The sequence below is a fragment of the Shewanella sp. KX20019 genome (genome assembly GCF_016757755.1).
Classification (GTDB): Bacteria; Pseudomonadota; Gammaproteobacteria; order Enterobacterales; family Shewanellaceae; genus Shewanella.
In genome coordinates, this window is sequence record NZ_CP068437.1 from 115,344 (window position 1) to 230,686 (window position 115,343).

The following is a 115,343-nucleotide window of genomic DNA, read 5'->3' on the forward strand; positions in this document are numbered from 1 at the left end:
GCTGACGTCTGAAGTAAATTCCTTGCGGCATAACAAAATCAAAAGACTCTGTTACCAATGGCACAAAGCTTAAACCGCTTTCAAGTGCGACTGATTGGCAGCCGAAACCGATGTCTGCATCACTTCTAGCTATATACCCCGCCAGCTCTCGTTCGCTTTGCGCCACTAAACTCGAGTTTAATTGCTCAAATGTAGCCTCCTGCTTCATTAGCCACTGCTCCAAGTGTTGTTGGCTGCCAGCACCGGCTTGACGTGCAACCCAGCGCCAAGACTGTTGCGGTATTTTCTCCAGTTCTTGACAGCGATGATGCATATCAGGACGCATCATTAATCCTTGCTTACGGGTATAGCCATGCACCATCACCCACTGCTGGTGATTGGCGTAGCCTTGCAGTAAAGCGGGGTGACGCACAGACCGCTCATCAACACTGCCCCAATGCAAAGTACATACATCAGCATAACCACGAGACAGCAGATCCAGCCCCAAGCGAGAGCCAGTCGAGCTATAGCTGATGAGCTCACTTTTACCGACTTGTGACATCATGCGAGCGACCAGCATCGACAGCAAAGGATCATCACTACCAGTGATATGCATGCGATCTGAAAGCATACCACTGTGACAAGAATCCATGACCCAACGGTCGATTAATATTTTTGGAAAGAGCCACTTACCGGTGATTTTAGTCGCGGGAAGGATTCGGTCATTCGCCATGGAATAGACTTTTTTCTCATTGAGATCAAGATACTCAGAGACCTGTCTAGCACTCATGTAGATCAGTTCTGTTGGCTCAGTCATTTTCTATCCCTGTGGCGCAAAATTGAGTTGTTATTACTTGACTGCATGGCTGGTTAAATAGCATCAAATTCAATGTTTTCAGCACCGTTATAAATTAGAAAATGGCGGCCTTTCGCACGAGCGATCATGGTGATCCCCAATTGTTGTGCTAACTCTAGCCCCATTTGAGTGGCACCACTGCGAGAAAGCAAAACAGGGATCCCCATTTTGGCGACCTTAATCACCATCTCAGAGGTTAAACGCCCAGTGGTATAGAAAAGTTTGTTATGTCCGACGTCTTGATTAAGCCACATCTCGCCAGCAAGTGTATCCACCGCGTTGTGGCGACCGACATCTTCTACAAAACCTTTAATCTGGTCACCTTGGCACAAACCGCAACCGTGTACGGCACCAGCATTCTTATAAGTTTCATTATAGGCATTAATGTTCTTAAGTAAGCTATAGATAGTGCTCTGCTTAATTTGCGGCGCCTGGAGGTTGATTTCATCGAGACCAGCCATAAAACCGCCGTATACCGTTCCCTGACCACAGCCAGACGTGACTGTTTTTTCAGACAGCTTTTCATCTAAGTCTTCGGTTTTTTCACTTGTTAGAATAGCTGCTGAGTTGACGTCCCAATCGACAATGACAGACTCTAGCTTGCTCAGGTCAGAAATAAACCCCTGATTCTTAAGATAACCTAACGCGAGCGCTTCAGCCCTAGCACCCAATGTCATCAAGGTCACAATCGGGCGCCAGTTTAAATACACCGTGAGTGGGCGTTCGCAAGCAATAAACTTATCTACTTTCTCGCCCTTTTCATTTATTGCGGTTACGGCAATGGTAAGAGGAACTTCAATGTCGGTTTTGATTAAAGTTGGGTTGCTCTTGTTTGCTGTCATAAGACCCGTCATCAGTTATGAGAATTAAATTACAGCTATTTCTAAGCAATATCTGTACCTAACTTTATAGGGAGATAAAGTTAGTGGCAGATCACATTTATCGGCTTAGGGTCGCCCTTTTATGTCCCATCGCAGATTGCTATTTAGACAAAATGTCCTAGTCTTTGGGGGGATTAGTTGATCTAGTTCAAACTATTTTCACACAAGCATATGGCACACATATTGCTTTACTCAAGGAGTATTTATTTAGTTGGACTGCCATTTAGGCAGCCATCTCAGGCAAGACGGAGACTGAATGCAACATACCGAAAGCCAATGGCCAATGTACGTTTCTCTTAAGAAAATTGAGAAACAAGTCGGAAGATGGACCTCAGTACAGTGGGAAGTCGACCAAATTCTCCCTGCGACCCACGCCGCACCAGAAGGTGCAACACTCGTCTTGCTAGAACTGCATAAAGACGAACGCGGTAGCTACCGTATCAATATCGACATGGATAACGCCATGTTGTACATCGTTTGCGATGAAAACCTTGAAGGCGACTGGATCCCTGCCGCCTTATCTGCTGATCAAAATGTTGCCGCAGGCTGTTTAGAAGGTGATACCCCGGTACTGAATATCCCTATGCCACAAGCAATTGCTTGTTGGATTGAAGCGTTTATTACCCGTCATGGTGAAGTTGAAATCAGGGCTCATCGTCGTCAGAAACACGTTAACCGTCGCAAAAATGAAGGTCCAAGTACAAACCATTTAGCAGGTAACTCATGAGTGGTTTGCTGTCGCGTTGGAACCTACGTCGACAGAAAGTAGAGCAGGAAGCTGAAGCTGATATAGAAGCCCTCGAAGCTGCTGAGCAACAGCTGGTAACGGCAGATGAAGCATCGTCAGAGCAAACAGGCACAGCAGAGAGCCCGAGTGTTGAGGCCATAGAGCCTGGTGAGGATAAACTGCTCACAGCCGAAGATCTTCCTGATCCGGAAAAGATTGAAGTTGGCGGCAGTTTTGCCAGCTTTATGGGAGCCAATGTCGATCCAGCTGCAAAATCAGCAGCGTTAAAAGCCCTTTGGAAACAGCCTCATTATAGTGAAATTGATGGGCTACTTGATTACGCACTGGATTACAGTAATCAACCCAAGTTGTCCGCAAAAGTCTCTGCTGAATTGGCAAAAAAAGTATTCCGTTATGTCGTTGAAGAAAAAGATGATGAGGAGGAGAACGAAACCGAAGCAGTTTCAGAGCTCGAGTCAGATGAGATGACCGCCGCTGAAAATACTGTTGAAACTGAAGTTGTTAACGATACAAAACAGGTATCGGACATTTTGGACAGCGATGATGAAGAGTTGTCCCAAAATGAACCAGAACACCCAGGCGTCATAATAAACAAAGTTGTTTAACGTCAGTATAGAGTGTTTTTAATTCCACAATTTTGGTATGTGAATTGCTGTATTTAGTGTAAAGCTGGCGTTAACGATAAACGCATTAAATAAACAGCGAATACTAAGTATAGAAGCAGCCAAAGAACTGTTCAGGAACGCAATGTGAGCAATCGTGAAACACAAGTTGGACTCAAAGAGGTTCGACAACAGGTCCTTGCTGGAACACAGGTTATTCAAAACCTGATCCCACCGACTGTTAGTTATACCACCGAGGGCAATGTGCTCGTTATCGGGCCAGAAGATTTGGCGCGTTTAGCAGCCGACAAATTGTCCCACATGGGCAAGTGCGCCATTTTGGCTAACGAAGCCATCACTAGTCAAGATGAGGCACATCTAGAGCTCGTCATGACCGCAGCTGAAAATGTCGAGAGTTATTACAATAAACTCATCGAGGTAAAAGGTTTCTTGGGCCAGTTCCAAGTTAAGGTTGAACATGAAGAGGGTAGCGCGGACTTAAGTGTTGTTGCTATTCGTAAACCGCATTTTGATCTGATCCTTGATTTAAGCATGAGCCCGTGTATTAACCTTGAAATGCTACCGCCTGGCTATTTTTATGTTGGCCAAGATCAGGTCAAACTAGCCGAAGCACTTGAGCAGCTCCCCGGTCTTATTGGTGAGTTCGACAAGCCACGTTATGTAAAGGTCAATAGTGACATCTGTGCTCATAGCCGAAATGGTAATGAAGGTTGTAACCGCTGCTTGAATTTTTGCCCTGCAGATGCAATTGCCAGTGTTGAGAAAAAAATCGAAATCGATCCGTATCTTTGTCATGGTGCGGGTAGTTGTACTAACGCCTGCCCAACTGGTGCTATTAGTTACGACCTACCAACGCCGCAATCTATGCATACCTACCTCAATAAACTGGTGACACGTTTTCGTTCACAAGCGCAAGTCGCACCTGTGGTGCTATTCCACGATATTGGTAAAGGTGCAGAGCTGGTCACAGAGCAACTCGTTGGCGATATTATTCCTATTGAAATGGAAGAGATCACCGTCGCCAGTGTTGATCATTGGCTATCGTCTCTTGCATGGGGCGCTCGTCAAATTTTGATCCTAAATACAGATGCAACGGCACCTACGTTAACTCAAATGCTCAATAGCGAACTGGCATTAGCCAACGATATTCTTGATGAGATGGGGCAACCGCGTCGTATTAGCTTAATCGGCGAGCATCACTTAACTGAAGCCGGTGCAGATGAATTATCTGAGCTGCTAACGACCAGTGCTAGCTGGCCAGTGATTGTGCCAGCGGAATTTACGGCGACTACTAAGCGTGAAACGCTATATGAGGCAATCGATCACCTCAATGAGCAAGCGGCTTCAGTCGATACATGTTTGTCTCAGAGTAACATTCCTTACGGGCGAGTTAGCGTTAACACTGAGAGCTGCACCCTGTGTATGTCTTGTGTGGCAACCTGCCCAACTGGCGCCTTAACCGATGGCGGTGATCAGCCTGCACTACACTTTGTTGAGCAAGATTGTGTGCAATGTGGTTTATGTGAAGCGGGCTGCCCTGAGAAAGTCATCAGCTTAACGCCTCAGGTTAATTTAGATAAAGCTGCGCGTCAGGCGCGTCAAACCCTGCATGAGGAACCCCCGTTTGAATGTATTACTTGCGGCACACCGTTCGCAACGCAATCCATGGTCAAACGGATGTTAGAAGTGGTAGGAACCCACAGTGCCTTCAGTGCCAACACCGAGCGTTTAAAGATGTGTGGTGACTGTCGAGTAAAAGACATGTTTGAAGATATTCTTCAAGATCCTGAACAGCAACTGCGATAAGAGTTTAGCCATGACCGAATTAGTAAGAGAAGTTTCAGAAAATGATCAGTTGAGAGCGGATATTTATCAGCTTTTTGCTGCGCTATTACGTCGCCAGCCTAGCACCGAATTATTGCAGTTCCTAGCAGGCTTAGAGATTGATGCCAATGACGGTAGCGATATGACCAAAGCTTGGGTTGGACTCAAGTTAGCGGCTGAGCAGTTTACCTCCGAGCAGCTTGAGGATGAGTATTTTAATATCTTCCTCGGTGTCGGTAGCGGTGAGATCTTACCTTATGGCAGCTGGTTTATGACAGGTTCACTAATGGATAAACCATTAGCCTTGTTACGTAATGACCTAATGCAGCTTGGTTTCGAGCGTGAAGAGGAAGTTAAAGAGCCAGAAGATCATGTTGCTGCTTTATGCGAAGTAATGGGTACCTTGATCCTTGAAGCACCAGGTTACCGTCAGCTAGCTTTCTATCAGCGTCATATGGGTAGCTGGATCGCACGTTTCTGCGACACGTTAGCCAAAACACCAAGTGCGGCATTTTATGCCACGGTAGCGGAGTTAGCAAAAGCATTTTTTGTTATTGAAGCCAATGAATTTGAACAGTTAAGTTTAAATATTCCAGTTAACTGCCCAGGTAGTGAAGCGGAAAAGATTGAACCAAGCACTAACGAGTTAGCTTCTTAAGTAACTTGCGAGTGAAAGCAGTATTTATGCCTGCTAAGCAAGTTTCTTGGCAGGCATAGACAAAAAACAGGGAGCAATCCCTATATCAATCGAGTGATAGGTTTAGCTTTATTTAAATCAATCATCTCAATATCAGTAAAACCAAAGGAGACACTATGAAGAAGCAAGCTTCCGACATGGGTCGTCGTCAACTGCTTAAGGCATTGGCTATCGGCAGCGCCGCAGGCGTTGTGGCGACAGCCAGTGGTCAAGCGATGGCTGCGACACCTGAAGTTGCCCCCGCTGCAAAAGGCGATGGCTACCAAGAGTCCGATCATGTTCGTAGTTATTACGCCTCGTTACGCAGTAAATAAGCGTTTCGTAGTCAATAATTAAAGGAGAGTGTGTGATGCGATTAACCCGCAAAACAGACCAAGCAGCCACTAGCTCCAAGGCTGTCTTAGGTTTAAACCGCCGTCAATTCCTCAAGTCCGCGAGTCTCGCGACGGGTGGTATTGCCGCGGCATCAATGCTTGGCGCAGGAATGATGCGTAAAGCAGAAGCTAAAGATGTACCCCATAGCGCCCCAACTGAAATTAAACGTACTATCTGTTCTCACTGTTCAGTCGGTTGCGGTATCTACGCCGAAGTACAAAACGGTGTGTGGACAGGTCAAGAGCCTGCATTTGACCATCCGTTTAATGCTGGTGGCCACTGTGCAAAAGGTGCCGCTCTGCGTGAACATGGTCACGGTGCCAAGCGTCTTAAATACCCAATGAAGCTTGAAGGCGGAAAATGGAAGCGTCTTTCATGGGATCAAGCCATCGAAGAAGTCGGCCAAAAAGCCCTCGATATCCGTAAAGAGTCTGGTCCAGATTCAGTATTCTTCATGGGTAGTGCAAAGTTCTCTAATGAACAAGCTTATATGTACCGCAAATTTGCAGCAATGTGGGGCACGAATAATGTCGACCACTCAGCGCGTATTTGTCACTCTACCACTGTAGCCGGTGTTGCAAACACTTGGGGCTATGGTGCGCAAACCAACTCTTTTAACGATATTCGCAACTCTAAAGCCATGATGTTTATCGGCTCTAACCCTAGCGAAGCACATCCTGTTGCGATGCAACATATTTTGGAAGGTAAAGAGCGCGGCGCGAAAATTATCGTTGTCGACCCTCGATTCACCCGTACCGCAGCTAAGTCTGATGAGTACGTGCATATTCGTCCAGGTACGGATATCCCTTTCATCTATGGTCTGTTATGGCATATTTTTGAGAATGGCTGGGAAGATGAAAGCTTTATCTCTCAACGTGTTTACGGAATGGAACGTATCCGTGAAGAGGTGAAGAAATATGACCCTGCCGAAGTCGAACATGTTGTCGGTGTGCCTAAAGCGCAGATGTACCGTGTGGCTAAGCTTTTAGCTGAAACCAAGCCTGGTACAGTTGTTTGGTGTATGGGTGGTACTCAGCATCACGTGGGTAACGCGAATACGCGTTCATACTGCATCCTTCAGTTAGCCCTTGGTAACATGGGTGTTCCGGGTGGTGGAACTAACATTTTCCGTGGTCACGATAACGTACAGGGTGCAACTGACTTCGGTCTATTGTTCGATACTCTGCCGGGTTATTACGGCTTGAAGACGGGTTCTTGGAAGCACTGGTGTAATGTTTGGGATCTAGATTACGAGTGGGTTAAGAACCGCTTCGATCAAGAGAAACGTTTAGGCCAAGATCCGATGACCTCAACGGGTATCCCATGCTCACGTTGGCATGACGGTGTACTTGAAGATAAGTCAAAGATTGCCCAGAAAGATAACATTCGCATGTCATTCTTCTGGGGACAATCTGTCAACACTGAAACCCGTGGCCGTGAAGTGCGTGAAGCACTGAATAAGATGGATACCGTGGTTGTTGTAGATCCATATCCTACAATGGCGGGTGTCATGCATGAGCGTTCTGATGGTGTTTATTTATTACCAGCAGCCACTCAGTTTGAGACTTACGGATCTGTATCGGCATCTAACCGCTCATTGCAGTGGCGTACACAGGTTATTGAACCACTATTCGAATCTAAGCCTGATCATGTGATCATGTACAAGTTAGCGAAGAAATGGGGTATTGAAGGTGAGTTCTGTAAGCATATTAAAGTCAATGGTGATGAACCGTTGATTGAAGATATGACCCGTGAATTCAACCGCGGTATGTGGACCATTGGCTACACAGGTCAAAGTCCTGAGCGCTTAAAAATGCACCAAGAGAACTGGGGCACATTCGATATTAAATCGCTTGAAGCACCAGGTGGTCCAGCTAAAGGCGAAACCTACGGGTTACCTTGGCCTTGTTGGGGTACGCCAGAGATGAAACATCCTGGCTCGCAAATCTTGTACCGCACTGGCCGCGAAGTTAAGAACGGTGGTGGTAACTTCCGTGCCCGTTATGGTGTAGAGCATAATGGCGTTAACATCTTGGCTGAAGGTTCTTACTCGAAAGGTAGTGAAATCCAAGACGGTTATCCAGAGTTTACCGACAAGATGCTTAAACAGCTTGGCTGGTGGGATGATCTAACGGCTGAAGAGAAAGCTGCTGCTGAAGGCAAGAACTGGAAAACCGATATTTCTGGCGGTATTCAGCGTGTCGCTATCAAGCACGGTTGTATCCCTTACGGTAATGCAAAAGCGCGTTGCGTAGTGTGGAACTTCCCAGATGATATTCCACTGCACCGTGAGCCACTTTATACACCACGACGTGATTTGGTTGCTAAATACCCAACTTACGAAGATCGTATGGTTGCTCGTCTTCCTACCCTGTACAAGTCAATTCAGGATAAGGACTTTGCTAAAGACTTCCCATTAGCCGTAACAACGGGCCGTTTGGTGGAGTACGAAGGTGGTGGTGAAGAGACGCGTTCAAATCCATGGCTTGCCGAACTTCAGCAAGAGATGTTTATCGAGATCAACCCTGCTGATGCAGCTGATCGCGGTTTACGAGATGGTGATGATGTGTTCGTTCACAGCCCTGAAGGGGCAAAAATCACAGTTAAGGCGATGGTAACTCCACGAGTTATCGCTGGCGAATGTTTCATGCCATACCACTTTGCGGGTGTATTCGAAGGTAAGAGCCTTGAGAAGAACTACCCAGAAGGAACAGTCCCTTACGTTATTGGCGAATCCGCCAATACAGTAATGACTTATGGGTATGACGTGGTAACTCAGATGCAAGAGACTAAGTCTAGCTTGTGTCAGATCAGCAAAGCCTAATTAACTTGATGAGGAGATAAGCCATTATGGCAGTCATGAAATTCTTATGTGACACCAAACGCTGCATCGAGTGTAACGGTTGCGTCACAGCATGTAAAAACGAAAACGATGCCGCGCTAGAGTGGGGCATTCAACGTCGTCGCGTAGTCACTATCAATGATGGTGAGCCGGGTGAAGCGTCAATCTCAGTGGCCTGTATGCACTGTACTGACGCCCCTTGTATGGCAGTCTGCCCAGCAGATTGCTTCTACCGCACTGAAGACGGCATTGTATTACACAATAAAGATACCTGTATCGGTTGTGGTTACTGCTTCTATGCTTGTCCTTTCGGAGCGCCTCAGTTCCCGCAGAAGACAGCATTTGGTAGTCGCGGCAAAATGGATAAGTGTACTTTCTGTGCCGGTGGCCCAGAAGAGACTCATTCAGATGCTGAGCGCCAGAAGTATGGTGCTAACCGTATCGCCGAAGGCAAGTTACCTATGTGTGCAGAGCTTTGTTCAACTAAAGCACTGTTAGCGGGTGATGCTGGCGTAGTATCTGATATCTACCGTGATCGTATTGCTGCTAGAGGAAATCCTGGCGCAATATGGGGCTATACCCCAACGACTGGCTAGGGCTGAATAGGGTTATGCGCCTTGGTGCATAACCCAATTAAGGAGTGAATATGTATATGAAATCACTGCGCAGCTTGTTCGCAATGCTGGTTATCCCTTTGGTATTTGCCATGGGGTTGGGATTTAGCACGTCAGCAATAGCTACGGATGATCAATCGAGTCAGCAGCAAGCGGGTAAAACCAGTGATGCTGATCTTTGGCGCGCGGTTAAAGCAGGCGACTCAGGTTTTACAACAGCTCAAGGTATTGAGCCAGGTGTATTGATTAACGTTGCTGGTAATCAAGGTAAAGATGTAAGAAATCAGTATTTAACTCCTGTGATGGGGATTGCTGTTGTCGGTGTATTTGTGGCGTTTCTATTCTTCTATCTAGTGAATGGTCCTTCAAAGTTAAGTAAGGGTTTTTCTGGGAAAATGGTACTTCGCTGGACAAAGGCTGACTTATGGATCCATTGGGTATTGGCATCATCTTGTATGGTGTTGATCTTCACCGGTCTAAACATCATGTTAGGCAAACATGTGCTGCAACCTTATATCGGAGAGGGCCTTTGGGCTAGTCTGATTTATGGTAGTAAGTTCATTCACGACTGGGTCGGACCAATCTTTATTGTGTCTTGGGTCTTATGTGTTGTTAAGTGGATGCCGATGCAGACCTTCAAGATGTACGATCTTAAATGGTTCCTTGTGGTAGGTGGTTATATCAACTTTGGCCCGTTTAAAGGTAAGCATCCAGACAGTGGTTTCGCTAACGCTGGTGAAAAAATGTGGTTCTGGACCTTAACAATATTCGGTCTGTTTATTGCCGCTTCAGGTTTAATGCTGGTATTGCCAGGTTTGGATCTACCCCGTGAAGCCTCTATGGCTGCGCTGTTAATTCACGCCGTTAGTGCCATTATCATCATCGCGTTTACTATCGTACATATTTGGATGGCGACAGTATTAAGTGAAGGTGGTATGGAGTGCATGGTATCTGGTTATTGCGATGAAAACTGGGCTTCTCAGCACCACAACGTTTGGTATGATGAAATAAAAGAGAACGATACTATCGTCTATAAAGACTAGTCGTTTTATTTCCTAAAAACGCCTCGATATTTATCGGGGCGTTTTTGTATTTACCTCCATAATTTCACCCTGTTAAATATCGTATTAATTCACGCTAATTAATAATCATTATCACCACGTTTTTCTTAAATAACGTACTGTAGTTGTTACATATTATTTAACATTCTTCGGAATGTTAATGTGCGTTTTTAAACAGTAAATATCATTACCTTTTTGACAAACATGTTCTGCTTAACACTTCTAACAAAATCTGCACTTAGGCGTGATTTTTACCCCGTTTAGATCAACTTTTATGAGTACTATTTTCTTTATATTGTGCAGGCAATTTGTTGGGTGTTTTCTATCGATGAATGTAGTCCATATTTTTCATACCGCTCTTTACATACCGTTAACACGGTTGGCGTGGCAAAGATAAAAACACCTTGTTTTATATAACCAGAGTATTCCGTTCTACCAGGAGTAAACATGAAGAAGCAACAGCCTGATCTGAACCGCAGATCTTTGCTGAAAGCGCTCACCATTGGTGGCACCGCAGGTGTCGCAATCGCCGCAACAGGCGTGAGTGTAGCTCAAGCAAGTGAAAACAATGTCAGCACTAAGAGTGCTAATGGCTATCAAGAGACTGCTCACATTCGCAGTTATTACAATAGCTTACGCGGCTAGTTTAGGAGAATTTAAGCGATGCAATTAACTCGCAAATCCAACGCGGCACCTACAGCAGAGAAAAAAACTCTAGGTATTAGCCGTCGTCAATTTATGAAGCAAGCAGGTATCACTTCAGGTGGTATTGCAGCAGTTTCTTTGTTGGGTACAGGCATGATGCGTAGAGCAGAAGCCAAAGATGTGCCACATAATGCACCTACTGAGATCAAGCGTACTGTATGTAGTGCTTGTGCTGTCGGTTGTGGTTTATACGCAGAAGTACAAAATGGCGTATGGACAGGTCAAGAGCCAGCTTTCGATCACCCATTCAATGCGGGTGGACATTGCGCTAAAGGTGCTGCACTACGTGAACATGGTCACGGTGAGAAGCGTCTTAAGTACCCAATGAAATTGGTTGATGGTAAGTGGAAGAAACTATCTTGGGAGCAAGCTTTAAACGAAGTTGGCGACCAGATGCTAGATATCCGTAAGGAATCTGGTCCAGATTCACTTTACTTTATGGGTAGTGCTAAGTTCTCGAACGAAGGCTGCTACATGTATCGTAAATTTGCGGCAATGTGGGGCACGAACAACGTCGACCACTCTGCACGTATTTGTCACTCTACCACAGTAGCCGGTGTTGCAAACACTTGGGGTTACGGTGCGCAAACTAACTCTTTCAACGATATCCAGAATGCAAATGCAATCTTCTTCATCGGGTCTAACCCGGCTGAAGCGCATCCAGTTGCAATGCAGCATATCATGATCGCGAAAGAGAGAAACAACGCAAAGATTATCGTTGTTGATCCACGCTTCTCTCGTACAGCAGCACACGCTGACCTACATTGTGGTCTACGTCCTGGTACTGATATTCCATTCATCTACGGTATGCTTTGGCACATCTTCGAAAATGGTTGGGAAGATAAGACGTTCATTCAAGAGCGTGTTTTCGAGATGGAATCAATTCGCGAAGAAGCGAAGAAGTTCCCACCAAAAGAAGTCGCGCACATCACTGGATGTAGCGAAGAAGAAGTATACCAAGCTGCGAAAATGATGGCAGATAACCGTCCAGGTACTGTTGTTTGGTGTATGGGTGGTACTCAGCATCACGTGGGTAATGCAAACACTCGTGCTTACTGTATCCTTCAGCTTGCTCTAGGTAACATGGGCGTTAAAGGCGGCGGAACAAACATCTTCCGTGGACACGATAACGTACAGGGCGCGACTGACTTAGGTCTACTGTTCGATACGCTACCTGGTTATTACGGTCTTAAGACAGGTTCTTGGAAGCATTGGAGCCACGTTTGGGATCTTGATTTTGATTGGGTTAAGAATCGCTTCGATCAAAACTCTTACTTAGGCCGCATCCCAATGAATACTCCTGGTATTCCTTGTTCTCGCTGGCATGACGGTGTGTTAGAAACGCCTGAAAAACTAGCGCAGAAAGATCGCGTTCGCATGGCATTCTTCTGGGGACAATCAGTTAACACTGAAACTCGTCAGCGCGATGTTCGTGATGCACTTGATAAAATGGACACGGTTGTTGTTGTGGATCCTTTCCCAACTATGGCTGGTGTTATGCACCGTCGTCAAAATGGTGTTTACCTTCTTCCAGCTGCAACTCAGTTTGAGACTGAAGGTTCTGTGTCTAACTCTGGCCGTAGTCAGCAGTGGCGCCAGAAGGTTATCGAGCCATTATTCGAATCTAAGACCGATCTTGAAATCATGTACCGTCTATCTCAAAAGCTTGGTTTTGCTGATGAGTTCACTAAGCGTATCGCTAAAGACGAAAATGACGTGATGGTTATCGAAGACATTACTCGCGAAATTAACCGCGGTATGTGGACAATTGGTATGTCAGGTCAAAGCCCAGAGCGTTTGAAGCTACATACTCAAAACTGGGGTACGTTCAGCAACAAGACACTTGAAGCTGTTGGCGGTCCTGCTAAAGGCGATACCTATGGTCTACCTTGGCCATGTTGGGGTACTCCAGAGCAGAAGCATCCTGGTACACAAATTCTTTATAACACACACAAGCATGTGCTTGAGGGTGGCGGTAACTTCCGTGCTCGTTTTGGTGTTGAATATAAAGGTGAAAACCTATTGGCAGAAGGCAGCTACTCAGTTGGCTCTGAAATCCAAGACGGTTACCCAGAATTCACTGCTGCCATGCTTAAGCAATTAGGCTGGTGGGATGAACTAACAGCTGAAGAAAAAGCAGAAGCTGAAGGTAAAAACTGGAAGACCGATCTATCTGGTGGTATCCAACGTGTGGCTATGAAGCACGGTTGTATTCCATACGGTAACGCTAAAGCCCGTTGTATCGTTTGGACATTCCCTGATGCAGTACCTGTTCACCGTGAGCCGCTTTATACGCCACGTCGTGATCTTGTGTCTAAGTATCCAACATATGATGACATGCAAGTTCATCGTCTACCGACGCTGTACAAGTCAATTCAAGAGAAAGACACTGCGGCTAAGTATCCGCTAGGTCTGACTTCTGGTCGTCTAGTAGAGTATGAAGGTGGTGGTGAAGAGTCTCGTTCAAACCCTTGGTTGGCTGAACTTCAACAAGAGATGTTTGTTGAAATGAACCCTGCTGATGCGGCTGATCGCGCAATTCGCGATGGCGACACAGTATGGCTAGAGGGTGCTGAAGGTGGTCGTATTAAGATCAAGGCTATGGTCACTCCACGCGTTAAGCCTGGTGTCACTTGGATGCCTTACCACTTTGCGGGTGAGATGCATGGTGAAAGTCTTGCAGCTAACTACCCTGAAGGCACTGTTCCTTACGTTATCGGTGAATCAGCTAACACTGCATTGACTTATGGTTATGACCCTGTGACTCAGATGCAAGAAACCAAGGCATCGCTTTGTCAGATTGTTAAAGCGTAATAGCAGAATTAGCTAGGAGAATTGCCAAAATGGCTACAATGAAATTTTTATGTGATACCAAGCGCTGCATCGAGTGTAACGGTTGTGTCACAGCATGTAAGAACGAAAACGACTCTGCTCTTGAGTGGGGAATCCAACGTCGTCGCGTAGTGACTATCAACGATGGTGAGAAGGGCGAAGCCTCAATCTCTATCGCTTGTATGCACTGTAGTGATGCACCTTGTATGGCTGTTTGCCCAGCAAACTGTTTCTACAAGACAGAAGATGGCATCGTGCTACACGACAAAGATACTTGTATCGGTTGTGGTTACTGCTTATACGCTTGCCCATTTGGTGCGCCTCAGTTCCCTCAAGGCGGCGCTTTTGGTGCTCGCGGTAAGATGGACAAGTGTACTTTCTGTGCTGGTGGTCCTGAAGAGAACCATTCTGACGCAGAGCGTCAGAAATACGGTGCTAACCGTGTTGCAGAAGGCAAGCTACCTATGTGTGCTGAGCTGTGTGCAACTAAATCGCTACTAGCGGGTGATGCTGAGATTGTTTCTTCAATCTTCCGTGAGCGTGTTGCATACCGTGGTTCTAAAAACGCAATTTGGGGCTAATTAACTTAGGTTGATTACTGCCAAACATACTGCTTGTCGGCTCATTTAGTTGGGCCGACAGGGAGTAACAGAGGACGTATTATGAACAAATGGTTTAAACACATAGGTATTGCGATTGCATTGTTATTCAGTGTGACCGCTTTTGCTCATGACGGTGCAGAACACGAGCACGACGCACAAGCTAACAATGGCCAAATTTGGTCACAGCTTAAAGCGGGTGCAGAGGGTTATACAACGTCAACAAGTGAGTTCCATGCTCAGCCAATCAATACGTATGACCTACGTGTACTTGAGCTGCGTAGTGACCTATTAGCACCTGCGTTAATGGCTGCTCTATTCGGCATGATCATTATCTTTGTACTGTTTATTAAAGTGAACGGTATCTCGAAGCTGCACGGCGGTTTCTCAGGCAAGTTAGTCTATCGCTGGTCTAAGTTTGACGTGTCTATTCACTGGTTAGGCGCTATTCCATGCCTGCTACTGATATTGACGGGTCTTACACTATTAGCAGGACGATTCTTCTTCCAGCCGTATATCGGTGAAGGTTTATGGTCGAACTTAGTCTACGCTGCCAAGCAAGTGCACGACATCATGGCGATCCCGTTCATGATTGGTTGGGCATTAATGACAGCGCTTTGGGCTAAAAATCAGCTACCGAAGATGTATGATGTAAAATGGATGATGGTCGTTGGTGGTTACATCAACTTCGGTCCATTTAAAGGCAAGCATCCGGATGCTGGCTTTGCCAACGCCGGTGAGAAGTTGTGGTTCTGGGCTTTTGCTGTATTTGGTCTAGTGATCTCGGCATCAGGCATGTTGCTACTATTCCCGAACTTGTTCGAACCTAGCCGCACATTGAGCTTGATAGCATTAGTACTTCACTCGGTCAGCGCTATCATCATTACTGCTTTCTCAATCGTGCATATCTTTATGGCTACGGTTATGTCTGAAGGTGGTATGGAATGTATGGTGTCTGGTTACTGTGACGAGACCTGGGCAAGCCAACACCACAATCTTTGGTTCGATGAGATCAAAGAGAATGGAACCCTTAAATACAAAGAATAAATTCTTTAGTATCTAAGGCTTGAACTGCAAACACCTCAGCTGATCTATTCACTGAGGTGTTTTTTTATATAGAGGGAAAATAGCCCCGTTGTACAATTTATGCACCTTTGCTAAAACATGACTTACTTAACAAATTGCTCTACATTTCCTTGATAGGAAACGCTAAGTTATAACCAAATCACGTTTTACGGTGATTTAAAGTGTTAATTTTGCTCTCCGCTAGTTCAATTCGCGACATCTCTTTTTATTTTTTGAACAGCCATCTTTGATAGGAATCTTTATGTCTTCAATTATTTTGCCCGATAGTGCCCAACCTTATAATGCCAATATCACCACCCCTGATTGGATGATTAGTAGCATGGAAAAGGTGATGCAGTTCTATGTCGATCGCAATCTAAGGCTCGATACGGTTTCAGCAGAGATGATGCCAAACCCAATTGAAGGTAAGAAATACATGCTTTATGCGCATGTGCCTTTTTGTCATACCTTGTGTTCATACTGTACTTTCCATCGTTTTTTGTTTAAAGAAGATAAGGCGCGCAGCTATTTCGTTTCTTTGCGTAAAGAGATGGATATGGTGAAAAACCTCGGTTATGACTTTGAGTCGATGTATATCGGTGGTGGTACGACAACGGTTTTAGAAGATGAATTGGCTCGCACAATTGAACATGCTAAAAAGCTATTTCCGAGTATCAAAGAGGTGTCGTGTGAGTCAGATCCACAACATCTAGATAGTCCTGGTTTTAAGCAGCTTGAGGGCTTGGTTGATAGAATGTCGATTGGTGTGCAAAGCTTTAACGATGACATTTTGACCATGACAGACCGGATCGAAAAGTTCGGTACTGGTCAGCAGACATTCGATAAGATCATGGCGGCTAAAGAGCTGTTTCCGATCATTAACGTCGATCTTATATTTGGTTTCCGTGGCCAAACCGATGAAGTTATTCAGCATGACTTAGATATGGCGGCGAAGCTAGACCCACGTCAAATCACCACTTACCCGCTGATGATCACGCATCAAACACGTAAGAGCGTAAAAGGTAAGTTGGCTGCGCCACATGGTGACATGGTGCGTCAATATCGTCAGATTTTGAACAGTCTAAATGGCCAATACAATCAGCTTTCCGCTTGGGCATTTGGTAAAACAAACAATGAAGGTTTTGATGAGTATGTTATCGACTACGACGAGTATTTAGGCGTAGGTTCTGGCTCATTCAGTTTCTTAGATGACACGCTTTATGTGAACACCTTCTCGCTGAAGAAGTATCAACAGCGAATTGGAAGTGGTCATATGGGCGTCGATCAGCAAAAGAACTACGGTCGTAAAGAGGTGATGCAGTATCGCTTCCTGCTAGGGATGTTCTCAGGGCGTTTATCGCGTAAGTACTTCCGTGAGACGTTTGGTGTCAACCTTGATACCGCACTATTTAAAGAGATGACCTCTATGAAGGCCATCGGCGCTATCAAAAATGACCCGCTGGATCGTGACAATTTGATCGTTACTGATAACGGCAAAATGATGGGGTTGTTGATGATGAAAGAGTTTTACTCTGGAATGGACAACGTCCGAGCTCAACTGCGTAAACCACTAAAAGAAAGTGATATGTAATTATAGTAAGTGATGAGTATTGGTGTAAATTTCGGCTAAAATGTTTTTCTGAAACTATTCTTTAACAAATAAAACTAGGTTAATATGTTTAATTATAATACTTTAGTTTTATTTGTTCTAAGGATAAAGATTCATGAGTCAGGCTTCAAAAGGATTTGTATTAAGTGCTTTGGTACTATTAACGGCGTGTGGTGGCTCTGATTCAAGCACCCCTCCAGAAAGTCCGCCTCCCGCCCCGATAGAAACAGGTTTTTCAGTTACTGACAATTCGGTTTCTTCCGCCGCTTTAGCATTCTCAACGGTAGAAAGTTTTATCCAAGTAGGCTCACTAGCTGATGGCATTATTGATTCTGCTACGTTTGCAGAGCTTGGTGTTGAGAAAAGTTGTAGCAATGGTGGTCTATATGTCAGAACTATTGAAGATAAAGATAGCAGCCAAACTCTAACTGATTTTGATGAAGTCAGTGTTGAATATCGCGATTGCTATGTATCTGCTGTAGATAGCACGTTGAATGGGCTAGCGAAGGTAAAAATAGTCACTACCAACATTTCACACAGTGAAACCTTGGGTGAAATTGACGTATCGAGTGTTGTGTTTGATGGTGACAGTGAGTTTGAATTCCAAGGTGTGCTTCAATTCAATAATCAAAAGCTGGCTATGTCTAATCAGATGACGGTTAAAGATTTAGGTTCTGTTTCATTGACTTTCGATCAAGATGATACTCAACAATTAATCTTTTCTAATTCGTCATTTACGCGTTTAGAGCAGTTCTCTGATGCTACTTACGCAATTTCTGGCATGGGTACACTTGAGGCGTCTGAGGCCAATATGAAGTATTCATTTCAGGTGACAGAGAATTTAATTGGCCATTTTGGTGAGTATCCACACGCAGGTAAAGTAAAGGTATTCACTTCAGAAGCTGATTCAGTCGAAGTGAGTAGTAATTTTGTGACCAATTCTGATTCATTTAATGTGGAGTCTGGTAGCGATAGCTATTTAGTTTCGTGGGATCAGGCGGTAGAAGGCTCTTTATGGTGGTTTTCAGGAAGTGAAAATCAGGGTTACTTACAGAGTTACCGTTCTGACAACTTTGCTTTTGTTGGTCTTTTAGACGCAAATCAGACGGAAGATTTTCCTGTGAGTGGCGGCACGTTTAGAGCTTTAATGTCTAGGCCTGTTAAAGAAGGGAGTTATCAAGCTAGTTTCGAAACTTCAGAATGGCCGTATGCAATTGTGCCTGCAGTTGTTACCACTTCAGGGGCGATAGTCTATTTAACACCTGAGACGCCTTTAAAAGTGGGTGAAATCTACCATTTAAAATCCTTTCAAGTAGAGAGTATTCAAGGGACCCTGAGTTGGGTTGAAACCATTAACAGCATCCATATTAATGATGCACTGGTGCTTGAATACGATGTTGGAATGGGTTTATATCAAGAGAACGATTATCCAGTTCTTGATGCGTCTGCAAGTATTATGAATGACGGACTGGCACTCAGTTTTAAATGGATAGATGTGAATGACATAGGCATAAATTTCACGGATGAAAATGCGGCAAAGACATCGTTTTCTGCTCCAAATGATTATGCTGAGGATATTTTATTACGTTTGGAGTTAAGTAATGGTAAAGGCTATGAAGTGTCTACGGATATTAATGTTACTTACTTCACACCTTCAAACACATTAATGCACTTCGTGAGCCCTATAGGTGATTATATTGGTAGCGGAAAAACAATGACTTGGGATGATTCTCAAGCGTTATTCACAGTCACTCGTAACGAATGGACTAACGAAGACCATATTGGTGTCAGAATTGACGGTGACACGTGGTGGACCTTAAATATAGCTGCACCACAAGGCGAGAAGCTGGAGGTGAAAAAATATGAAGATGCAACTCGATATCCATTCCAAGCACCTTTGGTGCCAGGTTTAAGCTTTACTGGGAATGGGAGAGGTTGTAATAATAGCCTTGGTAGTTTTGAGGTGATGGAGCTGGTATACGATGGTAATAGTAATGTTAAAAAACTAGCCGTTAATTTCCAGCAAAGCTGCGAGAACGTAAACCCAATTCTCAAAGGCCTGATAAGATTTAACTCTTCTGCGAAACTAAATTAAACCATACAAGCTCTATGTCAAAGTCACTATTAACGGCAACTAGGGTTGCCGTTTTTTGTAATCAAAGCTAAATGAAGTGAGTCAGGGACTCAGCTCACAGCTTGACGAGAAATCATCCTCTCTAAGCGAACAATATCTTCTCTGATCTGTAGGATATATGTATCGGTATATTGCATTTTTTCAAATTCATAAAGACAGGCTTTATAACGTTCGAGGCGAGTTTCGAGCGATTCTTGGAACTCCGTGAGTTCATCCATACTAATAATTGAGTCCATTCAACTATCCTATTTCGTTGGGATGTGGCCATGATATACCCAGTCAAACAGTGACTGTGCAACTATTTTAAGTATAGCCAAAATGTCGACAAAGCCATTAAAGATTTATCGGTCATTATTGTTAGTTTTTTCAGAGAGATAATACTGATGGCTTATAATGTCCTGGTTTAAAGTGTTGCTATGTCTCACAGAGCCTTAAGATATTGCTTACAGCAAGTGACCGTTAAGCCGTCTATACAGCTAGAGTAAAGCGAAAAACCAATTGATTTAGCCATAAAAGCTAATGATTGATGCATAGGGCTTGGCGCACTAATACAAATCTCCTACTATCAATGCATCGCACTCTATTTACCGGGTTGTTATGGCCAGTATTTTACTTGTCGCTAATTTAAACTGTGATCGTATTTTTAATCTTAATAAGCCACTGAAAACAGGTGGTCGATTTCACTACCAAGACGGAGGCCAACGGCTTGGGGGCGGTGGAGCTAATACCGGCATCGGCTTAGTTTGGTCTGGGCATCAAGTCACATTGGTGACTGAAGTTGGCCGTGACGATGTTGGTGATTGGCTGTTAGCTGAAGCGAGTACCCAAGGGATCAATTGCAGTTTAGTGCAACGTCGGGCAGGGCCTACCAACGAAATGTTGTTGATGATGACTCCTGATGGTGAGCGCACCATTATACGTCCTGAGCGGCCAACGTTTGAGCTACCCATTCCCCCTAAATGGGACATGATTGATGCTTTATATATTAATTCGTCATCGGAGGGAGCTGCTAGCTGGGCAAAGACTGCGATTGACCATTGCTGGGTTGTAGCCCAATTGGCTAAGGATGAGCGAGCTAGACCTTGTCATATTTTATTGGCGTCGTTAAGTGATATGCATGGACGTTGTGAGCAGCAGCCATGGCAATTTGCTCGATCAATTGCCGGTGACAGTTTGCAATACTTTATTGTGACTGATGGTGAGAATGGTGCCACGCTATACAGTGAATCAGAGCAAGTTAATGTTGCGGCTATGCCCTGTATCGTAGTTGATACCACCGGCGCAGGTGATGCCTATGCTGCAGGGCTTATTAATGGTCTAGTCGATAACTTAACGATAATACAGTCTATGCAAGAGGCTTCGACTTGGTCAAGCTACGCAGTTGCCTGTGAGAGTTCAATACCAGGAAAAGGGTTGAGGGAGTATTTAACTGAAGGGCATCAAGCTAAATCATCATCTTAACGGCATTAATATCGAGTCGCTTTACCCATGGGTTGCAGTTCTCCTTAGTTAATTAAACTATTTTTAAACTTCTTTTTGCCCTGTTCTCCTACAGGGCTGTTTTGCTTCAGTAAAACGACTTTCCACCAGTACTAATAATCAATGCGAGTAGATCGCTTTTCGGTTAATATTCACACTGGGTTAACAAATGCTGCTTGTTCGAGCAGTTTCGATTAAATGCTGTGAAGTGGGCGTAGTATATGGGTCATAAAGTGTGGAATGACAAAAAGCGGTTTATTTGGATCCTAGCGGTTTTGCTACTAGCGGCTTTTGTTGTCACCAGTGGGATCAGTTATCAAGTTGCACATGATTCATTAAGTGAGCAGATCGAGGAAAATACCTTACCGTTAACCAGCGATAATATTTATTCAGAAATACAGCATGATCTGCTAAAACCCATCTTCATTTCATCGTTGATGGCGCAGGATACCTTTGTGCGAGATTGGACTCTGGATCAGGAAAAAACGCCCGAGAAGCTAGTACGGTACCTTAAAGAGATCCAAGAGAAATACGACACAGTCACCAGTTTTTTCGTGTCAGAAGCGACTCGTAACTACTACCACTCAAGCGGTGTCCTAAAAAAGATCGATGACATCGATGCAAATGATGCTTGGTATTTCAGAGTGCGTTCGCTACCCAAATCAGAAAGTTATGAAGTGAACGTTGATCAAGACACTGCGGATCGTAATCGCACCGTAATTTACGTTAATTATAAGGTGTTTGATTTTGACGGTAACTTCATCGGTGTTACTGGCGTTGGCCTAGCGGTAGAAAGCGTTAAGAAGATGATAGAGCTTTATCAAACGCGATATAACCGCAGTGTCTATTTTACTGATAGACAAGGCAACGTCACCTTGCATAGCGAAGGTTTTATCGGTGCTGATACTCTACAAGCCACTCCTGGACTTGAGATGCTCGCCACGCGTATTCTAACGAGCCCTAGTACGTCTTTTTCCTATAGGAGAGACGGGAGAACGATTTATCTGAATAGTCGTTTAGTCTCAGACTTTAAGTGGTATTTAGTCGTGGAACAAGATGAAAGCTTAGGTAAGCAAAAGTTACTCACCACCTTCTGGGCTAACTTAGGACTGAGTATATTTGTGACCCTAGCCATTTTACTTATCGCCAATATGACCTTGGGAAAATACCAACGAAAACTGGAGTTGATGGCGTCGACCGATAAACTGACTGGTGCAGCTAATCGGCAAGCATTCGAAGAGTATTTTGGCAAATCACTGACTCGTTCAGTGCTCGACGGTACACCCATGTCGGTATTGATTTTTGATATTGATTATTTCAAACGTGTTAATGATAAATATGGTCATAACATGGGTGATCTGGTGATCCAGACTGTAAGTAATATGGTTAAGTCTCAGCTTCGTGATGAGGACTTATTGTGTCGTTGGGGTGGGGAGGAGTTTTTAATCCTACTGCCTAATATTGATCTTAGCCGTAGCCATGACATAGCAGAGCGGATCCGAGAGTCTATAGAAGCGCGTGCTATTCGCGTTAATGGCAATGAAATACAGGTCACGGTGAGCGCTGGGGTTGCGGAGTTCCGAGCCTCAGAAAAGCCTGAAGAGTTGATTAACCGAGTTGACGTTGCACTATATCAAGCAAAGGAGCTGGGGCGTAATAGGGTGGTCTTATCCTATTAATTGCCACATGCCAATAACTGCAGTTCATAACACTAGGCTATCGCTATTGTAATGGCGAGTGATAGGATAAAAACACCATAATAAAGAGAATTTTTTGATGTTAGCGCAAATCCTCATTAAGCAAATTTCAGGTTTATATCGCGGTAATGACCTTACAACACTTGGCTCTGTGCAAAGTGGTATTAACCATAAGCATAGTTGTAAGCAGCTGCTTGTTACCCAAGAGATGGTCGAAGGTGATCGTCAGGCAGATCCCAAGCATCATGGTGGATTAGATCGCGTATTACACCATTTTCCTCGCGAGCATTATGGTCAATATCGCCGCTGGGATATGATCTCTGACTTTAAAGATGCTCCGGCGATGGGCGAGAACATTAGTACGGTAGGGCTAGATGAAACCCAAGTGAATATTGGCGATATTATTCAAATAGGTGAGGTGCGGTTGCAGATAACTCAGCCTCGTTCACCCTGTTTTAAACTTAACCTACAGTTTGGTCATAATGAGTTCGCGTTAGCGATGCAACAGAGTGGTCGCTGTGGGTGGTTTTATCGAGTCATCGACTCGGGAACGATATATGCCTCAGACACTATTACGCTGGTGGAGCGCTGTTCTGATATTAGTATTGCTGAAGCGATGCATATCTATTTTTTACCCAATTTTGATGCCGAGCAGTATCAGCGCCTAGCTGATTGTCCGGGACTTGCAGCTTCGTGGGTAGGTAGTTTACAACGTCGCATCGCGAATAATGCCATTGAAGATTGGCAAATGCGTTTATATGGGGTACAACAAGTATAGTTTTTAGTTTGTTGATCTTATTAATATTTCAAGGAGTGGAATTGTGACTCAAGATGAGAAGAACATGGGGATCGTGGTGCATTTGGCCAGTTTTTCAGGCTATTTGATCCCGTTTGGTAGTATTTTAGGGCCATTAATCGTGTGGCTGATGAAGCGTGATGAGTTGCCATTTGTTGATAGCTGCGGGCGCAACTGCTTGAACTTTAAAATCAGTATGGCGATCTACGCCATGATCAGTGCGGTACTGATGTTGATTGGTGTCGGGTTCATTCTGCTGGGTATTATAGCCGTTGTTGATATCGTGCTTACGATTATTGCGGCAATGAAAGCCAGCGAAGGCGAGAGCTATAAATACCCAATGTCGATTAATTTCATCAAGCCACGCAGCTAAGCCTAATTGCCTATCGAGTGACCTCGATAGGCAACATCCTCACCATTAACGTTATTGGTTAAACTTTAAAGTTAGCCACTAATGAGTCGAGTCGGTCGGCAAGTTGAGTCAATGACTGACTCGCTTTCGCTGCATCTTCAGCCGTATCGGCTGTGCGTTGGGTTATATCGTTAATATCACTGACGTTACGATTAATATCTTCTACCACCGTAGACTGCTCTTCAGTAGCTGCTGCAACTTGTATGTTCATGTCGCTGATTGAACCAATACGCTCACTAATCCCTGTTAGCGACTGACTCGCTTCATCAACGGCATTAACTCCTTCAATGGAGCGTGAGCGGCTTTTTTCCATCGCCTCTACTGCGCGGCTAGCTTCTGTTTGCAGTTTGTCGATCATCACTTGTACCTCATTGGTTGAGGTGGCAGTACGTGATGCAAGATTGCGAACTTCATCGGCAACTACTGCGAATCCACGACCCGCTTCACCTGCTCTAGCGGCTTCAATGGCAGCATTGAGGGCGAGTAAGTTTGTCTGCTCTGACACTGCGCGAATGACATCGAGAATACTTTCGATAGATTTAGTGTGAGTGGCTAGTGACTCAATGACCTCACCGACTTGCTCGACATCATTAGAAAGCTGACTAATGGTTTCGCGTGCTCGAGTGACAACAACTTGGCCGGTGCTCGAATCGGTATCTGCGGCCCTTGCGGTATCAGCGGCTTGTGCAGCATTGCTGGCAATCTCATTAACGGTGGCGCCCATTTCATTAATGGCAGTGACAACCATCAGGGTCTGATCTTTTTGCTGCTGACTGTCTTCCAATATGCGCTGCGCTTGGTGAGAGACATCGATGGCAGAGCAACCGAGTTGCTTACTGGTCTGTGCAACTTCAATTACCGAGGCTTGGATTTTGCTATTAAAGCTATTAAAGCCCTTTGCCAACTGCGCTAATTCGTCATTTCCTTCAACCGGTAGTCGTTGCCGTAGATCACCTTCACCTTCACCAATGTCGGTCAACATTGCAGCTACTTTGGCAATGGGACGGCTAACTGAACTGGCGACGAAGCTTGATAGCGCAATAAAAATAGCAGCAATAACAGCTGTCCAAATGAGGATCTTATAGGCTGAATCTTCGAGTAAGGAGAAAATCTCACTTTCAGGTACTTGGGCAACTAAGTACCAATCCATTGAGGGTATATAGCTGCTAGCAATGAGCATTGGCTGGCCATCGATATCTGTTTTCAGTAAGTTGAAATCAGTGTGGCGCATTAGGCTCGAAGTGTCGGTGCCACGATATAGGTTGTTTAGATCTGCTTTACCTATTTGAGTACTATCTTGGTGCAGTTTGACTTGGCCCTTGCTGTCGACCAAATAGACAAACCCAGTTTGCTCAATTTTAAATGAACGTAGTAACTGCACCATGTCATCGAGAGATTTTCCTAAACCGACTAAGCCTCGACCGTTAGGTTGTTGATAGTTGATAAAGAGCTTCACATCGCCATTGTCTTCAGTGAAAACATTGAGCATGGTCTCTTGGCCACTGTTCTTGTAATCGAAGAACCAACCATCTTGAGCTGGATTGAGTATCCGCAGAAAACCATCTTGAGTGTAGTAAGCGGCGCTTTCTCTGTCTGCAAAAGAGGCTTGTGCTAAATCGTATTGCTGAGAAATAGCATTAAGTTGGCTTGTCAGCAGGGGTTCACCTGCTGCTGGACGATCCTCTGCAAGCCATTGCAGCAACAATTTATTGTTGGCCAGTTGCTGCGCTGCATTCATTAAAGTTGATATGTTGAGCTCAACCTTATTACGAATTTGCGCCAACATATTGGGCATCTCCGAGGTCAACATTCGTTGTTCTACCACCTGTTTGGCACTTTGCTGGCTAAGCATGCCAACTAGGGAGGTGGAGAGCAAAACAGTCAGTGTGACAGTCAGTAGTATTTTCTGTTTGATGGTGAGCATATTCAATTTCATAAAAATTAGATTGCCTAATACAGCCATTATCTGAGGCTGAAAGTAGTTGATTGACAGCAGAATCGTCACAGCGCTAGCAAAACCGCTTTAGAGGTTTAGCTTTGTGAAGATAGATCTATTTTGTAACGTGTAGGGATAAAGGCAGGTATTTGAATTTCAGTGTTAAATTATTAGTCTTATATTAGCGCGGCGGATTATGTCTATTTTTTGTTATTGGCGCAACTAAAAATGCACACCTTTTGGTGTGCATTTACTTAATAGATTGCAATCTTTACTGATATAAATTCACTAAGACGTTACATTTTATCAGTTGAATTTCAATAGCTCTTACATGTTTGGATAGTTAGGACCGCCGCCACCTTCAGGTGTTACCCAAGTGATATTCTGGCTTGGATCTTTGATGTCGCACGTTTTACAGTGAATACAGTTTTGGCTGTTAATCACAAACTTGTGTTCGCCCGCTTCTTCAATAACTTCATATACCCCCGCTGGGCAATATCGTTGTGCAGGTTCATCAAATTTAACCAAGTTGAAATCGATTGGAATGCGAGCATCCTTTAAACGCAGATGGCACAGCTGATCTTCCTCATGGAAAGTATTCGACAAATAAACTGACGACAGTTTATCGAAGCTAAGTTTACCATCTGGTTTAGGGTAATCGATTTTGCTGTAAGCACTTGATTCAGCCATCTGGGCATAATCTGGTTTATCGTCTCTCAAGGTGACAGGAAACTTACCGCCGAACCAATTCTGGTCAACAAAGTTAAATGCACCGCCAAGATACGTACCAAATTTGTGCATAGCTGGGCCAAAGTTACGCGAACAATAAAGTTCCTCTTTTAGCCAGCTCTCATCAAATCGTTGTTGTAGACAGTTGAGATCTTTGCCTGCGTCAACACCTGCTAACATTGCTTGTGCAAGGGTTTCTGCTGCCAACATACCGCTCTTCATCGCAGTATGTGTGCCCTTAATTTTGGCAAAATTTAAGGTACCCGCATCACAACCAATAATCATTCCACCTGGGAAGGTGAGTTTTGGTAATGAGTTCAGGCCACCTTTGGTGATCGCACGCGCACCGTAAGATATACGTTCTCCGCCAGTCAGCGTTTTAGCAATAACAGGATGGGTTTTATAGCGCTGGAATTCATCAAACGGGCTTAAGTGCGGGTTCTTATAGTTAAGATCCACAATCAAGCCAACGGCGACTTGGTTGTTTTCGAAGTGATACATGAAGCCACCACCCGATGCGCCTTCAGTCAGAGGCCAGCCCCCGGTATGTACCACTTTACCGAGCTCATGTTGTTCGCTTGGAACGGTCCAGATCTCTTTAAAACCAAGGCCATAATGCTGGGGGGTCTTACCGTTATCCAGTTGGTACTTTTCAATAAGCTGCTTGCCTAAATGGCCGCGGCAGCCTTCACCAAATACCGTGTATTTAGCGTGAAGTTCCATACCTGGTTCATAGCCATCTTTCGGTTGGCCATCTTCGCCAACACCCATGTCGCCTATCTGGATCCCTTTCACACTGTCGTCTGCATTGAAAAGCAGTTCGCTTGCAGGGAAGCCAGGAAATACCTCGACACCTAATTCTTCGGCACGCTCTGCTAACCAGCGGCACAGATTGCCGACACTGATAATGTAATTGCCTTCGTTGTGCATGGTTTTAGGCACCAAGGAATTAGGCATTGCGCGGGCATCTGTTGCTGAGCTCAGCATATGGATCTCATCACTGGTTACCGCTGTGTGTAGCGGTGCGCCGGAGTCTTTCCAGTTATCAAAAAGCTCGCTTAAAACTTTTGCTTCAAAAACAGCTCCAGAGAGTATGTGGGCTCCAACTTCAGAACCTTTCTCTACGACACAGACAGTGAGCTCTTGACCACTGTCCTTGGATATTTGCATTAAACGACAAGCTGCTGCTAATCCTGAGGGCCCCGCACCCACGATTACAACATCGAATTCCATCGATTCGCGTTCCATCAGTTCACCTTCTTTCATTTTCCCCCGATAACATACAGTGGGCAAAATCTCGCTCACTATAAACGGGTGTTTTAATGTCTAGCTTCACCTTACCTGAAAATAGGGCTACGGCACAGAGTTTAAACTGTACAGTTGCAGCTATTTTAAGCATTTTTTTGAGTGATGGCTGTCACATATATTCCACATATGCTGCTGTTAAGCACTAATTACGCTGATGAGACTATGGTTTGCGCCCAAAATACGCCTATAATCAAGGCTGACGGTTCTCCGAGCTTCTAATCCTACGTCGAGACAGATACGGGTTTTTAGCCGTGGCAATAACGCCACCGGGGTGAGAAAAGAAATGATCTCACCTCCCCTTACTTGGAAAGGTGATCATGTCCCAACTACAAGACAATTTTGGTCGACGGTTTCATTATCTGCGTATGTCAGTGACTGACGTATGTAACTTTAAATGCACTTATTGCCTCCCCGATGGTTATCGTCCTGACGGTAAACCTAAGTTTTTAGATCTCAATGAGATAGAGCATCTAGTATCTGCGTTCTCTGAAGTCGGCACGCAGAAAATTCGCATCACCGGCGGTGAGCCCTCCTTGCGTAAAGATTTCACCGATATTATTCGTATCGTTAAAGATAACGAAAAAATCAATACTATTGCCACTACCACTAATGGTTATCGCTTAGCGGCACATGCCCAAGAGTGGTATGACGCAGGGCTAAGACGCATCAATATCTCAGTCGACAGTCTCGACCCGAAAATGTTTTATCAAATTACCGGTGAAAACAAATTTGATGAAGTCATGCGTGGGGTCGATGCTGCGCTTGAGGCGGGCTTTGAACGGGTAAAAATCAACGCAGTATTGCTTAAAGGCTTAAATGATAAAGACTTGCCACGCTTCCTGCATTGGATCAAAAGTACGCCTATTGATTTGCGTTTTATTGAGCTGATGGAAACGGGTATGGGCCAAGATTATTTTAAAGCCCATCACTTAGCTGGCGCCAATATCAAGACTCAATTGCAACAAGAGGGTTGGCAGTTTGATATACCTGCTGCCGACGATGGTCCTGCACAGAATTTTAGCCATCAAGATTACCAAGGCCGCATTGGTCTAATCATGCCGTATGCTAAGAATTTTTGTGCTAGCTGTAATCGCCTGCGGGTATCAGCTAAAGGTAAGTTGCACCTGTGTTTGTTCACTGAAAATGGCGTCGACTTGCGTGACTTGCTGCAAACACAGGATCAACAAGCTGAGCTTATTGAGCGTTTGCATGGGCAGTTAGCGCAGAAAAAAGAGACACATTTTCTGCATGACGGTATCACTGGCGTGACGCAGCATCTTGCTTCTATCGGTGGCTAAATTCTGATCTGACGCAAACCTATTGCGTCAGATCCTCGCTATAATCGCCGCATTGACTAAATTAGTTAAATAAAGAGACCGTTATGGGACATTGTACTCAGAGCCAATTTTTGCCACTTAATATTGCCGTATTAACCCTATCTGACACTCGGAGTATCGAAAACGACACCTCTGGTCAGTTTTTAGAAACTGCACTGCTTGAAGCTGGGCATCATTTGGCCGAACGTCAGATAATTACAGATGACAAATACCAGATCCGTTCAGTCATCTCACAATGGGTTGCCTCAGGTAACGTGCAAGTGATTATCACCACTGGCGGCACCGGCTTTACTGAAAGAGACAATACCCCCGAGGCTGTTAAACCACTGTTTGACCGCGATATCGAAGGCTTTGGTGAGCTATTTCGACATATCACCTATACCGAGCTAGGCACATCTACTGTGCAATCTCGGGCACTCGGAGGTATTGCCAATAAAACCGCTATATTTTGTCTGCCAGGCTCAACGGGCGCTTGTAAAACAGGTTGGAATAAACTGCTCAAAGAGCAGCTGGATGCCAGCCATCGCCCTTGCAATTTTGTGATGCACATTAAGAAAGTAACAGACTAATTTATAGATAAGGCTTTGTGCTAACGGTAACTATTGCAAGGTTAGCGGGCTATCTATACGGTGTTTTGATAAATATGTTGATTAAGAAGGTTTAACCCTAATGACAAATGCTTTTACCCATATCAATGCAGACGGTAACGCGCACATGGTTGATGTTACAGACAAATCAGTAACAGAACGTGAAGCGAGAGCAGAAGCTTATATCGAGATGGCGAGTGAAACGCTGGAGATGATCATGAGCGGCAGCCATCATAAAGGCGATGTATTTGCCACTGCACGTATTGCGGGCATTCAAGCTGCAAAGAAAACCTCTGATTTGATCCCACTATGTCACCCATTGATGCTGACTAAGGTTGAAGTTGAACTCGAAGCGCAGCCTGAGCATAACCGAGTTTGGATCCGCAGCTTGTGTAAGCTATCAGGTAAAACCGGGGTTGAAATGGAAGCGTTAACTGCGGCATCAACAGCCGCGCTAACCATTTACGATATGTGTAAAGCAGTACAAAAAGATATGGTGATTTCTCAAGTACGTTTACTTGAGAAGCGTGGCGGTAAATCAGGTCACTTTAAGGTATAGAAAGAGATGATAAACGTACTATTTTTTGCACAAGTTAGAGAGTTACTCGGTACCGCAAGTATTAAAGTTGCTGCCGACGAAAATACCCAAACAGCGGAAGGTTTACGAGCAACCTTAGCCGCCACAGATGAAAAATGGGGCAAAATTATGACCTCAGACAAACTATTGGTGGCGGTTAATCAAACCATTAGCCAGTGGGATACCGTTATCGAAGATGGTGATGAGGTTGCCTTTTTCCCACCAGTGACTGGAGGCTAAGATGATCCGCGTACAAACTGCAGATTTTAGTGTTCCAGAAGAGTATCAGCTAATTAGCCAAGATAATGGTGATGGCGCTGTGGTCACTTTTGTTGGTAAGGTACGTGACTTCAATGATGGCAGCGCGGTTACCGACCTGACCCTTGAGCATTATCCAGGTATGACCGAAGCGGTTTTGAATCAAATCGAAGCCGAGGCGCGTGAGCGCTGGCCGCTTAACCAGGTAACCATTATTCATCGTGTTGGTCGGATGGCTTTAGGTGAGCAGATTGTATTTATTGGTGTGACTAGCGCGCATCGAAAAGCGGCCTTTGCTGCCTGTGAGTTTTTAATCGACTTTTTAAAGACCAAGGCTCCTTTTTGGAAGCTTGAAGCGGGTGAAGAGGGTGCTAGTTGGGTTGAAGCGCGTGATTCAGATGAACAAGCTGCAAATGTGTGGAATAAAAAGTAGTCGTATTTGATCTAACCTAACTTACGAGGGAGTTGCTTGATGAAGCTGAGCGTGGTCTTGCTGTCGGCGTTAATGTCGTTGTTGCTACTAAGCAAAGCGGCTGTAGCGACCGAAGATGTGCCAGCCATAGCGGCGGCATCGAGTATTAAGTTTGCATTAGATGATGTGGCAGAGCAGTTCCAACAAGATACTGGCCGTAAAGTACGGATCACCTATGGGTCGTCAGGCAATTTTGTTGCCCAAATAAAGCATGGTGCACCGTTTGAGCTTTTTCTCTCAGCTGACGAGCGCTACACCAATCAACTGACAAGCGCTGGCCAGACTCAAGGTAAAGGGACTGTTTACGCCGTCGGAAAGCTGGCGCTGGCAGCCCCTAAGACTTCCCCGCTAGCATTAGATGAAAACCTCGACGGACTAAAGCAGCTCATCGATGCCCAAAAACTAAAGCGTTTCGCCATTGCAAATCCAGAGCATGCTCCTTACGGAGAGCGTGCGAAAGAGGTATTGCAGCACCTAGGATTGTGGCAAACGATCCAACCACAGCTTATTTTTGGCGAGAATGTATCGCAAGCGGCACAATTTGCACTGAGCGGCTCAACCCAAGGCGGATTAATTGCATTATCGCTCGCATCGGCAGAGCGTTTTAAGCGCCGTGCAAATTATGTGGTTATCCCACAATCGCTTTATTCCCCATTGAAGCAACGAATGGTATTGACCCTAAAAGCCAAGCAAACTGCTAATGAATTTTATCACTACATTCAAACCGACAAAGCGCAGCATATCTTTGCTGAGTATGGTTTCGGCAAAGCGGTTAACTAATGGATTGGCAAGCACTTTGGCTATCAATTAAACTGAGCACGGTGACCGTCGTTATTTTGGTGCCAATGGCCATTCTAGCCGGACGTTTCTTGGCTTATCGTCAATTTCGCGGTAAGTCCTGGGTCGAGGCGTTGGTCATGGTGCCTTTAGTGCTGCCACCGACCGTGATTGGTTATTACTTATTAGTGGGGTTGGGCAGTGAGTCTTGGCTAGGGCAGATGCTAGAGCAGTTGCTGGGGCATCAACTAGTGTTTAATTTCTCAGGGCTGGTGGTCGCCTCTATCTTGGTCAATATTCCCTTTGCTATCCAGCCTATTCAGCGTGCTTTTGAAGCTGTACCTGAAGATGTGCGTGACGCAGCAGCTTGTTGTGGCATGAGCCGCACTAAAGCGCTATTTAAAATTGAGTTGCCTATGGTGTGGCCAGGTGTATTAACGGCAATGGTGCTGGTCTTTTCCCATGTATTGGGCGAGTTTGGCGTAGTGTTAATGATGGGCGGCAATATCGCCGGTGAAACAAAAACCATTGCCATCTCTATTTATGACAGCGTGCAGGCATTCGATTTTGCGAGTGCGGGGAATATGTCATTAGTGCTGCTGTTATTTGCGATTACGGTATTGGCGTTGACCACCAGTTTGTCACGACGAGTGGGAGGTCAGCATGTCTCAAGTCGTCGCTGACCTATATTGTCGAATTAGACAAACTGAACATATCAGCATCGATGCGGAATTTACCTGCAAGGCGGGTGAGGTATTGGCGGTCGTCGGGCCGTCTGGTGGTGGTAAATCCACTCTGCTGCGGATGATCGCTGGCCTAAATAGGCCACAATCGGGTGAAATTAGCTATGGCGATACCCGTTGGTATTGCGGTGAAAAATCAATTCAACTGAGCCCGCAGCAACGGCATTTAGGTTATGTGCCACAGCACTTTGGCCTATTCCCCAATCTTACCGCGTTAGAGAATGTGATCGCGGCATTAGACCATATCCCAAAGTCAGAACGTGCAGAGCGAGCTAAAGACTGGCTAGAGCGCGTCAATCTACATGGGTTACCAGACAGATTACCTGCGCACCTATCTGGTGGTCAGCGCCAGAGAGTGGCACTGGCAAGAGCGTTAGCGCGTGAGCCGTCAGTATTGCTGCTTGATGAACCCTTTTCGGCAGTTGACAGAGAGACCCGTGAGCGCTTATATCTAGAGCTAGCGCGATTGAAAGAACAGTTAGCCATTCCGGTGATTATGGTCACTCATGACCTCAATGAAGCATTGCTATTGGCTGATAGCATGATTCTGATCAGCCAAGGAAGAATGTTGCAGCAAGGCCGTCCTCGAGAGGTGTTGACCCGACCGCGCAATGAAGCTGTCGCCAAACAGATGGGGTTGCGAAATATTTTCGATGCCGAAGTGATTGCGCAGGAAGATGATCGACAGATCACTTGGCTTAAGTTTGGTGAGCACCTTATCGCCAGCACTTATTTTGACAGCTTAGAGATAGGCACCAAAGTGCGCTGGGTGATCCCCAATCAAGGTGTTAGGTTTAACTCGATAAAAAAAGGCCGTTTGTGTCGCAGCTTTAATAAGCTCGATATCACTATCGATTCGATGTTAGTGATGGGTGAGACGGTTCGAGTGCTAGCGAGTGTGGTGGGAGTGAAGCATAAAATTAATGCTGAAGTGCCATTACATCTAGCCCAAAAGCTGGGACTGGTTGAGGGGGGGGAAACCACGGTGGCACTTAAATCTGAGTTAATCCATATCTTAGAGGAGCAAGCGGAACCAGCGGCTCAAGCATAAGCTCCAACGTATGATCAAAGTTTAATCTTTCCGTCACCTTAGCGTTATGAGGCTTGGCATAGTATGAACTTCTAATCTAAATGCGGAGTTTATCTGATGACAAAAATGCTAACCGGTTCAATTATTCTATCTGCGGTACTCACTTTGCCAGCAATGGCGGCTTATACAGGCCCTGGCGTTGCTAGCCATGTCAATACAGCAGCAGACGCGATGAATGCCAAAGATGATACGCCGGTTGAGTTAACGGGTTACCTAGTCCAAAGTTTAGGTGATGAAAATTACCTGTTTCGTGATGAAAGTGGTGAAGTAAAAGTAGAAATCGATAACAAACTCATAAGAGATATTGAAGTAACAAGCGATAATAAAGTTACACTCATTGGGCAAGTCGACGATGAGTGGAAAGGTATTGAGATAGAGATTGATAGTATTCGCTTAGTTGCTGAATAATGTAGCGATAGAATTGAGTTAGCTTTTTATATTCGGAGGAGTCATGGCTCGCTGGTTAGTAGGTTTGTTATTAGTATCAGGTAGTGCATTTGCAAGCCAAGGTTTGTATCCGCTGATGTCGACGGGAGATTACCCGTCGCCGATTGAGATGATGCAAAAGCTAGAGCAACAGCACCCAGGCGTGATCTCTGAATTTGAGGCTAATTTAGATGCTGGAGAACTCATTTATGAGTTTAAAATGATCGATCCGCAAGCAAAAACAATCATTGAATATGAATACCGTGCGATTGATGGCGCGCTGAAACAGCGTGAGATCGAGCGCTTGAAAAATGACGACAGAGACGAGCTGGCAGGCATTATGATGCTGCAGCAAAGCGGGTTAACCTTTTCTGAAATGTTAACTATTGTTTGTAAAGACAGCGCGGGACATTTAGTCAAAGCAGAGGTCGATAATGACCTTGGAATAAGCTATATCGAATTAGAACTTTTAGATGTTGATGGTAAGCGAAAGCTAGCCTTCGACATGGAAAATAAGCAATTACTACCACTGCTCAAATGGGATTAAAGCATGAAAATACTCATGGTTGAAGATGATGCGACTACCATCGAATACGTTGTAAAAGGATTTATTGAGCAGGGGCACAATATTGAAACGGCCACCGACGGCCACCAAGGGTTATTGCTAGCGACTAGCATGAAGTATGACCTGATCCTTTTAGACCGCATGCTGCCCCAGCTCGATGGGCTTAAGCTATTAGCGGCACTGCGTGCGACCGGCAGCCAAACGCCGGTACTTATATTATCTGCATTGAGCCATGTTGATGAACGCGTTAAAGGCCTGCGTGCGGGTGGTGACGATTATATGACTAAGCCGTTTGCGTTCTCTGAACTATTGGTTCGCGCAGAGAAGCTGATGCAACGCGGTGAGTCACAGCCGACGGTGACCGACTTAAATGTTGGCCCATTAGCTATTGAACTGCTGACTCGAAAAGTCACCTTGGATGGACAAGAGATCTTACTGCAGCCTAAAGAGTTTCAGTTACTGAAGTACCTTATGGAGCATGAGAATCAAGTGATCAGCCGCACGCTGTTATTTGAAGCAGTATGGGATTATCACTTCGATCCACGCACCAATGTTATTGACGTACATATTGCTAAGCTGAGACGTAAATTTGAAGAGCTAGGCCATGGTGAGTTGATTGAGACTGTCCGAGGGGCTGGTTATCGCCTACGCCAAGGGCATTAAGCCATACCAAAGTAGTGCCTGGCGCATTACGATTATTTTCTCGGCATTGGTGACGGTGATTATCGGCACCTTGCTTTTAGGTATGTATCGTCAGTTGATTAATGAGCAAGAGTATCAGCTCGATCAACATCTAGATGCCGAGAAAACCCGCTACCAACAGATGGCACTCACGCTTGATAGGCGCAGCTTTGCCACTCAAGTCCGCAGCGCCGATCCTAAAGTCGCCTTAATCGTATGGCGTAACTCCTTCGATCTTATCGGTTCATTGAGCATGATCCCCCAAGATATGCCAATGTTGCCCGATAAACGGGAGTTTCCGGTCTTTACCGGTGGACCCGATAAGTTGCACATTCTTACCGGCGGCATGGTAATGACGCGTTATGGCCCTGTATTGATTGCCACTCGAGTGGATCAATTGGGCACGCTCATCGACAAATTTACCAACGCGGCGATTACCGCTTTAATGTTAACGGTTGTATTAACACTAGCGCTGGGTTACCTGTTTTCTAAGGCTATTTTACGCCGCCTAGTGCAATATAATCGGCTGAGTGAGCAGATTGAACAAGGGCAATATTCGACTCGATTACCCGTCAGTTGGCGGCAAGATGAGTTCGATATGCTGGCACAACAATTTAATCGGGTGTTGGACACCTTAGAGAAGAATCTTGCCGCTGTTCGCGGTGTAACAGACAACATCGCCCATGACCTACGTACGCCGCTATCTCATTTGCGGATTGGCTTAGAGCAGTTGCCGGATAAGCCTGAAGAGGAGTTGGCCGAGAGTTGCGCCATCATCACTGAAGAGCTTGATCACTGCTTGGCTACATTCGACGCCATGCTGTCGTTAACGCGTATTGAAGAGGGTCAGCAAACATTAGAGTTACAGTCGCTAAGCTTACAAACCATTAGCCGAGACCTATTCGAGATGGCAGAGGCTATGGCTGAATATAATGGCCAATCACTTAGATTAATGACCGGTGAAGAGTTTAATGTTAGTGGTGATAAATATCTGCTCTTCCAAGCACTGTTTAATTTGGTCGACAATGCGATTAAATACTCAGGTGAAGGTGCAAATATCATTATCTCGCAAAACCGCAATGTTATTTCTATTCAAGATAATGGCCCAGGGATCCCCGCGGGCTCGCGTGATAAAGTGTTTGAGCGTTTAGTTCGCTTAGATCCAAGCAGGCACCACAAAGGCACCGGTTTAGGTTTATCTATGGTTAAGGCGATTCTGTCGCGCCATAATGCTAAAATCGCCTTAATGGATAACCAACCTGGGCTTAAAGTACAGATTACTTTTTGATACCCGTTCATCTTGGTTGTTAAACCGATTCTATCTGTTTGTGGAATATTCTCCTTATGTACCAAGTTATTGCTGACGAAGCCGATTTTATTATTATCAATAAATCGGCCAACGTCCATTTCCACAGCCAAGATGGCTCAGCTGGCGTAGTTGCTCAGGCGGAGTTAGATCTGGGTATAAAACTGTACTCAGTCCATCGTTTAGACACATTGACCTCAGGTTTACTCATTCTAGCCAAGTCATCGGCCACAGCAGCTGAATTTACCCGTCAATTTAGCGATCACAAAATTCAGAAGTACTACTTGGCACTGGCCCAAGGTAAACCCAAAAAGAAGCAAGGTTGGGTTATTGGTGATATGGCCAAATCACGTCGCAGTATGCACAAGTTACTGCGCACCACAGTTAACCCTGCAGTTACTCAATTCTTTTCGCATTCAATAGCAGATGGTTTACGCCTCTACTTACTCAAACCCTTAAGCGGCAAAACTCACCAGCTGAGAGTGGCATTGGCCAGTATTGGCGTGCCAATTTTAGGTGATGCTCTCTATGGTGGCGCCGCGTCAGATAGAGGCTATTTGCACGCTTATAGCTTGAATTTCAATTACAAAAACCAAGCCTACCAGTTCAGTGCACCTCCACAATCAGGGGCGGCCTTTGAGCATGATGAGATTGCGAAACAGCTAGAAATTTGGCAGCAGCCCGATAGTTTGAATTGGCCTAAAGCAAAGTAAAGTTAGGGTGTTTTAGCGGTGAATATCGAATCATGCCGGCGCTTAAGGAATATCTAAGCTTTAGCATTCACAATTTAGCTGATAACGAGTACGATAGTGGCCGTAAAATACAGACATAACAGACGAATAATTAACACTAAATCATGAGTAGATAATTGTGCATAAACGAGCCATATACCCAGGAACATTTGATCCCGTTACCAATGGTCACGCAGATCTTATTGAGCGTGCTGCAAAATTATTTAAGCATGTGGTTATTGGCATTGCTGCTAATCCCTCTAAAAAGCCGCGTTTCACACTTGATGAGCGAGTGGAGTTATTAAAAACGGTGACCGCGCATTTAGATAACGTTGAAGTGGTCGGTTTTTCAGGCCTGCTGGTGGACTTTGCTAAAGAGCAACAAGCCAGTGTGCTAGTTCGAGGCTTGCGAGCTGTTTCAGATTTTGAATATGAATTCCAATTGGCGAACATGAATCGCCGCCTTAGCCCCGATCTCGAAAGCGTATTTTTAACCCCAGCAGAAGAGAACTCCTTTATCTCTTCTACCTTGGTTAAAGAGGTTGCTCATCACGGTGGTGATGTGAGCCAGTTTGTCCACGTCGAAGTTGCTAATGCACTAATTGAAAAAGAAAAAGGTTAAGCCACAAATCATGAGAAAGCTTGTTTTATCAATCAGTATTAAACTGCTGACATTATGCGCTGTTTGTTATTCGACAATCATTAGCGCTGCGCCTTGGGTAGATACTGCTGATATCTATCTAAGAGCCGATATTCAGGCATTGGCCGATGCTGGTGTGATCACCGTGCCGGTCAACACTTATCCGTTGATGTGGTCAGGCATTGGTGCCGATCTGGCTAACGCTGAGCCATCAACTCTTTCGCCGGGCTTGGTCGAAGCGTACGCGCGGGTAAATTTCAATTATCAAAACGCTGTCGGTAATCGAGGCAATACTCGCATTAAGTTAGCAGCTGCTAGCGATGCGGCACGGTTCCAGCATTTTGGCTCTGATTATAGAGAGCAAGGCGAGGCGACGGCGTCATACGAGTACCTTGGCGATAGGTTTGCCTATAAGATTTCAACTTCTGCCAATTACGACCCTGCTGATGATAAATCATTGCGCCTTGATGACTCTTATCTAGCTATGGCCATGGGTAACTGGATGGTGACTCTTGGCGCTGTTGAGCAATGGTGGGGACCAGGATTTGACTCTTCATTGCATAAATCCAATAACGCCAGACCTATGCCATCGCTCATGCTTAGCCGCAATAATGCACAAGCATTTGAAACGCCATGGCTATCTTGGATTGGGCCGTGGAATTTCACCGCAGGTGTAAGCATGATGGAGGAGGAACGTGCAGTGCCTAATCCGCTGCTGTGGAATTTACGCGGCTCTATACGTCCGTTCCGTCAACTAGAGCTTGGTGTCTCTTGGACAACGCAGTTCTGTGGTGAAGGCCAAGAGTGCTCCTTTGAAAGTGCGTTTAAATCAATCACCGGCCAAAAAGATTGTCGTAATGAAGGGCCTGGTGGTTGTACCAATTACGGTAACCAAATAGCGGGTTATGATATCCGCTTCAGCGATACTTGGTATAACGTACCGTTCGGCCTCTATTATGAGAGAACTTGCGAAGATTCTAAGGGCTCAATGCCGTGGGATATCGTTGATTGTGGCTCTATGTTTGGTGCCGATACTCGCTTCAACTTCGATGGTCAGCAATATAAGCTGTTCTTTGAATACACCGACACCATGGTTTTTTGTGGTGAAGATGAAAACGCCTTTAACTGTTTCTATGAGCATTCAACCTACAAAAGTGGTTCACGTTATTATGGCCGCGCACTTGGTAGTACCTATGACAGTGATGCCAACGTGTATGTCTTAGGCCTAATTGGTCAGTACGCCAATAGTAAGGGCTTTACCTCTTTACTGCGTTACGCACAACTGAATAAAGATGGCGTTAATGCGAATGCAGATTGGACTCCTCAGCCTCCTAAAGAAGATTTGCTGATGCTAGAGCTGAGTTATCGAATGCCGATGTGGCAGGGTATGATGAGTGTTGGTGGCACAATATCGCAGTCAGAATTTGAAGAGCAAGAAAATGAAACCGATGCGACAGTATTCGGGACTTATGAATACCGTTTCTAATGTTATATCCGTAGTTGCTTCGCGATAAGCCATGAATATTAAACTAGCCGTTAGGCTGCTTGGACTGTTATTGGTCGTGATCTTAGCGGGCGTGGCATTCCAACAAGGTTTCTTTCAGCGCCTAAGTGATAGCCAATGGGTTGCTGACTATGTTGCACAAAATGGCTCACGGGCGATTGCTGAACTGGTATTGATGGGTGCACTATTCTCCTGTATCGGTGGGCCTAGGCAGGTACTGGCATTTGCTTTTGGTTATGCGCTTGGCGGTGTCAACGGGGCTATATTTGCCACCATTTCAGCCCTGCTGGGCTGCATTATTCTATTCTATTTTTCCCGCTTTGTTTTTCGTGAGCAGATTAAACGCCGCTTCGAGCAAAAATTAGCCCGGCTTGAAGCGTTAATTATCCACAAAACCTGGCTTAAGGCATTGATGTTCCGTTTACTGCCGTTAGGGAGTAACTACATCACCAATCTTTTAGCGGGCACGACTTGTGTCAGTCCATGGCAGTTTTTTGTTGGCAGTGGCATCGGTTTTCTACCACAAATGTTCATCTTTAGCTTTGCAGGTGCAGGGGTTAGCCTGAGCGACGAACATCACCTGCAGTTGAGTGGTGGTTTGTTTGCAGTGGCGCTGTTGATTGGCATATACCTTTACCGCACACGATTAGGCAAAGAGCTTAATCAGGCGGTAAAGTCCAAAGGTTGAGTCCATTTAGCGCTGCTGGCAAATGCTGCAAAACACCGTAGCACGTTGACCCAAACGTACTTCACTCAGCAGTTGGCCACAGTGAGTGCAAGTTTCACCCCCTCGACCATAGACATGCAGTTTTTGGGCGAAGTAGCCCGGCTTGCCATCGGCGTTAGTAAAATCTTTCAAGGTAGTACCTCCCTGCTCAATCGCTCGCGCAAGGATCTGTTTCACCTCAGCAACGAGAATGGTGATACGCTCAGCATCCACTTTCCCCGCTTCGGCTTGCGGGTGAACTCCCGCCGCAAATAATGCCTCATTGGCATAAATGTTACCCACACCGACCACGATATGGTTGTCCATCAAGCACAACTTAATGGCTTTTTTCTTATGCTTTAACGCATCGACTAAGTACTGTGCGTGAAAGCCAGCCTCTAGTGGCTCAGGCCCGAGTTTCGACAGCAGTGGGTGAGCTTGTTCCGGCAGTTCGCTCCATAACCAGGCACCAAAACGTCTTGGGTCGTTGTAGCGCAGTATCTTGCCGCTGGCGAGTACCAGGTCGATGTGATCATGTTTTTCGACTGGGCTATTCGCTGGCAATATACGTAAACTACCCGACATACCTAAATGGACGATAGTCGTGCCAGCAGCTGTATCAATCAGCAGGTATTTAGCACGGCGGCGCACCGCGGTAATCGTCTGACCAATTATCTGTTTTGCGATCTCGGGTACTGGCCATCGCAGCGATGCGTTGCGTACGATTAGGTCAGTCACAGTGTTATCAATCAAGTAAGGAGAGACCCCTTGTTTAGTCACTTCTACTTCTGGCAGTTCAGGCATTTAGGCTCTCTTCTGTAACGCAGCGAGGTATCAACAGGTAATTATAACAATGGTATTAATGAGCTCGGGCACGAATGATTGGGCTGAGTTGCTCTCGTAAACTGGCAGGAATTTGATACCAGTTACCCGCGGGAGACTTTAGTAAGCCTTGGCTGCTAAATAGCACCCAGACTTGTGCCGTGTCATTATCAGTAATTTGAATCACTAGCTCAATGGGCTCACCTGCTGTTTCAGGCCTATCGACGAGGGCCGAAATATGCACTAGCTCCCACGCATTGGCCCATTCGAGGCAATTGAGGATCTCTTCACTACATTGCCAACCAGATTGGCGCTTCTGCAGCCAATACTCTCCCAGCTGTAACTGAGACAGTGGCGCTGATTGGTCGAACAGAGCTTGAGTTTGCAGCGGTTTTATATGGCTATTATCCTCAATAACAGTCAGCACTGAGATCATAAATATAGAAGCGAGAATGATAATGGTATTCCACTTTCTTCGGGATAATGCCATGGGGATAGAATTCAAAAGGTTACTTAACTATTAAGTGTATCTGCAAGTTGGGATAACCACAAACTTGGTTGGTTGCAAGCTGGCGCTTGGGCTTTAGGGTTAGACTCTGTCTAACAATAGGTTTTTATCAGGCTGCGCCAGACCAACGTCGTGGCGCTTCGCCCACACCCGAGCCAAGGGGCAAAGCGCTTGCGCCCCTTGGCTATCCCTCAGCGCCCCGGCGAAATTTAAACAGCGAAATTTCCAACGGGGGAGATTGCTGTCTGTAAGTTTGATTCGTTGGACTTGAATCATGATGTTCACTGAAATTAGAAACGCATAATCTCAAGGTTTTTTGATAACTTAAATGCCGAGAGTTTGCGCTTTTCGAAACCTGTGTAGATGCGGCTGAGGCCGTCGGAAACAGGACCAATTCTGTTCCATACAGAATTTGGCATTTCCTCCGTCTTTGAGTCAGATGTTTTCGTTGAGCTTACAGGAGCCTTTCTTTTATAAAGAGTTGCGGCGAGCCTAAGTTGCGCCTGCACATAAGGTCGTTCATTCACATCTGACCCATAGGGATATGGGAAATGTCGTTCTGATGTCGGGAACATCATCGGCCATGTGATCACGACATTCGGACTTCCTGTCCAGCATCTGCCGCAGGTCATTGGAACCATAGATGTTGAAAGTTCACTCAGTATTGATTGTTCCCTTAAAACTAAGACCTTGCGGCCTATTTAAGTAGTGGTGCTTCGCCCATTCTTATCATCAAGAGTAGAGCCAAGGGGCAAAGCGCTTGCGCCAGCTTATGATTTCATAAGAGTCAAACCCTCAGCGCCCCTGCGAAATGACAAATGGGGGAAATCATTGTCTGTAAGTTGGGTAAATGTATTTAAGCCATGATGTTTACTGAGAGATAGCTATTTCTTATTTGGAGGCTGTTAACTCAAATGCTAAGAGTTTGCGCTTTTATATCCCAGTGTAGATGCGGCAGAGGGCTTCGGTTTTAGAGATGAAAGCGTAGCAGGACTGAGAATGTATTTTTTTGCAACAACATAGGTGATGTAAATAAAGTGTGAAAAAACATAAATCTTAGCCTATACATAATAGGCGCCCACCTACAGTAGCCATGCTATTTATATGGAGATAAATATGTTCTCAATATTCAGAATATTCATTGTTGTAATATGTATCTTTGCTTTGACTGCTTGTGGAGGTGATGATGGTTCTCCGGTCTGTCCATCTAATGTGCCTTGTGAACTGCTCGATGATGGTACCGCCACAACTACTGACTCCGAAGTTACTTATACTGTGTCTTTAAGATTAACGGATGCGGCCGGACAGGATATATCTTCAATTACCTCTGTTTCCCCTGGCCAGTTGATCGCTGCTGTAGAAGGGCTAAGTGAAGCTGTGATTGTCACCTTCAGCAGTACGATAGGTGACTTGCCTATTACTACCGCGGTAACTGATGCCGATGGAAATGCGACCGTTGTTATCTATTCGGGTACCTCACTTGGAGCTGGAACAATAACTGCGTCTTTGGTTACGGGTGAACAAGATACGGCGATTTTTGTGGTTGGTGCTACCAATTTAGAGATGGGTAGTGGTGACCCATTGCAATCTGGTATAGCTGAAGTCAGTACAGATTCGTTGTCTGCTGGGGGTACAGCGAATGTATCGGTGACTATAGTTGATGAGCAAGGGCTGCCTTTTAAGGAAGCTGTCGATGTTTTCTTTAGTTCTAGTTGCTCCCAACTATCTACACCTTTAGCTGAACTCAGCTCCCCTGTCATGTTAATCAATGGGGTTGCAACAACAACATACTTAGCTAAAGGCTGTGTTGGAGATGATATTATTAATATTAGTGCAAATGCCGGAGGGATAAATCTATTTGCAACTGGAGCCATCAATGTTCTTACTGCTGAGAAAGGGAGTGTGATATTTGTTTCTGCCACACCGAGTAATATTGGTATTTTGGGCTCAGGAGGGAGTGAATCCTCAACGGTTATATTTGAAGTGTTAGATACCAATGGCAACCCTGTCAGCAATACAGCAGTCAGCTTCTCTTTGAATACCGATGTGGGGGGGATCCAGCTTCAGCCCTCTATGGCTACTACTAATGGTTCGGGTATGGTTCAAACTGTTGTGACATCTGGTACGGTAGCGACTACGGTTAGAGTTACCGCAATTGTTGAAGGCACTGACCCACTAATTACAAGTCAATCTAGTTCATTAGTCGTTTCTACAGGAATTCCAGACCAAGATAGTTTTTCATTATCTGCTGAAATACTAAATCCTGAAGGGTGGAATTATGATGGCGAAAAGGTGACGTTTGTGGCTAGGTTAGCGGATGCGTTTAATAACCCTGCACCAAACGGTACAGCAGTTTCCTTCACCACAGAAGGAGGTAACATAGGTGCATCATGTGTGACGGTGAGCGGAGAGTGCAGTGTCACTTGGGCGAGCCAGAACCCACGCCCACTGAATGGTCGTGCAACTATTACTGCAACAGCGATAGGAGAGGAGTCGTTCCCAGATTCTAATGGTAATGGCCGTTTTGATGCCGATGAATTTGCATTATTTAGTGGGAATGGAATCGATGGTCAACCATATGATATGGATGAAGCCTTTAACGATTACAACGAAAACCAGCTATACGATAAGAGTGCCTTGGAAGAGTTAATTGACTTTGATAACGATGGTTCGTTTACGCTACGAGATGGTTTATATAATGGAGTGTTGTGTAGTGACCCTGTACACAATGGGTGTGCTGATGGTGTTTCTAATTCTAAGTCGATCAATATTCGTAGTAGCCTAGTGCTTATCATGTCAGGTAGTACAGCATATGGTTCAAATCTGATTGTGACAGATAGTAGTGCTGATAATGGTAATGAAACTTTAGATTTATTTGGCATTGAGGCGGGTCAAGTTTCGCTGACTATCATGGATGTCAATGGACAACAGATGCCAGCGGGTAGCAAAGTAAATATGACTGCAACAGCGGGATCCGTTGTAAGTAAGAGCAGCTATGTTTGGCCTTCGTCAAATATCACCGGTGGCCTAAGTTTTGGCATTATCGTTAAGGGTGAAGACGAGCCTAACTCTGGAGTGTTGTTGATTGAAGTTCAGACGCCAAATGGAGTCGACACTTTAGTAGCAACGATACCGATCGTGATTCACTAGAGATAGATGAGTAATCAATAAGGCACATTAGTGCCTTTTTTATTGGGTCACGATTTTTGAATAGTGCTAGCTGTGGAACCCATTCGATTCAAGAAAAAATCAAAGTCATGGCGCTTCGGCCCTTAATGTTATAAAGAGTCGAGCCAAGGGGAAATGAGTTTGCGTGTTCTGCTGGCTATGCAGAGTGGTGACTTTTGTAGTTTTAAATTAAGAACACAAATGCTAGATGGTTAGTGTTTTGTTGAATTTACATGGACCCTTTCTTTTCTACCCGAATTCAAGATCTAAGTGCACCACTTCAAATCATCTAAATACTTCTGCTGGTGTTTGGTAATTCAGTATCTTTCTTGGCCTGTTATTTATTAAGTTTACAATGGTTTCTAGTTGTTCGCTCGTAACTACTGAAAAGTCAGTTCCTTTAGGGAAGTATCTCCTTAAAAGGCCGTTGGCATGTTCGTTAGCTCCCCTTTGCCATGAGCTATAGGGATCTGCAAAGTAAATATCGATCCCTACTGCGCTTTCAAGCTCTTTAAACGCACTAAACTCTTTACCATTATCGAGTGTCAGCGTGAGTCTTTTCGCCTCAGGTTGTGCTTGAAAGGCTTCAATTGAAACACGGTTAAATGATGTCGCTTTTTTGTCATCAATTTTCTTTGCAATTAGGTATCTACTCTTTCTTTCTAGGTGTGTTACAAAGTAACCAGAGCCCTTCTTTCCTTCAACTAAGTCACCTTCCCAATCACCGATACGACTGCGGGTATCTACGACAGGAGGCCTATCATGAATGCTGACCCTGCCTTTTATTTGACCACGTAAGTCACCGTATTTCCTTTGCTTTCTTCTGTTTTTATGCCTTTTTGCTAAGTAGCAATATAGGTTTCCAGAGTGCTTAAAGTCTTTAATAACCCATTGATAAATGGCCTCATGGCTAACATGAAAAAGAGGATCGTCAGGGTGTTCTAACTTTAGTCGACCCGAGATAGCCTCTGGAGACCAACCCCGCTTTAAAAGCGTAATAACTGTAGTGCGAAGCTTTATATTTGAGTATTTTTTTTGATGCCTGGGAATTTTCCTTCTAGCCAGTGCTTTTTCTTGAGCGGCATTATCATAATAAGTGTATGTCAGAGGCTTATTTCGACTTATCTCTCGACTAATCGTCGTATGGTGACGCCCTATAAGCCGTCCGATGGATCTTAAACTCTCACCTGAGTTAAAGCGGTAATAGATCGCTTTTCTTTCATACATGCTAAGGTGGTTGTAGGTCATCTTGGAGCTCCTCTGCTGTGTTATGGTCGCACATAAACATTAGCAGAAGCTTCAGGATGACTGTCTCTTCAATAAGTTAACTCAGGTGGTGCACTTGCATGTTGAACGCGGCCTAAGAAGAGCCTCTGACACTTACCGTTAGTTTTCATATTTATGTTCTTGGGTTAACAAAGTACTAAAAATCTACTTTTTGTGTGAATAAGGCTGCCATCAGCTGAGATTGGTTAGATAGGCTATCTGTACGCGTTAGCCCGGTGCTATCGCTTATTTTAATCTGCGGATTTTGTATGTACTCTCGTGCATCATCTTGTGTCATTAGCACTGGCAGTGACACGGTATAATTGACTCCATCTTGTGCTGATATATGCCAGTATAGCGGCTTTGACTTTACTAGAGATCCTGAATCATCTGCGTTAACTGCAAAGTTTTCTAGGTATCTTAGCTTAATTAGGTTTTGCCCCTTTGCCAATTCAAATTCTTGAGCGTTATTCACTCGAACACCATTAATCTCAGAGACTTGCAAATCGCTAGGTATAAATACACTTGCTGCAAGCACTGACGCTGAAGAGGTTGCAACAATGGCGGCGAAGACTGCTTTAGTGAGTAATTTCATATTTGACTCCAAGTATTCTTATTGAGTTTTAGTGGACTTATTGTCCGTTGATAAGAATCATATTGTCTCCTGTTGGGGGAGGGTCAAAGGCTTTTTCTGTTTTATTCAAAATAATTTTTAGCGCAAATGCTGGATGTTATTGCTTTTCTAAACCAGTGTAGATGCGGCCGTCGAAAATAGAGCTAATTCTGTTCCATACATAATTTGGCATTTCCTCAATCATTGGAGGTCGGCTGTTTTCGTTGAGCCCACAAGGACGTGCTTGCTGCGAGCCTCAGCAGTGTCTACACATAAGGTCATTCATTCACATCTGACCCATAGGGATATGGGAAATGTCGTTCTGATGTCGGGAACATCATCGGCCATGTGATCACGTCATTCCGACATCCTGTCCAGCACCACCGTAGGTCATTGGAAGCATATTTTCTTAAAGGTAGTCCCATAGTTTGTTAGTTTGCATGCAAATTTATCAAGCTACGCTTGACCAAAGTCGTGGTGCTTCGCCCATTCTTGTAATCAAGAGTAGAGCCAAAGGGGAAAGTGCTTGTCCCTTTTAGCCAATCCTCAGCGCCCCGGCGAAATTTAAACAGCGAAATTTCCAACGGGGAGATTTGATTATGCACCTTTGCTCAATGTATTAAAGTTATGATTTCTTAATAAGAAATAGTCATTTTATACTGGGGGAGTGAAGACTCAAGTGGTGAACTGTTGTGCTTTTCAAACCCAGTGCAGATGCGGCCGTCGAAAACAGGACCAATTCTGTTCCATACAGAATTTGGTATTTCCTCCATCCCTGGAGGTCAGACGTTTTCGTTGAGCCCACAAGGATGTGCTCGCGGCGAGCCTCAGTTGCGTCTACACATACGCCTGCCGCAGGCAATTGGAACCACTTTTGCTTAAAAGTAGCCCCATGGTTTGTTAGTCTGCATGCAAATTTATCAAGCTGTGTTTGACCAAAGTCGTGGCGCTTCGCCCATTCTTGTAATCAAGAGTAGAGCCAAAGGGGAAAGCGCTTGTCCCCTTTAGCCCATCCTCAGCGGCCCGGCGAAATTTAAAAAGCAAAATTTCCAACGGGGGAGATTGCAGTCTGCAAATTTGGCACTTAAATGTAAGTTCTGATGTTCACTGGTGTGGAGGTTTATCAAATTTAGAAGCTTTTATTGATAAGCCTAATGCTGAGAGTTTGCGCTTTTCGAAAGCAGTGTGGATGCGGCTGAGGCCTTTGGAAACAGGACCAATTCTGTTCCATATAGAATTTGGCACTTCCTCCGTCCTTGGAGGTCAGATGTTTTCGTTGAGCTTACAGGAGCCTTTTCTTTTATAAATAGTTGCGGCGAGCCTCAGTAGTGTCTGCGCATAAGGTCGTATGTGATCACGACATTCCGATATCCTGTCCAGCACCACCGTAGGCAATTGGAACCACTGTTATCAGAAATAACTCATTCGTTTCCAAAAATGACTTTCGCCTAAATTTTAGATTAGTGCTCAATCAACCATGGGATATCTATCTGCCAGATAAACAAAACCCGACGTTTTAGGCGTCGGGTTTTCAGTTTTATAACCTATTGAAATAGTCACAACTAAAGGTCAATACACATGCTAAAAGCAAACACCAAGAGCGGCTATCCCCCTGTGGCATTCATAAACCGTAGGATCTGGGTTTCGCCGTTGGGATCGAAGTGGTGCTCTTTTGGCTTGTGCTTGATGCCATCTAGAATGGCTGTTTTTAGCTTTTCTATGTCGCCGGGGAACTCGCGTACAATGGCTTTTAAGTCGACGGAATTTTCATTGCCTAAACACAGCAGTAAACGACCTTCTACCGTGACTCGGACTCGATTACACTCGTGGCAAAAGTTATTGCTGTGGGGAGAAATAAAGCCTACATGAATATTGCTGCCTGGCATGGTGTAATAACGCGCAGGTCCGCCCGTTCGGCGATTAGATACCGTTAATTCATAACGCTCTCTAATGAGCTTTTTGATCTCATCACTGCTGCAGTGACGGCTGCGCTTGCGCTCATCGATCACCCCTAAAGGCATCTCTTCGATAAAGGCGATATCGAGTTCCCGTTCACGACAGAACTCAATTAGATCCAGCACTTCATCATCATTTTGGCCACGCAAAATCACCGCATTAACTTTTATCTTTTTAAAACCTGCTGCTCGTGCGGCATCAATACCGGCAATGACGCGGTTTACCTTGCCGTTACGCGTCAGCTCAGTGAAGAGATCCGGTTTTAAGGTATCGAGGCTGATATTGAGGCGGTTAAGCCCGGAATCATGCATCTCTTGCGCAAAACGGGTTAACCGAGAACCATTGGTGGTCATCGAAAGCTCTTCAAGCCCCGGTAACTTGCCAAGTAGCTTAACCAATTTGTCGCAGTCGGTTCTCACTAAAGGCTCGCCGCCTGTTAGGCGTATTTTCTTAACGCCTAACTCGGTAAAAGCCTGTCCAATCCAGGCCAATTCTTCAAGGCTTAATACATGTTCTTTGCTTAAAAAACAGGGATCTTCACTCATGCAATAGACACAGCGAAAATCACAGCGGTCAGTTACAGACAGCCGTAGGTATTCGACTGTACGGCCAAAGTTGTCAACGATCAAACTCATACTACTTACCTATATGACCCTTAAAGAAGGTCGGAAAAAGGTTGAATATACACTGTGTCACCTGGATTCAACTGGTCATCTTTCTCGCCTATCACGATGAGACAGTTTCCTTTTACCATAGAGCTAAGCATCCCTGAGCCTTGAGCACCTGTTGTGGTTACATGTAACTTGCCATCTGCTGACAGATGGTAGATCCCGCGCATAAATTCGGTACGCCCGACTCGGCTACGCAGTGGTTTATCTGTGATTGCTGGCACCATGGTAGGTGTCCAGTTCTGCTCTCCGGCAAGTTTACGGATAGCGGGTTGTACGAATTGCAGGAACGACACCATCACCGCAACTGGGTTGCCTGGTAAGCCGAAGAACAAGCTGTTGTCGATCTGACCGAAGGCCAACGGGCGACCCGGACGCATGTTGATACGCCAAAAGTTTATCTGGCCCACTTGCTCGAGTACGGTTTTGATGTAGTCTGCATCGCCGACAGATACGCCACCTGAACTGATCACGATATCAGCTTGCTTAGCTGCATCGGTTAATGCCGCTGCTAGTGCGGCTTCGCAGTCTTGAATAATGCCTAAGTCTATCACTTCACAACCGAGTTGCTGCGCCATCGACTTGATGGTGTAGCGGTTGGAGTCAAAGATGCAGTTGGGCTTTAATGGTTCGCCAGGTTGGCAAACTTCATCACCGGTAGAGAACACGGCTATGGTTGGACGCTTGAAAACGGCTAGTTTGCCAAATCCCAGAGATGCAAGTAAACCTTGTTCTGCAGCATGCAGGCGCGTGTTTGCAGCTAGTGCGGTTTCGCCTTGGGCTATATCTTCGCCAGCTTGCCTTACGTGTTGGCCTAAAGCCATTTCACCTTCAAATTCGACTTTGCCGTCTTGCTCATTTGCCAGTTCACGCAACTGAATTGTGTCTGCACCCGCTGGCATGGGAGCGCCAGTCATGATGCGTACGGCTTCACCGGCTTGAATAGTGTCAGCATAAGCGTGACCCGCCATCACTTCGCCCATCACGTTATAGGCTTGGGTGTCTTCGCCTAACTTAAAGGCGTAACCGTCCATTGCTGAATTGGTGTGTTGTGGCACATTAACTGGCGAGATGGCATCTGCTGCCAGCACTCTATTTTCAAGTGCATCTAGCTCAACGTTTTCAGTTGCTGTCACAGGTGTGACATAGGAAAGAATTTTGTCTATGCCTTGGCGTACCGACAATGTGGTGCTGTTATCGAGTTCGCAACCACAGCTCGGCGCCATCGGCAGATCGATTGGACATGGTTTCCACGCTGCGATGTAATCGCTAACGTAATCGGCTATTTGCTCAACGTTATTGATATCTAAACGGTGCAACTCTTGTGGCAGCTCGGTGTCGTCGCAGCAGGCAATGGCCTGAATATTGTCGTCGTGGGTGTGAATGAAAGGTTTGCCATGAGCGGCACGATGCAGCTCAATTTTTGGTAGCTCGAGCTTTTTAAAGCCTTCTACTAATACTATGTCGACCTTGTCCGCTTCAATTTGCTGTAATAGGTGCGGTAGCTCAGGATCTGTGTCTCTGGCATCTTCAGTCATTAAGGCCCAGCGCACGTGTGACGCAACTAGCATCTGTTTGGCACCGGCTTTACGCATCTCAAAGCTGTCTTTACCTGGAATATCAACATCAAAGTTGTGATGAGCGTGCTTGATGACGGCAAGGCGAACACCACGGCGATTAAGCTCTGGGATTAATTGCTTCAATAATGTGGTTTTGCCTGTGCCGCTATAGGCACAAAATCCGAGAACGGGGATCGGTAACGGATTGGTAAAAGGTATGCTCATTTACACCTCAGGTTAGTCTTTTCGTTGGCAATAGCGTCGCTAAGTTGCTGTTTTTGTTCTGGTGTGTTGACGTTAATAAAGGCATTTGGCTGGTCGCTAAAATCTGTCACCACATAATTATGTTTGGCGTACCAAAAATCGATTTTGCGCTCTCCGGCATCTAAAAAAGCTTTCATTGATGTACGTAAACTGGGTTTCAGTAACATGACAACGGGTTGCTCACGCTTACCATCACTTGCTACAGCAAGCTCTGCATCTGCAGCGATTAACTTTGCCAGCATTCTGGCAATCAAATCAGTAGGTAGCAATGGACAATCGCAAGGAACAACCATCAAATAGTCAGCCTGAGTATGGCTCATAGCAGTGATCATGCCTGCCAATGGGCCTAAATAACCGCTATCTTGGTCACTTATCACCTTAAAGCCGAATTCAGAATACACCTTTTGATTGCGGTTTGCGTTGATCAGGATCTCCTTAACTTGAGGTCGTATCCTATCAATTGTATGTTTGATCATCGGTTGGCTATCTAACTCAACTAAGCCTTTATCGTCGCCACCCATACGTCTGGCCATTCCGCCTGCGAGGATCACTGCATCGATCGTTGTCGTCATCACATCTTCCTGTTATTAGTTGCAGCTTACTTAACAATAGCAATCATACTCCGTCGCTCAATAACTTAATGTTGACGGGGTAGCAGTTTGGGTATGGTTATTTGACCATACTGTTTAGCATGTTGGGATTGATATGGACTGCTAAAGTCGGTGCAGCTTCGGGCACCTTATCATTGGTGCTAATTCTATTATTATCGATTAGCCATGCATGGTCGCAGATTTGCGTCAGCATACATGACTGATGGCTACTGATTATCATCCCTGTACCTTGCTGTTTTAGATCTGAGATCATCTGCAACACCAGATGTTGGGAATGTTTATCCATATTTGAGGTTGGTTCATCAAGCATCAACAGCTTGGGTTGTACTATCCAGGCTCGCGCAATTGCCAATCGTTGGCGTTCACCGCCAGATAAGCTGGATGCTGATTGCGACAGTAAATGAGTTAACTGTGCCATCTCAATTGCTTGTTCTGTACGTGCATTCAGCGTTGCCTTGTCATTGGTTGAGAAAGCCAAAGGATAGGTGAGGTTATAAAGCACACTGCCATCAAAAAGATAAGGATGCTGATGCAGATAAAGTGCTTTTCCCACAATAGCATTGCTGCGCCACCATGGCGCTAGTGAATAACCAATGGCCTGCACTTGGCCTTGGCTGGGTTTAATCAGTCCTGCCAATAGTTTCATTAATGTGGTTTTGCCACAGCCGTTATCACCCTGAAGATGAATCACTTGGTGCTGCGGAAAAATAAGATCTTGAACGCTAAATAGATGCTTATCATCGAAGCGCATCTCAAGATCCTGTGCAATAATTTTTGCCATACTAATTAATGACTCCTCGGCTCGGCCTTGCCTCTTAGCGTACCTAAGGCAAAGTTTAGCACTAGTGCTAATACTAACAGGACAAGCCCAAGTGCAATCGCTTGCGCAAAGTCACCCTTACTGGTTTCTAACGCGATAGCGGTGGGGATATTTCGAGTGACACCTGCAATGTTGCCGCCGACCATCATTGAGCAGCCTACTTCGGTCAGAATACGGCTAAATGCGGCGATAATAGCTAATAATAGTGGAACTTTGAGCTCTCTGCAGACAGCCCAAATAGCACTGTACCAAGGCGCGCCTAATGTTCGTGAGGTTTCCCAAGCGCGGCGGTCAACACTGGTGAACGCTGCTTGACTCATGGCGATAAGTACCGGCGCACAGATCATCATCTGGCCTAAAATCATGCCTTTTTGAGTAAAAAGCCATTTAAGATCGCCGAGTGGCCCCATGCGAGTTAACAGCAGGTAGACTAATAATCCGATAACAACGGTGGGAATGGATTGCAGGGTTTGAATCAAATTGGTGACCAACCAGCGGCCACGGAAGCGAGAAAAAGCCAATATGAAGCCGAGCACCATTGAGGGCAGCAAAGTGATCATCAGTGCTGCAAATGATACTGAAAAAGATACCGATATAATGGACCAGACTTCTGGGTCCAATGAAAACAGCAGGCTTAACGCCTGCTGTGTTAGGGCTAACCAGCCTTCATTCATTCGCTATATGTTGCCTTGAACAATTGTTCACCCTGAACCTTATAGTTGTTGATCATCCCTTGCGCCTGCGCGCCGATCAGCCAGTCGCTTAATGCTTTAGCCCCTTTATGGTTTAAGTCAGGGTACTTGTCTGCATTAATCAGCATGATTTGATATGGATTAGCCAGTGCTTGTCCGCCATCAAAGTCTACTGCAAGGCCGATTTTACCTGAATATGCCACGAAAGTACCACGGTCAGATAAGGTATAACCTTGTAATTCGTTTGCCATTAGTAGCGTTTTGCCCATGCCTTGGCCTACAGAAGTATAGCCATCAAATTCAGGCTTAACATTGGCTTTACCCCAAAGGATAAGCTCTTTCATGTTAGTGCCTGAGTTGTCGCCGCGTGAAATGAATGGCGTAGCTGATTTCGCTATTTTGGCAAATGCCGCTTCGGCAGACTCACTCGAGCGGATGTTAGCAGGATCATTCTTTGGACCTAAGATAACAAAATCGTTTTCCATGATCCCACGTGGAAGTCTGCCATAACCTTCAGAAACAAATTTGGCTTCTGCGGCGGGTGCGTGAGTCATTACAACATCCACATCACCTTGGCGAGCCAGCTTAAGCGCTTTGCCTGTTCCTGTAGCAATCACCTGTACTTTATAACCGCTTTGGGCTTCGAAAGTCGGTAACAGGTTTTTTAATAAACCTGAGTTTTCAGTACTGGTCGTGGTTGCTAGCTTAATAACTTCATTGGCTTGAACTGGCATTCCAATAAACAATGCAGCAGTCACAGCAAGACCAATAACGCGTTTAAGGTTTAACATTTTTACTCCTTGGCAAATATAAAAGGGTCACTCTATACCTGAGTCACCGCAGAAAAGTGAAGTCACTTCTCTATTTGAAGAGCAAGTTTGATGCCATTTTTGTATTCGAGGATTTTGTATCACATCAGTCGCTTAAGTGTGAGCTTGATCCCATGGTTATTAAAAAGCATTCAGACAATATGTCCCAACGTCGCTAAAGCGTGGTTCATAGTGACCTATTCCCCCCAGTTAGGTGATAGACTTTGTTCATTATGAGTCAAAATGTCCTGTTTAAGACAAGATGAGCCAGAGAGTAAATGATATGAAGCCACTTCCTTCCGCTGTATCGGTACTAATTGTTGACGATGAACCTGGTATGCGCAGCTTTTTGAAAAAGGCGCTCGCTAAGAAATTTGCACTGGTGGAGACGGCTTCCAGCGTTGAAGATGCAGAACAACTGCGTTCGCGCTGTCATTTTGATCTGCTGATCGTCGATATTCGTCTGCCTGGCCGTTCAGGTATTGAGTGGCATGAAGCGCTTAATGATCAAGAGCGACGTTCTGACATCATCTTTATGACAGGTTATGCCGATATGGATGTGGCCATCAAAGCGCTTCGTGCCGGTGCATCAGACTTTATAATGAAGCCCTTTCATCTCGAACAGATGATGAAGTCCGTTGACCGCTGCATCGAGCGACGCTTATTGAAGCGCGAAAACTTGATGTTGCGCCGCGAAGTGTCGTTTAATCAATCGTCCACCATCATCGGCCAAAGCGATGCAATGAGCGAAGTGAAAGATATCATTGCCCGTGTAGCACCAACCAATGCGGTGGTGCTTATCGAAGGTGAGTCGGGCACAGGTAAAGAGCTCGTCGCCAGGCAGTTGCATACGTTAAGTGGACGTCAAGGGCCATTTGTGGCTGTGAACTGTGGTGCTATAGCGCCAGAACTGCTTGAAAGTGAGCTATTTGGACATTCAGCAGGAGCCTTTACTGGCGCAAAAGGTAACCGAGAAGGGCTATTTAGCTTTGCGTCTGGTGGTACCATTTTCCTCGATGAAATTGGTGAGATGCCGTTAAAAATGCAAACCGCCTTACTGCGCGTGTTAGAGCAACGAACCATCAGACCTGTGGGCAGTGAGAAAGAGATTAATATTGATGTTCGAGTGCTTGCGGCGACTAACCGTAAGTTATCGGAAGAGGTAGAAGCGGGTCACTTTCGACGTGATCTCTATTACCGCTTAAACGTACTCGATATTGTTATCCCACCACTACGGGATAGGCCAGAAGATATCGTGGAGCTAACACATCACTTTACCTGCCAATTAGCTGCAGAATTGGGAGTAAAAGAGGTGGTCTGGAGTCATGAAGACTTACTCAAGTTACAGCAGCACGAATGGCCGGGTAATATCCGCGAGCTGCGTAATATGATTGAACGCTGTATATTACTAGGCAAGCCGCCTGCTGAGTACTGGAAAGCTCAACCTAAAGCTGAGATGGTTGCCGAATCTGGCTACCCGTTGCAATGGGCACTGAAAGACGTTGAGCGCGATCATGTGACTCGAGTTGTTGATATCCATGGTGGTAATAAGTCCGCAGCAGCAAGAGATCTTGGTGTGTCACGTAAAACCCTAGACCGAAAATACAAAGAGTGGTTTGGTGGCGAAAAGAACATAGATGAATAATAACAAGTTAGTCAGGAGAGTTTAGGTGTCTTTTTTTTCCAATATCTTTGGTGTTAGTTGGCAGCAGATGCAAGCTAAGGTGCGCTATCGCATTCTTATTCTGACTCTACTACCGATTTTGTTAACACTGGTTAGTCTAGTGTTTATTACCATCTATTGGAATATAAGCTACACAGGTAAACAGCTCTTTATGAAAGTAAAAGCTGATTTAACTGTGGCCAATAATACCCTGGTATCCGTGCAAACTATTCAAGAGAAACGACTCGAATTGGTGATGGAGTCTTGGGCATTTCAAAATGATTTTAGAAAGATAAATTTCAATGGGAAATTATCTAGAGAAGCACTGACACAGCATTTATCACAGACTAAAGTTGATATTGATTTAGATTTCTTACGCTTAATCAGCGTTGCTGAAGCAGCGTCTGATCCTGATCTACGACAGATGTTACCTCACATTGAAGCTGATCAGCCATTTTCAGGGCTGATGGTGTTGTCACCTAGTCGTCTTTCTCGTATTGACCCTGCACTGGCTGACAGAGCCCAGATCACAGTGATGAAAACGCAAAGAGCGCAGGAACCAGTCAAGACGGAAGAGAAGCGTGGTCTATTAAGCCGTTCATTACTGCCCATTCCCGATGCATCAGGTAATGTTGCTTGGTATTTAGATGGGGGGATCTTGCTCAATCGAGATGATCGCATCGTCGACCATATTCGAGATCTAGTGTATGACAAGGGGACACTGCCGGAGCGTTCCATCGGTACAGTGACGATTTTCCTCGACAATATTCGCATTAGTACTAACGTACCACTGCATTTTTTCCCCCAAGGCGACGATGAACGTGGCAGAGCGCTTGGTAGTTTAGTATCGTCAGAAGTGCGTGAAAAGGTGTTAAATCAAGGCCTGTTATGGGTTGATCGTGCTTTTGTATTTAATGACTGGTTTATCTCGGCATATGCGCCATTGGTGGACGTACAGGGAAAGCGCATTGGTATGATCTATACCGGATTTTCTGAGTCACCGTTTATCCACAACTATTTACTTAATATCATCGAACTTGGCACTATTTTAATGCTGGTGCTATTGGTTTCTGGTTGGCTGGTTTATCGTGGAGCCTATAGTTTATTGCAACCCATTGAACGTATTCATCATGTGGTAAAAGCGGTGCAATCAGGGCGAAACTTACGTATTGGTTCATTGGGTCTCGACAGTGGCAATGAGCTGTCTAATCTTGCTGAACAGTTTGATCGCATGCTGGATCTGTTGCAACGACGTAATACGCAGATCCAAGCAGCTGCAGAGCAGCTGGAGGTAAAAGTAGAAGAGCGTACTCGCAGCTTGCAGGAAAAAACTGAAGAACTGCAAGCAAACGTAGCCTTACTGAATGAAACTCGCCAACAGCTAGTCATTAATGAAAAGTTAACCGCGTTAGGTGAGTTAACTGCAGGGATCGCCCACGAGATTAATAACCCGACGGCGGTTATCTTGGGCAACATGGAGTTGTTAAAGTATGAGCTAGGCGATAATGCTGACGTCGTTGAAGAGGAGATTGAGCTCGTCATTCAACAAGTAGGGCGTATCAGTACTATTATCCGCAGCTTGCTACAGTATAGTCGTCCAGGGGAGTTCAATGCGCCATTGGAGATGCATCAAATTACCCCGATTATTGAAGAGATGTTAGTACTAGTACGTCACTCAATACAAAAGCAAGAAGTGGTACTCAGCCAAGAGCTTAATGCCAGTTATCCAGTGCAAGTTAACCGTCCGCAATTATTACAGGTTTTGATCAATATCGTGGTGAACGCCGCACATGCAATCAACGACAAGGGCCAGATATGGATCCGTACGTACGACTGGGTGCAGCGTGGTGAGCCTGTTGGGGTTAAGATTGAGATTGAAGATGAGGGTAAAGGTATTCCTGAAGAGGAGCTTAATCGCATCTTTGACCCATTTTACACTACACGTAAAGATGGTACTGGTCTGGGGCTGTCATTAAGCTACGGTATTATAAAACGTATTGGTGGCACTATTGAAGTGAGCTCTACTGTAGGTAAAGGCAGTTTATTCACTATTGGTTTGTATCATACAGCAGTAGAAGAGCAGACAAATGCTCCTTATGAAGGCCTACAGTTTCATGGCAAGCGCTCCGACGCTAGTTAACTCTTACCAATGCTAATCTACGACTCATATTGTAATTAACCTGGATGATAATCCCGGTTAATCAACAGTTTGTATGGGTTCACTCAATCCTATCTCTGTCGACCTTGAGCTGCTATGTTGCACGAGGCTGATACTGAGGTAAGTTGTTATCCGAGTAGTGATCTAGGAATTTCAAGCAAAAAAGCCAGGATGAAATTCTGGCTACCAAAAAGGGTGTGAGCAATATGGCATTGCTGGTTGCACGAGGCTGATACTGAGGTAAGTTGTTATCCGAGTAGTGGTCTAGGAATTTCAGGCAAAAAAAAGCCAGGATAAAATCCTGGCCACAAAGTGTGTGTGAGCAATGTCGTGCTTTGCAAACTCGAACTATAAGGAGATGAGATTCCTAAAAGTATGTGAGTTCTGGAACGCATGTAAATAATAATCATTATCATTTGGTTGTGCAAGTTTTATTTCCAATTTATGGCTAATTAATTTAGTGAACGTTACTGGTAATGTTTTATATTCAATATTAACAGGTAGTTATGTGGTTTTCTGGTTCTGTTTGTTGTTTGGTAGGAGTTTCAGGTAAAACAGGGAATAGTTCCGATCACTTATGAGTGAGATCTGATATGGGCTATTTTTCTGCTAGGAATTTCAAGCAAAAAAAAGCCGGGGAAGAATTCCCGGCCACAAAGTGTGTGTGAGCAATGTCGTGCTTTGCAAACTCGAACTATAAGGAGATGAGATTCCTAAAAGTAAGTGAGTTCTAGAACGCATGCAAATGATAATCATTATCATCTGGTCGTGCAAGTTTTATTTCCAATTTGTGGCTAATTATTTTATCGAACGTCACTGTTAATATTTTATATTCAATATTAACAGATGGTTATGTTGTTTTCTGGTTCTGTTTGTTGTCTGGTAGGAGTTTCAGGTAAAACAGGGAATAGTTCCGATCACTTATGAGTGAGATCTGATATGGGCTATTTTCCTGCTAGGAATTTCAGATTAAAACAGGGAATAGTTCCGATCACTTAAGAGTGAGGTTTGATATGGGTTATTTTCCTGCTAGGAATTTCAGATTAAAACAGGGAATAGTTCCGATCACTTATGAGTGAGGTTTGATATAGGTTATTTTCTTGCTAGCAATTTCAGATTAAAACAGGGAATAGTTCCGATCACTTAAGAGTGAGGTTTGATATAGGTTATTTTCTTGCTAGCAATTTCAGATTAAAACAGGGAATAGTTCCGATCACTTATGAGTGAGGTTTGATATAGGTTATTTTCTTGCTAGCAATTTCAGATTAAAACAGGGAATAGTTCCGATCACTTAAGAGTGAGGTTTGATATAGGGTATTTTATCGCTAGGAATTTCAGGCAAAAAAAAGCCGGGGAAAAGTTCCCGGCCACTTAAGAGTGTGTGAGCAATGTCGTGCATATACCATAGGTATAAAAAAACTCTTTGCAGTATAAAGATGATGAGAACTTTATAGATTGACCTGAGTTCTGGAACGCACGTTAATAATAATCATTCTCATTTGTATTTGCAAGTTTTATTAGTAATTTAATATAAATTGCATCTAGACCAGCTTTTGCAGGTGGAGCTTGTTCTGACTTAAGTGCTGACAGTCTGCGGTCATCGCAGTAATCTGATAGTGGTTGTTGATTAACATCTTCAACATTACAGGGAAGCAATTACGGGTCTTAACGTCGATGCGGCTATAGCCTTGCTCACGAGTCCAGCGCTCTTGATACTCAAGTAAGCTCTTAGCCAGACCTAAACCTCGGTAATCTGGTGATACCCCGCCAAGCCAGCTGTAAAATACCTCATCTGTCATTTGGTAGCCCAATTTAAAGCCAGCGATTTCGCCCTCAATCTTTGCTAAAAGCAAAAGAGACGGTGTTGCTAGTAAACGGCTGCTGATCTCTTGGTTAGAATATGGCTGCTCAAATTCAGGGATGGCATCATAAATACTGCCCAGTAGTGTTAAAACTTCAGGTGTGAACTCGGTAACTGCTTCAATTTCAATCGTGTACATTTCTTACTCTCATTAATTTAGCCTGTTCACCTACAACGCCCTCAAAAAACGAGGTAAAAGTGAACGAATCGGCTAAATTATAACAGGTCTGTCCAGTTGCTGTTAAGCCTATTCTGGCGCTATAGTGCGGTTTTGCGACCGCTCTCTTGCAAAATTTTCTCCTGCAGCACCTTCAGCAATAGACCATATGCAGGTAGGAATAGACCGAGGCTAACGACCAATTTGAAGCCATAATCAACTGTCGCAATCTCTGGCCAGTTAGCAGCCATAAAGCTATCGGTTGAGGCGTAGAATGCCAGAGAGAAAAATACTATGGTATCAACAAGATTACCTATGATGGTCGAGGCCGACGGGGCAACCCACCAAGCTTGTGTTTGTCTTAATTTGGCAAATACAAAGATATCCATTAGCTGACCGATGAGGTAGGCAGCAAAGCTTGCAAAGGCGATGCGAAATACAAAACTGTTGAACTCTAGTAAGGCAGCTGCACCCTGGAAACTCCCTTGATGAAACACAACGCCCATCAAGTAAGAGATAATTAGTGCAGGCAACATGGCGAGAAAGATAATCTTTCTCGCGGCCTGTTGACCAAAGATCCTAACGGTGAGATCGGTTGCAAGGTACACAAATGGAAAGCTAAAAGCGCCCCATGTGGTATGCAGTTCGAAGATCTGAAAGGGTAATTGCACCAAGTAATTACTGGCGCAAATAATAACAATATGAAAGCCTGCTAAAAGCAGCAACGCGCGGCGAACCTGCGTCGGAGATAACATCAACATCTTGTGGCCTTTTTTAATAAATCGGGCGGGGTGAGGGAACCCGCAATAGCGATAATCGCTATAATTTTACAATTTTTGGTTAGTTAACCCATAATCGGGCGGCAAATTATAGAGCAGAATTTTTACAGAGCAAGCAGAAAAGTCGTGTAGCGGCTAATTTCCCGCTACACTCGTTGCTAACTGTTTGAATCTTGGGTTTGATGAGATGCTATAGTTCAGTCAATATTGACAGAATAGTGGTCAGTTTGTTTTCTAGCTCAGCCCACTCTTCATCTGGTTTTGAACCCGCGACGATACCGGCACCAGCAAATAGGTTAATTCGTCCAGGCTCAATCCGTGCGCTACGAATCGCCACCGCAAACTCACTTTCGTGCTTATTAAAGTAGCCACAAGCACCGGCATACCAGCCTCTAACATAGCCCTCTTGTTGACGAATAAAGTTCATCGCAGGCTCTTTCGGCAGTCCACCTACGGCTGGGGTCGGGTGTAGTGCTTGGATCAGTTGAAAGTCATCAACCCCCGCTTTCAACTCGGCTCTAATCGAGCGGTGCAGGTGTTGGATATGGCTCAACTTAAATACCGTTGGAAACTCTTCAGCACCAACATAATGGCTCAGTGGGCCGAGTACATCCACAATTTGCTGTCTAACCAGCTGATTTTCATGGCTGTTTTTAGTATCGTCGAGTAAGTCTTGTGCGAGTGCCTTGTCTTGCTCTTCGTTTATGCCTCTAACCGTGGTACCAGCAAGAGCTTCGGTAAATAGCTCTCGTTGTCTGCGCCGATACAGGCGCTCAGGCGTACAGGAGATAAAGGCACTTTCACTGGTAAATTGAAAACCAAACTGAAAACTATTTGGATTTCTTCCCTGCCAGCATGCCAGTAGCATCCATGGATCAATTGGCTCATTAATCTCAAGTTGAGTTTGACGAGATAGCACTACCTTTGGGGTGTCTTTAATAAAATTGGGGTGGGTAACTTGATTAACGAGTTCATTCCAGCGATAACGATCAGGCTTATCGCTACGACCCATTAACGCAACTTTATTGGGCGGTGTGAGTGGCTTTGGTTTATCCAGCGCTGCAACAGCTTGCAGTGCGATAGTAATCTCTTCTTCTAGGCTATTCTCTGTAAAGTTAAGGTTAACTAGTAGCTTATACTCATGCCCACTGCGGCGTAATTCTATGCGGGGCAGGATGAAACGTGCCTTGCCAAACTCTGACCAGCTTTCATTTTTTCGGTCAAAAGCCACGCCACCGTAATAACGCACGTCTTGATTATTTGTGAGTGCGCGTTGTTTTTGGTACTCGGCAGACATTTCCAGATCGTCAACATCATCACCAAAAAAGAAGTCCTTACAGCTGCCAATGGCGGCGACTTCCTCTTCAGTGTCACGCCCCTTCCAATAGACTCTCGGATAAGTCGATTGTGCTGCGAGCCAAGCAATAACAGGGATCGCAGAAATCGTCACCGACAGCTGCATGATAGGGTCGCTGTGTGGTTGAAGAGTAAGGGATGTGAGCTTGTCAGTTAAAGACGTAATCGCGTGAGACAGCAAGGGGGCGGCCAATAAATACTCCAAATAGCATTTCGTATGGGTAGTTATGGAAAGTGTTGAGGAGTGGACCTCTACTTTTTAATTAACCCAGTTTCAAATTGGTAATAAGAATCTTTACACAAAGTAATATCCAGTGGGTAGAGTGTCAAGTGGGTTGCTCTTCTGCTGTGAGCTATCACTGACTATTTAATCATCACGCTTTAGTTTTACACTTTGCATCCCTCCTGCCAACTGAGCTAGATATCTCAGCTTGTTCATTTTTCGAGATTTAGTGCGCCTTTTTGTCTGATAGGTAATTGCCGGTGGTCAAAATGTCGCATTGTGTGTGGTGGTTTATTTCTAATTGTTTAAATTAGTCGATCTAGGTCGTCATTCCTCCTTGTTTAGCTTGTGCATATTAGCGACCTTTCTGAAAATAGGCGCTAATAATGTCGTTAGGATGATGAAAAACAATGATAAACAACAATAAAACCCTGAAAGTTTCTACGATTGCGCTGGCATTGAGCTTTAGCTATCAGGTACAAGCCGACGAGATGGAGCGGGACCCTATTTTGAATGTGACCGAAGTCATTGTGGTTCATGGAGAGAAAGCAGCAGTAACAGAAGCTGCGACAACTCACTGGCGCCTTAATGAAGATGAAATCAAGGCTACTGGCGCTCAAAGTTTAGATCAGCTACTAAAAAATGTGCCCGGATTATATGTTCGCGTTGGCGGTCAGGGGACTCCGCGTGTTGACATTCGCGGTTTCAAGGCGCGGCATGTTATCTATCTGATTAACGGCGTACCAGCGAACGGTGCTGAAGATGGTCAGTTTGACCCAAGCTTAATTCCGGCAAGTCAGGTTGGTTCTGTCGAAGTTTCTGTTGGGCCAACATCTGTACTCTATGGCCCAGGCGGAGCAGGTGGTGTGATTAACATCATTACCAAGCAGGGCGAAGATGCTCCTCGTTTATCAGGACGCTTAGAAGCGGCGCAAGATAATACCTTTAACGGTGATATCAGCGCAGCAGGCAGTGGTGACAACTGGCAAGGGCTCATTAACTATAGTCGACAGCAAACAGATGGCTGGCCGATGTCGAGTGATTACGAGGATACCGAATATCAGCAAGGTGATGTGCGTGACAATGCCGATAAAACCTTAGATAACTTCTATGCGCAGGGCAGCTATCTTTTAAGTGACAACACACAATTGATGGCAAATATGAGTTTTCGTCAAGGCGAATGGGGTAAACCAAGCCGAGATGGTAGCGGATCAGGTTCTGCAAAATTTGAAAGAGTTGATGACTATCAAGCTAAAACATTCCAATTGGGGCTAGCGCATAAGTTTAATTCAATGTTTACCCTGCGCGGTTTTGCTTATCACAATCAGAGTGATGTTCTAGAAACTCAGTACAAAGATGATGACTACCAAGCGATAAAGGCCCAGCAAGATGGCCGCTCCACTGTAGAGGGAGGAAACCTGCAGTTTATCTCCAATTTTGACCAAGCGGGTGTTCTGACAACGGCAATCATTGCTGAAAAACAGAGTTGGCAATCGAGCGCCATCACCAGTAGTAAGGATAAGAACAAGAGCGGTAGCGGAAATGGCGGCGGTAATGGAGGAGGCAATGGCGGTGGAAGTGGTGGCAGTAGCGATAGCTTCGAAGATTCAGCTTGGTTATACACTGCTGCGTTAGAGTACCAATACCAAGGTGACAGTTACGGCGTCACAGCAGGCGGCGCTTTTCATGACCAAGACCGACTCGCGGAAACTGAAACAGATTACTCGGGTCAGTTATCGGGCTATTGGCAAGCACGCGAGCATACTCGTATCAACATGGGGATCGCGCGCAAAGTTCGCTTTCCATCCATGCGCAATCTCTATGCACAATCCTCTGGCAATGTCGATCTGCAAGCTGAGGTGTCACAGCACTTAGAGTTAGGTTTACTGCAAGATCTTGGCTACTCAACGGAGCTCAATATTGCCGGATATTACACCGATGCAGAGGACTATATTGCTAAAGATCTAACCGGTGTTTATCAAAATATGGGTGATTACAACTTTAAAGGGGTCGATCTGCAACTGCAAAACAATAGTGTGGATGATCTCTCGATGACCTTCGCTTATAGCTTCTTAGATACCGAAGATAAATCAGCAAGTGATTCGATGCAGACCTTAGAGTATCGACCGCGTCATCAGCTTCGTTTTCAAGCGCAATACCAACTGCCTTTTGCAATGCGGATAAATCTCAATGTCGAACGCATCATGGACCAGATCTACTACGCACAACAAAAAGTGGCAGGCGAGAAAGTGTTAGTTGAGCAATCACTAGGGGATTACACCTTAGTCGATATTAACTTTGTACAACCCTTGCTCGATGACAAACTTGAGCTTTATCTTAGGGCCACCAACCTGCTCGACGAAAACTACTATCAAAGCGAATCTCTACCGCAGGCTGGTCGCCAGGTGTTTATCGGCATTAATTGGCAGATTTAAGTAACGGGAGCGTAGAGATGAATCTAATCGAGCTGAAAGGGATCCATTTTGGCTATGACACTCAGCAAGTGGCGATCTTGGATGACCTCCACTTGTCAGTAAATCATGGAGAGTGCCACTGCATCAGTGGCGCAACGGGTTGCGGTAAATCTAGCTTATTACACCTTATTGCAGGGGAGTTATCGAGACCCCTTGAAGGTGAGGTGATTCGGCACCCCGCACTCATGGTGGGCTTGGTTATGCAAGACCCAAATGTGCAGGTGTTGCGCCAAAACGTGGGGGCTGAGGTCGCTTTTGCGCTAGAGAATCTCGGCACTCCCTCGACACAAATGTTAGAGAAAGTACAGCAAGCACTCAGGCGTGTAGGTTTGTATATCAGTATCGACACCCCTGTTGAGGTGTTGTCTCTGGGGCAAAAATATCGCTTGATGTTGGCGGCGCAACTAGTGTTTGAGCCAAATTTACTGCTGCTCGATGAACCGTGGACCCAGTTAGATAACCACGGTGTGCAAGAGCTATATTTTGTGCTTAAAAACCTACTTAGCGAAGGTGTTGCAATCGTAATGGTGGAGCATAAACCGCAAGCTTTTGGCAAACTGATTTCTCACCTGTGGCAGTTAGACAAAGGCAAGTTGCTGGCTGGTCTGTATTTGCCATCGGTGTTACGTGAACACAAGCTGAGTGCGATGACAGCAATAGAGGGAAAAATTGCTGCAGAAGAGAGAGCACGTATTGAGCCGCACCGTTTTCAATTTACTAGCCGAGACATCTTGTTCCGCTGCGCCAACACCTTAACTATTAGTGCGGGGGAGATGGTTGCCCTCGTTGGAGATAACGGCAGTGGGAAAAGTAGTTTATTAAAGGCGCTTGCAGGGATCCAAGCTGATATCGGCCAACTGCCATTATCGGTACTTGGCAAACGCCCTAAGCTGGGTATATACGGTGCAAATGTATGTCTGTTGCTACAAAGGCCCTGTCGGCAATTGTTTGAACAGACTGTGTTGATCGAAATGCAGTTTAGTTTACGCCGATTCCAACTGCCGCTTTCGCGGGCCGAGCGTATGTTGACCGAGCTTGGGCTAATGCATTTAGCGGCAGCATCGCCACACAAGTTGAGCTATGGACAGCAGCATATTATCGCATTGGCTTCGTTGGCGTGCTTAAAGCCTAAAGTGTTGCTACTTGATGACCCTTTTGCTGGGCTAGATAGTGTGCATAGCGGGAAGGTGTGGCAACTGCTACTGCAATTACGTCAACGGGGCTGTGCCATCTTGCTGACCAGTCATCGAGAAGTGTCAGTGGATGATGTTGATCGTGTCTGGCATCTAGAAGCGGGATTTTTATTAGATAAGTCACAGTCGATGGTGCAGGTCGATGCAGGTTAAGCCTCGGAGGCGTTTTACCACTGGAAAATGGCGTCGTTTAGGCTGTGTTCTAAGTGAAACCCACTGTTGTGCACTGGCTTTGCTGTTGAGCATATTGCTCTCTAGTGCAGCATTTCTGCTGCCGAGCGGTGCGCTGTGGATATTGGTGGCTATTAATGGTGGCTTGGTTGCTCATGGATTGCTGCTTAAGAAAAAGATAGCTGCGTTACTTCGCTTAGCGGCAGTGCAGTTTGCCACCACTATGGGGCTTTACTACCTGTTTCATGGTGAGAGCCAGTTGCTTGAGGGAGCTGTGGTGGTACTTAGAGTGTTGCTGGCTATGTTACCTGGCTGGTGGCTTTCAAGTACTCAACGTCCTGAGCGGCTTGGCGAAGTATTGAGTTGGGGCTTACCGCATCAATGGGCATTTGTCATTGCAGCGTCACTCAGTCTGTTGCCTTTTATGTCACGAGAATTGCGAGAGATCTACCAGATCCAATGTATGCGTGGCGCAAGGATCACCCCTAAAGCGCTGCGTAATCCAAAGAATTGGCCAGAATTTATTTACTGTGTGCTATTTCCACTGCTGATCCAGTTATTGAAGCTTTCCAAGCAGATGGCTATCTCAGCTAAGCTACGCCATTTTGGCGACACAGGCAAAGCAACACATTGGCCATCAACAAGAGACCCAAAATGAAACCTCATTTCGAATTACAAGATGCACTATTTATTGGATTTTGCGCCACTTTACTGGTGGTCATGAAGAGCATGTTACGGCTCAAGCTAGGGCTAAGCGGTCACTCAATGTTTTTGATGACCTTTTTTTACCTACTTTGTTATGGCGCTGTCGGTCGAGTGGGATGTATCACAGCTTGTGGATTGCTTGCAGGCATTGTCGCCATGATGCTCAGTGTCGGTAAAGGCGGCCCGCTTATTCTGCTTAAGTTCGGCCTGCCGGCAATTGCCATGGATCTAGCCTTACTGATGATTGCTGGGGTGTTTCAACTGCGCTGGCAATGCGTGATCGTGGCGTTAGTCGGTTGTTTTGCTTGGGCGGGCAAAGGGTGGATTGAAAATATGCTCGCAGGTATGACACAGCAAATTGCGTTAACTAAATTTGCGCTTAACTTTGTGCAGGGCGGGGTGTTTGCCGTCGGTGCAGCACTCATTGTCCCCACCGTACTCAGGCGATTGCAGTCACATGACTTACTGCAAGATCATCATAGCAGCCTCAAATAACAAACAGTAGTTGAAACATGATTAGAACTTAGGAGCATAAATGAAAAGTTGGTTAATCTGCATCGATGACACAGACGATATTGGTACTAAAGGTACGGGGGAGATCGCAGAAGAGATAGCAAACTTGTTAGTACTGGAGCACCAGAAAATCGAGGAATACAGCGGCCTATGCTTGGTTACTCGGCATCAGCTCTTTGTCCATCCTGATATCCCCTACACATCGCATAACAGCGCCATGTGCTTTCGGTTTGAAACCCATGTTGATTTTGCAACGATCAAGCAAATCTGTGTGGGGCACTTATTGAGTGAATCGGCTGACGCTGCAGATCCGGGGCTAGCGATTTTAGATATGGCTTCTATGCAAAACATTAACGCTTTGATTGCTTTTGGTCAGTCAGCAAAAGAGGTGGTTAAGACGAAGCAGCAAGCTTATGAGCTAGCTGCTGAATTAGGCATTGATTTAACGGAGCATGGCGGCACGGGGCAAGGCGTGATTGGGGCGTTAGCGGGACTGGGTCTGCGCTTAAGTGGTCAAGACGGACGGGTAAAAGGGCAACTTGATATCGGGGGCTATGGTAATGATGCAATCGACGTTGAACTGAGTGTTGCTGATATTTTATCGATGAGCTCGCTGCAAGCGGTGCTAAGTGACAATGGTGAACTCCTGTCTTTGGATGAACGCGTATCGCTGAGTGGCAAGGTCAAAGCTGTTTATCGACAGCATATGTTCGCCCTGTTAGTTAGCCAGTTCGGAGATGGATGGGTGAATGCGTCGAAACATACCCTTAAGGCATACTAGGGATGAGCATGGAAAAATGGTTTACCTATATTGATGGCGTGTGGCGATTTAGATTTGACGCTGAAGCGTACTTAGCCTCACATGAGGCTGCAGAGCAATGCAGCTTCTTTTTGGAAGACGATGAGGATGAGCAGATCGATGACCATTTACGTTCTTGCTACAACTGTCTGTACCGTCGTTGGCGTCCAAAAGGGTTTGATTGCTACCGGAAATGTTATATTGCCAAGGAGTAATATTTGCTATTTCCCCTTTGAAATTCAGCGTACCCCACTAATTATCGGTCAAATTTTTACTATTCTTTACATTACACAGAGTGTTTAGTTAGCTTTCGCTATGGTGATTTGTAAGCACTCAGAATAGAATGCTTCTTCTACGTTAAATAATAATTATAAGTTGAGTAAAATCTCAGCAACATAAAACTAACAACCAGTAGAGGAAGCACAGCTTACAAGTGAGTGCTTTGAACGTTTTATCATCCGGGGACGAAAGAGATAATGGGTGATTCAATTGAGTCAAAAGACCTAATTAAAATACCTGTCGCTAAATTAGGCGTAGGTATGTTTGTCGAATCTATCGACAACACCAAAGGACGAGTGAGTATTGCGAACGCAGGTCAGATCCGCAGCAAAGAAGCGATTGCCAAATTGCTCCACAGCGGCACGACCCATGCGTGGGTTAATGCTGCGCGTTCATCGGCTGATTGTGGCCTGAATCGGCCCAATGTAAAGCCTAGCCAAGTCGCTAAACCTGTAGCCAAAAGAGTCAGCACTGACCGTGTTGCCACTCAACATAAAGCTAAAGAGTTAATGGTTGAGGCAAAAGATCTCATCCAAAAAGTGCTATCTGAGACTTTCGAAGGTAAAGCCATAGAAGTCGCGCCTTTTGAAGCGCTTGCCGACAATATGATTGAATCGGTACTGCTTGATGCTGACGCGTTAAAGTGCGTATCGGCGCTGCGTTCAAAAGATGCTTACCTGCTCGAGCATTCCATCAACGTGGCATTTTTACTCGTCACCTTTGGTCGTTACCTCAAATTTGATACTGGTATGCTGCGTGATCTAGCCGTGGGCGGTATTTTGCATGATATCGGCAAAATAAAAGTCGATAGTGTCATTCTAAACAAGCCTGGTAAGTTAACGGCAGAGGAGTTTGAGCATGTCAAACTGCATCAAACCTATGCTATTGAGATAATGAATAACACCGCAGGCCTTTCGCAGGTAAGTATAGACATCAGCTTAATGCACCACGAAAAACTGGACGGTAAAGGCTACCCGCGTGGGCTTAAGGGTGACGAGATCCCTATCCATGGTCGTATGAGCTGTATTGTCGATATCTTCGATGCGTTAACCGCCACCCGCTGCTATAAAGAGGCGATGAGTCCGGCTGCAGCCTTTAAAATTTTACTGAGCTTAACGCCAAACCATCTAGATCAGGCTCTGGTATACGAGTTTATTCGTTGTGTTGGTGTTTACCCCGTTGGCTCATTGGTAGAGTTATCCGATGGCCGAGTCGGTATTGTGTGGGAGTCTAAAAACCGCGATGCGCTGCATCCAAAGGTGAAGTGTTTTTATTCAAATAAACATAAGCTCTACACAGGAGTGACTATGGTTGATCTGCTTAAATCAGAGCTCAACATTGAGAAAGGGATCTCACCTAGTAGCTTAGAGATAGACCCAACCCCTTTCTACTAAGCGATAACTTAACTGCAGATATACAGTGAAAGCACTTTATATGGTGCTTTTTTGTGACTGTAGTTTTACGCTTCTATCGAGCTGTTTGATCTAGCTCCCCTATTTACTATTTAATTACTTTTTAACTCAACTATCATTGAATTAAGCCTCTAACTCTCTCTCTAATCAAAAGAGTGGATAATAGAGTGATAGACAGATGCTTAAACGTAGACAGTTTTTAAAAATGAGCTCGGCGGCTATTACCGGCAGCTTATTGGCTTTCCCAGCAACAGCGAGTACAGCCTCCCTATTTAAAGAAAAACGCTACCGCATATTGGCCTTAGTATTTGACGACTATGAAACCCTAGATCTACACGGCCCAATTGAGATGCTAGGGCATATGCCAGATGTCGAGATAAAGCTGGTGGGGCCGACGGAGTTTGTTAAAAGCTATCAAGGCCCAAGAGTGGTTACAGATACCTTAATGGATCGCCATTATGACTGTGATTTGCTATTGATCCCTGGTGGGCTTGGCACTCGAAAGTTAGTCGACGATAAGCAGCTGATACATTGGTTAACGATACAGCTTACACGCAGTAAAAAAATATTTTCGATCTGTACCGGCTCAGCATTATTGGCAAAAACATCGAGCTTAGATGGTATTAAGGCTACTACCAATAAAATGGCCTATCAGTGGGTGACTTCATTGGCGGATGAAGTACATTGGCAGCCCAAGGCACGTTGGGTCGATGATGGTAAGTTTTTAACCTCTTCAGGCGTCTCAGCAGGTACCGATGCTGCGTTGTATTGGGCAAAGCAATTACATGGCGAAGTAGAAGCGAGACGCATTGAAACCCTAACCGAGTATCGCTGGGTAGATGACAGTAATAGTGATCCCTACGCTATCTTCACAGAATGAGCAAATGTTGATTTCAACTAGCATTATAAGTAAAAGATATAGCCTTAGCTGAAAATGCTATTAATTAGTAATAAAGAATATTGGCCATAATCACAGTTCTCCCCAATAATTGCGATTCAAATCGATCGCTTATTGGGGGAGTGAATATGAATAAAGGGTTAATCTTATTGTTTTGTTCAATGTTCATTCTGGCTTCATTGATGACATCGGGACTCACTCGCTCGCTAATCGATCTGCTCGCTTTTTGCGGTTTGCTTTGGACTGTATTACGCCGTAATAAAGTGGCTGCCGAATAGGGTCACTGCGTTTGGGTATATAGCAAAATATAAGCTAATGAGCTTGAGCCAATTACTAACCACAATAACACACCTAACACTAGCGGCTTAGCCCCGGTCGCTTTCATTTTTTGCACTGTAATTCCCGCGCCAATTAAGAACAAGCACACCACTAATACGCGTTTTGATGCCTCAAAAACTAATTGATAGACAGGTTCTCCGACTGGCAGCCAGTGAGCGATTACAATCGTTAAGCAGTAGAAAAAGATGAAGTAGGGGATAGTTATTTTTTTGCTGTCACCGCTAAAAAGCATCGAGCTTATTAGCGCAATGGGAATGATCCATAATGCTCTGGCTAACTTAATCGTAGTGGCGGTAGTCAGCGCTTCACTGCCATAAGCTGATGCTGCACCAACAACCGAAGAGGTATCATGGATAGCTATCGCACTCCATACGCCAAAGTCATGTTGAGACATTGACAGTGCATGGCCTATTGCAGGGAATAGAAATAAAGCCACCGAGTTAAGAATAAACACCGTCGCCAGCGCCACAGCCGCTTGTTCGCTATTGGCTCTAATGGCTGGGGCAACTGCAGCAATAGCACTACCACCACAAATAGCGGTACCAGCAGCGATTAGGTGACCTGTTTTAGCATCAAACTTAAGTGCACGGGTTAAGGCAAAACCAAGCAGCAGGGTGACAATGATAGAGCCGATAATTAATGGAAAATTCTCCAAGCTAACAGCGATTGCGGTATCTAGATGAATACCGAAACCTAGACCAACGATAGAGTAGGCCAGCAACTTTTTAGTTAACTTGGCTAATGGGATTTGACTGGGCACCCAGCCAATACTCGCGAGGGTAAACCCAAGAATTAGTGCGATTGGCGATGAGATAACTGGCAGTAAGCAGAGCAAGGCAATGATGACGAAAAGTGCTGTTTGTTTACGATCTTGTGGCTGTATTGTCATGTCTGTGCGCGATGCTATTTAGCGGTAAATAAGCTGCTGATTATAGCGTTAGATTATCTTTAGATAAATTAAATACTACTGACTGTTACCTTCAATAAAATTGATTTACTCATCGGGAGGCGTTAACAGGTAGCTTTAGAGGCACTCTTCCCCCCACACAGCCTTATCATCTTTTCCTTAATGAAATTGACCCAATATTGGCAAGTTAAATTTAACAAGAAGATTCATTAGTGAATAGATGGCGCTTATGTCTCATTTCTACTATATGTCGCGATAAACTTTCAATCATTTACATTGCTTGACTGAAGATTACTTTGTTTTCACAGAGAATGAACATTATTAACAGGATGTGTAATAGCCGACATTATTAGAGATACCTAGCTGTTGTGTCTTCCCCGCAGTAGCGTACCTACAAGGTTTTATTAAGTGTTTAAAATCATAGCAGTTTGTATATGTTGCCTTTTAACTGGTTGTAGTTTTTTTGGAGGTAAATATGGTGTCAATGAGCAGCAGTTATACCACCGAGTTAATCAAGCCTACGACTTCGAAGTGACCCATTGTGACAGCTTTGCGATGGCTCGAGGCGAAGGTCGGGGGGAGTTTGCGCTGCGAGACGCCAAAAACCAAGCGATGAAGTATGCTGAAACACTTAATGGTACCCACATTGTTTGGCTCCATATTGATGAAGGTGAAGTGGTAAAAGTCGTTGCTGTTATTTATAAGTGCCAGCAGTAATATTCACAAGCTACAGCCATACAGCCATACAGCCATATAACTGATATCAGTACAAACTTTCCGCTTAAAACTTCTATATCGCTTGCCATACACTTTTTGCTTACAGTAGCTTTCATCATTATGGCTACATAAATAGTACTGTAAAGAATAAAATTTTCACAAAAAATTGAAGTGGATCTCAATTTCTTGAATGAGAATCAATATCATTTGCGTTATCATCTTGGTGAGAGAATAATCCGTGCCAAATGATAATAACCAACATTAGGTGAATGATGAAATCCACTATACTCCCCTCTCTTTTAGCCGCCAGTATCGGTTTGGCGCTTTATGGTCCACAAGCCGTTGCAAACGATGTTTTGCCCGTACTGGCTGAAACCGAAACTCAATCAGTCGATCAAGCGGATGGCTTGTTGATTGAACGTGAGCAGATAAAAGCAAAACCGGTTAACAACAGTAGTCTGTCACAGCTATTAAAAACGCAGCCCGGCATTGCGATTAACGACGCGACGGGATCGGTGCGTGGCGGAGATCTAGCGCCAGAAGAGATTTCATTGGCTAACGCCCGTCCGCATCAAACTAACTACATGATTGGTGGGGTCACCACCAACAACATTTCAACCTTTGGCGCTAATGACACCGCAGGCGGTTTAGGTGGCCATACTTCAGGTTACTTCTTCGATACAGAGCTTTTGGAGTCGGTTGAGGTGATGGACCGTAATGTGGGTGCTGAGTACGGCAGCTTTACCGGCGGTATTATCAATGCGGAGCTACGCAAACCTACCGACGAATTCACTGCAGAATACTCTTTTAAGATGACTGATAGTGACTGGAACAGTGATCCGACGTTAGATGAAGACAACGGCGATCTTGAAGCGCCAGTCTGGGGAGATGGCCGTTATCAGGATCAATATCAAAAGCGTTTCCATAACTTGTTTGTTGGTGGCGCCATCAATGAAAACCACAAGCTTGGCATTGGCATCAGCTTACAAGAATCCGACATTCCGCTGATCTACAACGGCGAGCGTAAAGATCAAGGTCAAACTAACACCAATGTGTTTATAAACCACCTAGCTACGCTCGGTGCTTGGGAGATGAGCAATGAGCTGCGCTTCTCTGAGTTCACAGATAAGCGCTTTTTGAATGACACCTTCACTGATGAAACGGATGAGTTCAGTGACTACGAAAATAGCAGTTCAGGAATTGGCTATACCTTAAAGCTAGACCGCGAGTTTGCTGCCGGGATGTGGCGCAATACCGTGGCGTTTGATCAGCTCAAAAATGAACGTAGTGCTGATGTAAATTATTTCAAGACCCACTTTGATTACCGCACTGGCTTCGATATGGGTTCAGAAGGATCCTACGGTAATTTAGATGAGACCCAAAACAGCAGTAAATTAAAGTCAGTGTTTGACTTTAATGCCCTGTATACGGGGGCTATTCGTCATCAAGTGAGCATGGGTGTTGATGTAACACTGCACTCCGCTGAGGGCACCTACCAAGAAGATTTTCATACCTTTACCCAATACAGCAACGCCGATGGCACCGTAGAGCTAGACTCGTGGACCACGACTGTTGCGGGTGACTACAAAGCCGATGCTAATCAGTATGCATTATTTGCTACTGACACTATTGAGTGGAATAAGCTGACGGTAAACTTAGGCCTTCGTGCTGAGCACATGGAGCTATTTGACCAAACGGTATTGGCACCTCGTATAAGTAGCAGCTGGGATTTTGAAACAGATAATACCAACCGGCTAACTGTTGGTGCATCGCGTTACTACAGCGGTAGCTTATTGGGCTGGGCGCTAAGTGCTGAAAAACGTGCCTTGCAAACTAATCGCCAAGACTGTGTTGCTGTGAGTGATGGTAATAACGTTAGCTTAGACCCAAATGATTACAGCTGTGAGTCGACAAAGCAGTATCAAGCCACCGACCTGAATCAGGCTGACACGCCTTATTCAGACGAAATTAGCCTTAATTACGATCTTCAGTTTGGCAATGTTGTGATGAATGCGGGTTACCTGTATCGACAGCAACGCGATGGCTTATCTTCCATCTACAACAGTGAGCTTGGCTATGACGAGCTGCACAACAACATGGAAAGCGATAGCAACATCTATTCACTGCGATTCAGCAATGCGGATGATTACTCATTCCTTGGTGGCAAGCTCGGTGGCTACCTAGATCTTGGCTATGTCGATGCTAAAGGCTCTGGCAGTACCAGTTCGGTCTATGACTCCCAAAACGATCTCAATGGTGGCTCGAGCACTGAATGGGTGATGCTGGACGGCGAGTTGATGCGCCGCACCGAAATGGAGGCCGGAAGTTATAACAGTGACTTCACTGCAGGATTGGCCATTAATGCCAATTGGGAGCAGTACGGCGTGATGTGGAGCAACTTCATTAATTACGAAAGTGGTCGCAACCTGACGCTGTTCCAGAGGCAAGAATCCCACGAGATCGACGGAGAGATGACGGGGGTCGCAGTGATGTCCAGCGCTGAAATGGAAAGCCTTGTCACTTGGGACACCAAAGTGAGCTGGACGCCAACCATGGCAGACGAGCGATTCACCTTGAGTGTCAGCGTGACCAACTTGCTCGATAAGCAAGTGAAGATCTCCACCTCGGGAATTGAGGATAACAGCAAGTTCACCGATGACTACTACAACCAAGGCCGTCAGGTGTGGTTGAGCGTAAGCGCGCGTTTGTAATCGCATCAAAATTTCCCTGTTTGACAGCGGTGAGGCTAGCTCCCTTGTCGCTGCTTCTTTTATCCATTATTAAGGTTTTTATGAATAAGCTTCCTCTTAGTGTGCTAATCGCCACCGCTCTTCTAGCTGGCTGCAGTAATGCTCAGTTGCCTGTGGCGACCGACACCCCTGTTGCGGCATTAGCGTCTCAATCTGCGCCGTTACCACTGCGCAGTGATATACAGCAGGGCACCCTCGCCAACGGCATGCAATATATCGTGCTACCCAACGCCGAACCGGCAGATCGCGTTTCCCTACAGCTAATTGTCCACGCTGGATCGTTAGTTGAAGCCGATGATCAAAAAGGTATCGCCCATCTGGTTGAACACATGGCCTTCAACGGTACTGAAAAGTTCCCAGCAAACGGCATCATCGAGCATCAAGAATCACTGGGGATGGTATTTGGTCGTGACGTCAATGCCATGACCGAGTATTACACCACCTCGTATTATCTGCACTTGCCCAATAACAGCGAACAGATGATGGATGAAGCATTTACTATGTTCTCTGAGCAAATCAGTGCGCTAACGTTTGACCCTGCCGAACTGGAAAAAGAACGTCCTGTTGTTGAAGAGGAATGGCGTCGTGGCCTGAATATGATGGCGCGCCTAGGTACCGCAAACCGTCAGATCACGCTTGAAGGTAGTCGTTTTGGCGAACGGGACCCCATTGGCGATATGGATCTAGTGCGCAACGTCGACGCTGAGCGCATCGAGGCATTCTATCAAGACTGGTACCACCCTAATAACATGACGATGTTGGTAGTCGGTAGTATTGATAAATCGCAGGTTGAAGCTCTACTAAATAAACACTTTGCCGCCATGCCAGCCAAAACCTTACCAGCTCGCCCTGATCTGACTGTGCCACTGACACAAAAGTTGCAATTCAAAACCATTGAAGATGCCGAGATCACCACCGAAGTGTTGTCGCTGAACCTGCGTGCACAGCAAGCAGAGGTATTTACCGAAGCGGATCTAAAAGCGGAACTGCAAAACAGTTTAGCCATGATGATGTTCGATAACCGTTTACGGGTGCAATATCAGACCGAAACAGACTATGTGAGCCGTATGGTAGCCAGTGCCATGCCGTTAGCCACTGATTACAGTAATGACCGCGTGATGGCGATCCTCAAGGATGGCAATTACTTAAAGGGAATGGAGGAGTTATTTACTGAAGTCAGTCGCTACGCCACTCATGGATTTAGCCAGCGCGACTTAGACACCGCCCGCAAGGAGTTATCGAGTCGTTATCGTACCATGGCAGATGGCCAGAAAGGGGCGAAGAACAGCCGTCAGATGATGGCTATATTCAACAAGATCCGTATGCAAAAACCACTAGTGCATATGAGTGATTATAATGCCGTTGCTCAGCGCGTACTGGCCGAACTTAGCATCGAAGAGATCAATAAACACTTCACTCAAACGATGAATCAGCGTGCGCCACTGGTGATTGCCCAGATCAATAAAGATAATGCTGTCGCCCAACCTAGCATTGAGCAGGTTGAACAGTTATGGCTGCATACTCTTGCAAATCCACCTGCGGCACTTACGCAGCAAGCGGTTCCCAAGAGCCTGTTTGACAAGATCCCCGCCCCAGCTGAAGTCGTCGACAGGCAAACCTTCGGTAACGTAATCAAGTGGACTTTGGCCAACGGCGCACAAGTTTGGTATCAGTACAGCGATGAGTCGGTCAATCAAGTACAGCTGCAATGGCAAGGTTTTGGCGGCACTATGCAATTGCCACAATCTGAGCGTCGTGCGGCGACTTTGGCTGCTCGCAACTTGCGCTCGTTTGGCTACGGTGGTTTTAATTCAGAAGCGCTATCGACATTAAATGCTGAACACAATATGCGTCAGATCACTTATGTTCAGTTGGATCGCCAAGGCGTGTTTGGCAGTGCTGAACAGGACTCTGTTGAGGCGTGGTTGCAAAACCTGAATCTAATGTTAACCGCCCCCCAAGTCGACAGCACCATTTGGCAAGCGAAACGAACCTTTCTCGCACGTAATATCGAGCGCCGTAAAGATAGTCCGTCGAGCAATTTCAATAAGCAAATTGACCTATTACGTTACGTCAATACGCCGTCAAAACAACCGCTAAGCGCGGCAGAACTGCGTAGCATTACCTCGGAGCAACTATTGAGCGCCTATAAGGGGGTGTTCGGCACCGCTGCAGGGCACCAACTCGTGGTTATTGGTGATATTGAGGCTGAGCGCGTGCTTGATTTAGCCAGCCGCTACCTAGGTGCATTGCCAGCGGGAGAGGCCCACAGTGAACCGAAATTGCCGCCGCTTATCTCAGGTCGCCATCAGGTACTCATTGAAGCCGGAGAAGAGCCGCAAGGGATCACTAGCGTATTGTTTAATGTTGACTACCCCTACAGCAAAGAAGCGGAGTATCAGGCTTATCTGTTAACTCGGGTCGTGTCGCTGCGGATGCGTGAGCAACTGCGCGAAAAAGCCGGTGGGGTCTACAGCCCACGCTTTGGTATCAAGCTAGAACGTGCTCGTCAGCAAGCCTACGGCATGATTAGCTACTCACATCAGCCAGAGCGCGCCGAAGAACTGAAGCAGATGGCGCTAGCAATCACTAAAGATGTGGCTGCCAATGGTGTGACCCAAAAGGAGGTGGACACCATACGCGAACAGATCCTAAGTGGCCTTAAACCGGAAGCGATAAACAATCGACACCGCTATCGTTGGTTGATTGAGATGGCCGCCGAAGATCACTATAGCGATCTGCATGAAAACTACCTGAAGTGGTTGAACAAGGTCACGCCAGCAGACTTGCAGCCTATGGCGACTGTTGTGCTGAATACTGACAACATCATCGACGCGCTGTTGCTTCCAGACAGTAAAAGCTAACTCAAAGTGTTATAGAGGGCTCCGGTCATTACCGGGGCAAATTTGTTTATGGATCTGTTAAAACAGTTTTGGCGTTTAGCTGCGCCCTACTGGTTCGATAAAGCGAACTGGTTCTCTTGGGTGTTGTTAGGGATGTCAGTCGGTGCAAGCTTAACCATGGTTGAGATCACTGTATGGCTGAACGAGTGGAACCGCGAGTTCTACGATGCCTTAGCCGAACTCAAAGTGGATGCTATCTACCCACTGCTGATTGATTTTTGTGGCTTGGTGGCGGTCATAGTGTTGTTGCTGGTCTATGCCGACTGGTTGTCGCAACTGGTGCAGATCCGCTGGCGTAAATGGATGACCGAACGTCTGCTTGGTCGTTGGTTTGCTAACGGTACCTACTACCGTATGACCTTGGGCGAAGAGCCTGATAACCCTGATCAGCGCATTGCAGAAGATGCCCGCTTGCTCACCAGCGACAGCGTTGAGCTGTTTATTGGTGCTATCCGTTCGACGGCGGTACTGATCGCCTTTAGTTCGGTGCTGTGGCAGCTTTCGGGTAACCTTTCTATCCCTTGGAATGGCGAGATGATCCAGGTCGCTGGCTACTTGTTCTGGGTGGCACTGATCTACGCAATTGTAGGCACAGGTATTACTCAGTTGTTCGGCTACAAGTTGCACGGCTTGAACTATCAGCAGCAAAGCAAAGAAGCTGATTTTCGTGCCAGCTTGCTGCGCAAACGTGATAACGCCGAGCAGATCGCGCTATTTAAAGGCGAGGCAAATGAGTTGCAGCAGCTTAAACGCAGCTTCACTGGCATCGTCAGCAACTGGGGTTTGTTGATGACCCGGCGTAAAAACTTAGGGCTGGTGGTGAACAGTTATCATCAAACAGCCAAAATGGTGCCATTGTTCGCCGGTATTCCGGCATTACTCGCCGAGATCATTACTCTGGGCGGGCTATTTCAGGTGCGAATGGCCTTTATGAAGGTGTACTCAGGTTTTAGCTGGTTTGTACATAGCTATGATGACCTAACTCGTTGGTCGGCAACGGTGGTGCGTATTGGCCAGTTTGTTGAGGCAATGGAAAACCAGCCACCACTGCCAGAGCCAAATAAGCAACCACAGCTGGATTGCAAAGACCTTGATCTGTTTACCCCAGAAGGTAAGCAGTTGCTAAACAAAGTAGAGCTAAGCTTACCCCCGCATTCACAGTTATTAATCTCGGGAGTTAGTGGCTTAGGTAAGTCGACCTTATTACGCACACTAGCGGGGATCTGGCCATTTTATCAAGGTCAGTTTCAACAAGCTGAAGGCCAGACGATGTTGATGCCGCAAAAGCCCTATTTGCCAGCAGGTACCTTACGTGGTTGCTTGAGTTATCCGAGTGAGCAGTGCTATCAAGATGCTGAATTAACCCGAGCGTTAGCACTGGTTGGTTTAGACAATTTGATCGATAGTCTTGAACATCAATGTGAATGGCAGCAACGTCTATCCGGTGGCGAGCAACAGCGGTTGAGTATCGCTCGTGCTTTGCTGGCTAAGCCTGACACCCTGATCTTAGATGAAGCAACCAGCAGCCTAGACCAAGTGGGGGCTAAGCAGTTACTTGAGATGGTTAAGCAGCAACTGCCACAAACCAGCTTGATGATGGTGTCGCATCAATTAACTCTTAAACCTCTGTTTGAACGTCACCTTGATCTGGGTCGTTTTGGAGTCACGCAGTGAAGTCGTTGATATTACGAATATCTTTAACTTTAATCGGGTTATGGTTTGGCGTTGTTCAGGCTGAAACGCCTGAGTTGACCAAGCTGGACCGTTTGATGTCGCAGCAGCTGCAAGTCGAGCGCGCAACGGCGGCCTTGCAAATAGAGGCACAGCAATCGCTGGCGGATAATCAGCGCCTCTTAGCGCTTTATCAGCAGGAGCATAAGGCGCTGACCAACGCCCTTGAGCGGCAGCAGCTGCAGCAGAGTGAAGTCGCTGAACAGCGTATCGAGTTACTCAATTCGCAGGCACAGCAAGAGCAACGCAGTGAGCAATATTTGCAGCAATTGGAGCAGGGGTTACAACTTGTTAGCTCTTTATGGCTGCAGCTCCCGCACCCGTTACAGCAAGGCTTGCAAGCAGAGTCGCAGCAATTAGCCGATCTGCAATTAGGCTTGAGTGTGCGCTATGGCGCGTTGATCGCTATTTTGTCGCGGCTAGAAGAATTTAACGCCAGTATCAGCCTGCATCAGGGGACTATCGTTCACGAAGCGGAAAACTGGCGGGCAGAGCAGCTGTTTATCGGCTTAGCGCAAGGTTATTACCGCTTGCCTGATGGCAAAGGTGTCGGGGTTGGTTATGCCACCGATGGCCTGTGGCAATGGCACAGTGCACCGCAATATAAGGCGCAGATCAACCATGCTTTTGCAATCTACCAAGGGCAGCAGTCCGTTGAGTTTGTCAGTCTACCGTTAGCTGCTGTTGCGGAGGTTCAGCCATGAGACGGGTGATAATGTTAGGTCTTAGCTTAGTGATGCTGGTAGCGCCTCTATGGGGAAATGCCGCCCCAAGCATTGCCCAGGTAAGTGTGCAATTTGAGCAGCGATTGGCACACGCTCAGCAGCGGCATCAAAAGGTTACAGAGCAATTATTGCAGCAGCGAAAACCGCAGCTACAGCAATTGCAGCAGCTGGAAAGTCAGCTTATTGTTCTGCGTCAGCAATTGACGGGGCGTACTCGCGCTAAGGATGAGCAGTTTATGTCACTGCAAAGCCTACAGCAGCGTTTGAGTCAATGGCAGCAGCAGAGTCGCTATGTTGAAAACCTGTTAGCACGGTACTTGGGTAGCGGCATTGATGTGAATGACCCGCTGCAGTTTAGTCGTCGTTTAACGGCGCTGAAGCAGGCCACGAACCCAGCTTGGCAAAAAGCGGAAGTCGTGGCATTAGATGGTCGTATGGTTAAAGGTACGCAGCTCACACTCGGGCCGTTGAGCTGGTTTGTTAATGGTGAGGGGCAAGGTTTTATTGTGGATACTCTAGCCAGCCCAGCGGCGCTAATTATGCCGTCGCCGCAGATACTGAGTGATCCACTGGCGATGCCTGTAGACATTAGCCAAGACAAAGCCATTCGCATTGCTGCCAATAAAGGTGGCTGGTTGGCAAAGCTTGATCGCGGCGGGATCTGGGTGTATCCGATTGTCATTCTGGGCGGATTGGCCCTGCTGGTGGCACTGATAAAACTCTTCGCACTAACCCAGATGACCAAGCTGCAACCGCAACTCGCGCAGCGTGCACTGGACGGTGAACAGCCAGATAGTGGCGGTTGGCAACAACAGTTGTTTGAGCTGGCCAATAGCCATCGTCATTGGCCACATGAAGCGTTGGCTGACAAGTTGCACCATCAATTACTGCAATGGAAATCTCAACTGGATAGTAAAATGGTGATGTTAGCGGCAGCAGCAGCTGTGGCACCTCTGCTGGGCTTGTTAGGTACCGTTAGCGGCATGATCCACACTTTTGAGATGATGAACCTATTTGGTAATCAAGATCAAAATATGCTGGCTGGTGGGATCTCTGAGGCGCTAGTAACGACCGAGTTAGGTTTAGTTGTGGCGGTGCCGACATTGCTGTTACACGCCTATATTAATCGTCGCCACCAAGCCTATCTGGCGCAACTGGAAGCCGATACGGTGTTACTGGCTGAGTTGAGTCGAGTTAATCGGGAGGCGCTATGATCGAGATCTTATTATCGGTTAATGGGGTGATTCTGGGGTTGATCAGCTTGCTGGCACTTGCCATCTACTGGCAGGTATCTGATCTATTGCAGCAGTTGTTTCTTGGCCAGCCCAATTCCGCCACTCAACTGACTCTATGTTTGCTGCGTTGCCGGCAATTGGCTGGTTGGATCACGGTACTGCCATTACTTGGGCTATTAGGGACGGTTTCGGGCCTATTGAACAGTTTTAGCGGTCTAGCCAGTGGCGATCAGCAAGTACTGACCGGCGGTATTGCTGAGGCATTACTAACGACTCAACTCGGACTCACAACAGCTTTACCCGCATTACTCTTGTTGATGCTGTGTCAGCGCCGTTGTGAGCGCGGCTCACTGGAGGCTGCATGCATCGACATTCAATAACCGACAGTGGTGAGCAAAACCTAACTATCGACATTGGTCCACTGCTGGATGTGGTGTTTATTCTACTGATCTTCTTCATCGTGTCAGCAGTCTTCGTGCAAGATACAGGCATTGAGGTCGATCGCCCAGCCAGCATCAGCCAAGGCGATGCACAGCAGCAAGCAGTGCTCATTGCCCTGAGTGCAGAAGGGGAAGTCTGGCATGGCGGTATGCAAATTGGGATGGCGGGAGTCACACCTATGCTTAAACAGCAGATGCGCAAAGGCCGCAGTGCGGTGATTGTACAAGCAGACAAACATAGCCTGACCGCAGCACTAATACAGCTGGTGGACTTGTGCAAATTGGCAGGTTTTTCTCAGGTCAGCGTTGCCACTAAGTCGGGGTCTTAGCGATGTTATTACGTTGGGGGATCAACAGTGCCACGGCGCTTGCGCTATTGATGGGATTGTGGTGTTTGCTGCATCTGCAGAGCGCGCCACCGCCACCACAGCAAGCATTGCAGATACGGCAACTGACGACGGTTGCTTTACCTGTGCCGCCACCACCGCCACCCAGTCAGCCTAGGCTGCAGCAAAATACCGCGGTGGATCTGCAGCTGTCAGCCGCCGCAGCGCAGGTGCAACTCGAGGTGACCTTGTTAGATGTCCCCTTGCCTGAGTTAAGCGAGCCTAGTGCGCTGAGTAATGCACCGCTAGTAGAGTCTATCCGTTTCGATACCGAGGCGTTAATGACCGCTATCACCACGTTTAGTTTAGATGAATTGGACGAGATGCCGCGCTTGTTGACGCCAATTTCAGTGCGCTTACCGAAGCAGCTACGTCAGCAGGGCGTGCGTGAAGCCCTGTTGCAGTTACATGTCATTATCCACGAGAGTGGCAAGGTGGAGCTGGTGAATGTTGAGTTGGCCGAATATCCAGAGTTAGCACTATTGGCACAACAAATTGTCAATCAAGCGCGCTTTAGTTCCCCTCGGCGAGAAAGCAGCAAAGTTAAAGCCGAATTTCTTTGGCCTCTAAAGGTATCTTAATGAAATATTTGATTTTAGTAATGTGTTGTCTGACAGTCAATTTTAGTGAGGCAGCCGAAGATTTCCACTGGGATGGCGGTGAACTACAGTTCGACTTTAGCTCGATTGCTTATCAGCAACGTGAACCGAAGATCACCCAAGAAGAGTATCTACTGCTTAATGACGTTGTTGGTTTAGTGAAGCAACAACGGCAAGACGATGCTATCGCAGAGTTGAATTTGCAGCTGGTACGCAGCCCAAGTGCGGCGTTATGGTTCTCACTCGCGCAGCTGCAACAGCAGCAAGATCAGATGGCAGCCGCGCTAGCTTCATTTCGTCACGCCATCGCCTTGTTGCCGCACTTCACCCGAGCTCACGAATCGCTAGGGCTATTGCTCACTCAGCAGGGAGACTATGACGGCGCTCGGCCGCACCTGCGCCAAGCTGCCAGCCAAGGTGCGCCAGCACAAATCTACGCCATGTTAGGTTACGGCTACTTGCAAACTCAACAGCCGCAAGCGGCCAAAGCCGCCTACAGTCATGCATTGATGCTGGCTGGGGATAATTCTCAATGGCAGCGTGGGCTACTACACGCCGCAATGGCAGCTGGCGACAGCGCGCTAGCGAACTCGCTGACCGAACAATTACTGGCAGCCAGTCCAGAGGATGCGCAGTTACATCGGCTACGGGCTAGCTTAGCGCAGCAACAACAGTTGTGGGCACAAGCAATAGCAAGTTTAGAGGTAGCGCAGCAGTTACAGCCCGATGACGCGGTGCAATGGCAATTGACGCAATTGTACTTTGACCAAGGTTATTACACCTTAGCGCAGCCCCATTTACAGCAGCTATTGGAAAGCGGTATTGACGGGCGTCAGCAGCGTCTGCTCGAAGTGGCGGATTACCTGATTGGTCAGCAACAACCGCAGCAGGCTGAAGCGCTATTGATCTCGCTTTTAAGCAACGCGTCTTTGAGTGCAAGTCAACGTAGCCACGGACTGACCAGTCAAGCGCAGCTGTTGACTGATAACAACTCACAGCGTTCGCAGCGTAAACAGGTTGGGCTTCTCAACAAGGCCCTGCGGCTCGATCCGCTTAATGGTCCTGCATTGATAGCTTTAGCTAAGCGCTATGAGACGAACGAATTGGTGCAGGCCGAAACCCTCTATCGCCGCGCAGCGGCATTATCATCGGTTAGATTAGAAGCGCTGCAGCGCCATGCTCAGTTGTTACTTGCACAGCAGGCATATCACCGTGCCGAGCAATTGTTACGCCAAGCGGTGAAGCAAGCGCCTAATGATCTGCAATTACGCGACAATTTAGCGTTAGTCACTCGAATGGTACAGAGCCAAGGTTGATAGTTTTTACCGGGGTTTAGTCGATGCCTAACCCCCGCCATTAGCTGCTGAAAGAGCACTTGTTCCGATTAGTTAAAACACGATAGCTGGCCACTCGGTCACTATATTCTGGAGACCCCGTATGAGATTACTGCTTGCTATAACCTTAATGTTCACATCCCTCTATAGCTTTGCTATTGCAGCAGAAAACGATGTTGAAGAAGTGCTGACATTCTATGAGAATGGACAACAGCTGCTTGAAAAACGCGGCATTAAGTACATAAAAACTGAGTCTGTTGTCGTGGTTGGCAATGAAACGACGCTAAAGGCAGCGCTAGATGCATTAAAAGAAGTTTCAATCTTAAAGGTTGTTGAAGCGTTATCAAAAGATGGGGTCGAGTCCTTAGAATTTAATCGACGATACATAAGAAGGGATGACGGCAGTGAAATAATCGTTGTGTATGATGACTATGGCAAGGAGATAAGGGTTTTGGATGATTTTGGGAAGGGACGTGAAATCACATTTGATTACGTTGGTAACAATGTGGTCAAGAGGAGTGATTCTGAACTTGGCGATATTATTAACCGCTATGATGCTAATGGGCTGAAAACGGCAGAAATTCATATTGACCATGACGGAGTTGAAAAGGTAATACAGCAGAACCCAAATAGGAATTTAAAGATGGATAATGAATGCGCTGACAAATGCTTCAAGGAAATCGAAGCCAAAAAGCTATTATCATTAGAGCAACAGAGATCGTGTTTTCATCAATGTATGCGCCCTGTGCATTAAAACTAAATTGTGGTTTAACACTCTCAGCAGTCAAGGCGCTTTCACTGTTGAATGTTTAAAGGAGGAAAACATCCGAAGTCGTCAACTTCGGATTGGTTTTTTAGTCTGGGGTTTATGGTCATTTTTCTAAATTAGAAGGTGTACGATCCGGTCAGTAAAAACATGTCAGCTTTGCTGGTTTTATATCCGTACCAGCTATCATTTTGTCTAAACATAGCCGAAACTGACAGCGATTTGTCGAACTTATACGTTAGCGCAATATCAGCCATATAACCGGAGTTATGTGCTTCGGCATCATTTTTGTCGGTATAGCCAATAGCGTGCTCGGCTACTCGATCAAATACACCAAAATATCTCGCTTTAATGCTTATTTTGTCGGTAATAGGGTATTGCGCCGAAGTATTGAATGCATAACCAGAGAAGCCATCATAGCGTGCTCCGGCATTGTCGATGCTCACATAGTTTGCTCCCCCTCCAAAGTACAGTTTTACCCCTGCTAACTTCATGTCATATGACAGGCCTAACTTCATATTGCTTTCGTAACCGTTGGTATTAGCCCAGAAGAACTCATCAACCATGTAGTTTAGACCTGGAATAAAACCAGTTTTTATATTAGCAACGCCAGAGAACTTGAATGTAGACCATGCTTCACCAAGCGCAGTGGCCATAGGATCTGAAGAGGATTGCTCAAGGTTTTCAAAGATCCCAACGGTCGCGATACGGCCCCAGTCTTCAACTCGGACATTAGCAACAGTCAAAAGGCTGCGGTCAAACTGATTCTTATTGTCTTCTAGAGTCGAATCCGTATGGAATATATAGCCGGCGGTCACGGTGGTGAAATCTTTGGCTGAGGCTTGTAAACTACAAGCAGCTAAAATGATAGGTAATGCTATTTTTGTTAGTTTGTTCATCACGTCTTCTCTTATTGTAAAAAGGGACCGAAGTCCCTACAGCTTTTACGATTACTTAACAGCGACATCAGGACGAATGATGAGTGCTCGGTAGGCGGCATTTCGAGGCATTAGATACTTGAACTGCATCTCTACAGCAACGTCTTGAGTGCCATCTTTTATTTCATTCAAGACCCCGCCTGAGCGTTTGCCTTTGGTTGCCAGATCGGTATTGGCTGAGAAGGTGAACATCGAGTTTTTATCAGCTTCGTAGCTTACGTTTGATGTGACCACCGAGTACCACTCGTAGCCGCGGTCTTTACCGTATTCCCACGTTTGCTCAACGGTCATGTCGTCTTCATTGATCTTGTATTCAACGGCACGGCTATATTTCATCGTTGGTAGTGCAGGTTGGTCCATATGACGACCGTCGCCGTTATCAAATGAAACAATGCCGGTACTACCATCGCTATAGGTCTTGCCGTTTAACCATGTTGTGTGTTGTGTGTAGGTGAAGTCGAAGTCGCTGTCAGCACAGTAACCTTTCTCGGTACATTCGATTTTGTCACCGTCAGAATCGACAGGGGTCAATAACTTATCTGCGAGGTCACCCTCCCAGCCAATTGATGGTGAAAGAATCCACTTAACCTCTTTGTCACGGCCAATCTTGACGTTGCCTTGATGACGTAGCGACAAGATGATTGAATCATCTGCAGCGTCATACTCAACTGAATTTACGTGAGCCCAGTTTCGACCAGCGCCGACACCTGGAATGTCTCCGAATGGTGCGTCAGGCTCAATCTTGGCTTTCTTACCCAGCTTGTCGCTATCGATGTTCAAACAAACGGCGCCAGCATCAAGTGCGATCAGCTGAGCATCACGCATGTTGTCTAGGATCTTGTTTAAATCCCACACCTCAACGAGTTTACCTGTAGCGTCCATTTCCAAAATATGATCGCGTACCGTATGCACTCGTTTACCGTCATGACGAAGGTAGTCAGTCTTAGCTGCGCGCACTAGGTAGTGACCATTTGGCATTGCCTGCATGTCGTGTGAGAAATCTTGGTAGCCGCGAGGCAAGTCCCATTCGAAGACCATTTTTCCGAACATATCCATGCGATATATTTTTTGGCCTTGGCCAAAGACGATGTCGCCGTTATCGGTTTGATGGAATCCCATCATGATGCCGCGCTTGTTAATGTTTTTAACGTCATGCAGCTGTTTAGTATCAAGCGCCCAGCGGGTCTCACCTTTAGTATCCAAGATATAAACGAATGACCAACGATCCCACTCCATCGCACCCATACCACCTTTCCAGGTGATGTCGTAAGAACCTGGAACAGGTAATAGATAATTCATAAGGTACAAGCGGTCTTCAAATTCTGGATCGACCTTCTTCACCGTGACTTCTGGAAAGTTAGCTTTGACTCCATTTACGACAGCGCCGCCCTGTTGCGGAAGAGTCCAAATAGAGTAGGTCTCTTCGACTTTGTTGCCGTCTTTGTTGTACTTAAGGGTGACTTGATTGTCATAGTCCGCATATAAGCCGAAAACGGGAACACCGTTGTGGTTGAGAATGGTTTCTCTGTGGGCATCATACTTAATATCCACCCCGTCTTTACCTTTGCCATGAACGATAACTTCGGCATAGTCAATCTCGTAACCACCGAGGTCGATAACGGCAGTTTGCGGCGATAATCCGTACGGGTTAACAATGACTGAGCCTAATTGACCTTGTGCTGGAGGTGGCTTAATAGCATTGAACTTGCCGGCAGTAGCAGGCATGGCAATAGTCAAAGCGGTTGCAGCTAACGCTGCAGCTAAAATTGTCTTCTTCATCATGATTCCTTTATTGATAGCTTTTTAATGTTTTAGTAATAAACGCAACGGTAAGAGGTAGAGCACAGAGAATGAATATGGCGTAAGAGATGATGCAATATTGAGCCATGTTTAGGCCAAGCAGAGACCAGTCATCTTCACCGCAGATCCCAGATGGAGCAAACTCGAAAGGCAGCCATTCATGTAACGGCAGGCCTAATGGGAACGTAGGTTCTAGTGAGCAAGCATTCGCCCCTTGTCCGGATTGAAATAGATCGAGCCCAGCGTCAGCCGCATGGCTTGATACGTGTTGACCTGCAAGAATTATGGCCTTGTCTAATCCGTAAATAATTCCGTACCAAGCCAAGGCGAGGCCAATAATTTTGAGTAGCGTACTCGTCGGACTTATTAGGATGATGAGTCCTGCGATCAATATGCAGAACTGGCTAAATCGGATATAGACACAGTTTTCGCAAGGGTCCATCTCTAGGAACACTTGGAAAAAACCCATAGCAGAGCCGAGTAAAAATACACATGCCGCCACCATGACAATCCATACTGCACGTGCCTCTTGTGTGCTCTCTAATGTTTGTAAGGGACTAGCCTGTAAATTAGAAAACCACTGTTTTAAGTTATTCATGGTCAGCCCTTAAAGGTTTTTAGCAATGGTTTCATCTAGGTCGGAAAGTGACGATACAGTGCTGGTGTCAATTAGCTTATTGCCATTAACTACGATGGCTGGGATGCCTTTTTTCTTGGCAATCTTGACCGCGATAGTACGGTCATAAGCTAACTTGGCTTGAGCTGTTGAAGAGGCGAGTGCGGCTTTAAATTCGGCAGGTGATATATCGGCAGCTTCGAGACCGATTGCTGCGAGTGCACCTTTGACCGCTGTAGAGCCTTTAACGCTTTTTAGTTTCTGATCATGAATGGCGGCATACATCGCCAACTTGGCTTGCTTGTATTTTTTATGGCTAACCGTGTCTGCTGCGGCCAATACCTCACAGGCTTCTACACCCAGTTCCCCTTTGTTCTCTAAGCAGATCGCTTGAAACTGAGTACCCGTAGGTAGGTTTTTAATGAGATTGGGAGTGACTGCTTGTTCATACTTGTAGCAGAACGGGCAGTAAGCCGAATAGATCTTCTGCACTGTGTTATCGAGTTGTGGTGTATCAATCTCAATGACATCGGCAGCTGAAGCTGAGAATGTCATCAATAATGCGGCTGTTAGTGTGGCTAATGCTGTTTTCATGTTGGTCTCAATATGATTATCAGGATGTGAATGCCTAATCATCATATCGGGATGGTGTACGGTAATTTGTGAGCCAGTATTCCAGCGTGGGAAACAATTTATTTCCATATCTTGAGTGCAAACCCGCACAAAATGGCAAGTTATAACGGCAATCCCAATATTTAAATTCTCACAAAGTTAGTCACATATTTTAATTGTTAACGATCTTTAAAGTCCAAAAAATGTAACTATGTACACAGTAGTAAAACAACTTAAGTTACTGATGAATAACTACTTGCTAAACCCCACTCAAGTCATATCAACAATTCTCGATGAAGCAAAAGAGGTGATAAGGGAGCAGGGACTTTGTTCCTTCAAGCTATCAACAATCGCCGAACGTTCAAACTGCTCAACTAAAACACTCTATAGCCGCTTTCGATCGAAAGAGGATATTGTTGTCGCTCTATTTATTCAGCATGTAAACGATATTATTGAAAAGATAAATACGATATCGAGTGACGATTCACTCTCTAATAAAGAAAAAATAATCTACTCACTAATGTACGACCCAATGAAGTGTTGGACCGCTGAAAAGAATGATATGTGCGTTAACTTTTTAGGAGTTAACCGTCATATATACAATAACGTTAGCCCTGAATTCGAGGGTAATCTTCAAGTCATATTCTTGGAAATAAAAGAGCATACGCAGGCTATGTGGCGCAATGCGATTGATGATGGCGAGCTTCATTCAAATAAGGATGAGATCTTAAAATGTATCGTGCAGTTAAGAGCTATTCAGAAAGGGGCTGTGGTCATTGGGCAAAATAAGTATCTGCGTCAATTCGGCTATGATACCGATGCCAAGCCAATATTTGAGGCGTTATGCAGTGTGCTAAATGGGCTCGATTGGAGTGAACGTTGTGAAGCGGTCTCTTATGGGAATATGCTCAAGACCATTACGCCGTTGTTAGATGAAAATCATAATATTAACCAGCAGCACTATGATATACCGATGGAGTCACTGAAAGACCCAATTGAGCTTTAACGGTCAATAAAGCTCACTCTCACTAAAGTCATTTATTTAGCGAGAGCGAAACCATTTCAAATACTCATCCAGCCTCTTCAGGTAGGATGGGTATAATGCTATCTGAGAGTTACAAACTCCTCGGAACCTGTAGGATGAATAGCAACTACGGCATCAAAGTCTGCTTTGGTTGCGCCCATTTTCATCGCCACGCCAAAGCCTTGTAAGATCTCATCCATGCCATAGCCAATACCATGAATACCAACCACTTTCTGGTTATCGCCGGCGCAGATAAGCTTCATCTTACACGCTTGACGGTGCGCGGTAACCGCGGTGTACATAGAGGTAAAACCTGAAGTATATACAGTGACATTGTCTTCACCATATTTTGCATTTGCTTCAGGCTCAGAAAGCCCCATGGTACCAATAGCAGGGTGGCTAAAGACCACTGTTGGAATGCAATCGTAATCCATTCTAGCATCGCTCATGCCGTTAAATAGGCGCTCTGATAACAGGCGACCTGCCTTAACTGCGACTGGAGTGAGCTCAACGCCGCCCGCCATGATATCGCCGACACAGTAAATGCCGTTATCAGTGGTGTTCTGTTGATCATCGGTGATCACGTATCCTTTCGCATCAAGTTCAACTTTGGTGTTTTCAAGACCGATGTTGCCCGTTGATGGGTGACGACCAATCGCCCAAATTAAGCAATCAACCTCATAGCTCTCGCCATTTTCAATTTTCAGCGTCAGGCTGCCATCAGCATTTTTGCTGACCGATTCAGGAGTGCTGTGGGTGTGCAATGTTGGGCCATCAGATGCCATAGACTCCATTAGTGCTCCACTCAGCATTGGGTCAAAACTTCTTAGCGGTGCATGCTTACGCACAAACAGGTGAGTTTCACTGCCTAAAGAGTGCAGTACGCCTGCTAATTCAACTGCAATATAACCCGCGCCAATAACCGCAACACGTTTTGGCTGTGCTTTTAGGGCAAAGAAACCATCAGAGTCGATGCCATACTCGGCACCTGGAATATTGGGGATGGTCGGCGCGCCACCAGTGGCGATAAGAATATTATCGGCAGTGTACTGCTTGCCATCGACTTCAATGGTGCGGCTGTCGACAAAGTGACCATAGCCACGGACTAATGTGACGCCATTACTTTCTAAGCCTCGGTCATATGAGCCATGAATACGGTCAATATAAGCTTCACGGCTGGCAACAAGTGTGTTCCAGTCGAAATTGTTGACGGTGACATCAAAACCATAATCTTTAGCATAAAGATGCATGGCTTCGGCGACTTGAGCGCCGTACCACATCACCTTTTTAGGTACGCAACCTACATTTACACAGGTTCCACCAAGCTCTTTTGCTTCAATAAGTAACACTTTTGCACCACGCATGGCGGCGCGGTTAGCCGATGCAATTCCGCCGCTACCAGCGCCAAGACAGATATAATCAAAATGTTGAGCCATGTGTATCTCCAAAAAAAGTGACTTGCTGACAAAAGCAAAATAGGGCTGAGGCTTTTGTTCCTATGGATAGAGCTAAGACGCACTTCGATTCAAAAAGACGAAAGTTTGTCTAAGCTCTATTGGTTGCTGTATCGATATGCAGCCATTGTAGATTGAAACATTTATTTGAACCAGATCAAATATTTCAATCAGCCGCTTTGAACTTAGCAATTGATATTGGGGCGAGTTAGCACAGTTTCAATACGTTGTCGTAAGCTAAGCATGATGCGACAAAGGCGCTTTAGCGATTGCCGTCTGATGATTAGACCTAGTTTGGTAGTTGGATCTTACAATGATGTGAATATCAACTAACGCCTATATTGGCAGCTATGATGATCAGCTTGATCTGGCCCTTCCATACCACATTTCAGGCATTCCCATTCTTCTTGCCTAACATTGAGCTCCTGCTGGTGGTGCATGTTACGGTGATTCACGCCAAGGTTTAAATTTTTTTCTAATAAATTCATCCGGCTATTGAGCCAGCGACAACCAGCGTCATTCGCGACGGTTTTTCGGTTAGCGAGCTGTTGTTTGCGGCTGATTTTTTTAGCTTTAGCTTTCGGCTTTGATGGCAATGGCTTGTGGGTCTTGCTTGTCTTGCTTGGCTTAATCGGTGTGTAGCTCAGTGCCGTTTTGGGCTGTGTGGGAATGGTGAGTGGCTGACCTTGATCATCTAACACCACACCTAAGGGGAGTGGCGCCGAGTCATTGGCAAGGCTGTAAGGGCTGATAAGTATTAGCGCACAGAAGGTGCGTAGATATGGAGTGAGTAACATTCCTTGTCCTCTGCGTTAGACACCATTTGCATTCCGTTGCCCATGGTCATCAATATTCGATTTTATTAGGTCATTAAAAACAAACTATAGCCTAACTTGGGACCTTAGAAGCTCCAACTTAAGTGAATGCCGGCATAAGTTTCGTCTAAACTGCCTTTGGTATTGTTATTTTGCGCCTCAAGTTTGATATCTTCTTGAGCTATGCTACGGCTAACATGACCTGATAACACCCAATGATTAGGCATCTCATATTCTGCTTCAATACCAAATTGAAAGTGGTTGGCTCCGTCATGTTCTTCAGTGACATATTGAAAATCAAAACCTTGGGTGATGTACGGAGAAACAGTGACACCTTCAGCCAACTGCCAGTTACTGTGTATGCTTACCTCGACAAAATAGCCCGCAGCTTCAGTTGAATAAGTGTAGCTTACCGTTGGAACTAACCAATCCACTGCAGCGTATTCTAGTATGCCAAATATTTCGTTGTCATTCGCGCGATCGTCACCGTAAAACTCTAAACGCTGATAACCAACACTGCCAGCAAGATTGTCAGTTAAGTTAAAGCCATACTCTATGCCAAAATTCCACTCGGTGTAATGTTGACTATCCCCGCGGCCGACCGTTGCATATAGGTTTAAGCTCTCTGTTTGTACCGCTGCAGTGGCCCAATAAATGCCGCCTTTGTTGAGATTGTCGCGACCCTCTGATATGTAGCTTGAGTCCCAGCCAAGATCAAATAGTGCTTGCACTTGCCCACTATCATCCGACGGGTGCTTCTCAATAATACGAGTGCCATGGGAGTCGTCAACGTTTGGCGCTTCACCGGCGAATACAAAAGATGATCCGATCAACAAAGGGATTGTAAGGGCTAATTGCTTGGCTTTTCTCATAGCAAACTCTATATGTGGGCGAAAGTAGAAAACCCGCCTATAATAGTTCTAATACCTTGAATGTAAATGATAATCGGTTGTATTTGCGAACTGCTTTGCAATACTAGTATCGAGCAATATTTATACTTGTGGAACATGAGCTTCATCAAAGAAACTAGCTTAGTTAACTGCTAGAAAATGATCAAAGTGCAAGTTTTATGGTTATTTCATTGAATATTGCCTACTTAACCCCTATCTCTTTACCTATCAACATCGAATGTTAAGGACTCAACCATGAGCAATCCCTTGCTAAATAGCACTAAATTACCGCCTTTTTCTAGTATCAAAGCAGAACATATTCAACCCGCTATTGAACAAGGTATAGCTAACTGCCGAGCTAAAATCGAACAGGTACTCAAGAATGAAGCTAGTTATACTTGGGATAATCTAGTCGCTCCGCTTGATGATGTCGATGATGAATTAGGCAAGATATGGTCGCCGATTTCACATATGAATTCAGTGGTTAGTAACGATGCATGGCGTGCTGCACACGACGCATGTCTGCCGTTACTGTCGGAGTACGGCACCTTTGTTGGCCAACATCAGGGGCTTTATCAAGCCTATAAGTCGCTTGCTGCATCAGCAGAGTTTAACGATTATTCGCAAGCGCAAAAGAAAATGATTGAAAACAGCCTGCGAGATTTTGAGCTATCAGGTATTGGCCTTAGCGATAGCGATAAGCTGCGTTATGGTGAACTGGTTAAGCGCATGTCAGAACTGACTAGCAGCTTCTCTAATCAACTATTAGATGCGACCCAAGCATGGAACAAGTTAATAACAGATGAAGGGGAGCTAAAGGGGCTACCTGAATCTGCAGTGGCAGCCGCTGCTGCTATGGCAGAGGCTAAAGAGCTGAAGGGATGGTTGTTTACCTTAGATTTCCCCTCTTACCTGCCGGTAATGACCTATAGCGAAAATCGCGAGCTGCGTGAAGAGTGCTATCGAGCATTTGTCACTCGTGCATCCGATCAAGGCCCTAACGCGGGTGAGTTTGATAATGGTCCACTAATGGATGAGATTTTATCACTGCGCCATGAACTTGCTAATCTATTGGGTTTCGATAGCTATGCTGATAAGTCTTTGGCTACCAAAATGGCCGAAACCCCAGCTCAAGTGCTGGAATTTCTAACTGAACTTGCAACGCGCTCTAAAGCACAAGGTGAGACTGAACTTAAAGAGCTTACAAGTTTTGCTGCCAGTGAATATAGTGCGACTGATCTTGCTGCTTGGGATCTCAGTTTCTATGCCGAAAAACTGAAACAGCACCGTTATGAGATCTCTCAAGAGTTACTGCGTCCCTACTTCCCTGAAGACAAAGTATTGTCTGGCTTATTTTATACCGTGTCACGGCTATTTGGTCTTAAGGTCGAGGAGCAAAAAGAGTTTGATAGCTGGCATAAAGATGTGCGCTTCTTCCATATCAGCGACAGTAACGGCGAACACCGTGGCAGTTTCTACTTAGATCTATACGCCCGTGAAGGTAAGCGCGGTGGAGCATGGATGGATGACTGCCGGGCTCGTCGTGCCACTAGCGTTGGTCTGCAAGATCCTGTTGCTTATCTTACATGTAATTTCAATGCTCCTGTCGCCGGTAAGCCAGCACTGTTTACCCATGATGAAGTTACGACGCTATTCCATGAGTTTGGCCATGGTATCCATCATATGCTGACTAAGATTGATGTCAGCGGCGTATCAGGGATCAGCGGTGTGCCTTGGGATGCAGTGGAGCTGCCAAGTCAGTTTATGGAAAACTGGTGCTATGAAGAGGAAGCGCTAGCTGAGATCTCTGGCCACTTCGAAACCGGTGAACCGCTGCCTAAAGCCATGTTAGACAAAATGCTTGCGGCGAAAAACTTCCAATCAGGCATGATAATGTTACGCCAACTAGAGTTCTCACTGTTTGATTTTAAGATGCACCTGGAATATGACCCAGCGACAGGGGCAAAAATTCAAGACAAACTAAACCAAGTTCGTGACTTGGTTGCGGTGGTTAAAGCACCTGAGTTCAATCGATTCCAACATGGTTTTGCGCATATTTTTGCCGGTGGTTACGCTGCTGGTTACTACAGCTATAAATGGGCTGAAGTGCTGTCGGCAGATGCGTTCTCGATGTTTGAGGAGCAGGGGATCTTTAATGCTGAAACCGGCCAACGCTTCCTAGAGAATATTCTGGAGATGGGCGGCAGTGAAGAGCCTATGGAGCTGTTTAAGCGCTTCCGTGGCCGAGAGCCAAAAACTGATGCATTATTGAGACATAGCGGCATTCACGGTTAAGCTATTGAGAATTAAAGGCGCCTAGTGCGCCTTTAATGCAGATGGATATTGGCCTTACTGCCTAAATACAGCCAGCTGCTCAATCCATAATAATCAGTAGTGTTAGGGAAAGACTGCATAGCAGCAATACTAATGTACTTAGGCTAATAATCAAGCGCATTGTTTGTTCAAATGCCATCAATAATCATCCCCTCATTGTGTTATGTATCGATGAATGCTGTCACTGTAGTGGGTTTGCAGTCCGCTATCTGTCTGCTCGATGATCATCACGGGTAGTTCGAGTTTATTGGCAATCTGTATTGATCGTTCCACACTTAAAATCATCATAGCGGTTGCAAATCCATCGGCCACTGCACATTGTGGGTGAAGTACCGTCACCGAGATCACGCTAGTTTGAACCGGTAGCCCGCTGGTCGGATCGATAATGTGACTCAACCTTCTATCACCACTGTCGATAAAATTAACGTAACTCCCAGATGTCGCCAACGACATCTCTTGCAGTTTTATCAGCGCCTGTATCTCAAGGCTAAATTTTTCTGGACGCGTCACTGCAACTTGCCAATAGCGACCCTTTACGCCGGCCCCTCGAGTCCGCAACTCCCCGCCTATCTCAACCAGGTAATGCTCCACGCCTAAGCCATCGAGTAACTTGGCAATGCAATCAACGCCATAGCCTTTCGCGACCGCAGAGGGGTTTATCTCTAGTCCCCGTATCGCCTTGGTCACAGAGTCTGAACTAGGGTCTAAGCTAAATCCAGTCATCCCCGTTTTAGAGCGAGCAAGCTCTAACTGACCGCGATTTTTATGCTGCAAATCTCTGTCTTTAACACCAAAACCCCAGAACTCTATCAGTGGTGCTAATGTAACATCAAGCGCGCCATCTGTTTGCGCTGATATACTCTGTGCTATCTGCAGTACATCCCAAAGGTACTTAGATACAGGAATAGCAACACCAGTGTCATTATCATTAAGGCTCGATATTTCAGAATCTACACGGAACACAGATAGAGCATCATTGACTCGCTCCAACTCCTGCTCAACAGAGGCTTTTATCTCAGACTTCGTTGCGTTCGAATCCTCTAGTCGCAATTGTATGGTGTAGGTTGTCCCCATGGTATTACCGGTTATCTGCCCAATGTTGATATGTGCCCAAGCTTGGGGAGCAGATATCAACATTAGCCAAACCACTGTCAGATATTTCATAATGAGTCTCCAGATTCAGTCAAAAATCTCTCCCATTAATAATTGTTGTTAGCAACAATAAAAAAGCCGATCCATTAGATCGGCTTATCATTTCTACTGCAAAGTTATTACTTATTGAGCCGCTGCTTCTTTACCAGCAATGCGTCCAAACACAGTAATATCGGTAATTGCATTGCCACCTAAGCGGTTAGAACCATGAGTCATACCGGTCACTTCACCAGCAGCAAACAAGCCTGCAATCACTTTACCTTGGGTATCCAATACTCGAGTATGAGTATCAGTTATCAAGCCACCCATAGTGTGGTGAACAGAAGGTTTAGCAACTAACATATAGAAAGGTGGCTTCATGATAGTCTTGAGTCCACCACGATGGTTAAACTCTTTATCATTACCCGCAGTTGCAAACTGATTAACACGGCCAACCTGAGCCATAAGTGCCTTTTCATCTATACCAAACTTACCAGCAAGCTCCTCGATTGAATCAGCCTTAAACATCATGCCTTTGCGGTTTAGCTCACCGAACTCATCTTTGTGGACACCGACAACACCGGCAATATCCTCAATCTCACCGCCCCATAGAACGTAAGCTTGTTGCTCTGTCTGGGCTAAGATTGCACGGCTGATCACATCACGACGCTCCAGCTCTTCAACGAATCGATTACCCTCTTTGTTGACTACGATGGCGCCAAAGAAACGTGAGTCTGCGATCAAAGAGATCACGCCAGTATCGATATGACAGATAGGGTAGGTCTGAATTGATTCCATGTTATGCGTGCCAGCATTGAGCTTCTCAGCCATCACTATACCGTCACCCATAATTCCGCGAGCGTTGGTGGTGCCATAACGATCATCCAGTTCTGGAACATACTTGGTACGCATTTCAACGTTTGCACCGAAGCCACCGGTTGCCATGATCACCCCACGCTTGGCGTAATAGCTAATTACCTGTCCATTCTTTTCAGCTTCTACACCGATAACGCGTCCGCTCTGATCTTTAATCAGTGCTGTAGCTGTAGTACGAGTGTGGATTGGGATCTGCAGTTCATCAGTTTTAGCCATGAACTTGCTAATCCATTCGGCACCAGTATGGTTACGCGGGATCAAGGCACGCTTTACGCTGTGACCACCGAATTGAAATAGTTGATCTTGGTAAAAATCGACCTTGATATAGTCTCTAAGCCACTCAGCTGCAGGGAGAGCCTGCTCGGCCAAGATCTGTACCATCTCTGGGGTTCCCAGGTAGTCACCACCTTTAAGGGTATCTTTAACAAACAGTTCGATACTGTCTTCAATACCCATCTTCTTCTGCACCCAGTTACCCGGCACGTTCATCTGGCCACCAGTGATCAAACTGTTACCACCAACTGTTGGCATCTTCTCAATAATCACCACATTAGCACCGGCATTTTTTGCTGTTATCGCCGCGCTGAAACCCGCCCCCCCAGAGCCAATGATCACCACATCGAAGTTCTGTTCACTGGCAAGCTGCAGTTGTGGTTTATCATTACTTTTGGCTAAGCCTGCAACCAAGGTGACACCTGCGGCAGCCAAAGAGCTCTCTACAGCCTCTTTAAAAGCACTACTTGTAACTGTCGCACCACTGATCCCATCAACTTGGGTACTGTTATTGGCAATCATCGCATCTTTCATTTCGGTAAATACCGATGCAGCTAACACCTTATTTTCGTTCTGCTTAAGAATACTGATATCAACTAACTGACCATTTTTAGTCTCAGTCTGAACCTGAATTTCGCCATGTTTACCGAATGCAGATCCTTCTGTCTTAGTTAATTGTTCGCTCTCTTTTACTGAGCAGCCCATAACCAATGCCATGATGGCACTGGCGAGTATTGTTTTTTTAATCACTGTGTTATTCCTATTGGGTCAAACTGATACTAGAAGGTGAAACCAACCGCTACGCCATATTCGATGCCATCATTAGGGGTTGCGCCCCAGCTGTCGAAATGGGTCATATGTAATTTGGTATAGAAAGAGTCGGTCATACTTGTTTTCAACGTCGTGATGATCTGATGACCATAACTGGCGTAACCTAAGGTACTCATATGCTCCTCATCACGATCAAATTGCCCTTCATAGTTAACAGATAGAGAGTGCTTGAGCCCCATCGCAGAGAAAGGGTAGCGGGCATTGATCACCGCGGCATAGCCACTGATACCATCGAAGCTTGCTCCAGTTGGCGCTAAGCTTGCCGCGGTATAGTTCACACCCACGCCCGCATTAAGAAAGAGACCGCCATATTTACGGTTTGTCGTCACACCCAGATATAGGTTGTCCTCCATCACGGTACGGTTGGAGACCAAGAAGTTTTGCATCCAATAATTATATTTAGAATCAGAGATCTGCTTATCGACAATAATTAAAGATTTAACTGTTAACTTACCATCGGCATCATTTTGAGCATCTTTTATCTCTCCAGGGTTTTCTAATTTAATATACGCAAGCAGTGTTCCCCAATCCGCTTTATCGAAATGAGTTAATTTAACGAAAGGTTGATCGTAAGCGCCGCCATTGTCATCCTTAGTATCTGAGGTATAAGCTTTATAGCCAATATCTAATGAGGTTGCAGACATCGCTGGTGCCACCAGAAAAACAGAGAGTGCTGAAATGAGTTGCTTCTTCATATAACAGTTCCTTAATCATATTATTTAGCAACAGATTAAAGAACCTAGCAATATACTTTGTGAGCGGTATCTCCATCTGCTCAATATTTAGTAAGCGCTGTGGTTTAAGGAAGTAAAAACATCAAAAACAATTAAAAAGTCTAAAAATAGGCGACAATTAGAAATATACAAAGTGAAATTTACGTCAAAATATTAAATCAATAAAATTTATAACGTGAAAATCATGTCAAAAAAATAAATATAAGAAAACCAACCTTTAACTTGATATAAATTAAAAACAAAAAAGTGGAGATAATATTAAATTATCTCCACTTTTAAATTAACAATATAGAAACTGAACAATAATATAGCCTAAGAGTTAACCTTTAATAGCGCTATAAATTGATTTTCCTCCCTGACAGAGTGATATGTCCACCCTAGCTGGTGAGCTAAGCGCTCTACCAGCATTAACCCTAATCCAAAGCCACTACTATTTTGCGGTGACATCGAATTCGCAATTTCAATAGTATGATTTGATTGCACTATCCTTACGCCTTGGGCTCCATGTTCTAAGCTATTACGTACTAAGTTATTTAAAATAATGGTCAGTGGATCTTTCTGCACCGTCATCTCAGTATCGTCACAAATCAACTCAATCGGTAAATAATCCCCTTTTGCCGCTTGTTGATCACTGATCACCTGCCGCAATAGCTCTGCCAGATTCACTTTGCTGTGATGCATCGAAGTACACTCTGAGCTCATTAACCACAGCAAGGTTTCAGTTATAGACTTCATCTGGCGAGTCGCCAGACTGGCATGTAAGGTTGGTCCCTCAAGTTGACCATGCTGCAGGGTTAGGATATCGAAAGAGGATTGACAGATAGCTATAGGGGTACGTAGTTCATGGCTAGCAAAACGCAAAAAAGATAACTCCCTTTGCTGCGCTTCTTTCAATTGTTTAATAGAGATATCCAGAGCGTCGACTATCGATTGCAACTCTGCATAACATTGCTGGGGAAAATTCAGGCTTTGCATTTTTTGCCAGTCATGCTGTTTAATCGCGCGACTGATCTGATGCACTGGAGAGATAACTCGACTTTGCATATATAAAGCAAGGCTAGCTACCACACCAAAGGTCATAGTGATCAATAAGGCGATGGCCGCCATATTCTTAGGCGCAAACTCCAGATCATGAGTGGCATTATAGTTTAACCAAACATATAAATTCTCACCTGAACTCTGCTCATATACCATCAATGCATCGATGAATTGACCGTTGTGGTGATGGTATTCAACTTCATTTAGCGCAGTCGGTTTAATGCCATTAGTAATTGATTTAACTTGCTCTGGAGCGCTGTCCCAATCCCTATATATTTTAATATTGTCTGTTTGGTAGAGGTTACCTGTCTCTACCAGATACTGTTCTGCCGCCTGAGCCGCACTTTTCATGGTGATGTTATGCATACTAAACATGCCTGTACACATCATGCATAGCGGAATAAATATATTAATCAATAAAGTGACCGCTAAGAAGACTACGCCATAACACTGGTAGACACGCTTTAAGTTCATCTTATGCTTCATTAACGCCAGCCTTTAGACATAAACCCACGCCTCTTATTGTATGAAGGTATTGATGCTTAAAGGGCTTATCAACAACTTTTCTCAACAGGTGCATGTGACTTCTTAAGCTATCACTATCAGGCAAGCTATCTGGCCATAATATGCGCTCAATCTCTTCACGTTCTACGGTTTCAGGGCTTCTCCTAGCGAGCAAAGATAGTATCTGCCAGCCTGTTCGAGATAGCGCTAACTCCTCACCTAAGCGGTGCACGCGATGGCCTGCAAAATCAAACTCAAGTTCACCAATTTTAAGTACTTTAGGTGCTGGCCTTCGCTCAGCTACGACGCGTAATCTGGCAACTAATTCCGGCATTGCAAATGGTTTGACTAAATAATCATCCGCACCTACCTCAAAACCTGACAATTTATCCTGTAACCCACTACGAGCCGTAAGCATGATCACTGGTGAAACCACGCGCTGATCTTTCCATTGCTTGCATGCTTCAAGGCCGTCACCATCAGGTAAGTTCAGATCGAGAATAATGGCATCATAAGGACGGTTATAAACTTGGCTATCTGCTTGTGCTAACGAACTGGCGTAATCACATTCGATATCGATGAGTTCTAGGTAATGAATAATATTTTTTGCCAGTAAATGGTTATCTTCAACGAGTAATACCAACATGGGTTATATAATCTCCAGCTGATGGGCAATATGAACCAGGTTCGCACGGTTACTTGCCGACAGCTTATTTCGCATAGACTCTAGATGATATTCCACTCCACGAATAGTTATGTGAAGCTCCTCCGATATCTCAGAATTCTGTAATCCACTTGCGACCATTTTTAATGCTTTTAACGCGGTTTGGTTAAAAAGCGACACCTGCCTATAGGGATTTAACTCATGATGGAGATGTTCAAATAGTGTTGACTGAACCCGCTTCAGTGAAGTCTCTAGATCGGCAAGCTTAGGGTGAAGATCTCCCTCTTTAGACAGCAGGGTGAAACGTCCGCACCAAGCCTCTGATGCGTAATGACGCATCGGATAACTGAGTACCGTTTTTATCCCGTAAGAGCTAAACAGTTTATTCGCTTTATTGGCTTGTCCACCTTCAGATAATTGATAGTAATAGGGCTGTTCTAATTTCAAGGCTAAGCTAAAATTAACGTCTCTAGCGGCAACTTGGTCGATGTAATGGCGCTGTATTTTTTGGACGGTGTGTGACGAACTATATACCCCTCCTGAACTATGCAACATGCGTCTCGTTAAGATGCTTGTCTTACTATTGTGCAGGTAATCTTGATATGCCCTATTTGGGATACCTTGAAACCAAAACCCACCAAAACCGTGCTGCGATATCTCAGGCTTTATTGACTGCAATATTAAAGGAGAAATGACAAATTCTGCTAAATCATCGCTTTCTATATTTTGCATGCGTCCACGAACCTTTCATCGAAAATCTTGAGTAATATGGTTATAGAAGCCATAGTAAGAAGTCATCAAGGTTGTCCTTTTATCCTCCTTCGAGCTTTGTCGCTCACCATACTCAAAAGCATTACATTGTTAAACTTTGCCGAACAAAATATTCCAAGCAGTTAACAAAAAGATAAAATATTTCTATTTGGCTATATTTTTGACGTAACTTTGACGAGAGGTTAGATACAATTGACTAGGTTTTAATAGAAGATTAGCGATTAAGGCTGTAAAAATTATTGCTGGCAGATATTAGTCTTTCAAGATGGAGACCGTCGAGCCTTAAAGGATACACGTTAGCTCGACTCCAAATATCTGGGTCATAGTTATAATAGTGTTAACTAAAATGAGATTTGAGTCGCGCTTGTTATCAGGTATGACCTCTGCTAGCCTTGCCGCTCTTATTTATCAAGGATGTAGGTTAAGCAGTAAATGAATCTCTATTTTAGGCTTTTTTGGTTGTTTGCATGGCGCACCCGTCACTGCAACAAAATTGGTTTTCTAGGGACCAGTAAACTCACTTATCGTGCGATGCCGTCAGATTGTGATATCAATTTTCATCTGACAAACTCACGCTACCCGGCGTTTATGGATCTGGCCCGAACTTATATGATGGCAGAGATGGGATTCCTAAAGCGTTTCATCAAGCTAGGTTGGATGCCAATTGTTAATGCAGCTGCCTTTACCTATATCCGCGATATTAAGCCTTGGGCTAAGTTTGAAATTGAAACCAAGTTGGTCGCTTGGGACGAGAAGTACTTTTACATTGAACAGCGTTTTGTCAGTGAGCGTGGCCTACATTGTATCGCCCTCGTTCGTGGCGTATTCATCTGTAAACGTAAGCAAGTGCCTATTGCTGACATGTTGCAAGAGGTTAACTTCAAAGATCCTATGCCAGAAATGCCAGCCGAAGTGGTGAAATGGAAGCAGTTTTTACAGCTTAAAAAAGAGCGTAATAGTTAGCTATTGGTCACAGCCTGTTCGAGCCAGCGTCAGTGCAACTTCCTCTTGAACCTGATTGACAGCGCCACGTAGTTTGGCTTGGATCCAATAGCGGCCTAAATGTTCATAGTCGAGTAGGTTAAATTCAGTATCTAAAGCTAGCAAACAGGGGATTGTTGCGCAGTCGGCTAAACTGAAGCGGTCGCCACATAACCAATGGTATGTGGCGAGACGCCTGTCCAAGGTATCCAGTGTTGTGAGCAACTCATTTTCAATTTGTTTGACCTTAATTTGATTACTCCGCTTTTGATGCTTGGCTATTTGCCAATGGTCGATCACTGTGTCGAGCCGTGTGTCGCTGAGCTTATCGTAAAGTCTTACTTGCAATGCATCCTTGGTTAGCGCTGGAATGAGTTGCGTACCTTGTTCAATGTTGGCATCAATATATTCAACAATAATACTCGCGTCAGGGATGATTTCACCCGATGTCACTCTAAGTAAAGGTAGCTGGCCACTAGCATCCATTCGCTGAAATTCGCGTCTCGCGTAGGGATCCGCTAGATCAATAATATGCGGATAAAAATGGGCTTGTTTCTCATAAAAGGCAATGAGTACCTTTTGTGATTGGCGTGATAGAGGGTGGTAATACAGATCCATGTTCGTTATAGGCTCCGATCGAAAGTATTAGCATTAACTTTAGTTGCTAAAATGGCTCCTAACAATGTACAGCGTTTGCCATGTTCGTGGCATACACTATGAGTTATCTTGATAAAGTCACACCTCTCAGCGGGTTAGAGATTAAAAATGATAGATAGGAGAACAGATGAGTCGTATTGAAACATTTGCTTCAATATATGCACGAGCATCAGAGCGTAAAGGCGGTAGCGCCGGGCTAGAGCAGTTAATGTCTACCAGTCTGACAGAAGATGAAATTGGTCAATACAGCGATGCTCAGCTGTTGTCTGAGATGAGTAAAAAGGTATTTCAGAGCGGCTTTGTGTGGCGAATAGTTGAGGCTAAGTGGCCCGCATACGAAAAATCTTTTTTTAATTTTGAGCCTTTTAAGGTGTTGATGTTGTCCCCTGAGCAGTTGCAGGACAGAGCCAGTGATGTAGTTCTCATCAGGCATCTTAAAAAAACCATGGCAATTTATGACAATGCTCATATGGTCAACAACATTGCGCGTGAACACGGCAGTTTTGCCGAGTTTGTAGCAAGTTGGCCAAGCGAAGATATTACCGGTTTATGGGCAACCTTAAAGCGGAAAGGTACGCGGCTTGGTGGCAATACGGGTCCCTATTTTTTGCGCGCTATTGGCAAAGACACATTTCTACTGACTAGTGAGGTACAAGGTTATCTTAAAGCGCATAATCTAGTGGATTATGGATTTAGTTCAAAAGCGGGGCTTAAGCAGGTTCAAGCCGTGTTTACTCATTGGCAGCAACAATCGGGTCGTAGTTTGGCTGATATTAGTCGGATTTTGGCTTGTAGCGTCGGTGATAACCGAATTTAGTAAGCAATATTTTCGCTCTTGAGGAAATGTTTGTGTTTTGGTTTTTAATCGCCTTATCTTGTTAATTTTCACCATTGAATGTCAGCGGATCTAAGCTTAGCGATAACGTGATTAGTAAAACAGATGTTTGATTAACAATTGTGAAACATATGTGGCTGATTTGACAAAGTAATTCTTATTATCTTACAAATTAAACTGGTATATCTGCTTGTTGACAAGTCGATGTTGTGAGATAAAGGCACGTTAATTAATCTGACAAGAATTTATGCTTTCAAAGGTTAAATTGAAGGCAGTTAATGCTTTAAATAATTCAATTACCGAGTAGATGGCTTTTATAGGAGTTCTCATGCGGCAAATAGTGAAAATTGCCTCTGTTTTAAGTGTGGCGTTATGGATAGCTGGATGTGAGCAGAAACCTGAACAAGGTGGACAGCAAGCAGGTGGTCCTATGGAAGTAGGCTCGATTACGATTGTGGCGAAACCTCAAGCAATATTGGTTGAGTTACCTGGCCGTAGCAAGGCTTATTTGGAAGCGGAAGTTCGTCCACAAGTTAGCGGTATCATCATGAACCGTGGCTTCGTTGAAGGAAAAGACGTAGAGAAAGGTCAATCGCTTTATCAAATTGACTCAGCGACCTACAATGCTGCGTTAGTGAGCGCGAAAGCCGATTTAACCAGTGCTCAGGCTAGCTTAGTTTCAGCGAAGGCTAAGGCGTTGCGCTTTAAGAAGTTGGTAAAGCTTAACTCAATCAGTGAACAGGATTTTGATGAAGCGGACGCGGCTTATAAAGAAGCGTTAGCCCGTGTAACCGTTGCCGAAGCTGCCATCAATACAGCAACTATTAACCTGGAGTATACCGAAGTACGTGCTCCCATTTCTGGACGTGTAGGCAAGTCTTCTGTGACTGCCGGTGCACTCGTTACGGCTAATCAAACGCAAACTTTAGCGACCATTCAACAGCTTGATCCGATCAATATTGAGATCACTCAGTCGAGTGCGCAGCTGCTACGTCTAAAGGCTAAGTTAAAAGATGGCCAGCTTCAGGCGTCAGTTAATGCAGGTGTGCAGCTAGTGCTAGAAGATGGCACTACCTATAATCACGATGGCTTACTGCAGTTCGCTGAAGTGAGTGTGAATGAAAATACTGGTTCAGTCATTTTACGTGCTGAGTTCCCGAACCCTGATGGTGTGTTATTACCTGGCATGTATGTACGAGCAGTGCTCAATACTGGTACCGATCCACAGGCTATTTTGGTGCCGCAACGTGCGATTACCCGTAACACCAAGGGACAAGCCGTGGCGATGGTGATTGCTGACGGTAAAGTGGCATCACGTGTGGTAACAACTGCAGAGGTTATTGATAACCAGTGGCGTATTACTGATGGTTTGAATGTGGGTGATCAACTTATTGTTGAAGGCCTGCAAAAAATTCGTCCAGGAGCCTCTGTTAAAGCGGGTCCTTTGGCTGCGGATAAGAAACCTCAAGCACAACAACAGAAATAGGGCAGAGCTATGGCACGTTTCTTTATCGATCGCCCTATTTTTGCATGGGTGATCGCCATTATTGTGATGCTAGCCGGGGTGTTATCTATCTTCGGATTGCCGGTGTCTCAATATCCGAATATTGCACCACCATCGGTAGTCATTAGCGCCGTTTATCCTGGTGCATCGGCTAAGACGATGGAAGATTCAGTTACTCAGGTAATTGAGCAGCGAATGACGGGTCTTGATAACCTGCGCTATATATCTTCAACTAGTGACAGCTTTGGTAATGCGCAAATTACCCTAACCTTTAATGCAGAGGCCGATCCTGATATTGCTCAGGTGCAGGTGCAGAACAAGCTTCAGCTTGCGATGCCACTGTTACCGCAAGAGGTACAGGCTCAAGGTGTTAACGTTGCGAAGTCGAGTGCAGGCTTTTTGATGGTGGTGGGCTTTGTTTCTGAAGATGGTTCGCTAGATAAAAATGATATTGCAGATTACGTGGGTTCAAACGTTCAGGACCCACTTAGTCGTGTTCCAGGCGTGGGCACCATTGAGTTATTTGGTGCTCAATATGCTATGCGTATCTGGCTTGATCCCTTTAAGCTGACCCAATATAACCTGACTAGCCAAGATGTTATCAGCTCTATTCAAGAGCAGAATGCACAGGTTTCCGCAGGTCAATTGGGTGGTTCTCCATCGGTTGCAGGTCAAGAGCTTAACGCAACAGTATCGGCTCAAAGCCGTCTGCAAACCGCTGACCAGTTTAAGAAAATCATTCTTAAAGCTGACTCTTCAGGTGCGAAAGTCTTCCTAGAAGATGTTGCACGAGTTGAATTGGGTGCAGAAAGCTACGCGGTAGAATCGTTCTACAACGGCAAGCCTGCAGCGGGTGTCGGTATTCAGTTAGCGACAGGTGCTAATGCACTTGCTACTGCTGAAGGTGTGCGCGCCAAAATTGCTGAGTTGCAGCCATTTTTCCCAGAAGGGCTGGAGATCGTATATCCCTACGACACGACCCCTTTTGTTGAGAAATCAATTGAAGGCGTAGTGATGACCCTGCTTGAGGCAGTGGTGTTAGTTTTCTTGATCATGTACTTGTTCTTGCAGAACTTCCGCGCGACGCTCATTCCGACGATAGCGGTCCCTGTGGTACTACTGGGTACCTTCGCTGTCTTGTCATTAGCGGGTTTTTCTATCAACACCTTGACCATGTTCGCTATGGTATTGGCAATCGGTCTGTTAGTTGATGACGCGATTGTGGTGGTAGAAAACGTTGAACGAGTGATGCAGGAGGAGGGGCTGAGTCCCATCGAGGCAACGAAGAAGTCGATGGATCAGATTACGGGTGCCCTAGTGGGTATTGGTTTGACACTGTCGGCAGTATTCGTCCCAATGGCATTTATGTCTGGCTCAACGGGTGTTATTTACAGACAGTTCTCTATCACGATTGTGTCTGCAATGGCACTGTCGGTCATGGTAGCGATCATCCTAACGCCGGCACTTTGTGCGACCATGCTGAAACCTATTGCTAAAGGTGAAGGCCATACCAAGACAGGTTTCTTTGGCTGGTTTAACCGTAAGTTTGATGCCTTAACCTCGCGTTATGAAGCCAGTGTGGCAGCGATGATTAAACGCGTTGGCCGCACCATGATGGTATATCTTGCCATTACTGTTGCAGTGGGCTGGATCTTCATGCGTATGCCAACGGCATTCCTACCGGATGAAGACCAAGGGATCTTGTTTACCCAGGCTATTTTGCCGGTGAATTCGACTCAAGAAGCGACCCAGAAAGTTTTGGCTGATGTTTCTGACTTCTACCTTAATTCTGAAGGTGATAACGTCAAATCTGTCTTTAGTGTCTCAGGCTTTAGTTTTGCCGGTAACGGCCAAAACATGGGTATTGCGTTCGTTGGCTTGAAAGATTGGTCAGAGCGTCAAGATCCTGGTCAGGATGTGCAGTCTGTTGCTGGACGTGCCATGGGCATGTTTATGCAGATGAAAGAGGCGTTTGTATTTGCGTTCGTGCCGCCAGCGGTAATCGAACTCGGTACAGCCAATGGTTTTGACTTTTATCTGCAGGACAGAAATGGTCAAGGTCATGACAAGCTAGTTGAAGCACGTAACATGCTATTGGGCATGGCATCGCAAAATCCGAACCTTGTGGGCGTACGTCCAAATGGTCAAGAGGATGCTCCGCTTTATCAAGTGCATATCGATCATGCCAAACTAAGCGCATTAGGTGTTGATATCAATGCCGTTAACAGCGTTCTGGGTACAGCTTGGGGTGGTAATTACGTCAACGACTTTATCGATCGTGGCCGAGTTAAAAAGGTTTATGTACAAGGTGAAGCGGATTACCGTATGCAGCCTGAAGACATAGATGCTTGGTACGTGCGTAACAATCAAGGTGAGATGGTACCATTCTCAGCATTTGCTACCGGTACTTGGGAATATGGTTCCCCTCGTCTAGAGCGCTTTAACGGTCTACCCGCGATGAATATTCAAGGGGGGGTGGCTGAAGGCTTTAGTACCGGTGAGGCGATGAATATCATCGAAGATATGGTCAAGAAGCTACCACCAGGGTTTGGTGTTGAGTGGAATGGCTTATCTTATGAGGAGCGCCTTTCAGGTAACCAAGCCCCGATGCTATATGCACTATCGGTGGTGGTGGTCTTCCTCGTTCTTGCAGCATTGTATGAGAGCTGGTCGGTACCCTTTGCGGTTATTCTAGTGATACCGCTAGGTATTATTGGCGCCCTAATTGCGATGAATGGTCGTGGTCTACCTAACGACGTATTCTTCCAAGTGGGTCTGTTGACAACGGTGGGGCTTGCAACCAAAAATGCCATCTTAATCGTAGAATTCGCCAAAGAGTACTACGAGAAAGGCGCTGGTTTAGTGGAAGCGACGCTACATGCGGTTCGAGTTCGTTTGCGTCCAATCCTGATGACCTCACTCGCGTTTGGTCTAGGTGTTGTGCCACTGGCGATTAGTAGTGGTGTCGGCTCAGGTAGCCAAAATGCTATCGGTACAGCAGTACTGGGCGGCATGATGAGCTCAACCTTTATGGGGATCTTCTTTATCCCAATCTTCTTCGTTCTTGTGGAGCGTATGTTCAGCAAGCGCGAGCGAGATATCGCAAAGGCGGCGAAGAAAGCAGACTCTGCTAAGTAATAAGCTCATAGAGCAAGTAGAAAGCCCGGCATTTGTGCTGGGCTTTTTTTATCGGCCTAATTTAGCTATTGAAGTTGCCTGAAGCACTATCGAACCCTGCTAGCCTCGGCAGCTAACTAAACGTTAACCTAAAGCAGGCGCCTTGCTTGGAGTTAATGTAAGCCAAATCGCCACCATGCTGTATCATAATGTGGCGCGACAGGCTTAGCCCTATGCCAGACCCTTGCGGCTTAGTGGTGAAGAAAGGCACGAAAATCATCTCGAGTACATGCTCTGCAATTCCAGCTCCACTATCAATAATGTCCAAACTGACTTGAGCTTGCTCATTTTGATGTAACCTCAATTGAATACGCTTTTCTGCCTGCTGACTGATAGCCTCAGTAGCGTTTTTCAATAGGTTTATCAACACTTGCTCTATTTGCGCGGCGTCCGCCATTAATTGGTAGTCGCTGTGGTGATCAAACTGAACTTCAATCCTCTGTTGCTGCCATTGATGTTCAAATAGATTTAGTGTGCGACTGACAAGTTTGCTTAAGCTAATGACATGGAGATTAGGCGGAGGGAGCTGACTCAAAGATCTAAAGCGAGCAATAAATTCATCCAAATGCTGGGTGCGATTAGCGATAGTGTCGAGCGCTAACTGCAGATCCTGTTTATCCTCCTCATCATCAAAACAAAGGCTAGAAGGCACTAATGTCACTGCCGTTTGCGATAACGATGTTAACGGAGTAATTGAGTTGGCGATCTCGTGCGTAAGTACTTTAGTTAGCTTCTTGTAAGCTTGTTGTTCCTTGGCTTGCAGCGCCAGATAAATAGACTGAATGCTAACGAGCTTTAGTGCTTTACCGTCAATGCTGACACAGGTTATCTGGACTGAAAGCCTATCTTGATGCTCCCCTTTCTGCCAGCTTATGACTAGCTTCTCATCCTTAATTGCACGATGAATACACTCCCCTAAATGAGATAGCTGAGCGACATTACCCGGCAAACTCCCTAATAGACGTTCGCTGGCGGGGTTCTTTTGGCTTATATCCCCACTCTCACTCACCACTATGATGGCAATATCTAAGTGGATTAATAATGTTTGTAAGTAATGGGCTTGAGTTTGTGCCTCTATCTGGCTGTGTTTTAGTTGGCTAGTCACGTTAATAAACTTGGCATGTAACGGATGACGGCTAGGTAGCCCCAAACTAGTGTCACCATTGGCGATAGCGCTCAATACTTGTGATATCTGCAGTTGTTGTTTTGAAAATTGTGCTATCACAGCCCAGAATAAGCCTAGAGTCGACATCAACAGCACCACGACAATAGCGGTTACTCCCTTTTGCCACCATAGGATTGAGGCCAGAAATAAGAGGAAATTCAGGGCTGAGAGTTTGCAGATTAGTTGTAATTTCTCTCGGTTTGGCAACAGATGCTTAAAGTTCATGTTTTTCTAACCTGCGATACAGTGCACCACGTGTCAATCCTAGGGCCTTAGCGGCTTTGCTAACATTGCCTTGAAAATGTTGTAGTGCAGCAGCAACCGTCTCTTTTTCTACATCCAGCAGATTAAAACTAGTGACTCGAGGAGGGACATCATCATGGCTCTTAGAGGGAGTCTTGGTATTGCTGATGATGGCGGAGATATCAAGCTGGTGACCTTCACTCAAGATCACTGAGCGTTCAATGGAATGGGCTAATTCTCGAACATTTCCAGGCCATGTATACAGACACAAACGGTTTAAATCACTGGCAGTGATAGTGAGTTGACGATGATACTTTTGCGAAAAGTGAGTTAAATAGTGCTGTACTAATAACGGAATATCTTCGACGCGATCGCGAAGCGGTGGTAGCTGGATCTCGATGGTGTTTATGCGGTACAGAAAGTCTTGCCTAAACTCACCGGTATCGATGGCTTCGAGTAGATCATGGTTAGTCGCGCAGATGAGCCGGCTATCGAAATCAATTGGTTTATTACTGCCGATTGGCGTCACTTGTCGATTCTGTAATACCGCCAAAAGTTTAGCTTGTTGTGACAGGGGCAGGTTACCGATTTCATCTAGAAATATACTGCCATTATGGGCTAGCTCAAAACGTCCAACACGATCTTGCTTTGCATCGGTAAAGGCGCCTTTTTTATGACCAAACAATTCGCTCTCAAATAAACTATCAGATACTGAGCCCATATCGACACTGACGAATGCTTTTTCAGCTCGTTGGCTAGCTTGATGTATTGCGCGGGCCGCAAGTTCTTTACCTGTACCACTCTCGCCGAGAATAAGAATGTTAGCATCTGTTTTAGCAGCTTTTTCTATGGTGCTAAAGACTCGTTGCATTGCAACGCTTTCACCGAGAAAAGGAAATGTTTGCCCAGAAAGCGCGTTCGTTAAACCACTATTTTGTCGACTGAGGCTGTCGCGCTCACGTTTGGTGCTTGCATGGGTGAAAGCTGCCGCCACGACCGCCAATAATGCTTCGTTCCGCCAAGGTTTAGCAATAAAGTCTGCCGCGCCTGCTTTTATTGCCTGAATCGCAAGGTTTAGATCCGCATAAGCCGTCATCATAATAACTGTGGTACTTGGTTTGAGTCGCAATATTTGCTGTAACCAATGAAACCCCTCCTTACCACTAATCGCATCTTGGGTGAAGTTCATATCAAGCAGCACGACATCGATATCAAATTGTTCCAAATAGTGGCAGATCTGATGGGGATCTGTAGTGGTTTTAACCTGTTGATAATGTTGCTTTAGTAATAACCTAGACGCGGTCAAAATATCTGCGTTGTCATCAACTATCAAAATGCTACCAATGTGCTTAGTCATCGCTTATAGGTGTTAATTAAGTGTTGAGTTAATGTACTTGTGATTGAGGTTAGAAACAAGAATATTGTCCGAAAATGGACAGTTAGCCTTGATTGAGTGTGCTGTTACCGGACACTCAACTTATTAATGTAAGCGTTACATATAAATTAGTTATTGAATTTATTGGTTTTATTTTGTTGGCATGGCTTTTGGATTGTTAAATATAAGATTCGAAAGATAAAGGTGTTTCAAATGGATAAGCAAGTCACTCCTTCAAAAACAAAGCAATGGAACAGATGGCTAGTTAGAGCCATCTTGCCGGTACTTTTAATAAGTGCTTTTTTCTACTGGCAAAGTAATCAGTCAGAGGGGCGAGTTCAAAAAACCAAATTAACCAGCTTAACGGTATCTACCGTAAAGGAGGGGGGGTTTTCTGATAGCTTGCGTCTGCGTGGCAGCATTAGCCCTAAAACTAGCTTGTTCCTCGATACAATAGCCGGCGGTAGAGTTGAAGAGCGGTTGGTTGAGCAAGGGGCTTACGTCAAAAAGGGCCAGCCATTATTACGACTTGCAAATACTGCGCTGCAACTTGATGTGATGAGTCGAGAAGCTCAGGTGACTGAGCAATTAAACTTTTTGCGCAACACACAAATGACCATGGAAACTAACCGACTGAACTTGAAACGAGATCTACTAGAAGTGGAGTTACAGCTGGCTCATTTGTCGCGCAAAATCACTCAGTCAAAACCTTTGGTAGAACAGGGGGTGTTGGCACGTGAACATCTGCTTAACTTGGAGCAAGATCTTCAATATTACCAGCAGCGTAAAGAGCTAACGCTACAGCGTCAGCAGCAGGAAGAGGGGATCCGTCAGCTACAAGTGACTCAACTGGAAGATAGCGCCAAAATGCTCACATCGAACTTGAGTTTTGCCCGCAAGAATGTTGACAATTTGCTAGTGAAATCGCCTATCGATGGCTACCTCAGTGAGTTTAACGTTGAGCTTGGTGAATCGAAATCGGCGGGCAGTCGTTTAGGGCGTATCGATATCCCTGGTAAGTATAAATTGGTGGTCAATGTCGATGAGTATTACCTCAATCAAGTGCAGCTGGGCATGTTAGCCAATCTTAGCTTTGAAGGTGAAGAGTATGCCTTGGCCATCACTAAAATCGATAGCAGAGTCAAGCAATCTTCATTTACTGTCGAATTGGACTTACCAGCGACTATAGCGGGCGTTAAGCGCGGCCAAAGCTTAGATGTTGACCTAATGTTCACCGCCGATATTAACCAAGCCTTATTGCTAAAACGCGGCGCATTTACGGTCGAAACGGGTGGAAATTGGGTATTTGTATTGAGCGCCGATGGACAGAGCGCCAATCGTCGCCAAGTAAAACTTGGTAAGAAAAATCAAGCGTATCACCAAGTGATCAGCGGCCTACACCCAAATGAAAAAGTGATCACTTCAGGTTACGGCGCCTTTGAAAAAGCCGACACCTTACAAATACAGCTTTAAATAGTTTGCAATATAAATAACAGAATAATTAGCGATTTAGGGATAAACATAATGATTAAATTACAACACTTATCACGTATCTTTCGTACCGAAGACGTAGAAACAACTGCGCTAAATGATATCTCTTTGAGTATAGGCGAGGGCGAGTTTCTTGCCATCATGGGCCCATCTGGTTGCGGAAAATCAACACTACTATCGATTCTGGGCATGCTTGACTCCCCTTCAAAAGGGCAGTTTTATTTTGATGGTACAGAGCTCAGTCAATTCAGTGAAAAGCAGTTAGCTCAGGTTAGAAAATCAAATATTGGCTTTGTTTTCCAAAGCTTCAATCTGATTGATGATCTCACCGTTAGAGAGAATGTAGAGCTGCCCCTGCAATATCAAGGTCTGCCGAAATCAGAGCGTGTTGCTCGGGTAGATGCGATGTTAAAGCGGGTGGGGATCGATCACCGCTCGGAACATCTGCCGCAGCAGCTGTCGGGCGGGCAGCAACAGCGCGTCGCGGTCGCTAGAGCATTAGTCATTAACCCAAAACTAATCCTCGCGGATGAGCCAACAGGTAACTTAGACTCCAAAAATGGCGAAGAGGTGATGACCATGCTGCAGGAGCTAAACCAAGCTGGTACGACGATAGTGATGGTAACCCACTCTGAGAAAGATGCTAAGTATGCTGGCCGAGTGGTGCGTTTGTTTGATGGGCAAATAATGCTCGACAATGCTACCGAAGCGCAGCGAGAGGTGCAGTATGCTTAATAACTATTTAGTGACGGCGCTGCGAGCATTTCGCCGTCAAAAGCAGCATGTATTACTTAACTTATTTGGCTTATCGATTGGACTAGCAGCGGCAATTCTAGTGGCTCTGTTTGTCAATTTTGAACGCTCTTTCGATCAGTTTCAGCCACAACATGAAAACACCTATAGGGTTTCTCAGTATTTTTACCCCATTGCCGCTACCGCACCCGTTTCGAGTCCGCTGCTGGAGAAGTTTACAGGCAATATCTCTGACATCACGGCTGTTTTCACCCTGACTATTTTAAACGGGCTTACCGACGACCAGGTCACCATTAAAGGGGAGTATGTAAAGTTAGAAGATATGTATAGTGCTACACCAAACCTGTTGGACTTTATCGATATTCAAGTGTTAGACGGTTCATTACAAGCAGGATTGACTCAGCCAGATAGGTTGATTGTTACTCAA

General features: G+C 45.4%; 101 protein-coding genes and 1 riboswitch (2 of these 102 cut by a window edge). Of the genes, 66 read left to right on the top strand and 35 right to left on the bottom strand.

The features are described 5' to 3' along the window. A protein-coding gene (locus tag JK628_RS00490; RefSeq protein WP_202287342.1) for a helix-turn-helix transcriptional regulator crosses the window boundary here: on the bottom strand, window positions 1-796 show its 5' portion. The gene continues 110 nt to the left of window position 1, outside the view; only the first 796 of its 906 coding nucleotides appear in the window; it begins with the start codon at window positions 794-796; its stop codon lies beyond the left edge, outside the window. Between the two features lie 53 nt (window positions 797-849). Next, entirely contained in the window at window positions 850-1,677 is an 828-nt protein-coding gene (locus JK628_RS00495) for a formate dehydrogenase accessory sulfurtransferase FdhD (RefSeq protein ID WP_237524099.1), read from the bottom strand. A gap of 295 nt (window positions 1,678-1,972) precedes the next feature. On the opposite strand from JK628_RS00495, the gene JK628_RS00500 reads away from it, so the two are divergent. The 14 genes from JK628_RS00500 to JK628_RS00565 all read left to right on the top strand — a co-directional run bounded on the left by JK628_RS00500 (window position 1,973) and on the right by JK628_RS00565 (window position 19,405). After that, a complete protein-coding gene (locus JK628_RS00500; protein WP_202287344.1) occupies window positions 1,973-2,443 on the top strand; it encodes a DUF3305 domain-containing protein in 471 nt (156 codons plus the stop codon). Further along, on the top strand, window positions 2,440-3,069 hold the full coding sequence (locus JK628_RS00505; RefSeq protein ID WP_202287345.1) for a DUF3306 domain-containing protein: 630 nt from the start codon (window positions 2,440-2,442) through the stop codon (window positions 3,067-3,069). Before JK628_RS00500 ends, JK628_RS00505 begins: the two co-directional genes overlap by 4 nt. Before the next feature lie 144 nt (window positions 3,070-3,213). Next, entirely contained in the window at window positions 3,214-4,893 is a 1,680-nt protein-coding gene (locus JK628_RS00510; RefSeq protein ID WP_202287346.1) for a 4Fe-4S binding protein, read from the top strand. A gap of 10 nt (window positions 4,894-4,903) precedes the next feature. Further along, complete coding sequence (locus JK628_RS00515) at window positions 4,904-5,569, top strand: TorD/DmsD family molecular chaperone (protein ID WP_202287347.1); 666 nt, start codon at window positions 4,904-4,906, stop codon at window positions 5,567-5,569. A gap of 155 nt (window positions 5,570-5,724) precedes the next feature. Next, window positions 5,725-5,922 (top strand): twin-arginine translocation signal domain-containing protein, encoded by a 198-nt coding sequence (locus tag JK628_RS00520; RefSeq protein WP_202287348.1) that lies wholly within the window; start codon window positions 5,725-5,727, stop codon window positions 5,920-5,922. A 35-nt stretch (window positions 5,923-5,957) separates the two neighbouring features. Next, window positions 5,958-8,807, top strand: coding sequence for a formate dehydrogenase subunit alpha (locus JK628_RS00525; protein WP_202289637.1), 2,850 nt, complete (start codon window positions 5,958-5,960; stop codon window positions 8,805-8,807). Between the two features lie 26 nt (window positions 8,808-8,833). Then, the gene (fdh3B, locus tag JK628_RS00530; protein WP_202287349.1) at window positions 8,834-9,421 is read left to right on the top strand and encodes a formate dehydrogenase FDH3 subunit beta; all 588 of its coding nucleotides are present in this window, start codon (window positions 8,834-8,836) and stop codon (window positions 9,419-9,421) included. Between the two features lie 50 nt (window positions 9,422-9,471). Then, window positions 9,472-10,482 carry a formate dehydrogenase subunit gamma gene (locus tag JK628_RS00535; RefSeq protein ID WP_202287350.1) on the top strand — a complete coding sequence of 337 codons (1,011 nt, stop codon included), beginning with the start codon at window positions 9,472-9,474 and terminating at the stop codon, window positions 10,480-10,482. Between the two features lie 465 nt (window positions 10,483-10,947). After that, the gene (locus JK628_RS00540; protein ID WP_020914969.1) at window positions 10,948-11,145 is read left to right on the top strand and encodes a twin-arginine translocation signal domain-containing protein; all 198 of its coding nucleotides are present in this window, start codon (window positions 10,948-10,950) and stop codon (window positions 11,143-11,145) included. A gap of 18 nt (window positions 11,146-11,163) precedes the next feature. Further along, window positions 11,164-14,019 carry a formate dehydrogenase subunit alpha gene (locus tag JK628_RS00545; RefSeq protein ID WP_202287351.1) on the top strand — a complete coding sequence of 952 codons (2,856 nt, stop codon included), beginning with the start codon at window positions 11,164-11,166 and terminating at the stop codon, window positions 14,017-14,019. Window positions 14,020-14,048: 29 nt separating this feature from the next. Beyond that, the gene (gene fdh3B, locus JK628_RS00550; RefSeq protein WP_202287352.1) at window positions 14,049-14,618 is read left to right on the top strand and encodes a formate dehydrogenase FDH3 subunit beta; all 570 of its coding nucleotides are present in this window, start codon (window positions 14,049-14,051) and stop codon (window positions 14,616-14,618) included. A gap of 81 nt (window positions 14,619-14,699) precedes the next feature. Next, window positions 14,700-15,683, top strand: coding sequence for a formate dehydrogenase subunit gamma (locus JK628_RS00555; RefSeq protein WP_202287353.1), 984 nt, complete (start codon window positions 14,700-14,702; stop codon window positions 15,681-15,683). 280 nt (window positions 15,684-15,963) lie between these two features. Next, on the top strand, window positions 15,964-17,292 hold the full coding sequence (locus JK628_RS00560) for a coproporphyrinogen III oxidase family protein (protein ID WP_202287354.1): 1,329 nt from the start codon (window positions 15,964-15,966) through the stop codon (window positions 17,290-17,292). A gap of 133 nt (window positions 17,293-17,425) precedes the next feature. Further along, a complete protein-coding gene (locus JK628_RS00565) occupies window positions 17,426-19,405 on the top strand; it encodes a hypothetical protein (protein WP_202287355.1) in 1,980 nt (659 codons plus the stop codon). 89 nt (window positions 19,406-19,494) lie between these two features. On the opposite strand, the gene JK628_RS00570 is transcribed toward JK628_RS00565, so the two are convergent. Beyond that, the gene (locus tag JK628_RS00570) at window positions 19,495-19,662 is read right to left on the bottom strand and encodes a hypothetical protein (protein WP_237524100.1); all 168 of its coding nucleotides are present in this window, start codon (window positions 19,660-19,662) and stop codon (window positions 19,495-19,497) included. Between the two features lie 379 nt (window positions 19,663-20,041). Between JK628_RS00570 and JK628_RS00575 the strand changes: the two genes are divergently transcribed. The 4 genes from JK628_RS00575 to JK628_RS00590 all read left to right on the top strand — a co-directional run bounded on the left by JK628_RS00575 (window position 20,042) and on the right by JK628_RS00590 (window position 23,789). Continuing rightward, a complete protein-coding gene (locus JK628_RS00575; RefSeq protein ID WP_202287357.1) occupies window positions 20,042-20,905 on the top strand; it encodes a PfkB family carbohydrate kinase in 864 nt (287 codons plus the stop codon). A gap of 239 nt (window positions 20,906-21,144) precedes the next feature. After that, window positions 21,145-22,602, top strand: a complete 1,458-nt coding sequence (locus tag JK628_RS00580; protein WP_202287358.1) for a sensor domain-containing diguanylate cyclase — start codon at window positions 21,145-21,147, stop codon at window positions 22,600-22,602. 97 nt (window positions 22,603-22,699) lie between these two features. Then, window positions 22,700-23,398 carry an MOSC domain-containing protein gene (locus JK628_RS00585; protein ID WP_202287359.1) on the top strand — a complete coding sequence of 233 codons (699 nt, stop codon included), beginning with the start codon at window positions 22,700-22,702 and terminating at the stop codon, window positions 23,396-23,398. Window positions 23,399-23,462: 64 nt separating this feature from the next. After that, window positions 23,463-23,789: a DUF4870 domain-containing protein gene (locus tag JK628_RS00590; protein WP_202289654.1), complete on the top strand. Its 327-nt coding sequence runs from the start codon at window positions 23,463-23,465 to the stop codon at window positions 23,787-23,789. 58 nt (window positions 23,790-23,847) lie between these two features. Here JK628_RS00590 and JK628_RS00595 read toward each other — a convergent pair whose 3' ends face one another. Further along, window positions 23,848-25,764 carry a methyl-accepting chemotaxis protein gene (locus JK628_RS00595; protein ID WP_202287360.1) on the bottom strand — a complete coding sequence of 639 codons (1,917 nt, stop codon included), beginning with the start codon at window positions 25,762-25,764 and terminating at the stop codon, window positions 23,848-23,850. A gap of 327 nt (window positions 25,765-26,091) precedes the next feature. Continuing rightward, window positions 26,092-27,741: an electron transfer flavoprotein-ubiquinone oxidoreductase gene (locus JK628_RS00600; RefSeq protein WP_202289655.1), complete on the bottom strand. Its 1,650-nt coding sequence runs from the start codon at window positions 27,739-27,741 to the stop codon at window positions 26,092-26,094. A 253-nt stretch (window positions 27,742-27,994) separates the two neighbouring features. Next, window positions 27,995-28,131: riboswitch (molybdenum cofactor riboswitch) on the top strand. On the opposite strand from JK628_RS00600, the gene moaA (JK628_RS00605) reads away from it, so the two are divergent. The 16 genes from moaA (JK628_RS00605) to JK628_RS00680 all read left to right on the top strand — a co-directional run bounded on the left by moaA (JK628_RS00605) (window position 28,119) and on the right by JK628_RS00680 (window position 40,183). Further along, window positions 28,119-29,099, top strand: a complete 981-nt coding sequence (gene moaA / locus JK628_RS00605; protein ID WP_202287361.1) for a GTP 3',8-cyclase MoaA — start codon at window positions 28,119-28,121, stop codon at window positions 29,097-29,099. It overlaps the preceding riboswitch by 13 nt. A gap of 83 nt (window positions 29,100-29,182) precedes the next feature. Next, entirely contained in the window at window positions 29,183-29,707 is a 525-nt protein-coding gene (moaB, locus tag JK628_RS00610) for a molybdenum cofactor biosynthesis protein B (protein ID WP_202287362.1), read from the top strand. Between the two features lie 145 nt (window positions 29,708-29,852). Then, on the top strand, window positions 29,853-30,284 hold the full coding sequence (gene moaC / locus JK628_RS00615; RefSeq protein ID WP_443020003.1) for a cyclic pyranopterin monophosphate synthase MoaC: 432 nt from the start codon (window positions 29,853-29,855) through the stop codon (window positions 30,282-30,284). A gap of 6 nt (window positions 30,285-30,290) precedes the next feature. Further along, window positions 30,291-30,542, top strand: a complete 252-nt coding sequence (moaD, locus tag JK628_RS00620; RefSeq protein WP_202287364.1) for a molybdopterin synthase sulfur carrier subunit — start codon at window positions 30,291-30,293, stop codon at window positions 30,540-30,542. Window position 30,543: 1 nt separating this feature from the next. Continuing rightward, complete coding sequence (gene moaE, locus JK628_RS00625) at window positions 30,544-30,993, top strand: molybdopterin synthase catalytic subunit MoaE (protein WP_202287365.1); 450 nt, start codon at window positions 30,544-30,546, stop codon at window positions 30,991-30,993. 39 nt (window positions 30,994-31,032) lie between these two features. Further along, window positions 31,033-31,812 (top strand): molybdate ABC transporter substrate-binding protein, encoded by a 780-nt coding sequence (gene modA, locus JK628_RS00630; RefSeq protein ID WP_202287366.1) that lies wholly within the window; start codon window positions 31,033-31,035, stop codon window positions 31,810-31,812. Next, window positions 31,812-32,492: a molybdate ABC transporter permease subunit gene (modB, locus tag JK628_RS00635; protein ID WP_202287367.1), complete on the top strand. Its 681-nt coding sequence runs from the start codon at window positions 31,812-31,814 to the stop codon at window positions 32,490-32,492. The genes modA and modB overlap by 1 nt, the downstream gene beginning before the upstream one ends. Then, complete coding sequence (locus tag JK628_RS00640; RefSeq protein ID WP_202287368.1) at window positions 32,473-33,603, top strand: ABC transporter ATP-binding protein; 1,131 nt, start codon at window positions 32,473-32,475, stop codon at window positions 33,601-33,603. The genes modB and JK628_RS00640 overlap by 20 nt, the downstream gene beginning before the upstream one ends. Before the next feature lie 96 nt (window positions 33,604-33,699). Then, complete coding sequence (locus JK628_RS00645; RefSeq protein ID WP_202287369.1) at window positions 33,700-34,050, top strand: NirD/YgiW/YdeI family stress tolerance protein; 351 nt, start codon at window positions 33,700-33,702, stop codon at window positions 34,048-34,050. A 43-nt stretch (window positions 34,051-34,093) separates the two neighbouring features. Further along, window positions 34,094-34,615, top strand: a complete 522-nt coding sequence (locus JK628_RS00650; RefSeq protein ID WP_202287370.1) for a PepSY domain-containing protein — start codon at window positions 34,094-34,096, stop codon at window positions 34,613-34,615. A 3-nt stretch (window positions 34,616-34,618) separates the two neighbouring features. Further along, window positions 34,619-35,296: a response regulator transcription factor gene (locus JK628_RS00655; RefSeq protein WP_202287371.1), complete on the top strand. Its 678-nt coding sequence runs from the start codon at window positions 34,619-34,621 to the stop codon at window positions 35,294-35,296. A 49-nt stretch (window positions 35,297-35,345) separates the two neighbouring features. Beyond that, window positions 35,346-36,602 carry a sensor histidine kinase gene (locus JK628_RS00660; protein ID WP_202289656.1) on the top strand — a complete coding sequence of 419 codons (1,257 nt, stop codon included), beginning with the start codon at window positions 35,346-35,348 and terminating at the stop codon, window positions 36,600-36,602. 56 nt (window positions 36,603-36,658) lie between these two features. Further along, complete coding sequence (locus JK628_RS00665) at window positions 36,659-37,333, top strand: TIGR01621 family pseudouridine synthase (protein ID WP_202287372.1); 675 nt, start codon at window positions 36,659-36,661, stop codon at window positions 37,331-37,333. A gap of 157 nt (window positions 37,334-37,490) precedes the next feature. Next, on the top strand, window positions 37,491-37,973 hold the full coding sequence (gene coaD / locus JK628_RS00670) for a pantetheine-phosphate adenylyltransferase (protein WP_202287373.1): 483 nt from the start codon (window positions 37,491-37,493) through the stop codon (window positions 37,971-37,973). 10 nt (window positions 37,974-37,983) lie between these two features. Beyond that, the gene (locus JK628_RS00675) at window positions 37,984-39,477 is read left to right on the top strand and encodes a capsule assembly Wzi family protein (protein ID WP_202287374.1); all 1,494 of its coding nucleotides are present in this window, start codon (window positions 37,984-37,986) and stop codon (window positions 39,475-39,477) included. A 31-nt stretch (window positions 39,478-39,508) separates the two neighbouring features. After that, window positions 39,509-40,183, top strand: a complete 675-nt coding sequence (locus JK628_RS00680; protein WP_337249437.1) for a TVP38/TMEM64 family protein — start codon at window positions 39,509-39,511, stop codon at window positions 40,181-40,183. A 6-nt stretch (window positions 40,184-40,189) separates the two neighbouring features. On the opposite strand, the gene mutM is transcribed toward JK628_RS00680, so the two are convergent. Together mutM and JK628_RS00690 are read right to left on the bottom strand one after the other, a co-directional pair. Beyond that, on the bottom strand, window positions 40,190-41,005 hold the full coding sequence (mutM, locus tag JK628_RS00685) for a bifunctional DNA-formamidopyrimidine glycosylase/DNA-(apurinic or apyrimidinic site) lyase (RefSeq protein WP_202287375.1): 816 nt from the start codon (window positions 41,003-41,005) through the stop codon (window positions 40,190-40,192). 55 nt (window positions 41,006-41,060) lie between these two features. Next, window positions 41,061-41,513: a hypothetical protein gene (locus JK628_RS00690; RefSeq protein ID WP_202287376.1), complete on the bottom strand. Its 453-nt coding sequence runs from the start codon at window positions 41,511-41,513 to the stop codon at window positions 41,061-41,063. Window positions 41,514-42,647: 1,134 nt separating this feature from the next. On the opposite strand from JK628_RS00690, the gene JK628_RS00695 reads away from it, so the two are divergent. After that, on the top strand, window positions 42,648-44,681 hold the full coding sequence (locus JK628_RS00695; RefSeq protein ID WP_202287377.1) for an Ig-like domain-containing protein: 2,034 nt from the start codon (window positions 42,648-42,650) through the stop codon (window positions 44,679-44,681). A 303-nt stretch (window positions 44,682-44,984) separates the two neighbouring features. Here the strand turns inward: JK628_RS00695 and JK628_RS00700 are convergent, their stop codons facing one another. From JK628_RS00700 to JK628_RS00735, 8 genes are all read right to left on the bottom strand, one after another. Next, the gene (locus JK628_RS00700) at window positions 44,985-45,947 is read right to left on the bottom strand and encodes an IS30 family transposase (RefSeq protein ID WP_202286273.1); all 963 of its coding nucleotides are present in this window, start codon (window positions 45,945-45,947) and stop codon (window positions 44,985-44,987) included. Window positions 45,948-46,122: 175 nt separating this feature from the next. Continuing rightward, window positions 46,123-46,560 carry a DUF2057 family protein gene (locus JK628_RS00705; protein WP_202287378.1) on the bottom strand — a complete coding sequence of 146 codons (438 nt, stop codon included), beginning with the start codon at window positions 46,558-46,560 and terminating at the stop codon, window positions 46,123-46,125. 1,622 nt (window positions 46,561-48,182) lie between these two features. Beyond that, on the bottom strand, window positions 48,183-49,169 hold the full coding sequence (moaA, locus tag JK628_RS00710; RefSeq protein WP_202287379.1) for a GTP 3',8-cyclase MoaA: 987 nt from the start codon (window positions 49,167-49,169) through the stop codon (window positions 48,183-48,185). A gap of 20 nt (window positions 49,170-49,189) precedes the next feature. Further along, window positions 49,190-50,986 (bottom strand): bifunctional molybdopterin-guanine dinucleotide biosynthesis adaptor protein MobB/molybdopterin molybdotransferase MoeA, encoded by a 1,797-nt coding sequence (locus tag JK628_RS00715; protein ID WP_202287380.1) that lies wholly within the window; start codon window positions 50,984-50,986, stop codon window positions 49,190-49,192. Beyond that, the gene (gene mobA, locus JK628_RS00720; protein WP_202287381.1) at window positions 50,983-51,597 is read right to left on the bottom strand and encodes a molybdenum cofactor guanylyltransferase MobA; all 615 of its coding nucleotides are present in this window, start codon (window positions 51,595-51,597) and stop codon (window positions 50,983-50,985) included. The genes JK628_RS00715 and mobA overlap by 4 nt, the downstream gene beginning before the upstream one ends. A 97-nt stretch (window positions 51,598-51,694) precedes the next feature. Continuing rightward, entirely contained in the window at window positions 51,695-52,423 is a 729-nt protein-coding gene (locus JK628_RS00725) for an ABC transporter ATP-binding protein (protein WP_202289659.1), read from the bottom strand. Continuing rightward, window positions 52,423-53,130 (bottom strand): ABC transporter permease, encoded by a 708-nt coding sequence (locus JK628_RS00730; RefSeq protein WP_202287382.1) that lies wholly within the window; start codon window positions 53,128-53,130, stop codon window positions 52,423-52,425. The genes JK628_RS00725 and JK628_RS00730 overlap by 1 nt, the downstream gene beginning before the upstream one ends. Then, entirely contained in the window at window positions 53,127-53,939 is an 813-nt protein-coding gene (locus tag JK628_RS00735; protein WP_202287383.1) for a substrate-binding domain-containing protein, read from the bottom strand. The genes JK628_RS00730 and JK628_RS00735 overlap by 4 nt, the downstream gene beginning before the upstream one ends. A 280-nt stretch (window positions 53,940-54,219) precedes the next feature. On the opposite strand from JK628_RS00735, the gene JK628_RS00740 reads away from it, so the two are divergent. After that, the gene (locus JK628_RS00740) at window positions 54,220-55,602 is read left to right on the top strand and encodes a sigma-54-dependent transcriptional regulator (RefSeq protein ID WP_202287384.1); all 1,383 of its coding nucleotides are present in this window, start codon (window positions 54,220-54,222) and stop codon (window positions 55,600-55,602) included. Between the two features lie 25 nt (window positions 55,603-55,627). Further along, window positions 55,628-57,760, top strand: a complete 2,133-nt coding sequence (locus JK628_RS00745; protein WP_202287385.1) for a sensor histidine kinase — start codon at window positions 55,628-55,630, stop codon at window positions 57,758-57,760. A 1,559-nt stretch (window positions 57,761-59,319) separates the two neighbouring features. On the opposite strand, the gene JK628_RS00750 is transcribed toward JK628_RS00745, so the two are convergent. The 3 genes from JK628_RS00750 to JK628_RS00760 all read right to left on the bottom strand — a co-directional run bounded on the left by JK628_RS00750 (window position 59,320) and on the right by JK628_RS00760 (window position 62,124). Then, complete coding sequence (locus tag JK628_RS00750; protein WP_202287386.1) at window positions 59,320-59,778, bottom strand: GNAT family N-acetyltransferase; 459 nt, start codon at window positions 59,776-59,778, stop codon at window positions 59,320-59,322. A 119-nt stretch (window positions 59,779-59,897) separates the two neighbouring features. Next, window positions 59,898-60,557, bottom strand: a complete 660-nt coding sequence (locus JK628_RS00755) for a 7-cyano-7-deazaguanine/7-aminomethyl-7-deazaguanine transporter (RefSeq protein WP_202287387.1) — start codon at window positions 60,555-60,557, stop codon at window positions 59,898-59,900. A 208-nt stretch (window positions 60,558-60,765) separates the two neighbouring features. Next, window positions 60,766-62,124 carry an isochorismate synthase gene (locus JK628_RS00760; protein WP_202287388.1) on the bottom strand — a complete coding sequence of 453 codons (1,359 nt, stop codon included), beginning with the start codon at window positions 62,122-62,124 and terminating at the stop codon, window positions 60,766-60,768. Window positions 62,125-62,564: 440 nt separating this feature from the next. Between JK628_RS00760 and JK628_RS00765 the strand changes: the two genes are divergently transcribed. From JK628_RS00765 to JK628_RS00805, 9 genes are all read left to right on the top strand, one after another. Next, on the top strand, window positions 62,565-64,589 hold the full coding sequence (locus tag JK628_RS00765) for a TonB-dependent receptor plug domain-containing protein (RefSeq protein WP_202287389.1): 2,025 nt from the start codon (window positions 62,565-62,567) through the stop codon (window positions 64,587-64,589). Window positions 64,590-64,606: 17 nt separating this feature from the next. Continuing rightward, complete coding sequence (locus JK628_RS00770) at window positions 64,607-65,974, top strand: ATP-binding cassette domain-containing protein (protein WP_202287390.1); 1,368 nt, start codon at window positions 64,607-64,609, stop codon at window positions 65,972-65,974. Continuing rightward, window positions 65,964-66,650 (top strand): energy-coupling factor transporter transmembrane component T, encoded by a 687-nt coding sequence (locus JK628_RS00775; protein WP_202287391.1) that lies wholly within the window; start codon window positions 65,964-65,966, stop codon window positions 66,648-66,650. The genes JK628_RS00770 and JK628_RS00775 overlap by 11 nt, the downstream gene beginning before the upstream one ends. Further along, window positions 66,647-67,192: a core component of ECF transporter gene (locus tag JK628_RS00780; protein WP_202287392.1), complete on the top strand. Its 546-nt coding sequence runs from the start codon at window positions 66,647-66,649 to the stop codon at window positions 67,190-67,192. The genes JK628_RS00775 and JK628_RS00780 overlap by 4 nt, the downstream gene beginning before the upstream one ends. 40 nt (window positions 67,193-67,232) lie before the next feature. Further along, complete coding sequence (locus JK628_RS00785) at window positions 67,233-67,991, top strand: DNA-binding protein (protein ID WP_202287393.1); 759 nt, start codon at window positions 67,233-67,235, stop codon at window positions 67,989-67,991. Between the two features lie 8 nt (window positions 67,992-67,999). Beyond that, the gene (locus JK628_RS00790) at window positions 68,000-68,224 is read left to right on the top strand and encodes a hypothetical protein (RefSeq protein ID WP_237524102.1); all 225 of its coding nucleotides are present in this window, start codon (window positions 68,000-68,002) and stop codon (window positions 68,222-68,224) included. 261 nt (window positions 68,225-68,485) lie between these two features. Continuing rightward, complete coding sequence (locus JK628_RS00795) at window positions 68,486-69,682, top strand: HD-GYP domain-containing protein (RefSeq protein WP_202287395.1); 1,197 nt, start codon at window positions 68,486-68,488, stop codon at window positions 69,680-69,682. 196 nt (window positions 69,683-69,878) lie between these two features. Beyond that, entirely contained in the window at window positions 69,879-70,580 is a 702-nt protein-coding gene (locus JK628_RS00800; protein ID WP_202287396.1) for a DJ-1/PfpI family protein, read from the top strand. Between the two features lie 146 nt (window positions 70,581-70,726). Continuing rightward, window positions 70,727-70,876, top strand: a complete 150-nt coding sequence (locus JK628_RS00805; protein ID WP_202287397.1) for a hypothetical protein — start codon at window positions 70,727-70,729, stop codon at window positions 70,874-70,876. Window positions 70,877-70,878: 2 nt separating this feature from the next. Here the strand turns inward: JK628_RS00805 and JK628_RS00810 are convergent, their stop codons facing one another. Beyond that, window positions 70,879-71,826: a YeiH family protein gene (locus JK628_RS00810; protein WP_202287398.1), complete on the bottom strand. Its 948-nt coding sequence runs from the start codon at window positions 71,824-71,826 to the stop codon at window positions 70,879-70,881. A gap of 426 nt (window positions 71,827-72,252) precedes the next feature. Here JK628_RS00810 and JK628_RS00815 point away from each other — a divergent pair, with 426 nt between their 5' ends. From JK628_RS00815 to JK628_RS00865, 11 genes are all read left to right on the top strand, one after another. Further along, window positions 72,253-72,561, top strand: a complete 309-nt coding sequence (locus JK628_RS00815; protein WP_202287399.1) for a hypothetical protein — start codon at window positions 72,253-72,255, stop codon at window positions 72,559-72,561. 269 nt (window positions 72,562-72,830) lie between these two features. After that, complete coding sequence (locus JK628_RS00820; protein ID WP_202287400.1) at window positions 72,831-75,272, top strand: TonB-dependent receptor domain-containing protein; 2,442 nt, start codon at window positions 72,831-72,833, stop codon at window positions 75,270-75,272. An 80-nt stretch (window positions 75,273-75,352) separates the two neighbouring features. Next, window positions 75,353-78,175 (top strand): M16 family metallopeptidase, encoded by a 2,823-nt coding sequence (locus tag JK628_RS00825; protein WP_202287401.1) that lies wholly within the window; start codon window positions 75,353-75,355, stop codon window positions 78,173-78,175. 48 nt (window positions 78,176-78,223) lie between these two features. Beyond that, window positions 78,224-79,888 carry an ABC transporter ATP-binding protein/permease gene (locus tag JK628_RS00830; protein WP_202287402.1) on the top strand — a complete coding sequence of 555 codons (1,665 nt, stop codon included), beginning with the start codon at window positions 78,224-78,226 and terminating at the stop codon, window positions 79,886-79,888. Then, on the top strand, window positions 79,885-80,649 hold the full coding sequence (locus JK628_RS00835; RefSeq protein WP_202287403.1) for a DUF3450 family protein: 765 nt from the start codon (window positions 79,885-79,887) through the stop codon (window positions 80,647-80,649). The genes JK628_RS00830 and JK628_RS00835 overlap by 4 nt, the downstream gene beginning before the upstream one ends. Next, a complete protein-coding gene (locus tag JK628_RS00840) occupies window positions 80,646-81,884 on the top strand; it encodes a MotA/TolQ/ExbB proton channel family protein (protein ID WP_202287404.1) in 1,239 nt (412 codons plus the stop codon). The genes JK628_RS00835 and JK628_RS00840 overlap by 4 nt, the downstream gene beginning before the upstream one ends. Further along, window positions 81,881-82,285: a MotA/TolQ/ExbB proton channel family protein gene (locus JK628_RS23390; RefSeq protein WP_202287405.1), complete on the top strand. Its 405-nt coding sequence runs from the start codon at window positions 81,881-81,883 to the stop codon at window positions 82,283-82,285. The genes JK628_RS00840 and JK628_RS23390 overlap by 4 nt, the downstream gene beginning before the upstream one ends. Next, window positions 82,267-82,674 (top strand): ExbD/TolR family protein, encoded by a 408-nt coding sequence (locus tag JK628_RS00850; RefSeq protein ID WP_202287406.1) that lies wholly within the window; start codon window positions 82,267-82,269, stop codon window positions 82,672-82,674. The genes JK628_RS23390 and JK628_RS00850 overlap by 19 nt, the downstream gene beginning before the upstream one ends. Before the next feature lie 2 nt (window positions 82,675-82,676). After that, complete coding sequence (locus tag JK628_RS00855) at window positions 82,677-83,312, top strand: hypothetical protein (protein WP_202287407.1); 636 nt, start codon at window positions 82,677-82,679, stop codon at window positions 83,310-83,312. Next, entirely contained in the window at window positions 83,312-84,646 is a 1,335-nt protein-coding gene (locus JK628_RS00860; protein WP_202287408.1) for a tetratricopeptide repeat protein, read from the top strand. Before JK628_RS00855 ends, JK628_RS00860 begins: the two co-directional genes overlap by 1 nt. Window positions 84,647-84,767: 121 nt before the next feature. Then, window positions 84,768-85,418 carry a hypothetical protein gene (locus tag JK628_RS00865; RefSeq protein WP_202287409.1) on the top strand — a complete coding sequence of 217 codons (651 nt, stop codon included), beginning with the start codon at window positions 84,768-84,770 and terminating at the stop codon, window positions 85,416-85,418. Window positions 85,419-85,549: 131 nt separating this feature from the next. Here the strand turns inward: JK628_RS00865 and JK628_RS00870 are convergent, their stop codons facing one another. Genes JK628_RS00870 through JK628_RS00885 form a run of 4 tightly spaced genes read right to left on the bottom strand, consistent with a single transcriptional unit; the run spans window position 85,550 to window position 89,378 of the window. Further along, on the bottom strand, window positions 85,550-86,329 hold the full coding sequence (locus JK628_RS00870; RefSeq protein WP_202287410.1) for a hypothetical protein: 780 nt from the start codon (window positions 86,327-86,329) through the stop codon (window positions 85,550-85,552). Between the two features lie 51 nt (window positions 86,330-86,380). Then, window positions 86,381-88,147, bottom strand: coding sequence for an aryl-sulfate sulfotransferase (locus JK628_RS00875; protein WP_202287411.1), 1,767 nt, complete (start codon window positions 88,145-88,147; stop codon window positions 86,381-86,383). A gap of 10 nt (window positions 88,148-88,157) precedes the next feature. After that, a complete protein-coding gene (locus JK628_RS00880) occupies window positions 88,158-88,766 on the bottom strand; it encodes a disulfide bond formation protein B (RefSeq protein ID WP_202287412.1) in 609 nt (202 codons plus the stop codon). 9 nt (window positions 88,767-88,775) lie between these two features. Next, entirely contained in the window at window positions 88,776-89,378 is a 603-nt protein-coding gene (locus JK628_RS00885) for a thioredoxin domain-containing protein (RefSeq protein WP_237524103.1), read from the bottom strand. Window positions 89,379-89,607: 229 nt separating this feature from the next. On the opposite strand from JK628_RS00885, the gene JK628_RS00890 reads away from it, so the two are divergent. Then, on the top strand, window positions 89,608-90,402 hold the full coding sequence (locus tag JK628_RS00890) for a TetR/AcrR family transcriptional regulator (RefSeq protein ID WP_202287414.1): 795 nt from the start codon (window positions 89,608-89,610) through the stop codon (window positions 90,400-90,402). A gap of 98 nt (window positions 90,403-90,500) precedes the next feature. Here the strand turns inward: JK628_RS00890 and gorA are convergent, their stop codons facing one another. The 3 genes from gorA to JK628_RS00905 all read right to left on the bottom strand — a co-directional run bounded on the left by gorA (window position 90,501) and on the right by JK628_RS00905 (window position 93,561). Then, the gene (gene gorA / locus JK628_RS00895; protein WP_202287415.1) at window positions 90,501-91,856 is read right to left on the bottom strand and encodes a glutathione-disulfide reductase; all 1,356 of its coding nucleotides are present in this window, start codon (window positions 91,854-91,856) and stop codon (window positions 90,501-90,503) included. Between the two features lie 347 nt (window positions 91,857-92,203). Next, entirely contained in the window at window positions 92,204-92,671 is a 468-nt protein-coding gene (locus JK628_RS00900; RefSeq protein ID WP_202287416.1) for a hypothetical protein, read from the bottom strand. 104 nt (window positions 92,672-92,775) lie between these two features. Beyond that, on the bottom strand, window positions 92,776-93,561 hold the full coding sequence (locus JK628_RS00905; RefSeq protein ID WP_202287417.1) for an outer membrane beta-barrel protein: 786 nt from the start codon (window positions 93,559-93,561) through the stop codon (window positions 92,776-92,778). A gap of 273 nt (window positions 93,562-93,834) precedes the next feature. Here JK628_RS00905 and prlC point away from each other — a divergent pair, with 273 nt between their 5' ends. Further along, window positions 93,835-95,874: an oligopeptidase A gene (gene prlC, locus JK628_RS00910; RefSeq protein WP_202287418.1), complete on the top strand. Its 2,040-nt coding sequence runs from the start codon at window positions 93,835-93,837 to the stop codon at window positions 95,872-95,874. Window positions 95,875-96,066: 192 nt separating this feature from the next. Here the strand turns inward: prlC and JK628_RS00915 are convergent, their stop codons facing one another. The 6 genes from JK628_RS00915 to JK628_RS00940 all read right to left on the bottom strand — a co-directional run bounded on the left by JK628_RS00915 (window position 96,067) and on the right by JK628_RS00940 (window position 102,696). Further along, the gene (locus JK628_RS00915; protein ID WP_202287419.1) at window positions 96,067-97,077 is read right to left on the bottom strand and encodes an FAD:protein FMN transferase; all 1,011 of its coding nucleotides are present in this window, start codon (window positions 97,075-97,077) and stop codon (window positions 96,067-96,069) included. A 111-nt stretch (window positions 97,078-97,188) separates the two neighbouring features. Further along, the gene (locus JK628_RS00920; RefSeq protein WP_202287420.1) at window positions 97,189-98,943 is read right to left on the bottom strand and encodes a flavocytochrome c; all 1,755 of its coding nucleotides are present in this window, start codon (window positions 98,941-98,943) and stop codon (window positions 97,189-97,191) included. Between the two features lie 29 nt (window positions 98,944-98,972). Further along, window positions 98,973-99,719 carry an outer membrane protein OmpK gene (locus JK628_RS00925; RefSeq protein ID WP_202287421.1) on the bottom strand — a complete coding sequence of 249 codons (747 nt, stop codon included), beginning with the start codon at window positions 99,717-99,719 and terminating at the stop codon, window positions 98,973-98,975. Window positions 99,720-100,070: 351 nt separating this feature from the next. Beyond that, complete coding sequence (locus JK628_RS00930) at window positions 100,071-101,282, bottom strand: sensor histidine kinase (protein WP_202287422.1); 1,212 nt, start codon at window positions 101,280-101,282, stop codon at window positions 100,071-100,073. Next, a complete protein-coding gene (locus JK628_RS00935; protein WP_202287423.1) occupies window positions 101,272-101,946 on the bottom strand; it encodes a response regulator transcription factor in 675 nt (224 codons plus the stop codon). Before JK628_RS00935 ends, JK628_RS00930 begins: the two co-directional genes overlap by 11 nt. A gap of 3 nt (window positions 101,947-101,949) precedes the next feature. Further along, window positions 101,950-102,696 carry a response regulator transcription factor gene (locus JK628_RS00940; protein ID WP_202287424.1) on the bottom strand — a complete coding sequence of 249 codons (747 nt, stop codon included), beginning with the start codon at window positions 102,694-102,696 and terminating at the stop codon, window positions 101,950-101,952. A 471-nt stretch (window positions 102,697-103,167) separates the two neighbouring features. On the opposite strand from JK628_RS00940, the gene JK628_RS00945 reads away from it, so the two are divergent. After that, the gene (locus tag JK628_RS00945) at window positions 103,168-103,698 is read left to right on the top strand and encodes a thioesterase family protein (protein WP_202287425.1); all 531 of its coding nucleotides are present in this window, start codon (window positions 103,168-103,170) and stop codon (window positions 103,696-103,698) included. Here JK628_RS00945 and JK628_RS00950 read toward each other — a convergent pair whose 3' ends face one another. Further along, complete coding sequence (locus JK628_RS00950) at window positions 103,699-104,334, bottom strand: glutathione S-transferase family protein (protein WP_202287426.1); 636 nt, start codon at window positions 104,332-104,334, stop codon at window positions 103,699-103,701. It lies immediately after the preceding gene. A gap of 166 nt (window positions 104,335-104,500) precedes the next feature. Here JK628_RS00950 and JK628_RS00955 point away from each other — a divergent pair, with 166 nt between their 5' ends. From JK628_RS00955 to JK628_RS00965, 3 genes are all read left to right on the top strand, one after another. After that, window positions 104,501-105,190 carry a DNA-3-methyladenine glycosylase I gene (locus JK628_RS00955; protein WP_202287427.1) on the top strand — a complete coding sequence of 230 codons (690 nt, stop codon included), beginning with the start codon at window positions 104,501-104,503 and terminating at the stop codon, window positions 105,188-105,190. Between the two features lie 346 nt (window positions 105,191-105,536). Further along, window positions 105,537-106,694 (top strand): efflux RND transporter periplasmic adaptor subunit, encoded by a 1,158-nt coding sequence (locus JK628_RS00960; protein WP_202287428.1) that lies wholly within the window; start codon window positions 105,537-105,539, stop codon window positions 106,692-106,694. A gap of 9 nt (window positions 106,695-106,703) precedes the next feature. Then, window positions 106,704-109,850, top strand: coding sequence for an efflux RND transporter permease subunit (locus JK628_RS00965; protein ID WP_202287429.1), 3,147 nt, complete (start codon window positions 106,704-106,706; stop codon window positions 109,848-109,850). 112 nt (window positions 109,851-109,962) lie between these two features. Here JK628_RS00965 and JK628_RS00970 read toward each other — a convergent pair whose 3' ends face one another. Together JK628_RS00970 and JK628_RS00975 are read right to left on the bottom strand one after the other, a co-directional pair. Beyond that, window positions 109,963-111,141 (bottom strand): sensor histidine kinase, encoded by a 1,179-nt coding sequence (locus tag JK628_RS00970; RefSeq protein WP_202287430.1) that lies wholly within the window; start codon window positions 111,139-111,141, stop codon window positions 109,963-109,965. A gap of 127 nt (window positions 111,142-111,268) precedes the next feature. After that, window positions 111,269-112,654, bottom strand: a complete 1,386-nt coding sequence (locus tag JK628_RS00975; protein WP_202287431.1) for a sigma-54-dependent transcriptional regulator — start codon at window positions 112,652-112,654, stop codon at window positions 111,269-111,271. Window positions 112,655-112,885: 231 nt separating this feature from the next. On the opposite strand from JK628_RS00975, the gene JK628_RS00980 reads away from it, so the two are divergent. The 3 genes in view from JK628_RS00980 to JK628_RS00990 are tightly spaced (at most 51 nt apart) and all read left to right on the top strand, a layout consistent with a single transcriptional unit that may run on beyond the window. Then, window positions 112,886-114,145 (top strand): efflux RND transporter periplasmic adaptor subunit, encoded by a 1,260-nt coding sequence (locus tag JK628_RS00980; protein WP_202287432.1) that lies wholly within the window; start codon window positions 112,886-112,888, stop codon window positions 114,143-114,145. A gap of 51 nt (window positions 114,146-114,196) precedes the next feature. Continuing rightward, window positions 114,197-114,898, top strand: a complete 702-nt coding sequence (locus JK628_RS00985; RefSeq protein ID WP_202287433.1) for an ABC transporter ATP-binding protein — start codon at window positions 114,197-114,199, stop codon at window positions 114,896-114,898. Beyond that, window positions 114,891-115,343: the 5' portion of an ABC transporter permease gene (locus JK628_RS00990; protein WP_202287434.1), read on the top strand. 1,947 nt of this gene lie beyond the right edge of the window; the window shows 453 of its 2,400 coding nt (coding positions 1-453); the start codon lies at window positions 114,891-114,893; the stop codon falls past the right edge of the window. Before JK628_RS00985 ends, JK628_RS00990 begins: the two co-directional genes overlap by 8 nt.

Excerpts from the sequence above, each read along its gene's own strand:
- JK628_RS00495 (WP_237524099.1), bottom strand. The coding sequence starts at position 1,677 with ATGACAGCAAACAAGAGCAACCCAACTTTAATCAAAACCGACATTGAA.
- JK628_RS00500 (WP_202287344.1), top strand. The coding sequence starts at position 1,973 with ATGCAACATACCGAAAGCCAATGGCCAATGTACGTTTCTCTTAAGAAA.
- JK628_RS00505 (WP_202287345.1), top strand. The coding sequence starts at position 2,440 with ATGAGTGGTTTGCTGTCGCGTTGGAACCTACGTCGACAGAAAGTAGAG.
- JK628_RS00515 (WP_202287347.1), top strand. The coding sequence starts at position 4,904 with ATGACCGAATTAGTAAGAGAAGTTTCAGAAAATGATCAGTTGAGAGCG.
- JK628_RS00520 (WP_202287348.1), top strand. The coding sequence starts at position 5,725 with ATGAAGAAGCAAGCTTCCGACATGGGTCGTCGTCAACTGCTTAAGGCA.
- JK628_RS00525 (WP_202289637.1), top strand. The coding sequence starts at position 5,958 with ATGCGATTAACCCGCAAAACAGACCAAGCAGCCACTAGCTCCAAGGCT.
- fdh3B (WP_202287349.1), top strand. The coding sequence starts at position 8,834 with ATGGCAGTCATGAAATTCTTATGTGACACCAAACGCTGCATCGAGTGT.
- JK628_RS00535 (WP_202287350.1), top strand. The coding sequence starts at position 9,472 with ATGTATATGAAATCACTGCGCAGCTTGTTCGCAATGCTGGTTATCCCT.
- JK628_RS00540 (WP_020914969.1), top strand. The coding sequence starts at position 10,948 with ATGAAGAAGCAACAGCCTGATCTGAACCGCAGATCTTTGCTGAAAGCG.
- JK628_RS00545 (WP_202287351.1), top strand. The coding sequence starts at position 11,164 with ATGCAATTAACTCGCAAATCCAACGCGGCACCTACAGCAGAGAAAAAA.
- fdh3B (WP_202287352.1), top strand. The coding sequence starts at position 14,049 with ATGGCTACAATGAAATTTTTATGTGATACCAAGCGCTGCATCGAGTGT.
- JK628_RS00555 (WP_202287353.1), top strand. The coding sequence starts at position 14,700 with ATGAACAAATGGTTTAAACACATAGGTATTGCGATTGCATTGTTATTC.
- JK628_RS00560 (WP_202287354.1), top strand. The coding sequence starts at position 15,964 with ATGTCTTCAATTATTTTGCCCGATAGTGCCCAACCTTATAATGCCAAT.
- JK628_RS00565 (WP_202287355.1), top strand. The coding sequence starts at position 17,426 with ATGAGTCAGGCTTCAAAAGGATTTGTATTAAGTGCTTTGGTACTATTA.
- JK628_RS00570 (WP_237524100.1), bottom strand. The coding sequence starts at position 19,662 with ATGGATGAACTCACGGAGTTCCAAGAATCGCTCGAAACTCGCCTCGAA.
- JK628_RS00575 (WP_202287357.1), top strand. The coding sequence starts at position 20,042 with ATGGCCAGTATTTTACTTGTCGCTAATTTAAACTGTGATCGTATTTTT.
- JK628_RS00580 (WP_202287358.1), top strand. The coding sequence starts at position 21,145 with ATGGGTCATAAAGTGTGGAATGACAAAAAGCGGTTTATTTGGATCCTA.
- JK628_RS00585 (WP_202287359.1), top strand. The coding sequence starts at position 22,700 with ATGTTAGCGCAAATCCTCATTAAGCAAATTTCAGGTTTATATCGCGGT.
- JK628_RS00590 (WP_202289654.1), top strand. The coding sequence starts at position 23,463 with ATGGGGATCGTGGTGCATTTGGCCAGTTTTTCAGGCTATTTGATCCCG.
- JK628_RS00595 (WP_202287360.1), bottom strand. The coding sequence starts at position 25,764 with ATGAAATTGAATATGCTCACCATCAAACAGAAAATACTACTGACTGTC.
- JK628_RS00600 (WP_202289655.1), bottom strand. The coding sequence starts at position 27,741 with ATGGAACGCGAATCGATGGAATTCGATGTTGTAATCGTGGGTGCGGGG.
- moaA (WP_202287361.1), top strand. The coding sequence starts at position 28,119 with ATGTCCCAACTACAAGACAATTTTGGTCGACGGTTTCATTATCTGCGT.
- moaB (WP_202287362.1), top strand. The coding sequence starts at position 29,183 with ATGGGACATTGTACTCAGAGCCAATTTTTGCCACTTAATATTGCCGTA.
- moaC (WP_443020003.1), top strand. The coding sequence starts at position 29,853 with ATGGTTGATGTTACAGACAAATCAGTAACAGAACGTGAAGCGAGAGCA.
- moaD (WP_202287364.1), top strand. The coding sequence starts at position 30,291 with ATGATAAACGTACTATTTTTTGCACAAGTTAGAGAGTTACTCGGTACC.
- moaE (WP_202287365.1), top strand. The coding sequence starts at position 30,544 with ATGATCCGCGTACAAACTGCAGATTTTAGTGTTCCAGAAGAGTATCAG.
- modA (WP_202287366.1), top strand. The coding sequence starts at position 31,033 with ATGAAGCTGAGCGTGGTCTTGCTGTCGGCGTTAATGTCGTTGTTGCTA.
- modB (WP_202287367.1), top strand. The coding sequence starts at position 31,812 with ATGGATTGGCAAGCACTTTGGCTATCAATTAAACTGAGCACGGTGACC.
- JK628_RS00640 (WP_202287368.1), top strand. The coding sequence starts at position 32,473 with ATGTCTCAAGTCGTCGCTGACCTATATTGTCGAATTAGACAAACTGAA.
- JK628_RS00645 (WP_202287369.1), top strand. The coding sequence starts at position 33,700 with ATGACAAAAATGCTAACCGGTTCAATTATTCTATCTGCGGTACTCACT.
- JK628_RS00650 (WP_202287370.1), top strand. The coding sequence starts at position 34,094 with ATGGCTCGCTGGTTAGTAGGTTTGTTATTAGTATCAGGTAGTGCATTT.
- JK628_RS00655 (WP_202287371.1), top strand. The coding sequence starts at position 34,619 with ATGAAAATACTCATGGTTGAAGATGATGCGACTACCATCGAATACGTT.
- JK628_RS00665 (WP_202287372.1), top strand. The coding sequence starts at position 36,659 with ATGTACCAAGTTATTGCTGACGAAGCCGATTTTATTATTATCAATAAA.
- JK628_RS00675 (WP_202287374.1), top strand. The coding sequence starts at position 37,984 with ATGAGAAAGCTTGTTTTATCAATCAGTATTAAACTGCTGACATTATGC.
- JK628_RS00680 (WP_337249437.1), top strand. The coding sequence starts at position 39,509 with ATGAATATTAAACTAGCCGTTAGGCTGCTTGGACTGTTATTGGTCGTG.
- mutM (WP_202287375.1), bottom strand. The coding sequence starts at position 41,005 with ATGCCTGAACTGCCAGAAGTAGAAGTGACTAAACAAGGGGTCTCTCCT.
- JK628_RS00690 (WP_202287376.1), bottom strand. The coding sequence starts at position 41,513 with ATGGCATTATCCCGAAGAAAGTGGAATACCATTATCATTCTCGCTTCT.
- JK628_RS00695 (WP_202287377.1), top strand. The coding sequence starts at position 42,648 with ATGTTCTCAATATTCAGAATATTCATTGTTGTAATATGTATCTTTGCT.
- JK628_RS00700 (WP_202286273.1), bottom strand. The coding sequence starts at position 45,947 with ATGACCTACAACCACCTTAGCATGTATGAAAGAAAAGCGATCTATTAC.
- JK628_RS00705 (WP_202287378.1), bottom strand. The coding sequence starts at position 46,560 with ATGAAATTACTCACTAAAGCAGTCTTCGCCGCCATTGTTGCAACCTCT.
- moaA (WP_202287379.1), bottom strand. The coding sequence starts at position 49,169 with ATGAGTTTGATCGTTGACAACTTTGGCCGTACAGTCGAATACCTACGG.
- JK628_RS00715 (WP_202287380.1), bottom strand. The coding sequence starts at position 50,986 with ATGAGCATACCTTTTACCAATCCGTTACCGATCCCCGTTCTCGGATTT.
- mobA (WP_202287381.1), bottom strand. The coding sequence starts at position 51,597 with ATGACGACAACGATCGATGCAGTGATCCTCGCAGGCGGAATGGCCAGA.
- JK628_RS00730 (WP_202287382.1), bottom strand. The coding sequence starts at position 53,130 with ATGAATGAAGGCTGGTTAGCCCTAACACAGCAGGCGTTAAGCCTGCTG.
- JK628_RS00735 (WP_202287383.1), bottom strand. The coding sequence starts at position 53,939 with ATGTTAAACCTTAAACGCGTTATTGGTCTTGCTGTGACTGCTGCATTG.
- JK628_RS00740 (WP_202287384.1), top strand. The coding sequence starts at position 54,220 with ATGAGCCAGAGAGTAAATGATATGAAGCCACTTCCTTCCGCTGTATCG.
- JK628_RS00750 (WP_202287386.1), bottom strand. The coding sequence starts at position 59,778 with ATGTACACGATTGAAATTGAAGCAGTTACCGAGTTCACACCTGAAGTT.
- JK628_RS00755 (WP_202287387.1), bottom strand. The coding sequence starts at position 60,557 with ATGTTGATGTTATCTCCGACGCAGGTTCGCCGCGCGTTGCTGCTTTTA.
- JK628_RS00765 (WP_202287389.1), top strand. The coding sequence starts at position 62,565 with ATGATAAACAACAATAAAACCCTGAAAGTTTCTACGATTGCGCTGGCA.
- JK628_RS00770 (WP_202287390.1), top strand. The coding sequence starts at position 64,607 with ATGAATCTAATCGAGCTGAAAGGGATCCATTTTGGCTATGACACTCAG.
- JK628_RS00775 (WP_202287391.1), top strand. The coding sequence starts at position 65,964 with ATGCAGGTTAAGCCTCGGAGGCGTTTTACCACTGGAAAATGGCGTCGT.
- JK628_RS00780 (WP_202287392.1), top strand. The coding sequence starts at position 66,647 with ATGAAACCTCATTTCGAATTACAAGATGCACTATTTATTGGATTTTGC.
- JK628_RS00785 (WP_202287393.1), top strand. The coding sequence starts at position 67,233 with ATGAAAAGTTGGTTAATCTGCATCGATGACACAGACGATATTGGTACT.
- JK628_RS00790 (WP_237524102.1), top strand. The coding sequence starts at position 68,000 with ATGGAAAAATGGTTTACCTATATTGATGGCGTGTGGCGATTTAGATTT.
- JK628_RS00795 (WP_202287395.1), top strand. The coding sequence starts at position 68,486 with ATGGGTGATTCAATTGAGTCAAAAGACCTAATTAAAATACCTGTCGCT.
- JK628_RS00800 (WP_202287396.1), top strand. The coding sequence starts at position 69,879 with ATGCTTAAACGTAGACAGTTTTTAAAAATGAGCTCGGCGGCTATTACC.
- JK628_RS00805 (WP_202287397.1), top strand. The coding sequence starts at position 70,727 with ATGAATAAAGGGTTAATCTTATTGTTTTGTTCAATGTTCATTCTGGCT.
- JK628_RS00810 (WP_202287398.1), bottom strand. The coding sequence starts at position 71,826 with ATGACAATACAGCCACAAGATCGTAAACAAACAGCACTTTTCGTCATC.
- JK628_RS00820 (WP_202287400.1), top strand. The coding sequence starts at position 72,831 with ATGATGAAATCCACTATACTCCCCTCTCTTTTAGCCGCCAGTATCGGT.
- JK628_RS00825 (WP_202287401.1), top strand. The coding sequence starts at position 75,353 with ATGAATAAGCTTCCTCTTAGTGTGCTAATCGCCACCGCTCTTCTAGCT.
- JK628_RS00830 (WP_202287402.1), top strand. The coding sequence starts at position 78,224 with ATGGATCTGTTAAAACAGTTTTGGCGTTTAGCTGCGCCCTACTGGTTC.
- JK628_RS00840 (WP_202287404.1), top strand. The coding sequence starts at position 80,646 with ATGAGACGGGTGATAATGTTAGGTCTTAGCTTAGTGATGCTGGTAGCG.
- JK628_RS23390 (WP_202287405.1), top strand. The coding sequence starts at position 81,881 with ATGATCGAGATCTTATTATCGGTTAATGGGGTGATTCTGGGGTTGATC.
- JK628_RS00850 (WP_202287406.1), top strand. The coding sequence starts at position 82,267 with ATGCATCGACATTCAATAACCGACAGTGGTGAGCAAAACCTAACTATC.
- JK628_RS00855 (WP_202287407.1), top strand. The coding sequence starts at position 82,677 with ATGTTATTACGTTGGGGGATCAACAGTGCCACGGCGCTTGCGCTATTG.
- JK628_RS00860 (WP_202287408.1), top strand. The coding sequence starts at position 83,312 with ATGAAATATTTGATTTTAGTAATGTGTTGTCTGACAGTCAATTTTAGT.
- JK628_RS00865 (WP_202287409.1), top strand. The coding sequence starts at position 84,768 with ATGAGATTACTGCTTGCTATAACCTTAATGTTCACATCCCTCTATAGC.
- JK628_RS00870 (WP_202287410.1), bottom strand. The coding sequence starts at position 86,329 with ATGAACAAACTAACAAAAATAGCATTACCTATCATTTTAGCTGCTTGT.
- JK628_RS00875 (WP_202287411.1), bottom strand. The coding sequence starts at position 88,147 with ATGAAGAAGACAATTTTAGCTGCAGCGTTAGCTGCAACCGCTTTGACT.
- JK628_RS00880 (WP_202287412.1), bottom strand. The coding sequence starts at position 88,766 with ATGAATAACTTAAAACAGTGGTTTTCTAATTTACAGGCTAGTCCCTTA.
- JK628_RS00885 (WP_237524103.1), bottom strand. The coding sequence starts at position 89,378 with ATGAAAACAGCATTAGCCACACTAACAGCCGCATTATTGATGACATTC.
- JK628_RS00890 (WP_202287414.1), top strand. The coding sequence starts at position 89,608 with ATGTACACAGTAGTAAAACAACTTAAGTTACTGATGAATAACTACTTG.
- gorA (WP_202287415.1), bottom strand. The coding sequence starts at position 91,856 with ATGGCTCAACATTTTGATTATATCTGTCTTGGCGCTGGTAGCGGCGGA.
- JK628_RS00900 (WP_202287416.1), bottom strand. The coding sequence starts at position 92,671 with ATGTTACTCACTCCATATCTACGCACCTTCTGTGCGCTAATACTTATC.
- JK628_RS00905 (WP_202287417.1), bottom strand. The coding sequence starts at position 93,561 with ATGAGAAAAGCCAAGCAATTAGCCCTTACAATCCCTTTGTTGATCGGA.
- prlC (WP_202287418.1), top strand. The coding sequence starts at position 93,835 with ATGAGCAATCCCTTGCTAAATAGCACTAAATTACCGCCTTTTTCTAGT.
- JK628_RS00915 (WP_202287419.1), bottom strand. The coding sequence starts at position 97,077 with ATGAAATATCTGACAGTGGTTTGGCTAATGTTGATATCTGCTCCCCAA.
- JK628_RS00925 (WP_202287421.1), bottom strand. The coding sequence starts at position 99,719 with ATGAAGAAGCAACTCATTTCAGCACTCTCTGTTTTTCTGGTGGCACCA.
- JK628_RS00930 (WP_202287422.1), bottom strand. The coding sequence starts at position 101,282 with ATGAAGCATAAGATGAACTTAAAGCGTGTCTACCAGTGTTATGGCGTA.
- JK628_RS00935 (WP_202287423.1), bottom strand. The coding sequence starts at position 101,946 with ATGTTGGTATTACTCGTTGAAGATAACCATTTACTGGCAAAAAATATT.
- JK628_RS00940 (WP_202287424.1), bottom strand. The coding sequence starts at position 102,696 with ATGCAAAATATAGAAAGCGATGATTTAGCAGAATTTGTCATTTCTCCT.
- JK628_RS00945 (WP_202287425.1), top strand. The coding sequence starts at position 103,168 with ATGAATCTCTATTTTAGGCTTTTTTGGTTGTTTGCATGGCGCACCCGT.
- JK628_RS00950 (WP_202287426.1), bottom strand. The coding sequence starts at position 104,334 with ATGGATCTGTATTACCACCCTCTATCACGCCAATCACAAAAGGTACTC.
- JK628_RS00955 (WP_202287427.1), top strand. The coding sequence starts at position 104,501 with ATGAGTCGTATTGAAACATTTGCTTCAATATATGCACGAGCATCAGAG.
- JK628_RS00960 (WP_202287428.1), top strand. The coding sequence starts at position 105,537 with ATGCGGCAAATAGTGAAAATTGCCTCTGTTTTAAGTGTGGCGTTATGG.
- JK628_RS00965 (WP_202287429.1), top strand. The coding sequence starts at position 106,704 with ATGGCACGTTTCTTTATCGATCGCCCTATTTTTGCATGGGTGATCGCC.
- JK628_RS00970 (WP_202287430.1), bottom strand. The coding sequence starts at position 111,141 with ATGTCGACTCTAGGCTTATTCTGGGCTGTGATAGCACAATTTTCAAAA.
- JK628_RS00975 (WP_202287431.1), bottom strand. The coding sequence starts at position 112,654 with ATGACTAAGCACATTGGTAGCATTTTGATAGTTGATGACAACGCAGAT.
- JK628_RS00980 (WP_202287432.1), top strand. The coding sequence starts at position 112,886 with ATGGATAAGCAAGTCACTCCTTCAAAAACAAAGCAATGGAACAGATGG.
- JK628_RS00985 (WP_202287433.1), top strand. The coding sequence starts at position 114,197 with ATGATTAAATTACAACACTTATCACGTATCTTTCGTACCGAAGACGTA.